Genomic DNA, 108478 nt, shown 5'->3' on the forward strand with positions numbered 1-108478 from the left:
CTCCGGGCCGAGCAGAAATCGCTCGGCAAGGAGGTCGCCCAGGCGAAGGGTGACGAGCGGACCGCCCTGCTGGAGCGGACCAAGGCCGTGGCCGCGGACGTGAAGGCCAACGAGGCTGCCGCCAAGGAGGCCGAACAGCGCTTCGACGAGCTCGCGAAGGCGCTGCCGAACCTGGTTTCCGACGAGGCCCCGGTCGGCGGCGAGGACGACTTCGTCGTGGTCGAGGAGGTCGGCAAGCCGCGTGACTTCGCCGCCGAGGGCTTCGAGCCCCGCGACCACCTCGAGCTGGGCGAGCTGCTCGGTGCGATCGACATGGAGCGCGGCGCCAAGATCTCGGGCAGCCGGTTCTACTTCCTCAAGGGCGCCGGGATGCTGCTCCAGCTCGGCATGCTCCAGCTGGCCGTCCAGCAGGCGGTGGAGAACGGCTTCACCCCGATGATCACGCCGACCCTGGTCAAGCCCGAGGTGATGGGCGGCACCGGGTACCTGTCGGCGCACGACGACGTGTACCGGCTCGAGGACCCCGAGCTGTACCTGACCGGTACGTCGGAGGTCGCGCTCGCCGGCTACCACATGGACGAGATCGTCGACCTGTCCGACGGCCCGATCCGGTACGCCGGCTGGTCGTCGTGCTACCGCAAGGAAGCCGGCTCGCACGGGAAGGACACCCGCGGGATCATCCGCGTCCACCAGTTCGACAAGGTCGAGATGTTCTCCTACTGCAAGCTCGAGGACGCCGCCGACGAGCACCTGCGGCTGCTGGCCTGGGAGAAGGAGATGCTCGACAAGATGGAGCTGAGCTACCGGGTGATCGACACCGCGACCGGTGACCTCGGCGTCTCGGCGTACCGGAAGTTCGACTGCGAGGCGTGGGTGCCGACGCAGGGCCGGTATCGCGAGCTGACGTCGACGTCGAACTGCACGGACTTCCAGGCGCGCCGGCTGAACATCCGGCACCGCGACGCCGACGGCAAGACGCAGCCGGTCGCGACGCTGAACGGGACGCTGGCCACCACCCGCTGGATCGTCGCCATCCTGGAGACGCACCAGTTGGCCGACGGCTCGGTCCGGGTGCCGACAGCCCTCCAGCCGTACGTCGGCGGGCGCGAGGTCCTCGAACCGGTCGGTAAATGAGCGGGAAACCGACAGCTGTTGCCCTGGACATCGATGGCACGCTCATAGATCACGACGAGGGATTGTCGCCCGCGGTTCTCGACGCCGTTCGACGTACTGCGGCACAGGTTCCCGTCATCCTGGCCACCGGCCGGGCCTGGTCGACCACCAAGCCGGTGGCCGAGCGGCTCGGCCTGCCGGCCGGCGGATTCGTTGTCTGCAGCAACGGTGCGCGGACGATGCGGTTCCCGGACGGCCAGGTCGTCGACGAGCGGACCTTCGACCCGTCGACGGTGATCACGTCGGTGCGCAGGTACGCGCCGAACGCCCGGATGGCGGTCGAGGAGTCCGACGGCACCTACCTGGTGACCGCGCCGTTCCCGGACGGCGACCTCGGCCGTGACGCCAGGATCCGCGTCGTCGGCGACGACGAGCTAGCGCCGCAGCCCGTGACCCGGTTGATCATCCGCGACCCGGACCAGTCCGAGAGCGACTTCGTCCACCTGGCGGAACGCCTCGGCCTGCACGGCGTCAGCTACTTCGTCGGCTGGACGGCCTGGCTCGACATCGCGCCCGAGGGCGTCGACAAGTCGACCGGGCTGAAGGTCACGCTCGCGCAGTACGACCTGGAGTCGTCCGGTCTGCTGGCGATAGGTGACGGACGCAACGATATCGAGATGCTCACGTACGCCGGTCTCGGTATCGCCATGGGTTCGGCTCCTGACGAGGTGAAGTCGGCCGCCGACGAGGTGACCAAGTCCGTCCAGGACGACGGCGCCGCTGCCATCTTGAACCGCTGGTTCTAGACCGGCAAGTCCTTTCGGCCACGATCGAAAGGCTTGACCTTGCTGTAGGCAACCGAAAGGCCCGGAACCCCTGTCTGTACAGGAGTTCCGGGCCTCGTGCTTCGATAGTCCGCTGGCGGGCCGAGTATCGGATCAAGCAACCCGGCTGCTGCCGGTCCGGCGTGGCTGGCACTGCTGGTCGACGACGGTGTCGAACGCGTCGAGCACAGCGGTGACCTCGGGCCGCGGCCGCGGCGTCTTGGCTGCCGGGCTCTGGCCGCGCCGTGCACGGCGCAGGTGACGCTTCACCGTCGACAGCGAGCAGCCCAGCCGCATGGCCAGGGACTCCAGGCTGTCGTTCGGGTACTGCGTGCGCAGCCGGAGGACCTCTTCGTGGCTCACCGGGCGGCGGGTGCCGCGTGCACCGGCGAGCTGGTCGAAGTCGTCGGCCTGCACCTCGACGTCGAGCAGGTTGCGGATCGAACGCCGTTGTACGGCAGTCGTTCCGGCGACGAAGCCGCTGACATCGTGCTCGGCGACGGCGCTGTACAGGCATTCGGTGAAGAGCGGGCAGGACGCGCACAACGCCTTTGCCTCGCGGACGAGCTGTTCGTACCGCTCCCGCGTACGACGGGTGGCGGACGCGGGCGGCGGTTCTTCCATCAGGCGGTGCTGAAAGATGTCGGAACGGGCGATGCAGCCGGTCATTGCCCCCTCCTTGATGGAAGATGTGTCGACAGCCGCTCGGGAGCTACTGCCCCCCGGCCCCGCTAGGTTGGCGCTGTTGACGGTCATCAAGGCTCCCCAAGTATCAAGACCCGAGTGAACGAACGATGAACAACGCTCGTCCGCACGGATCCGCTGCTGATGGACCTGCGCTTTGTTGCCGGCCCACCATGTCGTCCCGGGCGCGGGACGCATCGATCCATAACTGTTGACGCCACTGCCGCGGTTTTGGTTGCAGCCAATTCCACAACAGTTCTTCGACGTTTGTGTGTGCTTCCGGAGGCGGGGCGGCATCAGTCGCGCTGATCCAGAACACGCTTAGGACGCGGCCGAACAGCCGCCGGTTCCCCACCAGACCAACGCATGAAATCACGCACCAACCGTGCCGCGCAGGGGAACTTGCTGCCTTTGCAGCATCCTGCCGTAACGGTCTGATGACGTTGTCAAAAGCTCAATCAGATAAGTCAAAAAGGGCTGAAACCGACGTCTATTTACTTGCGCCCGGGGCGTCGGGAGGAGTAGTGCGACGCCGGCTGTGACGAGGATACGGTGGCCTGGTGACGGCTTCGCAGTACCCCCGCCTGATTGCCACCGATCTCGACGGAACGCTGGTCCGCAGCGACGGCACCGTGTCCGAGCGGACGCGGTCCGCCGTGCTCGCGGCACAGCATGCCGGTAGTGTTTTCGTGATGGTCACCGCTCGGCCACCTCGCTGGCTGCACGACCTGTCCGACCTCGTCGGCGATCACGGAATCGCGATAGTTGCCAACGGCGCTATTTTGTACGACGTCCTGCGCCGTAAGGCGATTCGGACCCGATTGATCGATCCCGTGGTCGCACTCGACGTCGCGCAGGCGATCCGTACGGCGATCCCGGACGTGCAGTTCGCGATCGAGCGACCGGACCGCTACGGACAGGAACCGGTCTACCTCAACCGCTGGCCTAAACCTGACAACACCCTGGTCGCCGCCGTCGAGGAGCTACTTTCGGAGCCGGCCGCAAAACTGCTCGTCCGGCATCCGAGCCTGCACTCCGACGAGCTGCTGGCGCTCGTCACACCGTTGGTCGGCCAACGGGTCACGGCCAGCCACAGCGGCGGCCACGGGCTGGTGGAGATTTCCGCGACCGGCGTCTCGAAGGCTGCGATGCTGGCCGATTTCGCCGCAGAGCAAGGGATCTCGGCTGCCGAGACGATCGCATTCGGTGATTCCGTCAACGATCTGCCGATGCTCGCCTGGGCGGGTACGTCGTACGGCGTGGCCAACGCGCACCCCGAAGTACTTGCAGTAGTGGACAAAGTCTGTCCTGCAAACGACGAGGACGGCGTCGCCGCCGTCCTCGAAGAGTTGTTACAGCCTTTGAAATAAGGCGATTACAAGTACATCCCGCCGGTGCGTGGGTCTTCGGCGGAGCCGGCCTGCGGTGCACCGGGGAAGCCCGGGTGCCCCTCGGGCAGCTGCTGGCCGCCGGGGAGCGCGCGGCGCATCTGCTCGAGCTGCTGACGCGCGGCCATCTGCTGCGCGAACAACGCCGTCTGGATGCCGTGGAACAAGCCCTCCAGCCAGCCCACCAGCTGCGCCTGCGCGATCCGCAGCTCGGCGTCGGTCGGCGTGCTGTCGTCGGTGAAGTCGAGGCTGAGCCGCTCCAGCTCCTCGACCAGCTCCGGCGCCAGGCCGCTCTCCAGCTCCTTGATCGACGCTTCGTGGATCGACCGCAGCCGCGCCCGGGAGGCCTCGTCCAGCGGAGCCGACTTCACCTCTTCGAGCAGTTGCCGGATCATGTTGGCGACCCGCATCACCTTGGCCGGCTGCTCGACCAGCTCGGTCACCGAACGCGGTTCGTCGTCGCGGTCGTCCTCGGAGCGCGGCGGCCCCTCGACGGCCATGCCGTCCGGCCCGACGATCAGCACCTTGCCGTCCTCGGTCCTCGCCCCGGCCATCGGAACTTCCTGGCCCTCGCTGCTGCTCTCGCTCATCTGCCCATCCTAGGGCGTGCCTCCCGGTCCCACGCCTACTGTGCGGCACCCGGCACGGCACCTGCTCGCGACGGCGTGGGACCGGAAGGCACGCCCTAGGCGGCCCCTATGAGGCCCGGGCGCGGTGGCGGCGTACGGCGTCGCGGTTGGCGCAGGTGGGGCTGCAGTAGCGCTGACGCCCGGTGCGGGAAAGGTCGGCGTACACGTTGTTGCAGCCGTCGGTGGCGCAGCGGCCGAGTCGGGTGATGCCGCGGCCGGCCAGGTGTAGCGCCGTACCTGTGCTGATCAGGGTCGCGACCAGCCGCCCGACCGGGACGTTCATCGGGCGGTAGTGCATGTGCCAACCGTCGCCCGCGTGGTTCGTGAGCCTTGGGTGCTCGGTGTACTTCGCGAGCATCGCGTTCACCAGGTCGACCCGCGTCTGTTCGTCCTCCGCGTCCACGATCTGCAGCCACTCGGCCAGTGCGGTCTCGACGGCCGCCAGATCATCGGCGGTGACGCGACGCTCGCGTACGAGCCGGTTGTCGACGCCGCTCTCCTCGCATCGCTCGGCCAGCTCCTGCGGCGTGGTCGCCGGCCGCGTGACCAGGTTGACCGCCAGCAGAACGGCGTCCGCGCCGTAAGGGTTGAGATGCATAATGCCATTACATCACGATGGGTACATGACAGAAACCCATCGGCATTGCTGGAGCGCAATCTCCGCCCACCAAGTCAGCGAGGGCCTGGTGGTGTACCAGCGGTGTGCTTGCGGCCAATGGCGCATCACCAGCACACCGCCGCACCCGGTCGCGTACCCCGAGGTCGCGATCAGTCCTTCGCGGTAAGGCGGCGGACGAGGCGCGCGGTGGTCGCGTCGACGTCGTACGGATGTCCGGTACCCGGGGTCAGCTGATCGAGGACCAGACCGTCGACCGCGAAGTGCAGCAGGCGAATCTCCTCGGCGCCGCCCGGCAGGCCGGCGTTCGAGTTGAATGCGACGTCCGCGTCGAACCCCTGCCGGATGGTCCGTGACAGGATCTCGTTCAGTCCTGGGCGGCGGGCCGCTTCCAGGCGGAGCTCCAGTAGGGCGAGCGAGAGCTCGGGACGCCCGAGCAGACGCTCGACGATGTAGCGCACATAGTCGGTCATGAGATCGACGTCCGGCTTGCGCTCGGCCAAGGGCTCGAGGACGGCCGGGTCCGGTGCGAGCCGCTCGAAGATCCGCTCGCCGAGTGCGCCGAGCAACGCGTCGCGGGTCCTGAAGTAGTTGGACGCCGTACCGGCCGGGAGTCCGGCAGCGGCGTCGACGGCTCGATGGGTGAGCCCGCGGGCACCGGCCTCCGCGAGGACGGCCAGGCCGGCGTCGGCGAGCTGGGTACGGCGTTCCGGATTCCGCGGCATGTTGACAGGTTAGCAGGCATCCACTACAACTGTCGTACATAATAACGACAGCTGTAGTGGTCAGGAGAGCGTATGCAACCCGCGGCATTCGGCGCGACCGTGGTCACCGACCGGCCTTCGGACGTCGCCGCCTTCTACACGCAGTACCTGGACCTTCAGGTCGGCATCGACCTCGGCTGGTTCATCACGCTTCGCCGAGGTACGGCGGACTGGGAGCTGGCGATCTGCGAGCGCGGTCACCCGACCGTTCCGGCAGCGGTGTCGGCGCAGACCGAGAGCGGATCCGTCTTCGGCTTCATCGTCGACGACGCGGACAAGGTCGCCGCGTTGTTGGTCGAAGGTGGCGTCCGGCTCGAGACCGAGCCGGTGACCGAGGTGTTCGGCCAGCGGCACTTCTTCGTCCGCGACCCGGCCGGTACTTGGCTCGACGTCATCCAGTTGGTCGAACCCGACCCCGAATGGGCGGCGGCGAACCTGCCTACAACGTGAGCAGGATCTTGCCGAGGTGGTTGGACTCCTCGAGGGCCCGATGCGCGTCGGCCACCTCGGCGAGCGGGAAGGTGGAGTGCACGATCGGAAGGACCTTCTTCTCCGCGATCAGCGGCCAGACGTGGCCGACGACCTCGGCGAGGATCTGGCCCTTGTTCTCGACCGAGCGGAACCGAAGGCCGGTGGCGATGATCGAGCCGCGACGGCTCATCAGCCGGCCGAGGTCGAGCTCGCCCTTCGCGCCGCCCTGCATCCCGATCACGACCAGGCGTCCGTCGTACGCGAGCGACTTCACGTTGTCGGTCAGGTACTTCGCGCCCATGATGTCGAGGATCACGTCGGCGCCGGCGTTCTTGGTCGCCTCCTGGACGACCGAGGCCCACTCGGCTTCTTTGTAGTTGATGGCGACGTCCGCACCGAGCCGGGTGGAGAACTCCATCTTCTCCTTGCTGCCGACGGTGGTCAGCACCCGAGCGCCGTGCGCGACCGCAAGCTGGATCGCCATCGAGCCGATCCCGGACGAGCCGCCGTGCACCAGCAGGGTCTCGCCGGCCTTGAGGTGCGCGGTCATGAAGATGTTCGACCAGACGGTCGCCACGACCTCGGGCAGCGCGGCTGCGCTCACCAGATCCAGGCCGTCCGGCACGGGCATCACCTGCGGAGCCGGTACGGCGACCTTCGCGGCGTACCCGCCGCCGGCGAGCAGCGCGCAGCACTCGTCGCCGACGGACCAGCCCTCGACCTCGGCGCCGACCGCGGAGATCCGGCCGGACACCTCGAGGCCGATCGTGCCGGGGGCACCGGGCGGCGGTGGGTAGAAGCCTTGCCGCTGCATGAGATCTGCCCGGTTCACGCCTGCGGCGACGACGTCGATGACGACCTCGTCGACGGCTGGTTGCGGGTCCGGGATCTCGCCGACCCGGAGGACCTCGATTCCGCCGGCACCCTCACACACGACAGCTCGCATGGTCCACAACTTACCCTCAGCCGCTCAAGCCGGCAGAGTTGCGACTCAAGGACGCCGGGCCACCACGATGTCACGCACGATCGCCTGGTCGACCCTGTGGACGAAGTCGGTGTACGGCGGCTCGTCCAGCGGCTCGAGCCCGGCGTCGGCCAGGATCTCCGTCGCCGCCGAGCGGCGCGCGACGTTGGTGTTCCACGCAATTCCCAGCGCCCCGCCCGAACGCAATAATCCGGCCCAGGTCGGGACTGCTGCCTTGAGCAGATCGATCGGGCTCCGGTGCAGGCCACTCTCGGCCGTGCGACTGCCGTGTTGCACGCCGTACGGCGCGTCGGTCACGACCAGATCGAAACTCCCGGGGCGGTGGAACTCGAGCGCCTTGGTGGTGTCGGCATTGACATACGAGAGGGTCAGCGCGTCGCCGGCTTTCCAGCCTTCTTTCGTCAGTCCGAGCGAGACCTCGAGCCGACGGGCAACCACCTCGTGCTCACGGCGAACCCGGACGACGGCCGCATCGTGCTTGAGACGTTTTCGCTTGAGCCAGGTCTGGATGAACGTGGCGTAGGCATCGAAGTCCTTGCGGTCCAGATCGACGCCCGCGGCGTCGAAGCCGTACATGAGCGCCTGGTTCATCGTGGTCCCGCGGCCGCACAGCGGGTCGATCACGCTGAATTTGCGATCCAGCATCTGCTCGGCGAACTTTGACGAAAGCAATGTGACGTTGAGCAGGAGCTTGGTGAAGAGCTCGTTGGTCTTTCCTTGATACTTCTGAATGCTGATCAGATCGCTGTCCAGTTTGTCCAGCGACTGCAAATAGACCGGCTCGAGAAATTTCCCGTCGATCCGGAACAGCGCGTAGATCGACGACAGGTTGGCGAGCAGAGCGACGTCCCGGTCACTCAACTCGTCGGACTCGAACGTGATGTAGGGGATGCCGCCGATCGACGTCTGGGCGACGTTCTGCACCGCCGAGCCCAGGGCGACCTGACTGAACAGTGAAAGCTCAGCCATCGTCAGCGCTGCCGACGACTCGGCATAAACCCGATTTGTCGCCGGGAGTATGAGTATTGCGTATTCGGCCATATCTCCCGCAAGGTTCATCGGCTTGTTGGCTGACAGGAATTCTACCGCAGCCGTATCTCACCTTCCTGAATGCCAATTGCTCTGCAAGTCAGTCGTCCAGGTCGGCCCAGGTGTCGACGTCGTCGCCGGCGCGCGTCGGCTCGGTCCAGGTCAGGTTGAGTCCCGCGAGGGTACGGCGTACCGACTTGTCCCGCGGATCGCCTCCGCGCCGGATCGCCTCTTGGATTGCGGTACGGCGGTAGGCGGTCGCGAGCTGCTGCTCCTGTCCGGACGAGTCGCGCAGCCCGTACCCGTCGAACTCGCCGAGCCCATCGACGAGCGCGGTCACGTCGTCCGCCGTCAACCAGGGCAGGTCGCAGCTGACCACCACCACGACTGGCGCCGTACCTCGCTGCAGCCCGGCCGCCAGCCCCGCGACGGGCCCACCCGCCGGCGGATCCTCCACGGTCCAGTCGACGGCGCGGTACGTCGTACGCACAGGTCCGACCACCACCGTCTGCGCCGCACCTGCCGTTGCTGTCAGCACCCGGTCCAGCAGCGTCACCCCGTCGAGCACCAACATCGCCTTGTCCACCCCACCGAACCGAGTGGACCCGCCCCCAGCCAGCACCACCGCGTCAAACTCCACGGAGGCAGTCTCGCATTCGAGTTGTGCGGCACCATGGAGAGATGAGGATCGCTGTGGTGCAGACCGCCAGTGGCTATGACAAGGCCGCCAACCGGGACCTGGTCGGTCGCCTGGTCGCGGACGCCGCACAGGGGCAGCCTGATCTCGTCGTGCTTCCGGAGGCGATGATGTCCGACTTCGCCGTCGAGGGTGAGTCGGTGGCCGAGGCGGCCGAGTCGCTCGACGGTGAGTTCGTCGCGACGCTGCGGAAGGCTGCGGTCGAGCACAACGTGGCGATCGTGGCCGGCATGTTCGAGCGCAGCTGTGACCAGCACCGTCCGTACAACACCCTGCTGGCCGTCGGTGCGGACGGCGCACTGCTCGGTGCGTACCGCAAGATCCACCTGTACGACGCGTTCGGGTACAAGGAGTCCGACCAGCTCACCGCGGGCGACGTAGCTCCGGTAGTGGTGCAGGTCGGCGACCGGAAGCTCGGACTCATGACCTGCTACGACCTGCGCTTCCCAGAGCTCTCCCGCGCACTGATCGACGCTGGAGCGGAGGTGCTCGTCGTACCGGCGGCCTGGGTACGCGGACCGCTCAAGGAGCACCACTGGACCACTCTGCTCACCGCACGCGCGGTGGAGAACACCTGCTACGTCGCAGCCGCCGCACAGAACGGCAAGAAGTACTGCGGCCTCAGCCAGGTCGTGGACCCACAGGGCATCGCACTGGCCTCGGTGGGCGAGTCGGACGGACATGTGTTCGCCGAGATCACCGGTGAGCGGCTGGCCGACGTACGCAAACGCAACCCGTCTCTCCAGAACCGCCGGTACTCCGTCACGCCACGCTGATCGCCCAGTGCGCGGACCGGCTGGTCCGAAACGGTCGCTGACACGTTAACCTCCTGGCGTGGTGGATGCGTTTGATCTGGAGCATCACGGTGATCTAGAGGTCGGCGAGGGTCTCGTCGACCTCGCTGTCAACGTTCGTGCGGGCACTCCGCCGCCCTGGCTGGTCGACGCGATCACGGCGAGCCTGACGGAGCTCGCGGCGTACCCACGTCCTGGGGCTGCGGTCAACGCGGTCGCGCGGCGCCATGGCGTGTCGCCGGATCGGGTGCTGCTCACTGCGGGCGCTGCGGAGGCGTTCGTGCTGATCGCGCGGGCCTTCCGGCCACGGCATCCGGTCGTCGTCCATCCTCAATTCACCGAGCCCGAGGCGGCGCTGCGCTCGGCCGGGCATCTGGTCGACCGGGTGATCCTGCGGCCCGAGGACGGGTTCGTGCTGGACCCGGCCGCCGTACCGCGGGATGCCGACCTGGTCGTCATCGGCAACCCGACCAACCCGACCTCAGTGCTGCACCCGGCCGACTCGCTGCGTGAACTGGCGCGGCCCGACCGCATCCTGGTTGTCGACGAGGCGTTCATGGACGCCGTACCGGGTGAGCCCGAGTCGCTCGCCTGCGCGTCGATCCCGGGGCTCGTGGTGGTGCGCAGTCTGACCAAGACCTGGGGACTTGCCGGGCTGCGGGTCGGATATGTCCTTGCGGCGCCGAGTTTGATCGAACAATTGTCAGCCGTTCAACCTCAGTGGCCGGTGTCCACTCCTGCTCTCGCAGCGGCAATTGCCTGCAGCAACGAGCGTGCCGTGGCGGAAGCGGCACAGGCCGCGCTGGACATTTCCCGGCAGCGTGTCCACCTGCTTGACAAGCTCGGAACGACGCATGGCCTTTCGACGTACGGCGTGGCGTCGGCGCCGTTCGTTCTCGTGCACGTTCGCGGCGCCTCGGAACTGCGGGAATCCCTGCGTGCACAGGGGTTTGCGGTCCGTCGCGGGGACACGTTTCCCGGGCTCGGGCCGGACTGGTTGCGGATCGCCGTACGACCGGAGGATGTCACCGACGGGTTCGTGAAGGTACTCGCGGATCTGCTTCGCTGAACTGATCCGGTACCCGCTGCTCAATCGAGTTGGCGCTGTAACGCTGGAGGGGTTTAGCGGAGCTCCACTTTGCGCACAAGATGGCCAGGGTGCCCCATTGATGATGTCCGGGCATCTTTCTGGCCATTCGCGAAGGGAGCAGCACAATGGGTCTCAGCGACGACGACATGAACACCTCGTCCGAAGGTGGCGAAGGCTTGGCCGACGGGGGTGCCAACGTCGGCGGCACCGATGGTGGAGCCGACGGCGGCGCGGGCGGCAACACGTCCGGCGGGTACGGCGACAGTTCGTCCTCCGACGGCGGCGCTGACGGCGGTGCCGATGGTGGCACCGGGGAGGGGCCGGCTGACGGCGGTGCCTCGCAGGGCGCGCAGGACGGTGGCGCCGACGGCGGTGCAGGCGACGGCGCGGGCGGCGGCTCAGGTAACTACGGCGAAGGCACCGCAGACGGCGGCGCCAACGAAGGCGCAAGCGACGGCGGAGCCGATGGCGGCGCGAACGAGGGTGGAAGCGACGACGGCGCCGATGGTGGAGCCGACGGCGGCGCGAGCGGCGGTGCGGGCGGCAGCTCCGAAGGTCTGGCCGACGGTGGCGCTTCGCAGGGCGGGCAGGACGGCGGCGCAGATGGCGCTGCCGGTGGCGAAGGCACTGCGGACGGCGGCGCAAACCCAAGCGGCTCCGACGGTGGCGCAGACGGTGGCGCAGATGGCGGTGCCGGCAGCGGCGAAGGCGGCGGCGGGAACTCCGGAAGCTGGTGACCCCCATGCCGGACGCCGGGCCCGACCCCACCCCCGCGAAGCCAGTGAACCCGTTGAACCCGGCGGACCCAGTGAGCCAGGTGAACCCGGGGAGCCAGGTGAGCCCGGTGGACCGCGTGGACCCGGTGAGACCGCGGCGGCGGGCTGGCGGGTGGGCGCGGGACGGGTTGCTGGAGGAGCGCCCGGCGCTTCGGCGTTGTGTGGCGGGGGATTTGGAGGAGTTCGCCAGCTTCTACTGGGGTGCGCGGGCGTTGCTGTCGCGCGGGCCGGATCTGCCTGCGCCGTATGACGATCTGTTCAGCTTGGAGGCTGTGGACGAGTTGCTGTCTCGTCGCGGGCTGCGGACGCCGTTCTTGCGGATCGCGAAGAACGGGGCGGTTGTGGGGGACAGTCAATTCACCGGGCCGGCTGGTGTGGGTGCGGAGATCGCTGACCAAGTGCGGGACGACAAGGTGGCGGCGCTGTTCGCCAGCGGGCACACCGTCGTACTGCAGGCACTGCACCGGACCTGGCCCGCCTTGGTCGACTTCTCGACTCAGCTGTCTGCGGACGCCGGGCATCCGGTGCAGATCAACGCGTACATCACTCCTGCCGAGTCGCAGGGGTTCTCGGCGCACTACGACGTACACGACGTCTTCGTACTGCAAGTGGCCGGCGAGAAGCACTGGACCGTCCACGAGCCGGTGCACGCCGACCCACTGCGAAACCAACCGTGGACCGATCACACCCAAGCAGTCGCAGCGGCTGCGCGCGACAAGACTCCTGTGATCGACGAGGTACTGCGACCTGGCGACGCCCTGTATGTGCCCCGTGGATTCCTGCACTCCGCCAAAGCGCTGGGCGGGGTCAGCGCCCACCTCACCGTCGGAATGCACACTCTGACCCGCTACCTCCTCGTGCAAGAGCTGGCCGCGCTAGCCGCCAACCAGGCAGCCCTACGCACCGCATTGCCCCTCGGCTTCGACCCCGGCGATCCGGAACAGCTCGCCGACATCCTGCCTGCAGTAGTCGAGCTCCTCACACAGGAGATCCAGTCCGCGACCCCAGACGCACTGGCTGCCCGACTACGCCGCCGTACCTGGTCCGGCAACCGCCCAGCACCACTCCCTCCCCTGGCACACGCGGCGTCGATCGCGTCCCTCTCCATAGGCACAACAGTCCGCCTACGCCCCGGCCTCCACTGCCGCGTAGTCCCCGGCGACCCAGTCATCCTGCAACTACCGGACCGCACAATCACGTTCCCACCATCCACCGAAGCGGCCCTCACCGAACTAACATCCGGCGCCGACTGCAAGGTAGGCAACCTCCCTAACCTGACCGACGCAGACCAGTTGGTCCTAGTCCGCCGCCTCCTCACAGAAGCCGTCCTAGTAGCAACCAACAACTGACGTGAGCTGGTGTGGAAGTGTGAGGTGGCGTGGACGACGGGGACGCTCGATACCGACCGGAAACAGGCTGCGCAGCTCAAGCCGACCTCCGGCATGACTCGCTGATCGCCACCGCCCCACCCGCCCAACGCTGGCTGCTCATCGAGTCCCACACCCCCTGGCCCCGCCAGGCCCTCACCGCCCTCGAACACGCCGTCGCCGACGTGGTTGCGCAGTTGTGTCGGGAGTTGGGGATTCGGCCGGTGCTGGTTCGACGGTACGGGCGGGTGGATCGGGCGCGGAGTCGACGGTGGGGATTGGTGGACTGCCGCCCGGGGCATGAAGAAGTTCGCTGGGGACCGCTGCCGACGGACGACCATCTGCTCGACGTACTGGCCGGCAAGGTTCCAGGCACGATCAGCACCGCGCCCGTGTACCTCGTCTGCACACACGGCCGTCACGACGCGTGCTGCGCCGTACGAGGTCGTCCGGTCGCCGCGGCGCTCGCCTCTGCGTACCGGGAGCGCACGTGGGAATGCAGCCACATCGGCGGCGATCGCTTCGCGGCGAACGTCGTAGTACTCCCACACGGACTGTTCTACGGGCACGTCCCATCGACCCGCGCCGTCGAACTCGCCAGGCAGTACGACAAGGGCCTCGTCGTACCCGATCTCCTCCGCGGATCAGGTGCCTTCACCCCAGCCGTCCAAGCCGCCCAACACTTCGCCCGCGAAGCCGGCCACTCACTAACCGTCGACAACCTCCTACCGCAGTCCGTCCAACAACTCCCCAACCACCACTACCGAATCCTCCTCAACACCACCGACCCTGCAACACCCTCGACCACAATTCCCACCGGATCGATCACCGTCGAGGTGTCAGCTCACCTCGACACCGTCGACGCCCGACTGACGTGCGCAGGCACCTCACCCGCAAAGATCCGCCGCTTCGAGCTCCACTCCCTCACCCCCGACTGAACCCACAAACGGTCCGGCTCAGGTTGGGTCGATGCGGCGATCCTCGAGGTGCGAGCCGAAGAACGCAGACTGGCGAGCCATGATTTCGCGCAGGGGTGTGCCACGAGGTACGCCGTACACCGTGCCCGGGAAGTCCAGCTCGCGTTGGATCTGCCACAGCTCCTCGTGCCGGTCCGGGGAGAAGAGTTGTGCCGGGTTGCCGGCCGCGATCCAGCCGATCGGGAGGATCGTGCCTGCTTCCAGGTGCGAGTTGACGTGCAGCACGCTGTTGATCCGGAGCTCTGCGCCTGTGCCGGCGACGGAACCGGGGAACAACGCGGCGCCCGTGGCGATGAAGACTTCGTTCTCGACCGTGGCGCCGTTCACGTGTGCATGGGGACCTACCAGGACCGCGTCGCCGATCAGAGCGGGATGGTCGGCCCGGCCGCGCACCAGGGCGTTCTCCATCACCACACTGTTCTCGCCGAGTCTGACCTCGCCGTTCTCCGCTGTCAGCACAGCACCGTGCAGGACTCTGCTGCCTTCGCCAAGGACGACGGCGCCGCAGAGCACGGCCGATGGTGCGACGTACGCGGATTCAGGCACGACCGGTTGTCGGCCGCGGTGTTCGAGCAGCATCTGTGGCTGTCCTTTCGTTGCGTGACCACCTTGCTCCAGCTGTACCCAATGTTGTCTGCGAACCCTGCGGACTCTCCACAGCCCGGGTCCTCACAACCCCGGGCGGCGGTGTCCTCCGGGCCGTCCACATCAAAGGTGGGAGACTCGGTCCATCGGACAATCCGGGTGGAGAACCGCGAACTGAGCCAACATTAGAACAGATGTTCGATGCGGCGCAACGCATCCTGACAGGTCAGGAACCAGGTCGATCGGACCGCTCAGATCCGCGCGGAACTCAACCGCGGCGCGACCCGCGCAAGCACGTAGATCGTCAGGCTCGCCACCAGCGCCAGCCCGGCCAGCACCACCCACGGCAGCTCGTGATGAACCTCGAACAGTTGCGCGAAGAACCCGGGCGCCAGCACGCTCGAGAAGGCGAACGAGTACTGCCAGTACGACAGGTACTTCCCCCGCCCAACCACAGGCGAGACCGCAGCCGACAGGGCGTTGTTGGTCGCCGCATGCAGTACGTCCGCGAACGCGTAGCAAGCCGTGGCGAGCACCAGCACCGGCACGACCCACCCTGCCGGGATGTGGATCTGCAGCGCCATCAGCACCGCCCACACTGCGTAGGTAATCCCAGCGACCACCATGACGTTCGTACGACGCCGCCGCTCGGTGTGGCGCACCACCAGCGTCTGACCGGTCGCCAGTACGACGGACGTCGCCGCAATCAGCACACCGACCAGCCACTTCGGAACGGTCAGTGCCTCCGTGACGTACACCGGTACGCCGACGCCGAGCATCATCGTGCAGAGCGCCAGCAACGTGTTCGCGCCGATCAGCACGAGGAACGTCTTGTCCTTGCGGAGTAGCGGAGCCGGTCCATTGTCCTGGTTGGTCCGCTCGTGGTGTGAGGGGTGCAGCCGCAGCAGGAGCAGGCCGGCGACGTAGAACGTCACCGCGTTGACTGCCATCGCGACCAGGAACGGTGCGTCGCCACCGATGGCCAGCAGCCAGCCGGCCACCAGAGCGCCCAGTGCCAGACCGCCGGCCTGCATCATGCCGCCCAACCCGAACCACTTGTCCCGCTCGCCCTCGTCGGCGACGTCCGCAAGCAGACTGAAGATCGCCGACCAGAACACCCGCTGCCCGGTCGTCGTCACCAACGAGCACAGGAACAGCACCCAGATCGATCGCCCGAAGAAGAAGCCGGTGAACGCCAACCCCTGGGCGAATTGCGCGGCCACCACGATGTTGCGCGGCCCGACCCGATCGATCACCACTCCCACTGCGGCCGGTGCGGCGATGGAGAACAGCGTCGCGACCGTCAGCATCAACCCGGCCGTGCCGAGCTGAATGCCGGCCACCTTGTTGAAGAACAGCAGCAGGAGCGGTCCCGCGCAGCCGCCGCCGAACGAGTCGATCGCGAGTCCGGCCAGCAGCGGTACCCGGCCGCGGACGTTCGGGAGACCGAGTGACGTGGCTGCGGGCATGGCAGAGCGCTCCCATCGGTCATCTCGGCGGCTGGCGAACTCTAGCAAGCGCTCTCCAGCCGTACCATCCGATTTCAGTCTGCTGCTGGCACCCGCCGTACGGCGATGTGCCGGAGCGGACGCCAGGCGACCGCTGTCATGAGCACCATCGCCACGAAGGCGATCGCGAACGGAGCAGCCAGGCCGAACTGCTGCGCCAGTACGCCGCCCAGCGCCGAACCGATCGCAGCACCGCCGACCGAGGCCAGCAGGTACACGCTGTTCACCCTGCCCATCAGTGCGTCCGGAGTGACGAGTTGACGTGTCGTAGTCGAGACGATGCCCCACACCACGGCGTGGACGCCGAACACGGCCATAGTCGCGCCGGCGACCCACGGGTTCCTGGTGAGTGCCAGAACGAGGTGGACCGTCGTTTCGATGACCAGCCCGGCGCGGAGCAGAGTCACGGAGCCGACGCGCGGCTCCAGGAAGTGGTACGCCGGCATGCCGAGCACACCGCCTACTGCACCGACTGAGATGAGCAGGCCGAACTGTGTCTCGGTCAGACCAAGCCGCTCGCGGGCGAAGAGCACCCAGGTCGCGAACGCGGCGCAGAAGGTGATGTTCATGACCAGGATCGACAGTGCCAGCGTCCGTACGCCGGAGTGCTGCCACAGCCAGCGGACTCCTTCATGCACTTCATGCCAGACAGCTGCACGCGTGGAGTGGTCAGCCAATGGTGGACGTATGGCGACGCGCGCGATCAGAGCTGCTGCTGCGCCAAAGGTGACCGCATCGAAGACCAGCGGGATACCAGCACCCGCCGCAAACAGTAGTGCGCCCAGCGGCGGCCCACCGAGCTGCTGCAGGACGGTGGCGCTGGCGAACAGTCGTGAATTGGCTTTGCCGAGATGCTCCTTCGGTACGGCGCTGACCAGCAGCGCGCCAGATGCGTTATCTGCAAGGGTTTCCGCCGTACCAAGAAGGAACAAGGCAAGGTAGATCGCCCAGAGCGGTGAGGTGTCGAGCAGTACGGCGGCACCCAGCGCGACCAGGACGATCGCGCGAAAGGTGTCGGCGGCAACAATCATCAACCGGCGATCGAGTCGATCGACGAGAACGCCGCTGAACAACGCGAACAGCAACCAGGGCAGCTGCTGAATGAAGGCCGCAGCCCCCACCGCTGCAGGCTCCCTGGTAATCGAGGCAACGAGCAACGGCCCGGCGGCCGCCATGGCCCCGTCGCCGAGATTGGAGATGATCGAAGCCGGCCAGATCTTCCGAAAATCCGACCCGAGCTCAGCCGGAAACGCAACAGCGCCAAGCGAACGCATAAGACTCCTGAGGGCATGACGAATCAACAGGACGCCGGCCGCTGTTACACAGCGCGGCAGTTGGTCCAGTCAGCGCAAGTTCAGTGCGCAGACCGGACGGTGTGTGCCATGTCTTCGAACGACCGAGACATTGCCCTCACCTCCGTCCGTACCCGCGGCGGTCGCTCCGCCGCTGCCCAGACCATACCGGCCACCTCCCGCCCCCGCACGCCGATTCGGCTATCCTCGACCCTCGGCGGCAACCGCCGGGAGGGTTCGCATAGTGGCCGAGTGCGCTGGTCTTGAAAACCGGTATGGCGGGTGACCGTCATCGTGGGTTCGAATCCCACACCCTCCGCCAAGTGATGTCTCAAGTCACAGGCGACAGCTGAACCGGGCCGCGGCCAATTCGCGACGGTCCCGCTGCAGTCAGGCTCGGCTTCCAACTGAACACACGGTTACCACTCGTCGGCCACGCGCATCGGATGCTCGCGCAGGGAGGCCTTGAATGCAGCGCTCCGAGGACCTGCCGATCGTGTCAGGAGGATGTCATCGGAGATCTGGGCGCTCCCGTCCTCTCCGGCCAGGATCGTCGCACCGGGAGCGATCTCCCAGCCGGCTCGACTGTAGAAGTCGGCAAGGTGCGGGCCGCAAGTCAGGACCCCCACATCTGCTTGGCCGGCGTCGATGCGAGCGACCGCGGCGGCGACCAACCGTCGGGCCCAACCCTCACCTCGAAAGGCAGGAAAAGTCATCACCGCTGTCGGGCTCTGCACGACGTAACTCTCGCTACCAACCGAGACGGTCGTGGTGATGATCTCTAGGTGACTCACGAGCTGAGAACCAGCCGCGTACAGCAGGTGGTGAGGCCTCAGGTCAGGATGAGAGGTCCAATCACGGAACCGGTTCGGTCCGGTGAATCCCTCCGGCCAGATGATGCGCAAGAACGACAGCGCCTGCGCTTTGAGTACCTCCGGCAGACGTTCGTCGGACCATTCGCGAAATTCGATGTTGGTCTCCACGCCGGCAGGGTCCTCGTCTCACGTCACGCTTCGCAACCCGTTTAAGACGAGACGGCGCACGTCGGCGTCGGCTGCGTCGCGTGTCGGGCCTGACGAAGCTCGCTTGACGCATGCCGATATAGGCATATGATGTGAGCATGGCACGGGCAGCGACTACGTCGGATGTTTTTAATGCGATTGCGGAGCCGCAGCGGCGGGAGATTTTGGTACTGCTGCGGGGTGGTGAGCGGCCGGTGACCGAGTTGGCCGAGGAGTTGGGGATGACTCAGCCGGGGGCGTCGAAGCATCTGCGGGTGCTTCGGGAGGTCGGGCTGGTGCGGGACCGGAAGGCGGGCAAGCAGCGGCTGTACGGCTTGGATGCCCGCGGGCTGCGGCCTGTCCACGAGTGGGCCGGCGGGTTCGAGCGGTTCTGGAACGAGAGCTTCGACCGGTTGGACACATACGTGCAGGACCTCAAGCAGGCAAGGCAGGAGGACTAGTTGATGAGCACGACAGGACAGGGAACGCCGGCGCAGTCCGCGACGGCCGACCGGGAGATCGTCATCTCCCGAGTCATCGACGCCCCGCGAGAGCTGGTGTTCGAGGCATTCACCGAGGTTCGGCACCTGTCGCAGTGGTGGGGGCCGGAGGGATTCACCACCACCACGCGGGCGTTCGAGTTCCGCGATGGCGGCGAGTGGGACTTCCTGATGCACGGACCGGACGGGACGGACTACACCGAGTGGATCACCTGGACCGAGATCGTGCCGCCGGAGCGGATCGCGCTGCTGCACGGTGAGTCCCGCGACGACCCGAACGCCTTCGACTCGCTGATCACGTTCGAGGCCGACGGTACGGCGACCCGGATCGAGATGCACACGGTGTTCCCCACCAGGGAACTGCGCGACGAGGCGGTCGAGAGGTACCACGCGATCGAGGGCGGTCAGCAGACCATCGCCAACCTGGCGGCCTACGTCGCGGAGCTTGTAAGGAAGGGAGAGGACTGATGGCCGGCAAGGTGTTCTTCAGCGTGACGATGTCGCTCGACGGTTTCGTGGCACCGGACGACGTGCCCCTCGAGGACGTCTTCTCGCCCGAGGGTCAGAACGACCCGGGGGTCCAGCGCTGGATGTCGAAGTGGACGGAGCTGCAGGCGTGGATCTTCCCGCAGCGGTTCTTCCGGGAGAACCTCAAGCTCGGCGAGGGCGGCGAGGAAGGGCTCGACAACGACATCGCCCGGGCGACGTACGAGCGCACCGGTGCGAGCGTGATGGGTAAGCGGATGTTCGACGGCGGCGCGCTGGCCTGGCCGGAGGAGGCGCCGTTCCACACGCCGGTCTTCGTCGTGACGCACGAGACGCGTGACCCCTGGGAGCGGCCGGGCGGGACCACGTTCCACTTCGTCAACGACGGCATCGAGAAGGCGCTCGACCAGGCCCGCGAGGCCGCCGGGGACCGCGATGTCCGGATCGCGGGCGGCGGCGCGACGATCCTCGAGTATCTGAACGCAGGCCTGATCGACGAGTTCACGATCGCGCTCGCACCTGTGCTGTTCGGCAGTGGGATCCGCCTCTTCGAGGGCGTGGACGACGGTCGCGTGGCCCTGGAGCCGGTCCGCGCGGAGCCCTCGCCGAGGACGACGCACCTGACCTACACCGTTCGGGAGCGGTAGGCAGACAGCACCAAATTCGATTGCTGATCGGTTGTGCCCGCCGGACGATGCGGGCATGACCATCAGGCAGCTGGATCCGGCGGACGCCGTGGCGATCGGGCAGTGGTACGAGCTGGCGGTCGCGGTCGCCCGGTACGACGTACCCGACTTCCCCACACCGAGCCGGCGGGAACACCTGGCCCGTGAGGACCCAGCGCTGTTGGCCTGGGACGGTGACCGAGTTGTCGGCGCTGCGTCGTACCAGCTGCCCCTGTCGGAGAACCTGCGTTTGATGTACCTGGACCTGATCGTGCACCCGCAGTACCGGCGTCGCGGTATCGGCACCAGGTTGCTGGAGGAGGTCTACGCAACCGCTCGGCAGCATCAGCGGAGCCTGATCGAGGTCGAGACGGTTCGGGCGCTGCCGGGTGGTGTTGCGCGCGAGGAGGCGGGCTATCGCTACCTCACCAACCGCTCCCATCAACCCGGCGCGACCAGCATCAGGTCCCGCTGCCACATCGCAGACCCTCCGGAAGGCGAGGCGGCACCCGCCGACGGGTACTCGTTGGTGCAGTGGCGCGACGTCGCACCTGACGAGATCGTCGACGATGTCGCCGCGCTGCAAAGCCGGCTGATGCTCGACTCCCCGACCGGCGACCTGGCGGTCGAGCAGCAGGTGTACGACGCTGCGCGGGTACGCCGCCAGGAGGCGGACGAACTCCGCCGCGGCTACCGCTCCTATTCGACCGCTGCCCGGCACGACGCGACCGGGCAGATCGTTGCCCGGACCAAGCTGGCGTTCGAGTCCGACGACGACACCCATGCGCGGCAGCGGATCACGATCGTCGAGCCGGCCCACCGAGGCCGGCGTCTCGGTCTGATCGTGAAGTCGGCCAACCACGCGTACACACAGGCGAACGAGCCGGCGCTCCGCTTCATCGACGCCTGGAACGCCGAGGACAACACGCACATGCGCGCAGTCAACGCAGCACTCGGCTTCGAGCCTGTGGACGGCTGGTCGGTTTTCCAGCTGCCGGTGCCGGCCGCGTAAGCGGATTGTCAGCGGGACTCGAGGGTGTCCAGGTCTCGGGTGGCGAAGCGGAGGTGCTCCCATTCCTCTTCGATGATCACGTGCAGACAGGAGCGGACGGTCTGGGGGTTCTCGGGGTTGTGCGGGTTCTTCCGGGGGGCGTCGAGCTCGGTCGGGGTGGTGGCGGCGATGAAGTCGCGGACCATGCCGACGCGGCCGGCGCGAGCCTCGAGAACCTCGGCGTACGTCGGCACCTTGGCGCCCGGGTCGTCTGTGCCGAGGTACTTCAGACCGAGCGGGTGGTACGGGTCGTCGAGCTCCATGACGCTGCGGCCGAACCAGGTGTCGGTGGCATGCATGAGGTGTCGCTCCGTCTGCGCGAACGACCACTCGCCGTCCACCGAGACGTCGACAGTGCCGGCCGGCATGGCCTCGGCGCGTTCGCGGGCGGTTGCCCAGGCTTGCTCGACCTGGGCCCATGCAGCGCGCAGACCGTCCGGGTCGTTCGCACGCCGATTCTCGCGTCCGGGGAACCGCCGGTTGAGCTCCGCGTCGATGAACGGCACGACGTCGACGCCGTTGATGATCAGGCTGGCGTCCTCCGTGCCCAGCCAGGGCGCGTCGATGTCGCCGGCCTGGATGTCGACGCCGCGCATCACGACCCGGGACAGATCGGACTCGATGAACCGAGCCCCGCTCAGGTCCACCTCATTGAACTCGGCTCCCTGCAAGTCGTCGGACCGACCGAACTTCGTCATGCCATCTCCCATATCTGTCGAGGTTGGGGCGAGCGTATCTGTGGCCTAGGACACAAAAGTCGTGCGCGAGACCTGCGGCCCGTGGTGGAGTCGAGGCACTGACCAACGCGGCGGAGGGAACTGGACGTGGACGTTCTGACAGCGGCGGAACGAGTGGGCTTCTCCGAGCGGGCGCGAACGCGGTTCCAGGGCCTGGAGGTGGCCGATGGGCTGCGGATACCGGAGGACGCCGAGGCGTTGATCGAGTACTGCGGGGTGTCGCCGACCGACCGGGAGCAGATGCTCGCAGCGCGCCCGGACCAGGACAAGGACCCGGAGTGGTGGACGATCGCGTCCGCACTGGCCGGCGAGATCGAACGGGACATGGGGCTCGCGCTGCCGTCGACAGGCTTCCGAGGCTGGCCCGCAGTACCGCAGGACGCGTCAACCGTCGGGCTGTTCGCGAACGCCTGGGCACTGCTGGCCAACCTGCCGCGATTGCTGGAGTTGCACGCGGAGCGTGGTGTGCCGGATTCGGTGACCAGAGCGACTGTCTCCGCGCTGGGTGGAGTGATGGCGACGCACCGGCACGTCTTCGGTCGTCCTGGCGTCGGACTGATGCCGCTCTGGGGTCCACCGCTGCGGTTCCGTGGCGCGGACTACGAGATCGGTCGGCACGACTTCACCCGCGCGCAGCTGGGGCTGGGCGATGGCGTCTCCGGGTATCTGTTGATGATTCACATTCCGCCGAGCGGCCCACTCGACGTACACGAGTCGGAGGAGTCTGTTGCCGCTGCGGTCGAGTCCTTCAAGCGCTGGTATCCGGAGGAGCCGGTCCACGCGTTCGTGTGTCACTCGTGGCTGCTGGATCCGCAGTTGGCCGAGTACCTGCGGCCTGACTCCAACATCATCCGTTTCCAGCAGCGCTTCGACCTGCTGCCGCTGCTGCCACCTGAGGACCCGGCTGAGGGCGACCGCGAGCTGATGCGCCTCGGCTTGCAGCTACCGGTGCCGGACGGTGCGCCGGACCTGGACAGCATTCCGCAGGACACTTCGCTGCAGCGCGCGTTCGTGTCACACCTGCGTGCCGGGCGGCACTGGTACGGGCGCACGGGCATGCTGAAGGGATGGAGCTAAGGATTCCGGTTGGACAAGACGACCTGTGGACCGAGCATCTGGCCGGGGACGGCGTACCGATCGTCTTCCTGCATCCGGGCACTGGGGACTCCCAGGTGTGGGACCCGGTGGTGGCTGGGCTCAGCGGGCGGCGCATCATCCGGTACGACGTACGGGGCTATGGACGCTCGCCGATGCCGACCGAGGAGTTCTCGCTGCTGGACGACCTGGTGACCGTGCTGGAGCAGCTGGACCTGCAGCGGGTGGTCCTGGTCGGCTGCTCGATGGGTGGCGGTACTGCGCTCAGCTTTGCGCTCACGCATCCGGACCGGGTCCACGGCCTCGTGCTGCTCTGCCCGAGCGTCCGTGGCTTCCCCGTACTCGAAGAGCCTGACCTGGACGCGCAGTACGCCGAGCTGATCGCCAACCGCGACGTGGACGGGCTGGTGCAGTTCGGCCTACCGGTGTGGGCGGCGACCGTGACCGACGACGCTGTGGTCGATCAGCTCCGCGCTGCGGCTCCAGCCTGGTTCGAACAAGGCACATACCTCAAGGCCGAGCCGCCTCTGTACGACCGGCTCAACGAGATCCACGCACCCACCACAGTGATGGTCGGCGACCGGGACCGCCCGATCGCCACAGCCTCAGCCGGCGCCGCCGCGGCCCGCATCCCCGGCTCCCAGTTCACCTGGATTCCCGGCGCCGACCACTACCCCAGCCTCCGCAACCCGCAACTAGTAATCGATGCCATCAACAACTATCTGGGCGGATAACTGGTCCAAGCCGCCAGGACTCGCAGGGCCTCGCCGGTGTCCACAGCGCTACGACATCGATCCAACGCATTCGCTAGCACGTCGAGGAGCGGTGCCCTGCCTAGTGACAGGGTGGCTATCGCAGCCGCGGCGTTGAGCAGTACGACGTCACGCAGCGGCCCAGGTGCTCCGTGGACGAGGGCGTGCAGAGCCCTTGCGTTGAAAGCGGGGCCACCGCCTTGCAGGTCGGACAGTGTCGACGGGCGGAGGCCGAGTGAGCGTGGATCGAAGACTGTCTCGGTTGCTGAGCCGCCATGCACTATCCACAAGCGTGAGTAGCCAGTAGTGGTCAGCTTGTCGAGGCCGTCGTCGCCACGTGCTACCAGGGCTGACTTTCCTTGCTGGGCGAGCGCACCGGCCAGCACCGGCACCATCTGCGCTCGGGCGACGCCGACAAGCTGATGCGCAGGGTCCGCTGGGTTGAGCAACGGCGCGAGGACGTTGAACGCGGTGGGGACGGCCAGCTCACGCCGTACGACGGCAACCTGTCGTAGCGCCGGGTTGAAGCTCGGAGCGAACAGATAGGTCAGGCCGACGTCAGCCGCGACGGCGGCAGCTTCGGAGGCTGACAGGTCGAGCGGTACACCCAAGTACTCGACCAAATCACCGGAGCCGCCGGCCGACGAGGACGCAGCACGTCCACCGTGCTTCACCACGGTGACACCCGTGGCGGCTGCAACCACTGCAGCCATGGTGGAGATGTTCGCCGCTCCAGTCCGGTCGCCGCCCGTCCCCACAATGTCCACGAACGGCCCGAGGATCCGCACCGGCGTCGCATGCGAACGCAGTACCTCGGCCAGACCAGTCAGCTCGTCAGGTGTCTCGCCCTTGGCTCGTAGAGCGATCAGGAACCCGGAGATCTGGGCCGGTGACGCCTCGCCCAGCACCAGTTGGTCCATCGCCCAGCCAGTGTCCGCCGCCGACAGATCGGAGCCGGCCAGGAGCGCGGAGATCAGGCCGGACCAGGTCCGGAGTGTTGTCGCCATCGGGTGTCCTCGAGGATGCTGGGCCGCCCACGAGGAGACATCACAACGGCCGCCTCGCAGGAGACGGCCGGGTGGGTACGCGCGGAGTCAGGCCGTCAGTCGACGGCCCACCACATACCTGCGCGCTGGAACATGACACTGACCTTAGTCACGCCACCAAAGCCTCCGCAACGTTCCATCCACGGATGGAGTCGACAGTGAACCTGGGCACATGCTCGTCACCTGACCGGTCCGGGAAGTCGAACACCGCCAGCATCAACTGCACCGGGTATGTCGGTGCGCCCTGACAACTGCGGATCACAGCGCCGTCCACGAAGAACGACGCCTCACCGCCGGTCCACTCGACCGCGTACGTGTGGAACTCACGCAGGTCGATCGGGAGCCGGACCGCCTCGAAGTCCTGCGGTACGGCGGGGTCGCGGATCGTCTTCAGGCCCATGCCGACGTCGGTCGACCGCCCAGGTACCAGAGCGTCGCCGAACACCTCCATGACACAGATCTCGCCGCACTGCTCCGGCTGCTCCTCCAGTCCGACCATCCAGAGCGACACCATCGACCGTGGACTCAGGTCGGCGCGGGCGCGGAGTTCGACGTACCCGCCGTTCGGAGTCCAGCCCCAGAACGGCTCCTGCTCCTCGCGGACGACGAGGCCCTCGCGGTACGGCTGTTGCCCGACCGCGCTGCCTACCGGACCCGAGTAGTTGCCGGACTGGATGCCGGAGACTCGCAGATCGGGTTTGTGATCGCCCTCGCACCACAGGCCCTGGTCGACCGGGATGCTGAGCGTCAAGCACGAGTCGCCCAGCTGGTACGTCGCTGCCGATGCGGCGCGCGAACTCCACTGCGGCAGGTAGTGCGGTGACCAGACGGAGCAGTCGAGTGATGACGCGTCGAAGTCGTCCTCGAACACCAGGTCACCACGCACCTGACTCATGACCCCATCATGAGTGGATCGGGCGCGTTGTCACATCATGGTGCTCCCATTCGTCAGAGAAGCGATGCGACAGGAGACGGCACCGGTGGACGACCACGAGCAGCTGGCGCGGCAGTTCGAGCAGAACCGCGGGCACCTGCGCGCGGTCGCGTACCGGATGCTCGGGTCGGTAGCCGAGGCCGAGGACGCCGTACAGGAGGCATGGCTGCGGCTTAGCCGGACTGACGTGAGTGATGTCGGCAATCTGGCCGGCTGGCTGACCACTGTGGTGTCGCGGGTGTGTCTGGACCTGCTGCGGAGCCGGAAGTCGCGGCGTGAGGACTCGCTGGACACTTACGTGCCAGACCCGATCATCGGGGAGCTGGGGCCGGAGGACGAGGCGGTCCACGCGGATGCGATCGGGCTGGCGTTGCTGGTCGTACTGGAGACGCTGTCGCCGGCGGAGCGGTTGGCGTTCGTGCTGCACGACATGTTCGGCGTCGGGTTCGACGAGATCGCGACGATCGTGGACAAGTCGCCCGCCGCGACGCGTCAGCTGGCCAGTCGGGCGCGGCGGCGGGTCCAGGGCGCTCCTGCCACTGACGGGGATGTCAGCCGACAGCGGGTGATCGTCGAGGCGTTCATGGCGGCGTCCCGTGGCGGTGACTTCGAGGCGCTGCTCGAGCTGCTCGACCCGGACGTACTACTGCGCGCGGACGCCGGTGCGGCGACTGCGGAGTTCGCCGGGCCGGCGGTGTCGAAGCTGGTGCGTGGTGCGAAGGCTGTTGTCGAGCAGGCGCTGCTGTTCAGCCGGATGGCGCCGTACAACCAGGTGGCGCTGGTCAATGGCGTGCCTGGGGTCATCACCGTGGTCAACGACCGCCTCCTGGGTGTCATGGCCGTCACGGTCGCCGACGGCAAGATCACCCAGATCGACATCCTGGCCGACCTGGAACGCCTCGAGGTCATCCCGCTACCAGCGTGAGCACCCGCTCCGCCTGTGCCTCCGCGGTACCAGGTGGGTTGCGGTGTGCGCTGGGTCCACCTGGCCCGATCAGAGTCAGCCAGAAGCCGGCCCAGAGGCTGCGGGCTGCGTGGAAGCGGGCGGGGTCCGGGGCGAAGCGTCGTACCAGAGGCGTCCAGTCGGTCCCGCGTCCCGACAGGTGCTCGACCAGGTTGGCGAGCTCGACGGTGCGATCGCCCAACCCGGCGTCCTCGAAGTCGACGATGCGCACGCGCGTCCCATCCCACAGGTAGTTGGCGAGGTTCGGATCGCCGTGGGCGACCACCGGGTCGGGTACGGCGGTGAGGTCGGGCGGCTCGTTGTTGAGCCAGGCCGAAGCTGCGCGAGCGATCACGCCGTCGCCATCCTGCAGCGTGGTCAGACCAGCGCGTGTCCGGCTGACTAGCGCAGTCAGGTCAATCGCCGGCAAGGACGAAGGCGGAATGGACCAGAGGGTCTCGATCGCATCGCCCAGAGCTGTTAGTTGGGGAAGGCGCAGAGGGGCGGTGAGGGGCTCGCCGGGCAGGGTGGTCATGGTGAGGGACGGGGCGCGGGTCCTGGAGAGGGGGTGGGGCACTAGGTCGGGGGTTGCCTCGGACAGGAGGGTCAGGGCGGCCCATTCCCGGCCCGGCTCGTTGCGGGACCAGGAGACGTAGTGCTTGGTCAGAACCGAGCCGGAGACCGAGATTGTGTGAGTCATCGGAAGAGTGTGTCGATAACGGGGTCTCTTCTTCGACGTATGGGCAGGAGCTGATACGGCGAGGGAGTGGGATCGGATGTCTACGCAGGCGATTGCGGCGGTTGTCAGTGACGTTGTTGCGGGGCTGCTAGGGGCCGGGTTCAACGGTGCGGTCCGGCTGCCCGGAGAGGTCGAGTACGACGAGCAGCGCCGCTCCGTCATCCCATCGGTCGACTCACGCCCGCTGCTCGTTGCCGAGGCGTACAGCAGGACCGACGTACAGGCAGTAGTCCGGACAGCCCGCGACTACGGTGCACCGGTCGCTGTGCAGGCGACCGGTCACGGGACGCGAGTACCGGCGGACGGCGGGATCCTGCTGAAGACCACGCAGATGACGTCCGTGCTGATCGACCCGGAGCGACGGATCGCCAAGGTCGCGCCAGGTGCTCGCTGGGGCGCGGTCCTGGATGCGGCGAGGCAGTTCGGGCTCGCCCCGTTGTCCGGCTCGCACCGCGACGTCGGCGTCACCGGGTACACGCTCGGCGGCGGAGTGGGCTGGCTGGCCCGCAAGTACGGGTTCGCGGCCGACAGCGTGATCCGCGCCGAGGTCGTCACCGCCGACGGACGTACGGTCACCGCAAGCGCCGAACACCACGCAGACCTGTTCTGGGCGATCCGCGGCGGCACCGGCAACTTCGGCGTGGTCACCTCACTCGAGTTCCGTCTGTACCCAGTCCGCCAGGTCCACGCCGGCATCGTGTACTTCGGCATCGATCGCGCGGCCACGATCCTGCGCACGTACCGCGACTGGACCGCCACGATCCCCAACGAGCTGAGCAGCGCCGTCGTCCTGACCCGCGTCCCCGGCACCGAACAGCGCGCCGTCGCGATCAAGGTCATGTACGCCGGTGCCGCGGACGTCGCGGAGCACCTGCTCAAGCCGCTCTTCGCAAGAGCCGGTCAGCGCCTGGCCGGCGAACTAGAGACGATCGAGTACGCCGATGCCGCGATGGGCGGCACGCCCGCGCGGCACCTCGACTTCCTGGACACGCTGACGGACGAGGTGATCGACATCGTCACCGAACTCGACGACGCCACCGTCGAGATCCGGAACTGGGGCGGCGCGATGGCCAACCCCGGCCCCGGCGCGGGCCCGGTCGGTCACCGGCAGGCGTCGTACTCGCTGATCATCGACCGCGAGGTCGCCGGTCTGCCGAGCTCCGGTCGCACATTCGTGAACTTCCTCGGCGACCCGGGCCGCGCGGACACGGCGTACGACGCCAAGGATCTGCACCGGCTGCGCGAGGTCAAGCGCGCCTACGACCCGACGAACTTCTTCCACCTGAACGCCAACATCCGGCCATAAGAAAGCGACCCGGTCCCCAGGAGGGTCAAGGGACCGGATCGCTCAGGGCGCCTCAGGAATTCAGACTGTGCCGGAGTTGCCGTAGACGGAGACGTGGACGTGGTCCATGTGGTTCGCGGTCGCACTGCCGCGGTCCTCCATCGCGCGCCAGCCCTCGCTGCTGCGCTGGACCGTCCAGATGTGCTGCTCCCAGATCAGCTGGCTGACGCCGAGCTTCTTGTAGTTCGCCTTCAGCCAGTCGGCGATCTCCTGGCCCTCCGACGAGCTGTTGATCATGATGTCGACCGCGCGGCCGCTGGAGTGCTCCGAACCGCTGTCGCCGGACCGCAGCCCGCCGTACGTCGAGATGTCGGGGAACATCGCACAGATCGCCCGGTGCACCCGGATCGCGTCCTGGGTCAGGCCGGACTCCATCGCGGAGCCGGACTTGCAGGCTGCCTGCGAGATCGAGCCGCCGCCGCCGACGCTCGCGACCGGTTTGGTCGCGGACAGGTACTGCGCCTTGACCCAGCGGGACTTGCCGTCGCTGACGACCTCGGCCCAGATGCCGTCGATCTTGCCGGTGACCGAGACCTTGGTGCCCTTCGGCAGCACGTCCAGCAGGACGCCGGTCAGCGGGAGCGACCAGAGGTTCACGTCGGTGGTGGTGTACTTCGTGCCGCTGACCTTCGGCGGCGCGGCGTTCAGGTCCGCGGCCGCGCGGGTCTTCGCGGAGGTCGGCGTCGGGATCGGCGCCTGCTTCTTCAGATGCTTCGCGGTCGGCGACGCCTTCGGCGTGGGAGCCGCGCTGGGGATCGTCGACGTGACGCTGATCGGCGGACGCAGAGCGTCCCGGCTGATCGTGGTGTCGCGCGACAGCTGCAGGGACGAGCTGGCGATCGACGGGTCGAGCTTGACGTGCTGGGCGGGCAGAGCGGCGGCCGAGCCGGTGGCCACCAGGGCCACTGCCGCGCCGGGAATCACAACCTTTGCAAGACCTGGCTGGATCACCTTTTTGCGCTGCTGCCGGTGCCGCGCCTGTCTATGCCGTCCTTCAGCCACTTGTCCGAACCCAATCTGCCGAGACCAAAACGTTATCGACCGGAGGAGTCAAGCACACTTCGCCGCGCCGGTTCGAATCGGCCCTCGGTCTTAACGCATTACGAACATCCACAGGCTCGCCGCGAGCGTGATTTGCCCGGTATCCGGATGTAACCGTTCCGAGATCAAACGCTTGGTCGACAAATCGCCGCCGTGATCGCGGTCGCGACGTGGTCGGCGTACCGCTCGGGGCTCCAGTCGCGGAGGAGGACGAGCAGCTCGTAGAGCTCGACCGAGATGTACGTCCACAACACGTCCGCGACCTCCTCGACGGTGATCCCGGGGCGCAGGTCGCCGGTCTCGAGCAGGTGGCGACCGAACATGGTCATCCCGACCAGGCGCTCGTCGAGCAAGGTCTGCCAGGTCTCTCGCAAGGTCTCGTCGCCGTGCCGACCGTCACGGATCAGGATCTGCACGCGCGCCGACCTCTGCTGGCGCTCGACCAGGCCCGCGACGTACAGCTGGATCTTCCGGCGTACGTCGGGCTCCCGCTGGACGGCCAGGATCTCGGGGCGCTGCACCATCGGGACCGGCTCGTCGTCGCCGGCGATCACGAAGTCGAACACCGCCTTGGCCAGCGCCGCCTTCGTGCCGAAACCCTTGTAGATGCTCTCCGCCGAGACGCCGGCCCGCCGCGCGACCGCGCTGATCGTCGTCGCCTGGAACCCGTCGGCCTCGAACAGCTCCTGCGCCGCGACCACGACGTCCCGCCGCCGCAGCTGGGCGCGCTCGCGCCGGGCAGTCGCGTTGTAGTTCCTCTTGACGTCGGCCATTCCACCTCGCATGCTTTTGAGTACAGTCAAACTGTATCGAATTATTTGGGGGACCACGATGAGTACGACAGCAGGCGTGTCGGCCGGTGAGATCGCCGTCCGCAGCATCCTGATCACGGCCGACGGGGACCGGTCCGACTTCGACGAGCTGATCCATCCGCACGCGGAGAACCGTGAGGGCAAGGTCGAGCCGCCGGAGTGCCGCATCGGTGGACCGGCGGGGTTCTACGCCACCGCGCTGTGGCTGCGCGCCGCGTTCGACGCACTGGCCTACGAGATCCATCATGTCGTTGCTGATGGCAACTTGGTCGCGGTGAACACGACGATGAGCGGGCGGCACGTGGCGCCGTTCGTCGTCTACACGCCGGACGGCGAGGTGGACACGGCGTTCCCGCCGACCGGGAAGACGTTCGCGATCACGCAGTCGCACTGGTTCCGGATCGAGGACGGGAAGGTTGCCGAGCACTGGGCCAACCGCGACGACCTCGGCCAGGCGCAGCAGCTCGGCTGGGTGCCGCCGACCCCGGCGTACCTGTTCCGGATGGCGCGCGCGAAGTCCCGCGCCAAGCGCGCGGCTTAGGGCGGATCGCCAGGCCATCACAATCGGCGCGCAGGCCGCTTCGCACGCGGCCGTCGCCGTGGAGGGAGCGATTGTGATGGCCTGGCGATCCGGGTGTGATCCAGGGCGCGGCGGTACGACGGTTGTGCTGGTTGACTGCCCGCGTGGACTTTCGGATCGAGCGTGGGGCGGTCGCCCGGCTGGTGATCGACCGGGTCGAGAAGCGGAACGCGCTGACCCGCTCGATGTGGGAGGCGCTGCCTGGACTGCTTGCCGAGTTGGCGGATGACGACGAGGTGCAGGTCCTGCTCGTCACCGGCGCCGGCCCGAGCTTCTCGGCCGGCGCGGACATCCGGGAGCTGATCTCCGGTGACGATCCCGCGGATCCGATGGCCGAACTCCGGGCATCCAACCTGCGGGCGCAGGCGGCGTTGCGGGAGTTCCCGAAGCCGACGATCGCGGTCGTTCGCGGGCACTGCATCGGCGGCGGTCTGGAGATCGCGGTGAACTGCGACTTCCGGTTCGCCGCCCGCGATGCGAGTTTCGGGGTCACGCCGGCCCGGATCGGAGTGGTTTATCCGCCGGCCGCGATCAAGGTCCTGCTCGACCTGGTCGGACCGGCAACAACGAAGTACCTGCTCTTCAGTGGTGAGTTGCTGACCGCGGATGAGGCCGAGCTGAAGGGGTTGGTCGATCGGGTGGCCGACGATCCGATGGCGGCGGCCGAGGCGTTTGCGGAGACGCTGGTGTCGCGGTCGCAGCTGACGATCCGCTCGGCCAAGGAGTCGGTGAACGCTCTGTTGGCGGGCGAGAACGCCGATGCGGCAGCGGTACGGCGGTATCGCGAGACGATCGCGTCGGGTGAACTCGCGGAAGGCATCGAGGCCTTCACGCAGAAGCGGTCACCCGAGTTCGTCTGGCATCCCCGCTGAGATCAGCGTGCCGCGGAGCTCGACCCGGTCGCCGGCCGCGGCCGAGACCAGTGACGCGATCGCCTGGGCTCGCTCGTCGTCGACGGCGTCGACCAGGAAATACCCGGCGAGCTGCTCCTTCGCTTCGCCGAACGGCCCGTCGGTGACGACCTGCTCGCCGTCGCGGATCTGCACGATCCGGCCTTCCTCGGGCGGCAGCAGGCCCTCGGAGCTGACCAGCTCGCCGGACTCGTCGAGCTGACGCTTGAGCCGCGTCAGGCGGACGACGCCCTGCTGGTCCTCTTCGGTCCAGGTGCGGTCGAGGTTGCGGAAGATCATCACGACGTACTTCATGGGTTCACCGTAGCGACGGGGACGGACAGAACCCCGCGGACTCGTGGTCCGCGGGGTTCGGCCGTTCAGGTCGGGGTGGATCAGTACCAGTGCCGGCGGCCGCCGACAGCACGGCCCGTCGATCCGAGCAGGAAGAGCACCGCTCCGACTACCAGCAACACAATCCCGATGGTCCACAGGATCGGGATACTCAGCAAGAATCCCAGAATCAGCAGGATCAAACCGAGGATGAGCATGAAGCCTCCTTCTCAAGGGCCGCCGGGCGGTCGCTGGCGGCCACAGGAACCCGGTGCCCAGGCCTAACCTCCAACGAGTGTTTGAGTTCAGGATGCGACGGGCTCAAGCCGCAGTGAGCGTTTGCGGGTGAGCAGCAGGCCGCATCCGGCCAGACCGATCGCGATGAACAACCACACTGTCGCGAACGCGATCCGGTACCCGTGTGTCAGGCCGACCGGCGTCGCGCCCGACGTACTGGCTGTGGCGACAGCTGAGACTGCCGCGACGCCGACCGCACCGCCGATCTGGAAGCTGGCGTTCTGCAGGCCGGACGCGACGCCGGAGTCCTCGCCCGGTACGTCGCTGAGTGCGGCGATCGAACCTGCGACCGTTCCGGCACCCAGCCCGGCGCCGAAGATCGTCAGGCCCCAGAAGGCCAGCTCGAAGTACCCGGAGTCCACGGTCAGCTGCGTCATGAGCGTCGTACCGACTCCGGCGATCAGCAGCGACACAGACGCGACCCAGCGCGGGCCGACACGTGTGACGAGGTGCTGGCCGATGATCGACCCGACGACCGCGGCAGCCGCGAGTACGGCGGACATGAGGCCGTAGCGGATCGCTGACACACCTAGAGCCAGCTGGGCGTACTGCGTATAGACGAAGTTCAGTCCGAACGCCGCCAGGCCCCAGGCGATCGTGATGAGGTTGCCGCCGACAAGCGCTCTCGAGCGGAAGATCCGCAGCGGTACGAGCGGCGCCGCGGATCGCTTCTCCACCAGGACGAACGCTGCGAACAGGACGGCCGAGAGGACGACGAGCAGTGCGGTCCGGAGTGCCGAGGACTCAGGTGCCTCGATGACGGAGTACACGAGGACGATGAGTGCCGCAGTGACTGTGACCGCGCCGGCGACGTCGAAACCGCGGCGTCCTGGTCCACGGCTGTCCATCAGCAGCGTGGGTGCGAGTACGACGACCAGGAGGCAGACCGGCACGTTGATGAAGAAGATCCACTGCCAGCCGAGTCCGTCCGTCACCGGTCCGCCGATGAGCGACCCCGCCGTACCTCCGACTCCGCTGGTCGCGCCCCAGATGCCGAGCGCCTTGTTGCGGTCCGGACCGGACGGGAAGGTCGTCATCACGATCGACAACGCACTCGGTGCCAGTACGGCGGCCGCCGCGCCCTGCAGCCCCCGCGCGAGGACCAGCGCGTCACCGCTCCACGCGAACCCGCACAGCAGCGAGGACCCGGCGAACAAGAGCAGTCCGGTCATGAAGACCCGCCGGCGACCCAGGAGGTCCGAGATCCGCCCGCCGAGGAGCAGGAGGCCGCCGAACATCAGCGCGTACCCACTGGGCACCCACTGCACGCCACCGGTCGAGAACGTCAGTTCGCGCTCGATCGACGGGACGGCGACCAGCACGATCGACGCGTCCAGAATGATCATGAACCCGGTCAGACAGAGCAAAGCCAGCGCCAGCCAGCGTTTCGAATGCGAAACCATCAGAAATCTCCAGTACGCCGGGACGCCCCGGCTGAGCGTCACTCGGTGGAGACGTCGGTGCTGATCGGCAGGAGTTCGACATTCTGGATCTGTCGAAGTTCGGTCGCCTTGTTTCGACGTACCGAGTGACAGGGGGTCACAGGGGCCTCCGCGAGGGACAGGATGGTGCCTGTGAAGTACATGCTGCTGATCTACAGCAACCCGGAGAGCTGGGCGAGCCTGTCCGCCGAGCAACGCGAAGGACTGACCACTGCGCACGAGACGCTGGCGCGGGAGCTCACCGAGCAGGGCCTCCTGGTCAGTGCGGCCGGTCTGGCCGACCCGATCACCACGCGGACCGTGCAGGTGCGTGACGACACCACGACCACGACGGACGGGCCGTATGCCGAGGCCAAGGAGCACCTGGCCGGGTTCTACCTGGTGGAGTGCGACGACATCGACCAGGCGATCGGGTACGCCGCCCGGATGCCGGACGCGGAGTACGTCGCGGTAGAAGTGCGACCTGTGATGGATGCGTCTGGACTAGAGATGTGAGCGAGTTCGATCTGCTGCTTCGGGAGCAGGCGCCGCAGGTGCTGAGCGCGCTGGTCCGGCACTACGGGCACTTCGACCTGGCCGAAGAGGCGGTCCAGGAGGCTCTGCTCGCGGCCACGCAGCAGTGGCCGAGTGAGGGCGTGCCGGACAACCCACGCGGTTGGCTGATCCGCGTCGGGTCGCGGCGGCTGACCGATCTGCTGCGCAGCGAGTCGGCCCGACGACGGCGTGAGGAGAACGCGGCCCACCTCGCAGCCCCGGAGGAGTTCGTTGCCTCAGGCCCGGAGATCGACGATCCGGGTGGCCGGGACGACACGCTGACGCTGTTGTTCCTCTGCTGCCACCCGGCGTTGTCGCCGGCCTCGCAGATCGCCCTGACGCTGCGTGCGGTCGGTGGTCTCACGACCGCGCAGATCGCCGCCGCGTTTTTGGTGCCGGAGGCAACGATGGCGCAGCGGATCAGCCGGGCGAAGCGGAGCATCAAGCAGGCAGGTAGCTCGTTCGAGATGCCGCCCGAGGCGGAGCGGGACGAGCGGATGGGCGCCGTACTGCATGTGCTCTACCTGATCTTCAACGAGGGCTACACCGCGTCATCCGGTACGTCGCTGCACAGCGCGGAGCTCACTACAGAAGCGATCCGGCTGGTGCGCGGCGTACGGAAGCTGCTGCCGGATGACGGTGAGGTGGCCGGGCTCTTGGCGCTGATGCTGCTCACTGACGCGCGTCGTCCGGCGCGGACCGGGGCGGAGGGGTCACTGATTCCCTTGGCCGAGCAGGACCGGTCGAAGTGGAACAAGGCGACCATCGTCGAGGGTGAGGCGCTGGTGACCGATGCGCTGTCCCGGTCGCAGCTGGGTCCGTACCAGGTGCAGGCCGCTATCGCTGCAGTGCATGACACGGCTGAGCATGCAGACGACACCGACTGGCGGCAGATCGTCGCGCTGTACGACGTACTCGAGCAGTTGGTCGACAACCCGATGGTGAAGCTCAACCATGCGGTCGCTGTCGCTATGGCGGTCGGTCCGAAGGAGGGGCTCGCCGTACTCGAGCCGCTCGAGGCGGACGACCGCATGAACCACCGGCTGGAGGCAGTGCGCGCGCATCTGCTCGAGATGTCCGGTGACACTGCTGCAGCGCGGGAGAGCTACCTGCTGGCAGCCCGTCGTACGACGAGTGTGCCGGAACGGAACTACCTACAGTCGAAAGCGGACCGGTTAGCCTGAGGGTGTGGATCTGACCAGAGCCTCGCTCCTGCGGGAGATGCTGAGCGGCACTGAGCTGGGGAGCCGGACTACGGCGTTCGGCTATGCACTGCGACGGTTCACGACCAGACGCAGTGGGCTCATGCTGTTCGGACCTGTCGACGACGAGCCGTGGCACCTGACCGCGCATCTGGACGACGAGCTCCACCGGGCCGGCATCGAGGACGCACGGCCGTCACTGGTCCGCTGGGCACCGGCACCGGGCGCACCGCCGCACCTGGCGATCGGTCTGGACCGGCTGCGGGACGCTGGTCGTGGTGAGTCGCTGCTGGTGGTCGCCGAGGACAATCCGGCTGATACGTTGCTGGAGCGCGTCAGCGACGTACGCCGCCGCGGTACGACGATCTTCAGCATCGGCAACGGCGACAAGGAGCTGATGTCGCTCAGCCACGAGACGCTCGTACCGGAGCTGCTGGTGCCGGACGGGTTCGGGTGGAGAAGCCGGTCGCTCGGGTACGACCACGACGAGCCGCAGTCGGCGTTGACCGACGTAGAGCCGCAGACCGACGAGAGCTTCGAAATGGCGCAGCACCTGGTCAGCTTGGCCGCTGCAGATGAGGAGGCCGGCCGCTCCGGTTGGCGCCGCCGCCTCCGGACTGCCATCGAGCGCCTGAGCGGCGAGCCGGCCTAGCTGTCGAGGTACAGCGCGGCCAGCCGCGGTAGGTGAGTCACGAGATCGTCTTCGTCGTCGAAGTCGATCTCCTCACCGGCCGGCATGTCCGGTGTGTCCGGGGCGTCCGCGTCAACGGCCTTCCAGTACGCCGCTTCGTCGCCAGTCACGTTCTTGTACGCGTGACTGCCGACGTGCAGCATCCCTTCGCCGTCGAACCCTTCGAACCCCTCCGGCCGATCCTCGTCGACCACGTCCGCGAGCGAGTCCGGCCCCGCCAGCGCGGCGTCCCAGATCTCCCGCCCCTGGGCGATCAACCACCCGCGGAACGAATCGAACCCGTCCTCCGAAGCACCGGAGTTGATCAGGTACGCCGCCGCCCACAGGTCCCACCGGTACGACTCGACCTGCAACCGCGCGAACTCGACCCCGAACGCCGCGATCTCCTCGGCCTGCGCCGCACCCAGCGCCTTGGTCAACGCGTCCGCAACCCCGTCCGGATCAGCCACGGTGTCATCCACCGAGGCCCGAGCATCCTCGACAAGACCCCAGAACCCATCCCTGTCCACCCCCAAACCATCTCACCCACCCAGGGTCCAACGGGAGGGGTCAGATGCTGTGGGCGAAGGTCCGCAGTACCGGAGCGAGTGTGCTGGGCTCGGTGCTGTGGTTTTCGCCGGGGATGGCGTTGAGGGTGGCGCTGGGGAGTTGGGTGGCTACGGCTTGGGCGCCGGAGGACAAGGCGGGCCAGGTTTTGTCGCCGTGGAGGACCAGGACGGGGAGTTTTACCGTGGACCAGCGGTCGTCGGGGAGGGGGTTGCCGGACATGGTGGTGCCCATGATGCGGCCGTCGTAGGCGATGGTGTGGGCGATCTCCTCGACGGGAGCCCAGTACGGGGACTGCTTCATTCCGGCGACGGCTTCGGCGGGGAGGCCGGCGGCGGCGGTCATGAAGAGTTCGGCGGCCTTGTCGCGGCGGCCCTCGGCTACGAAGGCGTCCAGTTGCTCGACGTAGTCGGATGGGAGCGGCGGTCGTACGTCGTCGACCACGACGGGCGGCTCGAAGAGGACGAGGCCGGCGATCGGGAGGCCGGCTGCGGCGGCGTCGAGGGCCAGAAGGGCGCCGGACGACCAGCCGAAGAGGATGGCGGGCCGGCCTGCGTCCTCGATCAGGGCGGCGAGGTCCTCGATCTCGCGCTGGATCGCGTACGGCGCGGTGTCGGTGCTCTGGCCGCGACCGCGCCGGTCGTACACGTACGTCTTGAACTCGTCGCTCAACAACTGCCCGACCTCTGCGTTCGCCGGGTTGACGGCGCGGTGCGCGGTGGCGCCGTCGATCAGGATCAGCGGCCGGCCATCGCCGTACGCGTCGAAAGCGATCGTGGTGCCGTCGGCGGATTTCACGGTGCTCATGGTCTTCTCCTCATCGGCAGGGAACTAGACCGTACAGTACTCGCGAGAGAACTGGACTGTCTAGTATGATTTCCGCATGGAGCAGGTAGAGACCGAAGGACGAACGGCCCGCAAACGCCGCGCGATCCTGGCCGCCGCGACCACGGCCTTCCTTCAGCACGGGTACCTCGGCGCGAGCATGGACGAGGTCGCCGCGAACGCCGGCGTCTCCAAACAGACCGTGTACAAGCAGTTCGAGAACAAGGAACGCCTGTTCGCGGAGATCGTCCTCGGCACCAGCGACCAGCTGATGGACGGCCTACTACAGGCGTACGTCGACACCCTCGACGGAGCCGCCGACGCCCGGGAAGCCCTGCGTGCGCTGGCTCGTCGCCTGCTCCAGAGCCTGACCGCCGACAGCGTGCTGCAGTTACGCCGACTGGTGATCGCAGAGGCCGACCGCTTCCCCGAGGTGTGTGGAGCATGGTTCAACCAGGGCTTCGAGCAGTCGCTGGACGCGCTCGGTGAAGCGCTGACGAGATTGAGCGATCGCGGTCTTCTGAAGCAGCTCGACGACCCGACGCTCGCGGCGTACCAGTTCGCCGGCCTGGTTATGTACAAGCCGATGAACCGTGCGATGTTCGCCGGCACGCGCCAACGCCCGAAGCCGGGCGAGCTGGAAAAGCTCGCCGACCAGGCGGCCGACGTGTTCCTCGCCGCTTACGGCGTCTGACCGTCGTCTGTTCTCGACGGCCTGGTGATATGCAGATGGATCCGCCAGCCCGTCCAGGCCAGCAGGCCCACCGGGATCGGCAGCCAGAAGGACGCGAGCCGGTACAGGAGCGTCCCGATCAGCGCGGCGTCCGGGCTGATTCCGATCAAGACGAGAAGCGCGGTCAGACCGGCGTCGACGAAGCCGAGACCACCCGGCGTGATCGGGATCATCGCGAGTGCCTGGGCGACGACGTACGCCAGCAGCACCATCGAAGGGCGAACGTGCACATCGAGAGCCGCCAGCGCGGCCACGAGGGCGGCGTAGTCGAACATTCGGTTCGCGGCCGCCGCCAACGCCGCGGCCCACCAGCGACCCTCGAACGCGGCGGCAACCCGGTCTCGCTGGGTGACCAGCTGCGCGGCGGAACTCTCGGCTGTCACGCTGCGCTTGACGATGTGGATGAGATGACCGGCCCCGCGACCTACCAGCACGACGAACCGGGGCCAGGTGAGTGCGGCCACTCCGAGACCGACGATGACGACTGCCATGATCAGCGAGACCAGGAGGCCGAGCTCGAGTTGCCGAGCCGGCGGTGGACCGATCAGTACGGCGGGGATGGTCAGCACGGGCAGCAGCAACAGCACGCCGGTCGTGATCAAGCCGATCGCGGTCAAGGCGGAGGCGACGACCGCGGCCGGTTGGCCGGCGGTGATCAAGAGCCTGGCCTGGAGGACGCTGCCGGTCGCCGCGCCGCCGGGAAGGACCTTGCTGGCCGCGTTCCCGGCCAGCTGCGCGGTCGCGAGGGTTCCCCACCCAGGCGGCTTCTGATCCGCGGCGTGCTGGTCCAAGGCGAGCCTGGCGAGCCACCACAGTGCGGCGAAACTGAAGCCCTCGAGCACCACCAGGATCGGGAACCACCAGGGATCCACGTCCGCGAGGCGCGGCCAGGCTCCGAAGAGTGACAGGATGCTCGGCGCCACGATGTACAGGCCGACACCGGTGATTGCCAGGCCGACAGCGCGGCCGCCCCACCGCCGCACCAAACCCCCGCCAGCGATGCGCATGACTCACCTCGCCCAGAGAACCCCTCGCCTCGCCACCATAGCGCGCTCGATTGGTCTAGAGCGTCCCGCGAGTTGAGGTGCGGACCACCAGCTCAGGCGTGAATGTCACGCGCTGGTGCTCGTGATCCGGGTTCGACGACTCGTCGAGCAACAGCTCCGCCGCGGTCCGGCCGAGCAGCTGTCGCGGCTGACGCACCGATGTCAGCGGTACGGCGGCAGCCTCGGCGAACTCGATATCGTCGTACCCGACGATCGCGAGGTCCTCCGGGACGCGTAGCCCGAGGCTCACGCACTGTTGCAGCAATCCCAGTGCCAGCAGGTCGTTCGCACAGAAGGCCGCGGTCGGCCGCCGGTCCGCTGGAAGGCCCGCAAGTCGTTGCCCTGCGCCCCTACCTTCGGCGACGGTGAGGGCACCGGTGGTCAGCTCGATCAGATCCGCCGCCGGCCTCCCGGCCGTCTCCAAGGCCCGGCGAGCACCTTCGCGTCGGTCGACGACCTGGCCGATCGTGTTCGGGCCGCCGACGTACGCGATCCGTTCGTGGCCGAGCTCGAGCAGGTGCGAGATCGCGAGCTCACCGCCGAGAACGTCGTTCACCGCGACCGAGCAGTGCTCGCCCTCGTCGAGGGCGCGGTCGACCACCACCACCGGCGTACCGCGGGAGGGCAGTTTGCGCAGGCGGGACGAGTTCTGGTCGATGGGCGTGATCAGGATGCCCTGCACCCGCTGCTGCTCGAGCAGATCGAGGTACGCCGCCTCGCGGTCTGCGTCCTCGCTGCTGGTGCAGAGGAACACGGACAGCCCGGCCGCCTGAGCTGCCTCCTCGACGCCCTTCGCGACATCGGTGAAGAACGGGTTGCCGGCGTCGAGCATCAGGTAGGCGAGGATCCGGCTGGAGCCCGCGCGTAGTTGCCGGGCCGACTCGTTCCGGACGAAGCCGAGCGAGGCCATCGCCGCCTCGACCTTCGCGCGGGTCAGCGGGCTGACCACCTCGGGCCGGTTCAGCACGTTCGAAACGGTCCCCAGGGAAACTCCGGCCGCCGCGGCCACAGCCTTCACGCCGGCGGCATGCGGCTTCGGAGTACGGCGCCGCCTGGTCCGCTCAGGCAGGGCTTCCGCATCGTCGACGGACACGAGAACCTCCCTGCGGACTTGAAACGTGTTAGCTGCCGAAGAATACCCGCTTCCTGCAGATTCTCCGCGGCGGCAGTCCGGGATCGGCCGCAAATGGTGGGCAGGCACTTGACGGCCGCGGGGCACCGCGCTTAGCGTCATGGAACGCTGTTGAAACCTTTCATAGCCTTCCCGCCCGCTCAGACACAGGTGCCGCCGTGAATCGTTACTGCTTCTGCCTGCAGGTCCGGCCGGACCGGTTGGACGAGTACGTCGACCGCCATCGCAACGTCTGGCCCGACATGCAGGCCGCGCTGCGGGACTCCGGGTGGCACAACTACTCGCTGTTCCTCCGCGACGACGGGCTGCTGATCGGGTACGTCGAGGCCGAGGACCTGGACGCCGCCCAGAAGGCGATGGCGGCCACGGAGGTCAACACGCGCTGGCAGTCGGAGATGACCGAGTTCTTCACTGGGATCGACGGACGCCCACCCGACGAGTCGTTCCTGCTGCTTCCCGAGATCTTCCACCTGACTGCACTGGATTCCTGAAAGAGGGGCTGACCCATGACGACCGATGCCGTGAAGGCCGCGCTGAGCCGCCAGGAGATCGAGCTGCCCTCGTGGGCGTTCGGCAACTCCGGCACCCGGTTCAAGGTGTTCGCCCAGCCCGGCGTACCGCGCTCGCCGGAGGAGAAGATCGCCGACGCGGCCGTCGTCCACAAGTACACCGGGGTCGCGCCGAGCGTCGCGCTGCACATCCCGTGGGACAAGGTCGACGACTACGCGGCGCTCGCGGCGTACGCGAAGGAGCAGGGAGTCCGGCTCGGTGCGATCAACAGCAACGTCTTCCAGGACGACGACTACAAGCTCGGCAGCGTCACGAACCCCGATCCCGCAGTACGCCGGAAGGCGACCGATCACCTGCTCGAATGCGTCGACATCATGGACGCGACCGGGTCCCGCGACCTGAAGCTGTGGTTCTCGGACGGTACGAACTACCCGGGCCAGGACGACATCCAGGACCGGCAGGACCGGCTCGCCACCGCGTTGAAGGAGGTGTACGACCGGCTCGGGGACGACCAGCGGATGCTGCTCGAGTACAAGCTGTTCGAGCCGGCCTTCTACACCACTGACGTGCCGGACTGGGGTACGTCGTACGCGCACTGTCTCGAGCTGGGGCCGAAGGCAACGGTCTGTATCGACACCGGGCACCACGCGCCGGGGACGAACATCGAGTTCATCGTCGCGTTCCTGTTGCGGACCAAGAAGCTCGGCGCGTTCGACTTCAACAGCCGGTTCTACGCCGACGACGACCTGATGGTCGGGGCGGCGGACCCGTTCCAGCTGTTCCGGATCATGAACGAGATCGTCCGCGGCGACGCGCTCGACCCGGAGCGCGGGATCGCGTTCATGCTCGACCAGTGCCACAACATCGAGGAGAAGATCCCCGCGATCATCCGCTCGGTGATGAACGTGCAGGAGGCGACCGCGAAGGCGCTGCTGGTCGACCGTGACGTACTGCGTGCGGCCCAGCAGAGCGGTGATGTGCTCGGCGCCAACGCTGCACTGATGGATGCCTACAACACCGACGTCCGGCCGCTGCTCGCGGAGCTACGCGAGTCACAGGGCATGGATGCCGACCCGGTCGCGGCGTACAAGCGCAGCGGGTACTTCGAACAGATCACCAAGGACCGCGTCGGCGGCCGGCAAGCTGGATGGGGAGCATAAGTGAACAGTTCCAATACCTCCCCCACCCCACCGCCCCGGTCAGGGACTGCAGCCGAGCTCGTTGCGCGTAGCAACCGACTGGGTGCCGATCCGCGCAACACCAACTACGCCGGCGGCAACACGTCGGCGAAGGGTACGGCGACCGATCCGGTCACGCAGAACCCCGTGGACCTGTTGTGGGTCAAGGGGTCCGGCGGCGACCTCGGCACGCTGACCGAGAAGGGTCTCGCCGTACTGCGCCTCGACCGGCTGAACGCTCTGGTCGATACCTATCCGGGCGTCGACCGCGAGGACGAGATGGTCGCCGCGTTCGACTACTGCCTGCACGGGAAGGGCGGTGCGGCGCCGTCGATCGACACCGCGATGCACGGGCTGGTCGACGCCCCTCATGTCGACCACCTGCACCCGGACTCCGGGATCGCGCTGGCGACCGCGGCGGACGGCGAGAAGCTGACCGCGGAGTGCTTCGGCGACCGGGTGGTGTGGGTGCCGTGGCGGCGGCCCGGGTTTCAGCTCGGGCTGGACATCGCCGCGGTGAAGCGGGAGAACCCTGCCGCTATCGGCTGCGTGCTCGGCGGCCACGGCATCACCGCGTGGGGCAACACGTCCGCGGAGTGCGAGGCCAACTCGCTGGAGATCATCCGTACGGCGGAACAGTTCCTCGCTGATCGTGGTGTCGCGGAGCCCTTCGGCCTGGTTGTTCAAGGCTTCGAGGCGCTGCCGGCCGACGAACGCCGCGAGCGTGCCGCCGCGCTGGCCCCGGTGATTCGTGGACTCGCGTCGACCGACAAGCCACAGGTCGGACACTTCAACGACTCCGACGTCGTGCTCGAGTTCACCGCCCGGGAGAGGCTGGCCGAGCTGGCTGCTCTCGGCACGTCCTGCCCGGACCACTTCCTCCGGACCAAGGTGCGCCCGCTGGTGCTGGACCTGCCGGCCAACGCACCGCTCGAGGATGCGGTGGCGCGGCTTCGCGAGCTCCACGCGGCTTATCGCGAGGACTACGCGGCGTACTACAACAGGCACGCGGACGCCGACAGCCCGGCGATGCGGGGCGCCGACCCGGCGATCGTGCTCGTCCCCGGTGTCGGGATGTTCAGCTTCGGGAAGGACAAGCAGACCGCGCGGGTGGCCGGCGAGTTCTACGTGAACGCGATCAACGTGATGCGCGGCGCCGAGGCGGTGTCGACGTACGCGCCGATCGATGAGCGGGAGAAGTTCCGGATCGAGTACTGGGCGCTGGAAGAGGCGAAGCTGCAGCGGATGCCGAAGCCGAAGCCGCTCGCGACCCGGGTCGCGTTGGTCACCGGTGGTGGGTCGGGCATCGGCAAGGCGATCGCGCAACGGCTCGCTGCCGAAGGCGCATGTGTCGTCGTCGCGGACCTGGACCTGGCCGCTGCTGAGGCTGTCGCGAAGGAGCTCGGTTCGTCCGACGTGGCCGTTGCCGTAGGCGCCGATGTGTCGTCGGCGGATGCCGTCGAGGTTGCGCTGCGGGACGCCGTACTGGCGTTCGGTGGGGTGGACCTGATCGTCAACAATGCTGGACTTTCCATCTCGAAGTCGTTGCTAGAGACAACGGAACGTGATTGGGACCTGCAGCACGACGTGATGGCGAAGGGTTCGTTCCTGGTGTCGCGCGCGGCCGCGAAGGTGCTGATCGACCAGGGGATGGGTGGCGACATCATCTACATCTCCAGCAAGAACTCGGTCTTCGCCGGCCCCAACAACGTTGCGTACGGCGCGGCGAAGGCGGACCAGGCACACCAGGTCCGGCTGCTCGCGGCTGAACTGGGCGAGTACGGGATCCGCGTCAACGGCGTGAACCCCGACGGTGTGGTCCGCGGGTCTGGGATCTTCGCCGGCGGTTGGGGTGCGCAGCGGGCCGCGGTGTACGGCGTACCTGAGTCGGAGCTCGGTGCGTTCTACGCGCAGCGGACTCTGCTGAAGCGTGAGGTGCTGCCGGAGAACGTCGCTGCTGCGGTGTTCGCGCTGACCAGTGGCGACCTGACCCACACGACCGGTCTGCACGTGCCTGTCGACGCCGGCGTGGCAGCCGCCTTCCTGAGGTAGGCGCTGCCATGAAGCGTGTCGCGGCGGTGGATCTGGGTGCGTCGAGCGGTCGCGTGATGCTCGGCGAGGTCGGCGCGCACGTCCTCGAGTTGCGCGAGGTGCACCGGTTCTGGAACGGGCCGGTGCGCGTCCACGGCCGACTGCACTGGGACATCTTGCATCTGTACCGCTCGACACTGGACGGCTTGCGTACTGCGGGCGCACTCGACGGGATCGGGATCGACTCCTGGGCGGTCGACTACGGCCTCCTCGACGCCGACGGCCGCCTGCTCCGCAATCCGGTCCACTACCGCGACTCGCGCACGGATGGCGTGATGGAGCGTGTGCTGGAGAAAGTGCCGGCCGCAGATCTGTACGCCGCAACAGGCCTCCAGCAACTGCCCTTCAACACCATCTACCAACTGACCGCCGAGGCGCTCGAGGGTGCAGCGAATCTGCTGATGATTCCTGATCTGCTGGGGTATTGGCTGACGGGGGAGATCGGGGTGGAGCGGACCAACGCTTCGACCACGCAGCTCTTCGACGTCCGTTCGCGCGAGTGGAGCGACGAGCTGATCTCGCGGGTGGGTCTTCCGCGCAGGGTGTTTCCGGAGTTGCGGGAGCCGGGGGATGTGATCGGGAATGTGCTATCTGATGAGACCGGGCTGGCGCCAGGGATCCCGGTGATTGCAGTTGGGTCGCATGACACGGCTTCGTCTGTGGTTGCGGTGCCTGCTGCCGATGATCGGTTCGCCTACATCTCGTCCGGGACCTGGTCGCTTGTCGGGCTCGAGTTGGACGCGCCCGTCCTGACCGATGAAGCGCGCGAGGCCAACTTCACCAACGAAGGCGGCGTCGACGGGCGGATCCGGTTCCTGCGGAACGTGATGGGCCTCTGGATTCTCCAGGAATGCCAGCGGGTCTGGGGTGACGATGACCTCGACGGGCTCCTGCGAGACGCTGCCGGCTCCCCGTCGTTCGCCACTCTCATCGATCCGGACGCACCCGAGTTCCTTGCCCCAGGCAACATGCCGAAGAGGATCGAGGAGCACTGCCGTGCTACCGGGCAGGACCCGCCGGCGTCCAGAGGCGCCATGGTTCGCTGCATCGTGGAGAGCCTCGCGCTGGCATACCGGCGTACCTTGCGAGCGGCGCTGTCGATCGCCGGCCGCGACGTCGACGTACTGCATGTCATCGGCGGCGGCTCCCAGAACGAACTGCTCTGCCAGCTGACCGCCGACGCGTGCGGACTGCCCGTACTGGCCGGTCCGGTCGAGGCATCCGCGCTCGGCAACGTACTCGTCCAAGCTCGCGCGCTCGGCGAGCCCCTGCCGGACCTGGCCGCCATGCGCGCGCTGGTCCGCTCCACCCATCGCCTGCGGACCTACACCCCGCAGGGCAAACCGGCCGACTGGGACGCCGCCGAGTCCCGGATGTTCGGAACCAGGTGATCTGTATGACCGTTCTCCCCCAGGAACTTCGACCGCTCGCGCGACGGGTGCCGCCGCGCGAGATCAGCCACGATGATCTGCAACTCCTCCGTCTGCTCGCCACCGGACTGCCGGTCGACGCGGTCGCGCGCCGCCTCGACCTGTCCGAGCGAACCGTCCGCCGCCGCACCCGCCTGATCTGCGACCGCCTCGGCTTCAGCACCGCAATCGAAGCAATCGTCTGGGCAGCCCGCCGCGGCCTGGTCTGAGGTACGGCGTTAAACCTGCGCCCGGCCCGGGTACCGGGAGTTCCGATCATCAAGCCGAGGAGGAGCGATGAACGGAATGACCATCGTCTGGATCGTCGTCGCGGTCGCCGCGCTGGTGATCGTGGTCGCCCTGATCGCCGGGGCGGTGTCGAAGACATCCAAACGCCGGGCCGAGGCGCGGCCCCCGTCGACCGACGCGACCGAACGCAGCGAGGAGCACGAGCACCGTCCCCGGACCCAAAACCTCTGGCCCGAGGACGGGGACAGCCCTCTACACGACCCCCGCCGCTCGAAACACACCAAGCACTAGATGAGGTACCTGAACTCGGGGGAGTTTGGGTTGACGCGTTCGATGTCGAGGGGGGCGGCTTCCATGCGGGTCAGGAGGCCGGGGAGGTCGTGGCGGTTGCTGATCTCGATGCCGACGAGGGCTACGCCGGTCTCCCGGTTGTTGCGCTTCACGTACTCGAACAGGGTGATGTCGTCGTCCGGCCCTAGTACGCCGTCGAGGAACGTGCGGAGTGCGCCGGGCTCCTGGGGGAACGTCACCAGGAAGTAGTGCTTCAGGCCCTCGTGCACCAGCGAGCGCTCGAGAATCTCGCCGTACCGGCTGACGTCGTTGTTGCCGCCCGAGAGCAGGCAGACGACGGTCTCACCGGGCCGCACGTCGAGACCGTTGCCCAGGGCACTTGTCGACAAAGCGCCAGCGGGCTCCGCGATCAGCCCGTCGGTCTGGTACAGCTCGAGCATCTCCGAGCACACCAGTCCCTCGGGCACGGACATCAGCTCCACACCGGTCTGCTGCACCAAGGGCAGGGTCACCTCACCGACCCGCCGTACTGCTGCGCCGTCGACGAAGCTGTCCAGATGCGGCAATGTCACCGGCTCGCCGGCCTCCAACGCCGCCGCCATACTCGCCGCACCGCCCGGCTCGACCCCGACGATGCGTACGCCGGGATGCCGCTCCGCGATCCACGTTGCAACCCCTGCAACGAGACCGCCGCCGCCGACCGGAACCACGAGTACGTCGGGAGCCTGACCGAGCTGGTCCACCAACTCGACGACCACGGTCCCCTGCCCTGCAACGGTTCTCGGATCGTCGAAGGCCGGCACCATCGTCGCTCCGGTCGCCTGTCCCTCCGCGAGGGCGGCGGCGGCCGCGTCGTCGTACGTGTCGCCGGTGACGATCACCTGGATCTGCTTGCCGCCGAGGGCCGCGATCCGGTCCCGCTTCTGACGCGGCGTAGTCCGCGGGACGAACACCTTGCCCTGGACACCGAGGATGTGGCACGAATACGCCAACCCCTGACCATGGTTGCCAGCGCTCGCGCAGACCACGCCGGCCGCCTTCGCGGTGTCGTCGAGCTGGGCGATCAGGTTGTACGCGCCGCGCAGCTTGTAGGAACGGCCGATCTGCAGGTCCTCCCGCTTCAGCCAGACCTGCGCACCGGTGCGCTCCGACAGGCGGAGGTTGCGTTGCAACGGTGTGCGCACGGCGACACCGTCCAAACGGTCGACCGCGGCCTCGATCGCTGCGGCATCGACGGCCGCCTCGACGGCGGTCGATCGAGCGACTGAACTACTGCCCTGCATGACGTTCCTTCCCGTGCATTTGCACGATCTTCCCTGATTCGCTCGCTGCACAAGACGATCCGCGTCCACAGTCCGGACCGGCGGATACCTTTTGCGTTCCAGACTCTTGCACCAGGCGTGAAACGGCTCTTCACTGGGCAGTCTAGTTTTCATACGCTCACTCGGTGTAACGATCAGGGTCCTGATCGGGATGAGCCGGGTAAAGCCGGTCAGTGAGGACTGGAGGGCACAGATGGAACTGATTCCGTTCAGTCTGTGGGGCGACGCTTTGTGGTGTGGTCAGGAAGTCGTGCGGGAGGCTCCGCACGAGCAGGCGATCCGTAGCCTGTTCCCTGACCCCATCCCGGCGCGCGGCGCAGATCTGGACACCGAGGCGGACCTCGTCCCGGAACCGCACAACCGTTTCGACCCGCGGTCGATCGCCGTCCGGGTGCAGGGCAAGGTTGTCGGCTATCTGCCGAGGGACGACGCGCACCGGTATCACCCGGTGCTGTCAGAACTGGTGGCCCAAGGCCTGCAACCGCAGGTCCCGTGTCACCTGTGGGTCAGTGAGTGGGAGCCGGCGGACTGGGACGGCAAGGGCGCCCAGGGCACCGAATTCCACGCAAGTGTCGCGGTCGCTCTCGGGCAGCCGCACATGCTCGTGCCGGTGAACCTGCCCCCGCCGGGCAGCTTCCACCTGCTACCGCCCGGCAGCGGCATCGTCGTACCGGGCAGCGAGGTGCATCCCGACGTACTGGCGCCGTTCTTCCGGGCGGAAGGCGAGTGCTGGGTGTACGCCACCATGCACGCGGTCGAGGAGGAGGACGGTATCCAGGACCGGCACCGGATCGTGGTCGAGATCCGGCTCGACGACGAACCCGTCGGCCGGCTCAGCCCACGGCTGAGCGCCGAGTTCCTGCCCGCGATCCACTACCTCGCCGACATGCGTGCCGAGACCGCCGCACGTGTCGCCGTCCGCGGCGATCGCACCGCATCGGAGGTGATTCTCTATGCGGCGCGGAGCCATGACCTCCCGGCTACCTGGCCGGACGGGCTGGCCCGCTCCCCAGTCGCTTCCCCGCAATGGCACTACTGGGCAACCAAGGAAGCCAACTAGGCGGCTGCGCAGTACTGACCATGCCTCACCAGGCCGGTACTGCGGAGCTACTTGAACAAAAGCTGGTTGTCGTCGCACCAGGTCGCGAACGTTCGTGGTTCGCGCCTGGTGAGGCGGCGTACGGCGTCCGTGCGTAGCCCAGTCGTGTCGGCGCGCATGAGCTTGAGCCCCTCGACGATCGCCGCTGCCAGGTCCGGCGGCGCGCCGTCGGGGTAGCGGAAGCGGACGGCCTCTTCGGGGGTCTCGATCGGGCGTACGTCGAGTGTGCGGCCGATCGCGCCGCCGAGGATCGCGACCTGCTCGGCGAGCGTGAGCGCCTCGGGCCCGGTCAGCGTGTACTCCTGCTTCTCGTGCCCGTCCTCGGTCAGAACGGTCGCCGCCGCGGCCGCGATATCCGCCGGATCGATCGGCGCGGAGCGACCCGGGCCGATCGGGTCGAGCACGTAACCGCCGGCGCGGATCGTCGGCAGCCAGTCGACGGCGTTCGTCATGAAGCCGGTCGGCCGCAGGAACGTTGCCGGGATCCCCGAGTTGCGGATGAGCTGCTCGCGCTCGTGATGCCAGTGCCCCATCGCGGGGATCGGATCGCCGAGCACGGCGTACGACGAGAGATAAACGAGCTGCCGTACGCCGGCCTCGCGGGCTGCGGCGACGACGTTGACGGTGTGGTCGAGGCCCGTGCCGGGGACGAGCAGGAACACCTTGTCGATGCCGTGCAGGTCGAGCGGCCCGTCCAGGTCGCCGATCTGTTGCTCCGCAGGAAGATCCGGGCGCGCGCTGCGGACCAGGGCGCGGAAGTCGGCGCCGCGGGTGTTGAGCTCGTCGACGAGGCGACGGCCGATGTGTCCGGTGGCGCCGGTGATGAGTAGCATGGCAGACTCCTTTACCGGTTAACGATTCGTCGAGAACGTTAACCGGTAAACGATCTGATCGTCAAGGAGTGCGTCGATGCCCGAGTTCCTGGAGTTGCACAGCAAGACGTCCAAGCTGCTGCGCGCCGCGGCGGACGCCGCCGTACAACGCCATGGGCTGCGGCTCGGGCAGGATCACCTGCTTGCCGCGCTATGGGCCCAGGACGGTCGTACGCCGGGCGAGATCGCCGCCGCGGTCAACGTCACGACACCCGCCGTCACCAAACTCGCCACCCGCCTCGCGGAGTCAGGCCTGCTCGAGCGACGCCCCGACGCGCACGACAACCGCCTGGTCCGCCTCTGGCTGACACCTGCCGGCCGAGCCCTGCAGAAGCCGATCGAGGCCGAACGCCAGGCCCTCGAGGACCGCATCACCGCCACCCTGACAAAGACCGAACGCGCCCAACTGCTCAAGGCCCTGGCAAAGATCCAACAGGTGCTGCTGTCAGACCTCGCGTGAGCCTGTCCGAGTACGCTGGGAAGATGGCGAATGCACCGGATTGCCCGGTTTGTGGGGAGCGGGGAGTGCCGATTCTGTACGGCCTTCCGACCCGCGTTGCGCGGGAGGCGGCCGGTGCCGGCAAGGTCCGGCTCTTCGGGTGCGTCGTGCCGGCTGAGCCGGATCAGTGGAGCTGTCGACAGTCACACACCTGGCGGGCCGATGACGACGAGGTCCTGCTCGCCGCCATCGAAGCTGCGCTGAAACGCTGAGAGGTAGATCACCAGCCGGGACGTCACAGGCGTGCGGTCGGTCCGTGTCCTGGAGTGCGATGGCCAACCTATTGGGGGTGGCTCCAAGCATTCCTGGAGATCAACGTGCGACACCTCATCACCCTGATCGCCGCTGCTACGGCGGTGACCGGCCTGGCTGTGCCGGCGCAGGCGGCTGATTGCGACGTGCAATGCCAGTTGGAGCTGCAACAGCAGAACGCCGTACCGCGGACCTCGTTCTATGACCCGCCCGCTCCGTTGCCTTGGGGACCACCCGGGGCTGTGATCCGGAAGCAGGCGACGAGCGACTACGCAGTCGGACCGGCGACCCGGATCATGTACCACTCGCGGACCTCGGCCGGACGTGATGTGGCCGCGACAGCTGTCGTCCTGGTGCCGGTGGGCACGGCGCCGGCCGGCGGCTGGCCGGTTGTGGTGGACGCACACGGCTCGAGCGGAATCGGCCGCCCCTGTGCACCGTCGCTGATGAAGGACCTCTACCACGGCAACCAGATGATGGCGTTCGTCAACCGTGGCTTCGCCGTGGTCGCGCCCGACTATGCGGGCCTCGGCACCGACGGCAGGCCTGAGCTCGTCAACAAGACCGCGGAATCCAGCGATGTCATCTACGCCCAGCAGGCCGCCCGCCGCGTGCGGCCGGACCTGTCCCAGCGGTGGGTCCTGTGGGGTCACTCGCAGGGTGGCGGTGCGGCGATGGGTGTCGCCGGGCGGCAGCGGGTCCACCCGCAGCCCGGGTATCTCGGCGCCGTCCTCACGTCGCCGGTAGCCGACCTGTCCGAGGTCGCCGACCACGTCGCCGCGACGCCCGGGTACGGCGCCTTCGCGGCGATGATTGCCCAGGGCGCGCACTTCAGCGACCCGAGGATCCAGCCCCGGCGACTGCTCACGCCCGAGGCCTACGACCGGATCGGCATCACCGCGGTCGGTTGCCTGAACGCCGCGTTCACGGCGTACGCCGACCTGACCGGGCCGCAGCTGGTCACGCCGGCGTACTCGACCGATCCCGCCTTCCGGAAGTACCTGCTGATCAACTCGGCCGGGACCCGGCCGCTCGGCGGACCGGTCCTGCTGCTCCAGGGTCAGGCCGACACCGTCGTTCCCGTCGGGGTGACCGACCAGATCGCGAAGCAGCAGTGCCGGCTCGGGACGCGACTCACGTACAAGACGTACCCCGGCCTCGAGCACGACACCTACCCGTGGGTGCAGGGCATCGACGACGGCGCCATGCCAGACATCCTCGCCTGGACCGCCGACCGCTTCGCCGGACGCCCTGCCGCGACGTCCTGCACCCGGTGACCTCTGCTACGCCGGGCGGATGTTCTGGTTGAGGTGGAACAGGTTCGTCGGGTCGTAGGTGTTCTTGACGCTGACGAGCCGTTCGTAGGTCGCCGCCGGGTAGGACGCCCGGACGATGTCCTCGTTGGTCTCACCGGTGAAGTTCACGTACGACGCCGCCCTCGGCCCGAGCGAGCTCCCGGCTGAGCGAGCCCACTCGACGGCGGCGTCGTACCCGGCCGCGTCCTCGCTCCGGGCGACGACGTTGAGGATGAACTCGCGGTCGCGGGTGCCGAAGGCCGTCGCGTCGGCCGGCACCCGGCCCATCGCGCCACCGAGATGGTGGACGTGGAGCTCCGACAAACCATTCGGTACTGCGGAATGCGCGGCGACCAGCGCGTCGACGGTCGTCGGGCCGAGATCGCCGAAGAACGCCGAACGGAAGTAGTTCCGCAGACCGCGCGGGAACAGCGGATCGAGCAGCGTCTGCATCGCGTTGTACGGCATCGGTCCGAACAGATCGGCGACGACCGGTGCGAGTTCGCGGAACGGCCGGGTCGCAGCGTCGCCCGCTTCCGGCTGCCCGGACCACATCCCCAGTACGGCGACGATCGGCTTGCCGTGGACCTCTTCCGGCAGGAACGGCAACGGCGGCGCGGTCGTGAGGTTGATCGCCAGGGACAGGTCGTCCGGGGCGCCTGCGGCCGCAGTACCGAAGCCACGCAGTACGTCGGCAGCTCGATCGCCGGGGTAGAACACGAGGCCCGCGAAGACGGTCGGACCGACCTCATACGCTGTGAACTCGAAGGACGTAACGACACCGAAGTTGCCGCCGCCGCCCCGCAATGCCCACAGCAGTTCGGGATTCTCGGTCTCACTCGTGTGCAGGTACCGGCCGTCCGCGGTGACGACGTCAGCCCCGATGAGGTTGTCGCAGGCCAGGCCTGCCTTGCGGACGAGCCAGCCGATCCCACCGCCCAGCGTGAAGCCGGCGACCCCCGTCGACGACACCAGACCCCCGGTGACGGCGAGCCCGAAGGCCTGCGCCTCGGCGTCGACGTCTCCCCACGTGCAGCCGCCCTGCGCCACGATCTGCCGTCGATCGGGATCGATCCGGACCGAGTTCATCGGCGACAGGTCGACGACGATGCCGCCGTCGGTGGTGGAGAAACCGGGGATGCTGTGACCGCCGCCCCGGACGGCCAACGTCAACCCCTCGCTCCGGGCGAACTCCACGGCCCGGATGACGTCGGCCACCCCCTTGCACCGGACGATCAGCGCCGGCTTCTTGTCATGCGCGGCGTTCCAGATCGACCGCGCGTCGTCGTACGACGGATCGGACGGGCGGATCAGCTCGCCACGAAGTCCTTCGGCGAGTTCACCGAGGGTGGCCTCCCCGAGCGTGTCCTGCCGCGCTTGCGTCGTTGTCATTTCCACTCCTGATTCGTTCCCCATGCCGGGACGTTTCCCGGCCCGACAACGACATTAGGAAGGACCTCTTCGCAATCGCTTAGCGTGACTTAGCGGCCCATGAGCAGGGCGGCGCGCGGCGTACCGATGCGGCAGCCCAGGCGGGTGAAGATCTCCAATGCCGCCGGACTGTGCCTGGCCACCACCTCAGCGTCACCGTCCGCGACGGCGAGCTCGGCCGCGAGCAGCCGCGTCCATGCCTCGAGTCGCAGATATCCCTGCGGGTGAAAGGCTTCGACCGCCTGCTCGGCCAGGATCCGCGCGGTACGGCGCTCTCCGGCGTACAACTCGACGACTGCCAGATTCAGCAGAGCGCCGCCCGCTGCGGGCGCATCGTCGACCACCTCGCCGCGATCGAGGGCCGCGCGCGTCAGTCGCCGTCCCGTCCCGGGATCGCCGGCCGCCGCGGCGAGCAGACCGAGATTGGCGAGCGTCAGGCTCTCGCCCCGGCGATCTCCCAGCTGCTCGCGGATCCGGAGCGCCTCGCGCAGGTGTTTCTCGGCCGGACCGAACAGTCCTTGATCACGTTCGATGCAGCCGAGGTGGTTGAGGGCGTGACCGAGCCCGGACGCATCGTCGATCCCGGTGAAGGCGTCGACTGATCGCCGTACGGCGTCCTGTGCGGCGTCGAGATTTCTCGTCAGGCGGTGGGCGTCGGCCAGGCCGGACAGCGCGTAGCCGATGCCTTGGACGGCGCCGACCCGTCGGCCGATCAGGAAGGTCTCCTCGAACACCGGGATCCACGAGTCGTCGATCGGTACGAGCGGCAGGCACATCGTGACCGCGGGGAAGAACCGGTTCGTGTTCGGGTCGATCTGCCCGAGCCGCCGCAGGCACTCCTCGAAGCGCTCCTGCGCGAGCTCGGCGTTCTCGCGGAAGAGGGCGGTCATCGCGCCCAGGCCCTGGGCGGCTGCGGCGAGGGGCTCGGCTCCGAGGGAGTCGGCTGCCGCGAGCGAGTCCACCGCGGTCTGTTCGATCTCGTCGAGATCACCGCTCCCGAGCAGCAGCGTGCCGCGCAGTACCCGGGTGGTCACGAGGTCGACCTGGTCTCCGGACTGATAGGCAACCGCGACTGCCTCGTCGCCGAGCCGCGGGAGCCGGTCGGCCAGCCCGCTCCGGGCGAGCAGGATCGCCAGCGCGAAGATGGCACGCGCTCGCTCGCGGGACGGCTCGACCGCGACGTCGAGAACGCGTTCGAGCCAGCCCGCTCCTTCGGAGAAGTGCCCTCGTGCCAACCAGTACGGCGAGAGGCTGAGCCCGAGCAGCAAGGCCCGCTCGTGATCGTGGCGGAGTGCCCAGTTGAGCGCTGCGCGGAGGTTGTCGTGATCGGCGTCGAGCAACTGCGGCCGTTCGACGACGACTCCGGCCCGCTCGGGATCCTCGTCGGCCGCGAGCTCCAGGAAGTGTCTGCAGTGCGCCGCGTCCATCGGTGCGGCCTCGTGCGCCGCGACCAGACGCTCGCGGGCGAACTGTCGAATGGTCTCCAGGAGTCTGTAGCGGGAGCGCTGCCCGTCGTGGTCGACCAGCAGCAGCGACTTGTCGACCAGGCGGCCGAGGATGTCCAGAACGTCTGAGCTGGGCAAGCGTTCGTCGGCGCACACCTGCTCGGCGGATCGGAGCGAGAAGCTGCCGGAGAAGACCGCGAGCCGGCGCAGCAGCACCTGCTCGTCGTCCGACAGCAAGGCGTGGCTCCACTCGAGGGTCGCTCGGAGCGTCGCATGTCGAGTGACCTCACCGGGACGGCCGAGCAGCGAAAGCGCCTCGCCCAGACGCGCGGCGATCTCTGCAGCCTCTAGGTGTGAGGCGCGTGCGGCGGCCAGCTCCAGGGCGAGCGGAATGCCGTCGAGACAACGGCAGATCTCGACGACGGCGGTGGCGTTGGTCGCGTCGAGAACGAAGCCGGGCCGGACGTCCTGGGCCCGATCGACGAAGAGCTTTACCGACGACAGCGTGCGGAGTCGTTCCAGTGCGTCCGTTGGCTCGGGGAGCTCGAGAGAGGGCACGCGGAACGTCACCTCGCCCGGCGCGTGCAGAGGCTCGCGGCTGGTCGCGAGGAGGCTGACGCCGGGGCAGCTTCGTCGTACTGCGCTTGCTAGTCCGGCGCAGGCGGCGAGGAGATGTTCGCAGTTGTCGAGTACTAGAAGGAGATTGCGCGGCGCGAGGCGGGTGATCAGGGTGCGGGTCGAGTCGGAGCCGGCGGCGGGTTCGAGGCCTAGTGCGGCCGCGACAGAGTCGGCGACGAGGTGCGGATCCGCCACTGGTACGAGGTCGGCGATCCACACGCCGTCGGCGTACGAGTCGACGAGGCGGCGCGCGGCCTCCTCCGCCAAGCGGGTCTTGCCGGCCCCGCCGACGCCGGTGAGGGTGACCAGGCGGCCCTGCTCCATCAGGCGATGGACGTCCGCGATCTCGCGCTCACGGCCGACGAAACTCGTCAACGCGGGCGCGAGGTTGTGCCTGGGTTGCTTTCCGGCGGTGACGGTGCCGGTCAGAAGTTCTTGGTACAGGCGCCGGGTATCCGGGTCGGGATCGGTGCCGTACGCAGTACGCAGGTCGCTTCTCAGACGCTCGTACTGCGCCAACGCTTCCGACGAGCGACCCGTCGCAGCGAGTCGACGCATCAGGCTTCGGACGCCGTGTTCGTGCAGCGGATCGATGGCGAGTGCGCGCGTCAGGGCGTCGAGCGCCTCGGCCTCATGTCCATCCGCTGCGGCCGCGTCCGCGAAGTCGACGAGCAGGTTGCCGAAGGTCGCGCGGAGCTCCTCACGCGGACGGACGGCCCAGTCCTCGAACCTGTCCTCCGGCAGCAGATCGCCTGTGTACGCAGCGACTGCGGCGCGGAGGTCGGCCAGGTCACCGCTGGTCCGACCCAGCGCGGCCAGCCGTTCGAACGTCCGTACGTCGACCTCGACGAGGCCGTCCGCGAGCAGCACCACGAAGTCGTCGCGCAACTCCAGGAGGCCGTTACTCGGCTCGTCACCCGCGAGCGCCCGCCGTCCGACGTGCAGGGCTTGGTGGAGATTGTTGACCGCCGACGTCGACGGCCTGTCCGGCCAGAGCGCCTCGAGCAGTACGTCGCGATGCAGCCGCTGATCGCGCGTCAACGCGAGCAGCTTGACCAGCGTCCGCGCCTTCCGCAGCCGCCACACCGTCGGATCGACGGATCGCCCCCCGCGATCGACAGCGAAACCACCGAGCAGTTGGATCCGCACCTTCACCCTCCCCCAACGATCGTAGGCCCCACCTTCGGCGAGGATGGGCGGATGAGCCAGCGGTGGAACCACAACATCCACTACCACCCGCGCATTCTGGGTGCCGTCCCGCCTGGCGCCTCGTCCGCGCTGGACATCGGCTGTGGCGAGGGCATGCTGTCCCGCGAGCTGCGCCGCGTCGTACCAGCCGTCACCGGCATCGACCTCGATACGCCGAGCCTGGAGCTGGCGCGGGGGTACGACGACGACATCTCCTACGTCTGCGGCGACTTCTTGGACTACCCGCTCGAGCCGGCGTACGACGTCGTCGCCTCGGTCGCCACCCTGCACCACGTCGACGCCCGAGCAGGTCTGCTGCGAATGCGCTCGTTGGTGCGACCGGGTGGGGTGCTGGCCGTCGTCGGTCTGGCCCGTGAGTCGATGCCGCGCGACTTGCCTCTAGCGGTCGCCGCTGCCGCCGTCGGCACCGCGCACCGCGTCGTGAAGGGCCGCTGGGAACACCCATCACCCATCGTGTGGCCGCCGCCCGTCACCTACCCCGACATGCAGGCCCTGGCCGCCGAACTCCTCCCCGGCTCGACCTACCGCCGCCACCTCCTCTACCGCTACTCAATCCTCTGGAGCCGCCCAAAGTGACCGAGATCGTCACCCCTGACCGCGACCTACTCGCCCGCGCTGTCCACACGTTCCTGAAGACCGACGCCGACACCAACCTCTACGACTCCGCCGGTGGCGGTTTAGCCACCCAGGGCCCGACCGTCAACTACTGGTTCCTGCTGTAGTCGCTGCTTAGCCTGTGGTTGTGGACAAGGAGTGGGGGCGGGATCCAGAGGCAAGTGAGTGGTTGCCGCTGGATATCACGGGTGAGGCGCTGGCCAGCGAAGAGATGGATCGGATTCGGGCCCTGCTGGAGCCGTTGACGGCGTACGACGGCGGCATGCTGTGGGACTCCGAGACCGTAACGCTCACGGTGCAGATGACCACGGAGGATGCCCTCCAACAGGCCCGGCTCCTCCTGCTGGTCACGAACCCGACCTGGCTGCGTGTCCTGTTCGTCCAAGTCCAGTACTCCGGCGAGGAGCTGCAGGAGCTCTCCTCCCGCCTACTCGAACACCAGACCGCGTGGACCGGCACCACAGGCATCAGCGGCGGCGTCGACCACTACACCAACCGCCTCGTAATGCTGGTCGACCGCAACGACCCAGAAGCCGACACCCTGATCCAAGCCATCAACAACCTGGACGACCCAAGAATCACCCTGGAGGTCTACCGCTCAGAGTTTGGTGCCTATTAGTTGGTAGATGTCGTCGTGGGCGCCGGGGAGGTCGTCGTGGCCGAAGTCGGGGTAGAGGCGGGTTTCTTTGGGCGACTTGAGCTTGTTGTAGACGGCGAACTGGGTGGAGGGCGGGCAGACCTGGTCTTCCAGGCCGACGAAGAGCGTCACCTCGGCCTGGATGCGCGGGGCCAGGTTCTGTACGTCGATGTAGCCCAGCGTCGTGAACACCTCGTCCTGCCGCAGGTGCCGCGGGTCGCGCTTGCGGAACCACGTGACGATCTCGTCGTACGGGCCGGTCTCGAGGTTCAGATCCCACGTCCGCTGGTAGTCGCACAGGAACGGGAACACGCTCGCCGTGTACTTGATCGACGGCGTCAGCGCGGCCGCCACCAGCGACAACCCGCCGCCCTGGCTCCAACCGGTGGTCGCGATCCGCGAGGAATCCACCTCCGGCAGACCGCCGATCAGGTCGGCCAGCCGCCGCGTGTCCAGGAAGATGTGCTTGTACAGCAACCCGTCCGGCCCGGCGTCCAACCCGTGCACCAGGTGGTGCTGCAGCGAGAAGCTGTTGCTCTCCTGCGACGGAGTACGGAAACCCACCTGCTCCCGCACATCCAGCGCCGCGACCGTGAACCCGCGAGCCGCGTAGGGCAGGAGCTCGACCCACTTCGGCTGCTCACCGCCGTACCCGTGGAAGAGCAGCACTGCCGGCCCGGTCGGCTCAGCAGGCCGCAGCACCTTCGCGTGGACCCGGTACCCGCCGGTCCCGGTGAAGTACAGATGCTGGGCGGTCGCCGTGGTCAGCGGGAAGTCGGTCGCGTCCACGAACTCCGCGTCGGCAGGGACCTCGTCCAGGGACAACAGCGCCTTGTCCCAGAACTCGTCGAAGTCCGCGGGCCGCGGGTTCGTGCCCTGGTAGGTCAGTAGCTCGTCGTACGACAGCTCGAAGGAAAGCACCGGATCATTCTGCGCTGCCGGTGTCCTCCGGCACAGTCCCGTCCCAGATCGTGTACCCGTGCGCCGCGTTGAGCTTGTCCCGCAGCGTGGCCTCCAGCGACGGGACCTGCTTCGGCGCGAGCCAGGACAGCGGCAGCAGGATCGGATGGTCGGGCTGCTTGGTCCGCAGCACGATCGCCTCGCCGTGCGTGGTCTCCACCCGGCCGACCTCGGTGATGTCGGTCCAGGGCGTGCGTACGCCGCGAACCTCGACGTCGGAGTCCCGCAGCCGCGCGACCTTCGGCGGCCGGGCCAGGATCCACAGGCCGGCCAGCGTGATCACCCCGCCGAGCGAGACGAACACCGAGACCGCGACGGACGGCAGCCCCAGTGCCCACAGCACCGCGGCTACCCCGAGAATGATCAGCCCGGCGGCCAGGATCCCGAGGAACCGTCCCGACCGCATCCGGTACGTCGTACGCATCGACACAGGATCTCATCCGCCCGGGGTAATCACGTCAGAAGGATTCCGTCTCCGAGGACGAGGCGTTGCCGAGCGGGGTCTTGGCCAGGCTGATCGTCCAGTTGTACGACCCGTCGAAGATGTCGTCGAACTTCTGGTACGAGCAGTTCTCGGTGAACCGGTTGTTCTTCGCGTCCCAGCTCGTGCCCGACTTGAAGTAGACCCAGTAGTCCTGGCTGCGGATCCCGTTCAGCGTCGCGGTCTTGTTCGCCCGGACGTAGATCGACGCCTGCGGCTGCCGCGGGTTGCTGCCGGCGATCACGATCACCACGTCGTCGCCGGCGTTCTTGATCTCGAGCGAGCCCGATCCGCGCGAACCGGACCGCTGGAACACGTCGCCGTTCTCGCCCCGGCCGGCGATCACGGCCGGCTGGACGAGCTTCGGCGGCACCGACAGCGCGCCGAACTTCACACCTTTGCCGATCGACTTCTGCACGCTCTGCGCGAGCTCGGAGTACGCGAACCGCAGGCCGCTCTTCGCCTCGTACAGCCGGACCTCCAGCGACTTCGGGAACCCGCAGCCGGTCTTCGCGCCGCCGGCCCGGGTCAGCTCGGTGGCCACGTCCCCGGCGTACGCGTCGAAAGCATCGAGTACGGCGGGATGCGCCGTCACCAGGCCTTTCGGCGGAGCGATCTTCGCCAGCTCGCCGCGTTCGATGACGACCGACTTCGCGAGCAGGGCCCGGGACGCGTCGAAGGCGGCGATCGTCTGCGCGTTCATCACCCGGGCGACGGACGGCTTGAGCACCTTCTCGACATTCGTCAGCGCTCGCTGGTACATCGGCACCGAGAGCGCGACCGCGGTCGGAGTGGGCTTGGGCGCTGTCGACGTGGGCGGTGCGCTGGTCTTCGTCGTACCGCCGGCCGGTGGCGCGACAGCCTTGTCCGGCTCACTGCTGCAGCCCGCACAGGTCAGAACTGCAGCTCCGACCACAACCGCCAGCGAACGCCTCACAGTCACCCCCAGGTGTGACTCGATCTCGTTGAGTCGTAATGATTCCGCCGCTGGGGTTCAACCAACCGAATTTGTCTCAGTTTCCGGTCTGGCTCGGGTTGTAGGCGCACGCGTCGTTCAGGTTCTCCGCCGTCCCCGGGGTGGTCGGGGTGGTCTTGGTCGGCGTCGGCTTCTTCGTCGTCCCGCTGGTCGGCTTCTTGGTCGGCTTGACCGTCGGGGTCGAGGCGACCGGCGTGGTCTGCGCGCTGAGGGCCTTCTGGATGATCTCGCGCATCGCCGAGTAGTTCGGGTTCTGGCCGGTCGGGAAGTTCTTGCTCTTGTCCAGGTCGATGTTGGTGACCTTGGCGTTCTTCACCTTCAGCGCGAGCTGCGTGAAGGCCCCCAAGATGTCCAGCGGGATGTCGGTCCGCAGCAGCTGCTTACCGGCCTTCGCGATCTGCTGGTACGACGTCACCAGCGCCTGCGGGTTCGCGCTGCTGACCAGCGCGTGGATCGTGCAGCGCTGCCGCTCCTGCCGCGACGGGTCGCTCAGCCCGTACCGGCCGCGGGCGAACCACAGCGCGTGGTACCCGTCGAGCTTCTGGTTCGGCCCCGGCTCGATGTAGCCGCTCGGCTTCTTCTCGCTGTTCGACCCCGGCCCCTCGCCGTAGTCGCCACCGATCGGCACCCGGTAGTTCACGTTCACCGTGATGCCGCCCAGCGCGTCGATGATCTGCCGGAAACCGGCCAGGTTGACCTGCATGTAGTAGTCGATGTCCAGGCCGAGCGCCGCACTCGCGGCCAGCTTCACCACATCGGCGCCCATGTTGTCGGTCTGGCCCAGCACCCCGGGATGCGCCTTCGGGATGTTGTCGTACATCGAGTCCAGGTAGTACTCCGGCTGCTCGGCCGGACCGTTCGGGTCGTAGAACCCGTCCGGGTAGATCTTGTGCAGCGGCGAGTCCTCCGGGAACGGCATCCGCATCCAGTTGCGGCTCAGCGAGATCAGCGCGGTGTCACCGGTCTTGGTGTCGATCGAGGCAACGATCACCGTGTCGGTCCGCACGCCGGTCCGGCCCACGCCGTCGTCGGCGCCCAGCAGCAGCAGGTTCAGCCGCGGGGTGTTCGCCCACGGGTCCTTCGCGTTGCTCACCTTCGGCCGGGTCGCGCTCTTCGAATTGCCCTCGGACTGGAACACGCTGCCGACCAGGTCGCGCTGCGCCATCACGGTCTGCGCCGCGACGGTCGTCGGTACGGCGATCCCGAAACACAGCAACCCGACGAACAGCGAGCCCGCCAGCCGGCCCGTGTACGTCATGCTGACCGGGCGGATCAACTTGTGGGACGCGACCACGACCCAGATCCACAGGCCGCCGAGCAGTACGACGGCGCCGGTCGCGATCAGCAACTGCCGCGGCGACACCGCGAGCGCAAGCACCGAGTCGCGCTGCGTGAGACCGACGTACGCCGCGATCAGCAGCAGGCCGACGCTGATCGTCAGCACGAACGCGCCGAGCTTCTTCCGGCCGCCCATCAAGAGGCCGGAACCCGGCACCAGGGCGCTGAGCAGGGTCAGGCCGATCGCCTTCGAGGCCGTCCTGGTCCGGTGCGAACGAGCCCGGGACCGGCTGGCACGAGGCGCTGCCCTCCGACCGGCTGCGCGAGTACTCCGCGACATAGCTCCGTTCCCTGATCGACGACGTGGCGACCCATCCGTGCGCCGCACGCAGCGGCCCACGGTACTTCAGACGCCCACCACACCAAGTTGGTTGACGCGTGATGCTGGCGACCCCCGTCGATGTCGCCACATTACAGGGGCCCTGGGCTACTGCCCCAACGTGAGGCCCTCGCCACCGAGAGTGTCGACCCACCCGCTTTGCCGCCGGACCGGTCGAGCAGATAGTCTTGGCCGTCGTCGTGTCCCCCACGTGGGGATCGTCGGAGGAGGCGTCGCCTAGTCCGGTCGATGGCGCCCGCCTGCTAAGCGGGTTGAGGGTAATCCCCTCTCGCGGGTTCAAATCCCGCCGCCTCCGCTCTGGGAGCTCCCTGTCTGCAGAAAGCGCAGACGGGGAGCTCCGGCCTTTTCTGGGGGTGCAACCCCCAGGCCCCGCCCGGAGGGCTCCGCCCCCGGACCCCCGGATTGCGTTCCCCGTGCGGGGCCCCCGGGGTTCTTGCTTGGCTGGCCTTGTTGTTATTAGGCCTTTGCTTGTGCGATTTGCTCGACCGTTTGTGGGGTCATTGGTTCTGGGGAGATGATCAGGTGTTCCACGCCTAGTTTTTCGTAGGCCGTGATTGCTTCTGGCAGGTCTTTTACCGGGATTGCGTTGGGGCTTGGTTCGGCTACTGGTTGGTCTGGGTCTCGGACGATGATGCCTGCGGTGGCGGTTACTGAGCTGCCTGCTGCTTCTGTTGCTTGGCGGAGGGTTTCCAGGCGCTCCTCGAGCTTTTCGTTGGGGGTGCCGTACCAGGCGGTGTTGTACAGGTCGGCCCATTGGGCGGTCAGGCGCATCATGCGGGGGCGGTGGCCGGCGATGAGAATCGGGATGCGGTGGGGTGGGGCCGGGTCTAGGTTTGCGTCCTTCACCTTGTAATAGGTGCCTTCGTAGGTGACTGTCTCTCCGCGCACCATTCTCGCGACGATTTCGAGCCATTCCTCGAAACGGCCTACGCGGTGATCGGTCGGCAGGCCGAATGCTTCGTATTCGGGGTCGTGCCAGCCGGCGCCTACGCCGAGGATTAGTCTTCCGGCGGATACCTCGTCGAGGGTTGCGGCCATTTTGGCGGTTAGACCGGGGTCTCGGAATGACGCGCACAGGACCATGTTTCCGAGTTCTACCCGGGAGGTGACCGCGGCTACCGCGGTCAGGAGGGTCCAGGACTCGTGCATGCCGTAGATCTGGTCCTGGGGGTCGCGGTAGAGGAAGTGGTCGGCGATCCAGACCGAATCCAGTCCGCCTTGCTCGGCCGCCTCGGCTACTGCTCGGACGTCGTTCCAGGTCGGCATGCCGCCGTTGGGGCCGTCTCCTGCGCCGAGGGGGAGCATCACACCGATTTTCATGCCCATGGTGCTACTCCTCCGGCTCGCGCGGTCTCAGGGATTCGCATGGGGTCAACGTAGTTGGATCATGGCGGGATGAGGAGGCCGTATTTCGATCGGACGGCTGCGGGCGAGGCGCTGGCCGACGAGCTCGGACAGGTTGCCGGTTCGGTCCTGGTGCTCGGGCTTGCGCGCGGCGGCATACCGGTCGCGGCGCCGGTCGCGGATGCCCTCGGCGCGGAGCTCGACGTGTTGATCGTGCGCAAGCTGGGGTTGCCGGGGCAGCCGGAGCTGGCGATGGGCGCGATCGCGGGCGTCGGCGAGGAATTGCATGTCGTGCGCAACGAGCAGATCGCGCGGGACGTCGACGCGGCCGCGATGGACGAGGTACGACGGCGCGAGGTCCTCGAGCTGCGCCGGCGCGAATCGGCGTACCGCGGGGATCGGCCGCCGATCGACGTACGGGATCGGGTGGTGATCCTCGTCGACGACGGGCTGGCTACCGGCTCGACAATGCGAGCAGCGGTGGAAGCGGTACGCCGTCAGCGGCCGGCGCGCGTGATCGTCGCCGTACCGGTGGGAGGTGTGGAGAGCTGCCGGCGGCTGGCGAGGATCGCTGATCAGGTGGTGTGCGTGTGGATCCCGCGGTACTTCAACGCGGTCGGGCAGGCGTACCGCGACTTCTCGTCGGTGAGCGACGACGAGGTCCAGCGGGTGCTGGCCGAAAGTACAGCGCGGCGCCCCGGCAGGTGATCCGGGGCACCGCGCTGTCGGTCCGGCCGCCGGCTTCCGACTCGGCGGCCAGAGTCCATCAGCCCAGCCGGGCCTTCAGGTTGTCCAGCTCGACCTTGAGCTCGGTCGGGACGGTGTCGCCGAGCTTGGCGAACCACTCCTCGATCAGCGGGATCTCGGCCTTCCACTCCTCGGCGTCGACGTCGAGCGCGATCTCGAGGTCCTGCGCGGTCATGTCCAGCCCGGCAACGTCGAGCGCGTCGGCGGCCGGCACCCGGCCGATCGGCGTCTCGATCGCGTCGGCCTGGCCCTCGATCCGGTCGATGACCCACTTCAGCACGCGGCTGTTCTCACCGAAGCCCGGCCAGACGAACTTGCCCGCCTCGTCCTTGCGGAACCAGTTCACGTAGAAGATCTTCGGCAGCTGGGCGGCGTCGTGCTGCTTGCCGACGGTCAGCCAGTGGTCGAAGTACTGCCCGGCGTCGTACCCGAGGAACGGCAGCATCGCCATCGGGTCGCGCCGTACGACGCCGACCTGGCCGACCGCGGCCGCGGTGGTCTCGGACGACAGCGTCGCGCCCATGAACACCCCGTGCGCCCAGTCGCGCGACTCGGTCACCAGCGGGACCGTGGTGGCGCGACGGCCGCCGAAGATGATCGCGGAGATCGGTACGCCGTTCGGGTCGTCGTACTCGTCGGCGATGATCGGGCACTGCTTGATCGGCGTGCAGAACCGGCTGTTCGGGTGGCTCGACAGCTCGCCGTTGTCCGGCGTCCACTCGCGGCCCTTCCAGTCGGTCAGGTGGTCCGGCGGGGTCGGCGAGTAGCCCTCCCACCAGACATCGCCGTCGTCGGTCAGCGCGACGTTGGTGAAGACCGAGTTGCCCTTCTCGATCGTGCGCATCGCGTTCGGGTTCGTCTTCCAACCGGTGCCGGGGGCAACACCGAACAGGCCGAACTCCGGGTTCACGGCGTACAGCCGGCCGTCCTTGCCGAACCGCATCCAGGCGATGTCGTCGCCGAGCGTCTCGACCTCCCAGCCCTCCAGCGTCGGATCGAGCATCGCCAGGTTGGTCTTGCCGCAGGCGCTCGGGAACGCGGCCGCGACGTAATGCACCTTCTTCTCCGGCGAGATCAGCTTCAGGATCAGCATGTGCTCGGCCAGCCAGCCTTCGTCGCGGGCCATCGCGGACGCGATCCGCAGCGAGTAGCACTTCTTGCCCAGCAGCGAGTTACCGCCGTACCCGGAGCCGTAGGACCAGATCGCCCGCTCCTCGGGGAACTGCACGATGTACTTCTCGTCGTTGCACGGCCACGGCACGTCCTTCTGGCCCGGCTCGAGCGGTGCGCCGACCGAGTGCAGGCAGGGCACGTACGGCGCGTCCTCGCCGAGCTTTGTCAGTACCTCGGCGCCGGTGCGGCACATGATGCGCATCGACGCGACGACGTACGCCGAGTCGGTGATCTCGACACCGAACATCGGCTTCTCGGCCGTCAGCGGGCCCATGCAGAATGGGACGACGTACATCGTCCGGCCGCGCATCGAGCCGCGGTACAGCTCCGTCATCAGCGCCTTCATCTGCGCCGGGTCCATCCAGTTGTTGGTCGGACCGGCGTCCTTCTCCTCCGCGGAGCAGATGAACGTGCGCTGCTCGACCCGCGCGACGTCACTCGGATCCGTGCGAACCCAGAACGAGTTCGGCTTCTTCTCCTCGTTCAGCCGGACCATCGTGCCGGCCGCGATCAGCTCGTTCGTCAGCGTCGCGTACTCCGCGTCCGACCCGTCGACCCAGTGGATCCGGTCGGGCTGGGTGAGCTCGGCGACCTCGGCCACCCAGTTGAGCAGGCCGGCGTGCTGCGTCGGGGCCGTGGTCAGGTCGTACGGCGTCGGATTTTCGCCGGGGAGGGGGTCCTTGGTGGCTGCTGAGGTGGCGGTCTCGGTATGGGTCGGGCTGGCGGTCGTCGTCATTCGCGGCTCATTCCCTCTCGGCTGTCGGGCCCGGCGACGTTCGGCCCCTCGACGCTGAAAGGCGGGTACGGCGTCCGGCCGCCGGGGTCTCCGGCGGTTCGATGCAGCTGGCTGGCGGTGTAGTCGCTCGCATACCAGTGCGTCCAGTGGACGTATACCAGTGTGCAAGTGGTACTACGGTACGCGAACGACCCCGGGGCTGTGAACCGCTAGAACGTGAACCCGGTCACAAAGTTTCCGCGACAATCGCTTTCCGGTGGAGCTTGTGAAAATGAGAACGGCCCGCGCTGTTCGCGCGGGCCGTTCAGCAGATTTTGCGGTCGATCAACTGGTCTGGCGCCAGATGTCGTTGACGACCCGCTGGACGTCCGGCGCCTCGGCCACCTGTCCGTAGACCATCGCGCCGACGAGCCACCACTGCCCGCCGCTCAGGAACGCGTGCGTCATCGTGATCGTGTACGGCGCCTTGGTCGACACCGTCAGCCAGGTCCGCGCGTCCTTCGCAGTCGCCGGCGCGGTCGTCTTGTAGATCTTCGTCCACAGCTGGTCGAACGAGGGCCGGTCGGCCAGGCACTGCGCCAGACTCACGCACGGGTGCAGCGCGACCTGCGCCTGGAACGAGTTCTTCAGGCCGTTCGCCGGGTCGTACTCGGTCGCGGTGACGACCTTCCGCAGGATCAGCTGCGAGGACTCACCCAGCCGGATCACCTGCGGCGGCCGCGGCCAGCCGATCGCGAACGGCAGCTCGGCGTTCGCGACGACCTGGAGATCCGCGCCGGCGGCGTACGTCGCGCCGAACAGGCCGGGCGATCCGTCGGGACGTTTGTACGGCGCTGTCGTGACAATGTTGATCGGCGGGATCAGGACCTTGGCCGGGATCGCCTCCGGGCTGACCGCGGGCGCCGCGACCTCGACCGGATCGTCCTTCTTCACGGCGCTGCCGATCGCGGAGCCGATCGAATACGTGATGCTGAAGACGATCAGGACGACGACCGCCACGACGGCGTAGATCCAGGAGCCGATCTTGCGGCTGTACTGGCGGGCGACGTCGATCTTCGACTGCTCGGTCTCGGCCTGTGTCTGCGGTTGCTGTGTCTGCGGTTGGTGCGGGCGGTCGGCGTAGGACGGGATGCTGTCTGCTTGCGGGAGGTCCGGTGGCATTGCGCCGTACCCGCTGAGTTGCCGGCGGATCGCCTGCAGGGACACGTCGTCGTTCCCGATGATCCCGTCGAGCGGGTCGATCAGCCGCTCCGCGCCGGTCTGCCCGGGGATCAGCTGGGTGATCGCGTACGGGCGGCTGGAGTTGAAGTTGGCCGCCCAGAGCGGGGTCTCCTGCTGGCCCGGCACCAGCGCGGCGTCGCGGCTCGCGCGGGTCAGTCGCTCCACGACTGTCTCGTCGCGCGCGCCGTCCTCGCTCAGCACGAGCGCGATGATCTCCATGCCGGTGAACGTGCGGCCGTGCCACAACTCGGCGAGCGGGTGCTGGAGCAGTCGCTGATCCAGCTGATAGCCGGGGATCTCCGGCGTACTCACTTGCTCTCCCAGATGGCGCGGTCCGCCAGCGCCAACGCTGCCTTCTGCGCCACGTCCGCTTCCACCGGGTTGGCTGTGTAGTCCACCTGTACGACGATGTCGGCGCGCTGCACGAGCACGTGTACGGCCCACGATTCGCCGGCCATGCCGCTAGGGGTGTGGCTGAACTTGGTCGGGTACGGGCGGTCCTCGTTGAGTGTCTTCATCGGCGATCGCGTGAAGACCTTCTTCGCGGTCTGCGTCGGCGTGAACGGTTTGTTCCCGGCGCCGGCGTCCTGCCCGCCGTACGGCGTGATGCTGACCTTCACGCTCGCGGCCGTGAACGCGCGGACCTTCGCCCGGGAGCTGCCCGCCTCGCAGGTGATCGTCGTACTCCCAACCTGCGTCATCGTCACCGGCCCACTCGATGCCTTAGGCAACAGGCTCGAGACGTCCCCGATCCGCGCACACAAGTCCGACGGCATCGTCCGCGCCGCCACGATGTCCGCGGGCGTCACCGGCTCGCCGACCGCCCACCCGATCCCCCCACCCGCAATCGCAGCCACCCCACACCCGATCGCCGTACCCCGCACCAGTCGACTACCCATGCCCGCGACCTTAACCACGCGGAGGTCCTCCCTAACCGATCAGGCAACCACCCTTAGACGCAAACCGCCCAAGCCCGGTTCCAGCGGGTCAGCTGGTGATGTGTTCCCCACGCATGCGCTACGCGCGGTTTGCAGCTATCGCCACGTCGGCTGCCGCCTGGCGGCGTGTGCTCCTGCTGGGCGAGCTGGCTGTGGCGGCCTGCCGTCGCTCGTCCATCACGTGTCCCGTGGAGCCGCGTCTGCCTGCACATGGTTGCCAACGGCACCCGACCGCCCGGCCGGCCTGACAGCGGGATCAGCCCGGTGGTAGGCCGTCGTACGGGAACCTCACAGGCGCTCCGTCGTACGGGAACCGCGCCCCGGCGTACGCCCGACTAACTCAGCAGCGTCTTCACCGACCCGCCGGACTCGGTGAGCTTTGTGCCCAGGCCCTTCAGCGCATCCCCGACCGTGCCGAGGATGTCCGACAGGTCCCGCAGATTGCCGGCCAGGCTCTCGACCTCGGTCGCCACCGCGCCGATCTGCCCGCTCCCGTCGTTCAGCTTCTTCGCCGCTGCATCCCCGATCCCAGGGATCTTGTCCAGCTCGCCCGCCAGCCCGGCCAGCATCCCGGACGCGTCCTTCAGCCGGTCCTTGGCGGCGTTCATCGTGCCCGCGCTCCCGGTCAGCGCCTTCCGGGCGCCGCCTTCGCCGTCGTCCCCGACCAGCGCCCCGGCCGCCTTCGCCGCCTGCTCACCGGCCTCCGCCAGCCCGGTCCCGATCGTCTTCAGCAGCTCCGGCAACTGCCCGATGAACCCGACCGCCCCGTCCGGCAACCCCCGCACGAGCTCGAGCACCTTCTGGAAGTCGTCCGAGTTCTCCATCACGAACCCGACCGCCTTCTTCACGTCCCCGAGATCCCGCCCGCCCAGCAAATCCTCGATACCCATGCGCGGATCGTAGGGCTCAAAACCCCCGCTGTACCCGACACCGCGCCGCCCTCCAGAGCCGATTGGCCTACACCCACCCCCTCCATGTATCGTTACTCGACGTTGTCCAGCGCTCGTAGCTCAACGGATAGAGCATCTGACTACGGATCAGAAGGTTGGGGGTTCGAATCCCTCCGAGCGCGCAAATCGAAGGCCCAGGCAGACACTCTCTGACCTGGGCTTTTGTGTGTCCGGGGGCAACAGCAGAGAGGGCGGCTGTCGTGCTTGCCGCCCCAGGGTCAGTTCGCTGGTCTGGGCTTTTGGGCGTTCAGGGGTGGCTGACCCGGAGTTCGTCGAGGAGGGTTTCGATGTGGGTGCGGATTTCGTCGCGGACTTGGCGGACGACCTCGATGGGTTGGCCCGCCGGGTCGGTGAGTTTCCAGTCTTCGTAGCGTTTGCCGGGGAAGAAGGGGCAGGCGTCGCCGCAGCCCATTGTGATCACGACGTCGCTGGCCTGTACGTCGTCGATCGACAGGAGGCGCGGTGTGTTCGCGGTGATGTCGATGCCGACCTCGCGCATTGCCTCGACGGCGACGGGGTTGATCTGGTTGCCGGGTTCGGAGCCTGCTGACAGTACGTCGACCTCGTTGCCGGCCAGGGAACGGAGCCAGCCGGCAGCCATCTGGGAGCGGCCGGCGTTGTGGACGCAGACGAAGAGGACGGTGGGTTTGCTCACGAGGATGCTCCTGCGGTCGTGTGAGGTGTGACGACGTCGTCGGCGGCTTTGCCTGCGTCGGGGTAGAGGACCGCGACTGCGCCTGCGCCGAGGACGGCCCCGAGGATCTGGAAGGCGATGAAGCCGGGGACGGATCCGGGCGCGATGCCGGCGAACGTGTCGCTGAAGGCGCGTCCGATGGTGACCGCCGGGTTGGCGAACGAGGTCGAGGACGTGAACCAGTACGCCGCACCGATGTACGCGCCGACCGCGGCAGGCGCCAACGCGGCGCGGCCGGTCCGGGCGAGCGCGAAGATCAGCAGGATCAGGCCGGCGGTGGCGACGGTCTCGCCGATGTAGAGGTGGCCGGTGGATCTGTGCGTGGTCGACCAGGACACGGCGGTTTCGCCGTACATGAGGTTCGCCAGGATCGCCCCGAGGACGCCGCCGCCGACCTGGGCCGGGAGGTAGGCGACCAGGTCACGCGCGGTGAGTCCAGTCCCGGAACGTTGGCCGAACCACCAGTCGACAAGGGACACGACAGGATTGAAGTGCGCACCGGAGACCGGCCCGAACATCAGGATCAGTACGGCGAGCCCGAGCGCGGTCGCGAAGGAGTTCTCCAGCAGCTGTAACCCTGTGTCGCTCGGCGAGAGCTTGGCGGCCGCAATCCCGGAGCCGACCACCACCGTCACGAGCAGTCCAGTGCCAAGTCCTTCGGCGAGAGCGCGGCGCCAGAGCGGCTGTGCGTGGCTCATCCGCGACTCACCAGTACGGCGATAAACCGGTCGTCGCGAGGTGGGCAAGCTACTTCGGTCATCGCTTGCTCCTGGTGGTGAGTGCCGGTGCGAGCCGGTCGATGCGGTCGGCGAGTTCGGCGTACGCGGCTTCGAAGGCTGCGTCGGTGTCGATCGGCGCCGGGTCGGGGATGGACCAGTGCAGCTGCGGTCGTTGGCTGCTGGGCAGGTGTTCGTGGGCGTTGTCGCAGACGGCGATGAGAAGGTCATTGCCCTTCGCAACTTCGCGGAGGTGGCTCGTGTGCCAGCCGGAGGGGTCGAGGCCGTGGCGGCGCGCGACCTTGATCGCCCGGGGGTGTACGCGCTCGGCAGGTTCGGTGCCGGCGGAGACAGCCGGTACATGGCTGCGTCGGGACCAGATCGCTGCGGCCAACTGAGACCGGGCCGAGTTCTGCGTGCAGACGAACACGACACGCTTCGCGGCGATCAGCGCGGGTGTGGCGATCGCGGCCAGCGCGTCCGGTTCGAGCCGGACATAGGTACGTCGTCGGTCGCCCTCGGAGCGTGTTCGTACGACGAGGCCGGCGTCTTCGAGCACCTTGAGGTGATGCGCGACGAGATTCGTCGGCAGGTCCAGGGCGGCCCCGAGCTCACCGGGCGCGGCATCGCCTGCAACCAGGGTGTCGACGATCGCCAGCCGCGCCGGATCGCCGAGCGCCGCGTGGATGCGGGCTCGCTGTCCCCGGGTGAATCGCTCAGTGTTCATTGACTCAATAATCACTGAGCTACTGCTAGGAGTCAAACGTCAGCGACCGCACGCCAGGCGAGCCCCGGGTCAGTGCGTCGAAGCGGCTTCCGGTACGGCGAGAAGGCCGGCGATCCACCGCAGCTTCTCGGGCACGGGCCAGTAGTAGACCCACGTGCCGCGCCGCTCGCAGTCGACCAAACCGGCCTCCCGGAGCACCTTGAGGTGATGCGAGATGGTCGGTCCGCTGACGTCGAACTGGGGCGTCAGATCACAGACGCAGACCTCGTCACTCGCGGAAGTGATGATCGAGAAAAGCCGGAGCCGGATCGGATCGGCGAGCGCCTTGAACACCGCTGCGCCCTCGGCGGCTCCCGCCGCGTCGAGAGCTGTGTCGGAGATCGGCGCGCAGCAGCCTGCGCCCGCGACGGGCGTCAACGCGATCTCTTGTTTCGACATGGGTCTATCTTGACTCTTATCGAATCAAGAGGCAAGCTGCTGTTGTTTCGATGATCTTCTAGATAGGGAGTTGGGATCGTGAGCGAGCAGACAGGGGCGCCGGTCGTCGTCATCGGAGCGGGGCCGGTCGGTCTTGCGGCAGCCGCGCACCTCGCCGAGCGCGGCGTGGACTTCGCCGTACTGGAGTCCGGACCGAGTGTCGCGGCGGCGATCGAGGAATGGCGGCACGTGAAGCTGTTCAGCCCGTGGCGCTACGACATCGACTCCGCGGCTCGCCGCCTGCTCGAACAATCCGGCTGGATCGAACCCGACTTGGCCAAGCTCCCCACCGGCGGCGACCTCATCGACTCGTACCTCGCGCCGCTGACCAAGACGCCCGAGCTGAACGACCGCATCCGCTACGACGCCCAAGTGGTTGCCGTGACGCGGGTTGGGTTCGACCGCATCCGTACCACCGGTCGCGATGCGGCGCCGTTCCTGATCCGGCTCGCTGACGGGAGCGAGTTGCTGGCGTCAGCCGTGATTGACGCGGCCGGCACCTGGCGGAAGCCGAACGTGCTCGGCGGGTCTGGTATCCCGGCCCGCGGCGAGCTCGAGGCTGAAGGCATTGCACACGCCCTGCCCGACGTCCTCGGCGTCGACCGGGACCGCTTCGCGGGTCGTCGTACCGCCGTCGTCGGCGCCGGTCACTCGGCCGCGACCACGCTGCTCGACCTCGGTCAGCTCGCCGACGAGGTACCGGGCACCGAGATTGTCTGGGTGGTGCGGGGGACCGACCAGGCGCGCACGTACGGCGGCGGCGAGGCCGACGAACTGCCCGCCCGCGGCGCGCTGGGGTCCCGGCTCAAAAAGCTGGTGCAGTCCGGCCATGTCGAGCTGGTCAGCTCGTTCCGGATCGAGGCAATCGGGCGCACCGGCGGCAGGGTGCAACTCACGTCCGGGGAGCGTGAGGTGGTGGCCGACACCGTGATCAACTCGACAGGCTTCCGTCCGGACCACGACATGGTCTCCGAACTGCGCCTGGACCTGGACCCGATCCTGGGTTCAACCCGCGCGCTGGCACCGCTGATCGACCCCAACAAACACTCCTGCGGCACGGTCCCGCCGCACGGCGTCGACGAGCTCGCACACCCAGAGCCCGGGTACTACGCAATCGGCGCCAAGTCCTACGGCCGCGCCCCGACGTTCCTCCTCGCGACCGGCTACGAACAGGCCCGCTCGGTCGTCGCCGCCCTGGCCGGAGACTGGGAGGCCGCGCGAGACGTCCAGCTCGACCTCCCAGAGACCGGCGTTTGCTCATCCAACCTCGCCTACGGCGGTACGGCTGACGAGGCCGGCGGTTGCTGCGGACCCGCTCCCCGGGCGGTCGAGGTCTCCGCTCCTGCCGGTCGCGGATTAGCCACCGGTATCAGCGGCGGCCTGCTGACCGTCATCGAGGACGAAACCACCAAGTCGTCAGGCTGCTGCGGCTGATGCCTCCGGCAACCTCCGCGACCGTGCGCACATTCACCGGTCGCGGAGGCAGCCGTGGTGACTGGCCCTCCCTAGGAGTCCGACGGCCAGCAGTCTTTGAGGATGCGTGCAACCGTGGCGTCCAGGCTGTCGTCTGCTGTGATGACGCTTTCGTCGAGGTCCGCGATCGGTTGGAGTCCGCGGTACCACTGGCGCATCTCGGCTTCACCGAAGGCCGTCGCGACTGGCTTTGTCGCGTGCCTGCGGACGGTTTCCTCGAAGGACAGATCGTAGATGTAGCTGCGAGACACGCCGCGATGATCTGCAACCAGGCGTGGCAGGGCCTGTGAGTACCACTTCGCGTTCAGAATCCCCTCGATGATCACATCGAGACCTCGCTCCAGCAGGTACCTCCCAGCAACGTCGATGAGCCCGATCGGGTGGCCTGCTGCGTCGTCGCCAGTTCCCAGGACGTCGCGCCTGATGAGGTCCTGTCCGAGGATGGCAACCGTGCCAACTGGGCGCGCGGCACGGATGGCGGCGGCCACCACCGACTTCCCCGACCCGCTGTTGCCTCGCAACGTGATCAGCCGTGTCGAACTCGAACCAACGGCTTCATTCCCCACCCCAGCACTCCCTCCCTGCCCGGATGATGCCTGCAGATGCGGCGACCAGCTCATCCGTTGCGCACGAAGCCCAGCTCGTTGCCGTCAGGGTCCGCGATCGTGAACTTCCGCGTTCCGTAGGGAGTGTCGAACAGCGGCTCGACGATGACGACTTGGTCTTTGACCTTGTTCCACAAGGTGTCCGGGTCGTCAACGGTGAAATTGAACCGCCCGCCCCGACCCTCGGCCTCCATCACTGCGAACGTCGCACCGGACTGCGTCACGAAGTGCGCGTAGTTCGGTGCATCCGGCGGCCAGTAAGCCTCCACCTCGAAGTCGAGGATCGTCGTGTACCAGTCGACGGCAGCATTAAGGTCAGTCACGTTCGCGCGGACATGCTCTAGCTTCGTCCCAGCCATGCCCAGAGCCTGCCACAGATTGTCCCGACCAACTTTGTGCCCGCCGAGTCTGCTCAACCGCTCGGCTAGCGTCTCGTTTCGCCCGCGTGGGCTGGGTACGCTGACTTGGATCGGGCTAGCTGGCATCTCAGTTTCGGAGAACCGCATGGGTAGCAGCGGTATTGGCGCGTGCCCGTTGCGCGGGCAGGTCGATCCGCGGCTGTTGCGGTTCAGCGCCGGGGCCACAGCGATGGTGCTCGCCGTCGTACTGCTGATCGTTGATCATGCTCGACCCGTGGGGCTCGGCCTGCTTGCCTCCCAGGTCGCCTTGTTCGGGTTCACTGCGTTCGTGAGTTTTCAGTGGTCGTTGTGGGCGCAGATCTTCGCCCGTGTCATCTGGCCGCGGATCGGAGCGCCGGCCAGGTTGGAGGACGCTCGGCCGCCGAGATTCGCCCAGTTCGTCGGGTTCGTGTTCACCGCTCTGGCGCTGATTACCTTTGTGGTCGGCGTCGAGGTCGCCGGCTACGGCCTCACCGCTCTCGCCTTCGTCGTGGCAGCCCTCAACGCGTTCACCGGGCTGTGCTTGGGCTGCAAGGCCTACCAGCTGATCCGCCGACCAAAACCAGCCTGAGCCTGGCCCACCGCGAACCTCCCGCAGCCACCTTGGCGAGGTGGGACTAGGGCGAGGCCCCCGACAAGCTTGGCGGCTACCCGGAACGCTTGGGCGTGAGGTGGTACCTGAGTGGGGCATCGTGGCCGTCGTGTTGTGTGCTGATGCCGACGCGGGTGGTGGTGTGGATGTCGGCTGGGTTGATCGGGATGCCCCAGTCCTCGAGGAAGAGTTCGTCGGCAGTGAGGTCCGCGCCGTACAGGTCTGTGGTGATCTGGAATGACTTGCAGAGCTTGCCCGGTGAGTTGGTCAGGTTGGTGACTGCGCGCGGCTTGTCCCACTGGGCGGTCATCAGGTCGATGCCTTCGACGGGCACGACGCCGCGGATGAACACCACGTCGGGTACATCAGCCTGATTCACAACGGCGGCGAACTGATGCCACATCCCGTAGACCAGATAGACGTACGCGACGCCGCCTGCCTCCCACATCACTGTGGTTCGCGGCGTCCTCTTGTTCCCGTGGTGAACGTCGTCCACGAAGGCCGGATACGACTCGACGTCCCGGATCACGCCCGCGACGCGACCACCCGCCGTACGCCGTACCAAGACCTTGCCGAGAAACTCGGTCGCACAGTCGATCGCTGGTCGCAGATAGAAGTCACCGCGGACCCGCGTGGCTGACGCGGGCCGGACCATCCGCGTTGTGTCGGGCTCCGACGGCATGCGGGCCATGATCGCGCACCACTCCTCCACTAGCTTTGCTCGTGAGATGGGCCGCGGTCCGGGCTGCCTGTGGCTCGAGGTCTAGCCCGATCCACAGGTATCTGGCCTGTCGATCGGGAGTGATGGTTGGCGAGCTGCCTCCGTCGCGGGTGATGGCGTCGATGTCCTCCGTTCGGCGCGGATTGTCGTTCGAGGTGACCGCGATCGCAGCCCCGCCGACGACAAAGACCGATGCGGAGGTCCCGCGCTTCTTCAGCCGCTTGTCGAGCTCGGCGAGGAGGTCGACGATCTCCGCGGCACTGAATTCGCTGCGCTCGTCACTCATGCAGTCACCAGGTCGCGTTCAGGGACGAAGACGTTCAGCCGCGACAGGTACTCCGGTGTTTGCTCGATGACCTCGTCGCGCTCCAGGAACGGATGCTCGGGGATCCAGGGGTCCAGGAGCGCCTCGACATTGGTCCACTCAGGCAGCTCCTCGCCTGCTGCCTCGAATTCGTGAGCAGCGAGGGCAGCGAGGAGTGTGTCGAAGCCTGCATGGCCAGTTGGGCCCGGTGCTGCCTCCCAGGCAGCTTCAGAGCCGTCTTGGCGATGCAGTAATAGGCGCAGGTGGTCACGGCCCTGGAGCATCATCCGCCATGCCCAGTCCTCGTCGCTCGCCTCGCGGATAGCCGTGGCTGTGGCTGGGGCAGTCATGATCCGATGCGCGCGTGCCTCATGAAGCGCATGAGCAATCCGTCCAGCCCGCACAACGAACTGCGCTGTCGGCTTGGTCCGGCCGGAACGGTAGGTGGACAAGCGGGAAGCAGATGTGCGGAGTGCATGGGCGAACGCGGCCTGAGACAGCCCGCTCTCGGCGAGCGCGCAGTTGAGCAGTTCGCTGACCGCTTGACTGTCTTTGTCCATACTCTCAGCCCCCTTATCCAATCAGATAATAGCAAGCTGGCGCTGAAGACCAGTCCGTACTCCAGCGCTCGGGGATCGCGGGGGCCTCGCGTTCGAGTTCGTCGCGTGGGCGGGGACGCCGAGGTACGTGTTCACCTCGGGCGAGGCGAGGAGCTCGATGAACGCCGTACGGTCGCGCGCCTCGGACTCTCGTAGTACGAGCCGTTCGGTCTTGATCGGCGCCGGCGGCCAGGCCACGGGTCCCAGGTCATCCATCAGCGCACGCTAACAAGGGATCAGTCCGAGCGGCCCTTCAGGCGGCGGTTGACCGCGCGCTCGACCTCGCGGGTCGCCTCGCGTTCGGCGAGTGCGTTCCGTTTGTCCCAGGTTTTCTTGCCGCGGGCAAGGGCGATCTCGACCTTCGCGCGGCCGTCCTTGAAGTACAGGAGCACCGGGACGATCGTCAGGCCGCTCTCGTTGACCCTGCGCTCGATCTTGTCGATCTGGGCACGGTGCAGCAGGAGCTTCCGCTTGCGGCGAGAGCCGCCGTTGAACCAGCGGGACTGCGAGTACTGCGGGATGTGTACGCCGTGCAGCCAGATCTCGCGGTTCTCGACCTGGGCGAACCCGCCGACCAGCGACGCCCGCCCGGCCCGGAGCGCCTTCACCTCCGGCCCCTCCAGCACGATCCCCGCCTCCCAGGACTCGCCCAGCTGATAGTCATGCGCAGCCTTCCGGTTGCGCGCAACCACGGGCTCGGCCTCAGGCTTCTTCACCCATCGATTGTCCCCCGGCCGCACTACCCTTTTTCAGATGGCCGCGGAAGTGACGCCTCTAATGGACGAAGTCCAGACCCCCGTACCCCACGTTTGGCGAGACACCCTTGGGGCGATCGTTGACTCCCTGATTCGAGGAGACGCCCGCATCGGCGAGGGCCTCGAGAGTGTTGATCCGATCTCCGAAGATGTGTCGAACCAATGCCGTGAGACTGTCGCGGACTATGGATCGGCCACGCTGATCCGGCTCCCTGAGGCCACTTGGGCCACCTCAGTCGCGATGTGGCAAGGCGACCGCTGGGACTGTCTCGTCGACCTATGGACTGCTGAGCAAGGTCGCAGCGACCTCGTTCTGGAGGTCGCGGTCTCCGAAGATGATGGGACGGCGTTCCGATTCCGCCCCTATCTCGTTTACGTCCCATAGCCGCAGAACTCGGTGGCAGTGAGGTCAACTCGCACGTAATCTCGCCGGCATGTCGACATGGACCACGCCCGAGCGGCCCGAACCACCGATCAACCCGGTCGACGAGCGGTCCGCTCTTGATGACCGCCTCGACTACCAGCGCACGACGCTGCTGCAGAAGTGCGGCGGGCTGACGCCTGAGCAGCTCGCGATGCGATCGGTGCCGCCCTCGACGCTGTCGTTGCTCGGGCTCGTTCGGCATCTGTCCGGCGTCGAGGCCTGGTTCCACGAGTACGACGATCAGCCGGACCACCTGTACTTCTGGGACTACGTGCCCGGCGCGAGGAACAGCGGTGACATCGTCGACGTCACGCGGGCCGCGGACGACCTGGCCAGCTATCAGGCGAGTGTCGCCCGCTCGCGTACGGCGGTGGCGGGGCTCAGCCTCGACGCGGTCAGCCCCGGCGAGGACTACACGCTGCGGTGGATCTACCTGCACATGATCGAGGAGTACGCACGCCACAACGGCCACGCGGATTTCCTCCGTGAGCGCATCGACGGCGCCACGGGCGAATAGCTTGTCAGTCCAGCGCCGCCGCTTTGTCCAGCAGTACTGAGCGTTCGCGTTCGTTGGTGCAGAGTCGGGCTGCCAGCTCGAGCTCGGCGCGGGCTTCGGGGAGGCGGCCGAGGCGGGTGAGGAGTTCGCCGCGTACGGTCGGGACCAGATGCGAGCCGGGGAGCCGGTCCGAGGCGACGAGCTCGTCGACCATGACCAGGGCTTCTGCCGGACCGGAGGCCATGGCGACCGCTACGGCCTGGTTGAGCTCGACGATCGGCGAGGGCGCGACGCGGCCGAGGGCCTCGTAGAGCACCACGATCCGGTCCCAATCGGTTGCTTCGACGGTCGGGGCAGACGCATGTACGGCGGCGATCGCGGCCTGCAAGCCGTACGGGCCGAGGCCGCGCACCGACGCCTTGGCCAGCGACGCCAGACCGCGCTGGATCGCCGAGAAGTCCCATCGCTGCCGGTCCTGGTCCTCCAGCAGGATCGGCGAACCATCCGGGCCGGTACGCGCCGGGAAGCGCGCGGCAGTCAGCTCGCACAGCGCGAGTAGGCCGTGCACCTCCGGCTCGTCCGGCAGCAGTGCGGCCAGTGTGCGGGTCAGGCGGATCGCCTCGTACGCGACGTCCCGGCGTACCAGCAGGTCACCCGACGTGGCTGTCGATCCCTCGGTGAAGATCACGTAGATGACGCTGAGTACGCCGCCCAGCCGCTCCCGGCGCTCATCGGCCGGCGGCAGCTCGAACGGTACGCCGGCTACCGCGATCGTCTTCTTCGCGCGGGTGATGCGGGCCTGCACGGTCGGTACGGGTACCAGGAACGCGCGGGCGATCTGCTCCGACGACAGGCCGGCGACCACACGCAGGGTCAGCGCCACCCGGGCCTCGGGCGAGAGCACCGGGTGGCAGCTGATGAACATCAGGGCCAGGATGTCGTCGTCGATCCGGTCCGGGTCGATGTCCTCGTCGACGACCGGGTCGGCTGCCAGCATCGCGTACCGGTCCTTCAGCGCAGTACGGCGGCGAATCGCGTCGATCGCCCTGCGCCGCGCCGTGGCCATCAGCCAGCCGGCCGGACTGTCCGGCGGGGTACGCGGCCACGACATCAGCGCTTCGGCCACCGCCTCCTGCGCGGCGTCCTCCGCCAACGCGAAATCCCCGGTGAACCGGGTCAGCGCGGCAACGATCCGCGCCGACTCGATCCGCCAGACCGCCTCGACATCCGCCGCATCCATCAGACCCGGCCGGCCCCAGCTTCCGCGGACTCCGCGCCGGCCTCGGTGGAATCCTCGTGGCCCGGCGGCCGCTCGTCCTCGCCGGCAACCCGCCGTACCTCGATCTTGGATCCGGCGACCGACGGCAGCCGCTTGGCCCACTCGACCGCCTCCTGCTTCGACGCGACGTCGAGCATGAAATAGCCCCCGAACAGCTCCTTCGTCTCGCCGTACGGCCCGTCCGTCACCACCGGCGCCTCCCCGCTGAAGTCGATGACGACACTCTCGGCCGCGTCATCCAGCCCCTCGGCCGCGATGAACACCCCGGCCTTCATCAACTCCTCGATGAACTGGTACGTCGAAGCCGCCAACTCCTCGAACCCGGCCATCACCGCCGCATTCGACTCGTCAGTACCCCGCATGATCAGCATGTACTTCGCCATCACACTCTCCTAGTCCCACGAACCGCCACCCGGCCCGCACTACCCCCAGGTCGAACAACCAACCCCAAGATCGACAACCCCCCAAAAGAATCTTCTCGCCGCGAATCCTCGTCGGTGGAGTTGCCGTGGATCAACCATTCAGTCGGTGGCGAGTGCGGCGATTGCGGTGAGGTAGTTGTGGGGGATTTCGGCGCGGGATCGGAGTTCGACGGGGTCGGCGTGGGGGAGTAGGCGGTGCCAGGAGGCGAGGCGGTGGACGTTGGTGAGGGCCTGGGTGGCGGCGAGGTCGGTGCGGAGTACGTGGGGGTCGGCGTCCAGGTGGTCTCGCCAAACGGTGAGGTAGGTGGTGTGCAGTTCGTCGCGGTCTCGGTGGGACAGAGGGGCTTGGGTCCAGTCTGTGACCGCGTCGAGGAAGCCGTGTAGGGAGACGAACGGGTGGGCTCGGAGGGCGTTGCCGAAGTCGAAGAAGCGGGAGCGGAGTACGCCGGTGGAGCGGCCGGCGAAGATGTTCGCCGGGTAGATGTCGTTGAGTTCCAGGTCGAGCGGGACGGTGTCGCTGAGGGACGCGGTTCGTCGGTCGAGTACGTCGGCGGCGCGCGCGGCTCGTTTCAGCAGCTCCGGATCGAACTGGAGCGGCGACCATTCCTCCGCCACGGCACGCACGCGGTCACCGGCGGCGCGGGGTGCGAGCTCGACCATCCCGTCGTACTCCGTCAGGTCGACGCGGCCGAGGATCTTGCATTGGAGGCGGGCCAGCGCGCGGACGACGATGCAACGGACCCGCTGATCAGCAACATCGGCATGCGTCAGCGTCGTACCTTGATCGTCCGTCAGCAGCCAACGGCGTTCGCGATCGACGGCGAGCGGCACGATGACGTCGTACGGCGCGAGTCGGGCCAACGCGGCGACCAGTGCGGGCTCGAATCGGTGGCCGGGGTTGTTCTCCTTGAGCCACACCAGACCCTCGACGGTCGGATAGCAGCGCACGACCGACCAGAAGCGAGCGCGGTAGGTGACGGGTACGCCGCTGATCCGGCGACCAAGCTCGACGAGCCGATGGCCGACCCAAGCGTCGGCGACCTGCGTCCACTCGGGTGAAGTCCAGCGGCGGACCCATTGGCCCTCGGCATCGGGGCCGAGCGGTCGGGCGGGCGGCGGATCCTGCATCCACGGCACGCTACCGGCCGGCGAATAACCGGTTGCCTCGGGTGCGGGGGCCTCGGAGACTCGCGTGGCATGGATGATGCCGAGCTTGACGTGTTGCTGAGGAACGGGCGTTACCCGCGGGCTGCGGCGTACTCGGGGCGGTGGATGGTTGAGGGTGGGATGGGGCCTAATCCTGTGTGGCAGGCGGAGGCGTTGAGCGAGGTGATGGGGCTTGAGCCGGGGATGCGAGTGCTTGATATGGGGTGTGGGACCGCGCTCAGCTCGATCTTTCTGGCTAAGGAGTACGGCGTTGAGGTGTGGGCGACCGACCTGTGGATCAAGCCCGACGAGAACCTGCGCCGCGTCGCCGAGGCTCAGCTCGAGGGCCAGGTTCACCCGATCCACGCCGAAGCCCACGCTCTGCCTTTCGCTGAGGACTTCTTCGACGCGCTCGTCAGCATCGGTGCGTATCACTACTTCGGCACCGACGACCTGTACCTCGGCTACTACTCACGCTTCGTGAAGCGCGGCGGTCAGATCGGCGTCAGCCAGCCAGGACTCGTCGCGGAGTACGAGACGCTTCCCCCACCGCACCTCGCGCCGTACTGGAAATGGGACTTCTGCGCCTGGCACAGCCCGACGTGGTGGCGGCGCCACTGGGAGAAGACCGGCCTGGTCACCGTCGACGTCGCCGACCAACTCCCCGGAGGCTGGCAGGACTGGCTGCAATGGAACCAAGCCTGCGACCAAGACGCCGGCACCCCAGGCCGCGAGGAAGCCCAAATGCTCCGCACCGACGCCGGCCAATCCCTCGGCCTCACCCGATTAGTTGCCCGCCGCAACTGATTAACCACATGCCGGTAGAGCGCTCCACGACACAATGGAGAGCTTCGAGCCGCCGTCAGCTGTCACCTGGAACGTGATCGCGGCCAGTACGACCTGTTGATCCGCGGCCACGAGACCGGCGAGCAGCCGTGGGCACGCCTGTACGACGAGGGTCACGCCGACTACTGGGGTCCGGCCGCGGCGTACATCGCCGAGCATCACGACGAATGGATCGCAGCGCTGGTCAACTGATGACCTGCTCAACCGCGAGGATGCTGGGCATGGGGAGCATCACGGGGCCGGCCAAGGCGCTCGGCGCGGCGTTCGTTCTGGGAGCGGTTCTGGTCGCCATCGTTGCCTCGGGCATCGGACTCGAGCAACCGTTCAGGATCGACGACTCAGGTGATCTGACCGTCGTGTACGCCGTCCTCGGCGCCTGGTTCCTGATCTACGTCGTACTGGCGATCGTCGTCGCTGCGGACGCCGCGCGCCTGACGCGACGCGGTGATCTCGCCGCCGCCCAGGACTCGGCGAACTTCGTGAAGCTCATCGCCGTCCCGTACTTCCTGTTCAACTTCGTCGCACTGACAGAAGTAGTCGCGATCGTCGGCGTCAACGATCGGGACCGGCTCGGTCTCGACGGGTTCCTCGTGGCGGTGCTCTTCGTCATCCTGACGTACGTCGTGTTGCTGCCGACGTCGGCGTACGGCGTGGCCTGTCTGGTCATGTTGAAGCGGAGCGATCAGATCGGGCGGATCTTCTTCGGCCTCAACCTGGTGCTGCAGTTCCTGTTCGTCGTCGATGTCCCGAGCACGATCGCGGTGGTCGAGGTCGCCCGGGACCGCTTGGGCGCCACGCGCCGGCCGGGAACGCTCTCGAAGAACCTGCTGGCCGGCGTCCTCATCGTGGGCTCGTCGGCCGCCCTCCTGTGGCTTGCCTTTGTCGCGATTTTCTGGCTGATGGATCCGCCCGGGCCGTTCGTCCGCGATGCGATCTATGTGCTGACGATCGCGTCGCCGGTGGAGTTCGTCCTGCTCGTGCTTGTGCCGGTCGTGCCGCTGGTCACGTTCCGGACCGCCGTCCGCCTCTTCCTGACGGACGACCTCGACGCACTGCAGCGATCGGCCAGCATCGTCAAGTTCGCCCTGATCCCGCTGTTCGTCCAGAACTTCGCCCTCTGCGCGATCGCCGTACTCGCGACCACGTTCCTCCCGATCGTCGCCACCCACGGAACGCTGATCTTGCTGGGCCCCGGCGCGCTGGTGTTCCTCGGCGCCTTCGGCGCGACCGGTCTGGTCTGGGCCGTCATCACGACGTACCTGATGATGCTGCCGACCTCGATCTACGGCCTGGCAATGCTCGCCCTATTGATGCGCCACCGAGCCATCACCTCACGCTTCTGCGCGATCCACACCCTCCTGCACCTGATCTTCGTAGGCGACATCATCAGCACCCTCGTAGTCAGCCACCGCGCCCGCCACCTGATGACAGCCGGCCCGCCTGCCGCGCTGTCGGAGTACGTGAGCTGAGGGTCTAGCGGGCTCGTGCCGAGCGCCGTCCGAGCAGCCGCCGCTCCAGGACAAGCCTGTACGACCGATCGCGTCGTACAGCGTCTCAGCTCCTTCGTTGGTGAACGCACTCGTGGGTACGTCGTCCGAGCCGAACAACTCGCCTACCGGAATCCACCGTTCCGCGATCCGGAACTCGGGCCAGGCGAGGATCACGCGATTCGGCACAAGCCACGGCGTACAGGAGAACCGCGGGTACCAGAACCGCCAGCGCATAAACCGGCCGCACCCGCGCCCCGATCGCCGAGTGCGCCTGCCTCAGCCAATTCCGCTCGGCAGCCTGGCCGAGCGTTCCTGCCAGCCCCGCGACGACGGGCGACTGCCAATCCAGCACGTCCGTCGGTGCCGTCGACCCGCCGACGTACGACGCGCGCCCACCGGCATCACCGTGCCGACGCGGCATAAGCAAGGACGACGTCATCAGTGCACACCGATCCAGCCGTGGTAGGCGGGTAGGTCGACGTTGCTGCCGCAGATGATGGTGAGGATGTTGCGGTCGGCGAAGCGGGTGGGGTTTTCGAGGATGGCGGCGATGCCTAGGGCGGCGGAGGGTTCGACGATGAGGCCGGCCTGGTTGTAGAGCAGGCGCATGCCGGTGATGATCGATTGCTCTTGGACGAGTACGGCGTCATCGGCGATCAGGAGGAGGTCGTCGAGGACTTCCGGGATCGGGAAGCGGCCGGCAACTCCGTCGGCGATCGTGTTGGTTGAATCGGTGGTGACGACACGGCGTTGGTGCCACGAGCGGGTCAGCGCCGGCGCGCCGTGCGGTTGCACGCAGATCACGTCGATGTCGGGCGCCAACTCCTTCACCACGTGACCGACGCCAGTGGCCATCGCCCCGCCCCCAAGCGCGATCAGCACGGTGTCGAACGTCGGCGTACCGTCCATCAGCTCGAGGCCGATCGTCGCCGCACCCTCGCAGGTCTCGAGGTCGAGGCTGTCTTCGAGCAGACGAATCCCTTCGTACTGCGCGATGGCCGCCGCCCGCTCACGGGCCAGCTCGTGGTCGCCGTCGACGAGCTCCAACTCGGCGCCTAGCGCACGGATCCGATCGAGCTTCGCCTTGGTCGCGAACCGCGAAGCCACAACCGTGACGTCAAGCCCGCGACGCCGACCGGACCAAGCGAGCGCCTGCCCGAGATTGCCCGCGCTCGCGCAAACGACCGCTCGCGCACCCGCCTCAGCCAACTGACTCGCAACCAACTCAGTACCGCGACCTTTGAAACTGCGTACGGGGTTCGCCGTCTCGAGCTTGATGCTGACCCCACACCCAAGCTCCGGCTCCAACGCCTCACACCTGTACTGCGGCGTATCCAGAAACACCGGATCAATAACCCCACGAGCCGCCCGAATCCGGCCCGTATCAAGCCGACTCTCTCCCACAACCCAAGACCCTAACGGCTTGCGGCCTGCACTAGAGCAGAGTCTCGAGGAGGTCGAGGTAGGCGTGGGCGGCGGCGAGGCTTTCCCGGTGGGCCATGGGGTCGAACTGGGTGAGGAGCTGGCGGAGGGCGGCGAGGTGGTCCGGCCAGCCTGCGGACCCGCCGAGGAACTCGATCGTGCGGGGTGCGTCGGGTGAGTCGCGGGCGAGTTGCTTGGCTGCGATGGGGATGAGCGCTAGGCGCATTGCTTCGTGTTCGTCAGGGGTCTTCGGGGTGGCTGGCTCGTGGTCGCCGCGGTGCTCAGAAAGGGATCCGGTGATGCCGTGTCGGTCGAAGATCACGGCGCTGTCGGGTGGCCAGGTTGCTAGCGAGACCGGGTGGACATACCAGTCGACCCAGAGTGGGAGGCCGTCCACGACGTACTGCGCGCTGACTGCTCGGGTGCCGATCGGGCCGTTGTGCCGGGCATCGATCTCGAACGCTCGGCGGCCTGGTCCGCTAGGGAGGCGATGAGGTACTGCGTAGTCGTCGAGGTGCTCGTCCTTCACGACGAGCAATAGGTCGACGTCGCTCCAATCATCGGCACGCCCTGCGCCCAGCGAACCAACCAGCGCCGCGCCGTCGACGCCTGGATCGTCTTGGAGGGCGGTGGTCGCCGCACTCAGCCATCGGTCACGGATGTGCGCCAGGCGAGGTGCGGCCGGTCCGCGTGCCCACGCGGCACCTCGGGCCCGGTCGTCGCCGCGGCTCATCTGGAGGTCCTGCCTGCCGCGTCCGGCAACCATTCGCGGAGGTCGACTTCGGCGAGGAGATTTATTGGCACGGTTATTCCTCGCCGGAGAAGCGTTCCCAGGCTGATTGGCGGCTGATTCCTAGTGCTTCGCCGATTCGCGCCCAGGTGACGGATCGGGAGCGGAGCCGCAGTACTCGATCTTGGACGGCTGCTTCGACCTGACTGTGTGACGAGTTGATCCGGGCCACGTCGGCGAGCAGTTCGTCGTCGCTCTTGCCGTCCAAGGGCGGGAACTTCGGCACGGGTTTCCCGCTGAGCAGGTGATCGCACAGTCCGACGCACTCGTTGCAGATGAACACCCCAGGTCCGGCGATGAGATGTTCGACCTCGTCCTTGACCTTGCTGCAGAACGAGCAACGCATCAGGTTGTCTGACATGACGCCTCCCGAGTTGTCAGGACTACCCTGACAGCGCTTGTCAGGCTAAGCCTGACAAGCGCGACCGGTCAAGGGTCGGGGAGAATCCGTGCATGGCGACGTACGTGAGGTACCAGAGTCCCGTGCCCGATCGACGCGGGCGGCGGATCGGGATCTTCGGCCTGGTGAACATGCTGGGGAATCGCGGGTGGCTGACTGCGGAGGAGGAGCAATTCCGGCGTACGACGAATGCGTGGTACGACGCGACGTACGTGAATCCGTCGAGCGTTGATCCGGCGATTTATGAGGACAATCCGTACGCCGCCGCGTGGTTCATTCCGACTGCCGAGCATTTGCTGGAGCCGATTCCCGGATATCTCAAGATCCTTGCCGCGCACAACCTTCCGTGCGAGCGGTATACCTCCACGTCCCCGGGCCGCGTCATCTACGAGGACCCGCACCAGGTGGTCGTCGTACCGCACGAGCCCGAGGACCTCGCCAAGGCGAGCACGTTCATGTGGCTCCCGCCCCGCAGAGCCCTGTAGTAATACGTCCTATGGCTAATGACTGGGAAGCCTCGGACTTACCGCGCGGGATTGTGGCGTTGCTGGACGAGCCGTGGGCGTTGGGCGAGCTCGCCGAGCGGCTGGAGGTGACGGACGCGCGCGTCCTCTGGTACCTCGGGAAGCTCCGCGACACAGGCCGGGTCGTGGAGGACGCCGGCGTTTGGCGGCGTACTGCGGCTGGGACGGAGCTCGTCGCGAGCCCCGCGCCGGAGAAGAACGGGCGGACCGAGCTGCCTGGGCCGAGTGCACAGGACTACGTCCAGGCGTACGCCGATGCGGCGGCGGGCATGTTCGGGACGGGGTTCGTGCAGGACATGGGCGAGCACGCCGGGCGGGTGCCGGGTGAGCGGGTCGCGGAGTTCCACGAGCGGTTGTTGAGTCTGATCGGCGAGTACTTCGCCCCGGACACGGTCGACCGATCCGCGACCCCGAAGTACGGCTTCCGTTGGGTGCTGACGCCGGTAGACCTCCACCCTCTGGACGACTAGCTCGGCACCCAGCACAAACAGAACGGGTGGCCCGCCGGATCGGCGTACACCTGAACACCGCGCGCGGCGGCGGGGTCGTCGGCGGGTTTGAGGAGCCGGGCGCCGAGGGCGATGGCTCGCTGGTGGGCGGCGGTGTGCGCGTCGACGCCCTCGAAGTACAGGTCGAGGTGGATCTGCTGCGGCGCACCGTCGGGCCACTCCGGCGGCACATGGTCAGGCGCGAGCTGGACACCCAGCGCCCACCCGCCATCGGCCCAGATCGCGCGCCAGCGATCGCCCCACTTCTCGACGGTGCCGTCGAGGAAGCCGGCCCAGAACGCGCTTTCGGCTTCGATGTCGGCGGCGTCGAAGACGATCATCCGGTGCTTGATGTCCATACACGCCAGTCTGACGGCTCGAGTGGCCAGGTGGATCACTTACGGTGAGATACATGGCGTTTGCTGCGAAGGGGAGCAAGGGGGAGTCGTTCCTTGCGGTGGTGGTTGGTGGTGGGGCCGCGTTCGGATTGATCGTGGTGACGTCGCGGGCCTGGAAGGCGTGTCAGGTCGACGTGACCGGCAGCGTGCCGAACGGGCTGACGTTGCTGTTCCTCGGGGTGCCGCTCGCATTGATCGTCAACCTGGTGCTGTTCACCATCGTCTTCCGGTACGCCGGGAAGGCGTTTCTGTTCTCGCTGATCGCCGCCGCCATCGCGATCGCGATCGCCGACCTCGCCCTGTTCTCGTGGCAAGGCACCCCGGCCGGCTCGCCCGGCACCTGCCCGGGAAACGTCCCACCGTGGTGGCCGACCTGGATTCCCACCTGATCGCGGATCGCCACGCCATCACAATCGGCCCCCATCGCCGGGGCCAGGCGTGAGCGCGCGCGATCGTGGCGATTGTGATGGCCTGGGGATCCGGTCACACCATCCGGAGTAGCGCGGCGGCGCGCTCGGGGTCGCCGATGTGGGCGGTCGCCGGGAAGAGGCGGCCCCAGGAGCTGGCGCGGGTGAGGTGGCTGAGGCGGCGGGCGAGCGTGGCTGCTCGGCGGAGGGCGGGGCGCGGGTGTTCCGCCGTCCACGGCTCCAGGTACGCGTCCTCGAGCCGCGGTACGACGTCCGGGCCGAGCTGCTCGGCGGCGCGGTCGATCGCGACGAGGAGGCTGCAGAACGGATGCGCGACGTTCGCGTCACCCCAGTCGAAGAACGTGTACCGGCCAGGCCCCGCAACGAGGATCTGACCGTCGTGCAGATCGGCGTGGTCGAGCGTCGCAGCGATCCCGAAGCCGTCCAGCTCCGCGCACCACTCCACCAACCGAGGCCGGAACGCGAGCAACCGCTCACGATCCTCCACACCAAGCGTCCGGTTGCCGGCCACCGTCTCGTCGAAGAGCCGCACCAGATCCCGGGCATCAGGTACGCCGAGACGCACCAGCTCATCGACCCGCGGTACGAGCGCCCGCTGCAGGTCGGCGTACTGCACGAGGACCTGCTCCCAGTGCCGCACGTCCAAGGTCTGCGCGCGGAGGAGCGCCCCGCCGTCCGGAAGGAGCGACCACCCGCGGGCGGTGTCGACGGCGTACGGCGTGAGCACGTGCTCGGGCGCCCAACCCGACAACGCCTCGGCGAGTGCCGGCTCGAACGCGCTGCCGGGCGAGGTCGCCTTGAACCAGATCGGACGCTCAGCGCAGACCCGGATGATCACCGACCACGGCCGAAGCCGCACCCGCCGCTCGCCTGTCTCGCTGACACCGAGCGCCTTGAGCTCCCGATCGAGCCAATCGAGGGCCGCGGAGCGCCAGGACGGATCCTCCCAGGGCGTCTGTGCATCCGGGTACGCCCCACGGTCGAGTTGCATAAGGTCAATAATCGGGGGATGACGCGCTGGCCGGACACCCAATTTCGGGTCGGCATCTCCGGATGGCGCTACCCGCCGTGGCGCAAGGTCTACTACCCCGACGGACTTCCGCAGCGCGCGGAGCTCGAGTTCGCGTCCAACCGGCTGAACTCGATCGAGCTCAACGGCTCGTTCTACGCCCTCCAGCGGCCGTCGTCGTACCAGCGCTGGCACGACGAGACTCCCGGCGGCTTCATCTTCTCGGTCAAAGGCCCGCGCTTCGTCACGCACCTGAAGCGGCTGGCCGACGTGGGTGCGCCGTTGGCCAACTTCTTCGCTTCCGGAGTGCTTGCACTCGGCAACAAGCTCGGTCCGGTGCTCTGGCAACTACCACCGAACTTCCAGTACGACGCCGAGCGATGCGCGAGCTTCTTCGCACAGTTGCCGCGGTCGACGTCTGCTGCGGCGGAGGTTGCCAAGGGCCACGATGAGCGGATGAAGGATCGCGCGCTGCTCGAATGCACGGTCGACATCCCGATCCGGTACGCGATCGAAGTACGCCACAACAGCTTCAAGACAAAGGAGTTCGTCGACTTGGCACGGGAGCACGACATTGCAGTGGTGTGTGCGGACACGGCCGGCAAGTGGCCGATGTTCGAGGACGTGACGGCGGACTTCGCCTACGTCCGGTTGCACGGAGCCGACGAGCTCTACGTCAGCGGGTACGACGTCAAGTCGCTCGCCCGCTGGGCGCGGAAGATCCGCTCGTGGAAGTGCGACACCTACGTGTACTTCGACAACGACGTGAAGGTGCACGCGCCGTACGATGCCGAGCGGCTGGCGGGCCGGCTCGGGATCAGTTCGGCCGCTACCGAAGTATGACGGGCTTACCGTCGGCGGCATGACTGAGAACCCTGGAGAGCTCGTCGAGCAAGCGGTGGAGCGGTCGCTGAAGCTGGTCGTCACCTGGCCGGCGTGGGACGGCGAGCCGCTGACCTCCGACGACGGGCGGACCTACACGCCGCACAAGGCGGTCCGCCGGATCGCCGACCACATAATTGATCACCTCGCCGAGGTCGAGGCGCTGCTGGCCGGCGTACCGACGCAGCCCGACGAATGGCACGCGAGCGCGCTCACGTCCGCCGCCGACCTCGCGCCGTTCTCCGAAGAGGACGTCCGCGAGGCCGAGCAGCGGCTGCGCCGCCTCGGGCGGACCTTCGTACTGCGGTACGCCGCCGTCGACCCGGCCGAATGGGACAAGGACCGCAGCCCGAACTGGACCCTCCGCCAGATCGCCGAACACCTGACGGAACTCGACTGGTACGCCGACCAGGTCGGCAACCTGTCACAACCGAACTAGTCACAACTGAACTAGTTACTAGAACAGCCGAGCGCCGACCGGCTGCTCCAGGTCGAGCAGGAACTGCTTCCGCTTCAGCCCGCCGGTGTACCCGGTGAGCGAGCCGTTCTTCCCGATCACCCGGTGACACGGGATCACGATCGACAACGGGTTCTGCCCGACCGCCTTACCGACGGCCTGCGCCGCGTGGGCCGGTTCCCCTAGCCGCGCGGCGATCTCGCCGTACGTCGTGGTCTCGCCGTACGGGATCTCCTCGAGCACCGTCCACACCCGGCGCTGGAACTCATCCCCCTGCAACCGGGTCGGGAAGGCGAAGGAGACCCGCGAGCCCGCGAAGTACGACTCCAACTGCTCGACGACCGCGGCGATGAACGGGTCGGTGGCTTCGACCCGTTCACCCAGCGTCTCCGCGGTCGGCTTGACCCAGTGATGCGGGAAGTAGACCCCGACCAGTACGTCGCCGTCGGCGACCAACGTGAGATCACCGATCCGGGTGCTGACAATCGCGTGCCTGTTCATACAGGTAGAACGCACCAGCACCCGGAGCTGTGAGGGCCTACGACCCGATCCGCTCCCGCGTCCGCTGCCGGAACGTCCGGCCGACCTGCGACCACTCGGACGGCTGCAGATCGGTCACCGCGATCGACGGCCGGCCGTCCTCAGGCGCCTGTGCCAACCACTCACCCTTCGGGCTGGTCACGCCGGCTACCAGACCGGTCTCCGGGTTCGCGGTGACGGCCAGACTGATCCAGCAGGTGTTGTTCGCGGCTGTGCCTCGCGCCTGCACGCCGATGTGCTCGTTACGCCCGCTGGTGCTGGCGTAGGAGACCAGGACGGTGTCGGCGCCGAGCCGGTCGTACTCGGTGAACAGCTCCGGGAACAACACGTCGAGCCCGAGCGCGAGGCCGAAGCGGAGCCCGTCCACATCGAACGTCACCGCCTCCGCTCCCGGCGTGTACATCCAGGTGACCTTCGTGGTCGACAGCGCACGCTCGTCGTACCGTGCGACCACCTGTCCTTTGTCCGAAACGACGTACATGCTGTTGTGCGGACGTTCGCCGGGCAGTTGGTGGACCGACGGGATCACGGTCCAGATTCCGAGCTGCTGAGCGAGCTTGGTGATCTGGTCGAGCTCGTCCTGGAGCACCGGCCAGTCGGCCTTGGTCCAGTCCGAGGGACCGATCTCGTCCGGGCCCAGCGACGACATCACGCGCTTGCTCGGGAAGCAGATCGCGCCCTCGCAGAAGTGAACAAGGCGGGCGCCGGCAGCGGCGGCCTCTCGCATCAGCCTGCGGACCTCGGCGCCGCTCTCCCGGAGCAGCTGGGAGTTGGTCGGATCTTCGTGCACCGTCGACTGGGCGACGGCGATACGGAACGGTTCCGGCATGTCTTCTCCTGTTGGAGTCGGACGGAAGTGCCGGAGGGCAGACGTGTAGGACTCGCCGGTTTTCGCGGCGCGGGCTCGGACCCGTTGCTTGAAGTTCCTGTGCGCTGTCATCTGGCCTTCCACGCACTCGCACGCGATCCCCCAGCGATCCCGTCGAGGCGGATGACCAGGACGAGCGGCCCGAGACAGGAAGTCCCTTTGCCTTCTCATGTGTGACCGCGCTGGGGCCGGTCGACGAAGGTGAGGCGCGGGCCGCGCCGGACCCATATCTTGTCCGAACCGCCGCGACGGAGTCAATCAGCCTCGCCGCCCGGGCAGCGCGACAGAGCAAATAGGCGTGCGGGCTAGTTCGCTCGAGCGGTGAGCACCCGGTCGCTCACCGACCACGCCGGTCGGTCCATTCGGGGCTTTCCACGAAGTGGACGTCGTACTCCGTGTGGATCCTGGCGATGTCCGCGTCGGACAGTTCTCCGGCCAGCACTCGGGGCAGCAGCCGGAAGTACGGGAATCGGTCGATGGCGGGCGCGATCGTGACGAACAGGTCCGCGCTCGCGCCCGGCGCCGCGCCGAATGCGTGGCTGACACCGGGCGCCACGACCACGTAGTCGCCCCGTCCGAAGACGTGGACGGTGTCGTCGACCAGCATCTCGAGCTTCCCATCGAGGACGTAGAACGCCTCGCTGGAGAGGTGATGGACGTGCGGCAGTGCCCCGGCCGTCCCGGGGGCCAGCCGGAGGCGGTTGGCGCCGAGCGCTCCGCCGGTGTGCGCCCCGTCAGCCAGGAGCCAGAGCGACGGATTCTCGACGGTTTCCGCATCGCGGGCGCGCTGGATCCAACTCGTGAGTTGCGTGGTCAAGGCACGATCCCCTCAATTCTGGTTGAAGCCTTCAATCAAAGTACTAGCGATAGTTGACGGCGTCAACTGCTACTGTTCCGGTTGTGACCGACTGGCTTGACGCCGACCAGCAGCGGGACTGGCGCGCCTTCATCGAGGGCTCGATCCGCCTGATCGACCTGCTCGACGCGCGCCTCCGCGAACGGCACGAGCTGACGCTGGCTGAGTACGAGATCCTCGTCCGGTTGTCCGAGGCGCCTGGACGGTCGATGCGTATGGCTGAACTGGCGGACCTCGCGTACTACTCGCGTAGCCGGTTGTCGCACCGGATCCGGAGGCTCGAGGATCGCCACCTCGTGCGCCGCACGACGGCGACCGATGATGGGCGCGGCGTGGTGGCCACATTGACCGACACCGGATTCGCACTACTGGAGCGCGCCGCGCCCGACAATCTGCGGTCCGTCCGGGAGCACTTCGTCGACATTGTCGAGACGGCCGATTTACAGGCGATCGGACGGGCCATGCGCGCCGTCACCGACTCCCTCCCCTGACCGAGGTGGCGACGACGTCGCCCTCGACCTGGTGAGGACGGAACTCTCGGACGCAATAACCTTCCGCTCCAGGCAGTTTTCAGCGGCGCAAGTGGTCGCCGGCTGCGTCCATGGCTACCCCGACCAGTTCCGGGCTGAGGTCGACGACCGTGTTGCCGTCGGCGTCGAGCTTGCCGGATTCGGTGATCGACAGGCCGATCAGTGCCAGCGCTCCGGCTCGATGTCGTTGGAGACGCGCGGCCGGGTCCTCGTGCCGCGGCAGCACCCGGCCGTCGTCCAGCTCGCCGGCATCGTCTTGCCAGGCGGCGACGGCACGTTCCGCAAGGGCGGCCGGCACGGTGACCCGGATCGAGGGCAGTCCGGCCGTGCGGAACGTCGTACCGATCAGGCCCAGCACTCGGGCGTCGTCCGTATACACGCGAAGGATGGTAGCGACCTGCGGCGGCATAAAGTCGGACCTGGGCGCGGTTGTCCTCCGGAGTACGCGCAGACGACGTTTGGAGCAGAGGGTGAGCATTCGAGTCGGGTACAAGGCTTCGGCGGAGCAGTTCGGGCCGCGGGAGCTGGTGGAGTACTCCGTCCGGGCCGAGGAGCTCGGGCTCGACAGTGTGACCGTTTCCGACCATTTCCTGCCGTGGCGGCACGAGGGCGGGCACGCGCCGTTCGCGCTCGCCTGGATGGCGGCGGTCGGTGAGCGGACCAACCGGGTGCAGATCGGTACGTCGGTGCTCACGCCGACCTTCCGGTACAACCCGGCCGTGATCGCGCAGGCGTTCGCGACTCTCGGCGTGCTGTACCCCGGGCGTGTCATGCTCGGCGTCGGCAGCGGCGAGGCGCTGAACGAGATCGCCGTGTCGGGGATGGAGTGGCCCGAGTTCAAGGAGCGCTTCGCGCGCCTGCGTGAGTCGGTGCAGCTGATCCGCGACCTGTGGACCAAGGACGGCGTCAGCTCCGAGGGGCCGTACTACAAGACCGTCGACGCGTTCATCTACGACCGCCCCGAGACGCCGATCAAGGTGTACGTCGCTGCCGGCGGGCCACTGGTTGCGAAGTACGCCGGGCGCGCGGGTGACGGGTTCATCGCGACGTCCGGCAAGGGGATGGAGCTGTACACCGACAAGCTGATGCCCGCCGTACGCGAGGGCGCCGAGAAGGCCGGGAAGAAGTTCGAGGACATCGACCGGATGCTCGAGGTGAAGATCTCGTACGACCGGGACGCCGATCAGGCGCTGGAGAACACGCGATTCTGGGCGCCGCTGTCGCTCACGCCGGAGCAGAAGCACAGCGTCACCAGCGCGACCGAGATGGAGCGGCTGGCCGACGAGCTGCCCATCGAGCAGGTCGCGAAGCGGTGGATCGTGGCGTCCGATCCGGAGGAGGTCGTGAAGCAGTTCCAGCCGTACCTCGACGCCGGCTTCAACCACTTCGTAGTCCACGGTCCCGGGAACGACCAGGAGCGGTTCCTGACCCAATTCACCGAAGACGTTCTGCCGTTGCTGCGCAAACTGTCTTGAGCTGAGGAGTCAGGCGGTCGACAATCAGCGAGTGCCCGACTATCAGATCGTTCGCGACGACGACCCGCGGTGCGCCGAGCTGGAAGCAGCCGGCTACCGCGTGGTCGCGGAGTCGTGGGCGGTCCGGCTGTTCGATCCGGATCGGGAGTTACTCGAGTCGGCCGTACGCCGGGCCACCGCCGGCGGGCTGACGATCCGCGAACTCGGGCCCGAGTCGGCGGAGCTCCTGCACAAGCTCGAGAAGGCTAACGAGGCGGACTATCCCTACACGCCGGCGACGCATCGGGTAGTGGGCGAGCTTGCCGATGTCCGCGAGCTGTGGCCGGGCAACCGGGTGTTCGGTGCGTTCGACGGCAACCGGCTGGTCGGCGCGACAGTCATCCGCCAGAAGGACGGCTTCGGCGACACCGCCTTCACCTCAGTCCTCGCCACCCACCGCCGCCGCGGAGTCGCACAAGCCGTCAAGGCCGCGTCCATCCTCGCCTTCCTCGACATCGGCATCACCCGCTTCTCCACAGGCGGCGCCGCCGCCAACCAAGCCAGCCTCCGCGCAAGCCAGTCCCTCGGCTACCAGCTCACTGAGCAGTGGCGGACCTACTCACCCGAGTAGCCGGTCTTGCTAGTGCAGGTCTTCGGACAACGACTTTGCGGCCTGGGTGAGCAGCGGGACGGCGCGTTCTACGAGGTCTTCGGTCATGCGGCCGGCGGGGCCTGAGATGGAGATGGCCAGGGGCGTGGGGGCGTCGGGGACGGCGACTGCGACGCAGCGGACGCCGACCTCTTGTTCGCCTTCGTCCATGGCGTAGCCGTGGTCTGAGGCCTGGTGGAGTTGGGTGGTGAAGGCGTCGGCGGTGGTGATGGTGTTGTCGGTGTGCTGAGGCATACCGGTGCGGTGCAGGAGGTCGCGGACCTCCGACTCCGGGAACTGCGCCAGGATCGCCTTCCCGACGGCAGTGCAGTGCGGGAGAACGCGCCGGCCAACCTCGGTGAACATGCGCATCGAGTGCCGCGACGGGACCTGCGCGAGGTACACGATCTGATCGCCGTCGAGCATTGCCATGTTGGCGGATTCGCCGAGTTCGTCGACCAGGTGCGCCAGGTGCGGCCGCGCGAACACACTGAGCATGTGCGACGAACTCTCGCCGAGGCGGATCAGCTTCGGGCCCAGCACGTACTGCCGGGACGGCTCTTGACGCAGGTAACCGAGGTCGACGAGGGTTCGGACCAGTCGGTGGATCGTCGGCAGCGGCAGGCCGGAGGCCGTGGCCAGCTGGGACAGGCCCATCATGCCGCCCGCGTCGGCCATGGTCTCGAGCAGCCCGAAGGCACGCTCGATGGACTGCACACTGCCAGTACGGCCCTTGGTGCCGTTCGTCTCCGCCATGAAGACCGCCTTTCCGGATGACGGAAGTTTAGCGCCAGATCGTGGAAATGCTAGATGCTTGTGCCTTCCGCACTGTAGATATTAGTCTCCACAATACGGAAAAAGGAGGCCCTATGGACGACCTGCTGACTGAGCTCGACCGGCGCCTGGCCGCTGCCGACGCGGCGCTCGCCGCCGATTACCGGGGCGATCGCGGCGTTCGCCAGCCGATCCACACGGTGTACGTGCCGGCCGATCGGTTCGACGTACGCACGGTAGGCGACTGGGGTGCGCAGGCCCGCGCGGCGCTCGACGAGTACGGTGGATCGGCCGCGGACCTCGCGAAGGTGCTGGATCTCCCGGCCGAGTTCGCCGACGACGTGTACGACCGGGTCCGCGCGAAGCTGGAGCGCGAACCGATCGAGGACCTGCGGATCGACTTCGAGGACGGCTACGGCAACCGCCCGGACGACGAAGAGGACGCCGCCGCAATCGCCGCCGCGCAGGTCAACCCAGGTACGCCGTTCCACGGACTGCGGATCAAGTCCCTCGAGGCCCCGACCCGCCGCCGCGCGGTCCGCACCCTCGAGCTGTTCCTCAAGGAAGCCACGATCACCGACGGGTTCGTCATCACGCTCCCGAAGGTGACCTCGGTCGAGCAGGTCGAGGCTATGGTGCTCGTCCTCGAGACCCTCGAGCAGCGGTACGGCGTACCGCGGCTGAAGTTCGAGATCCAGGTCGAGACCCCGCAGGCGATCCTCGGCGCCGACGGCACCGCGCTGATCGCCCGGATGGTCAAGGCCGGCGGTGATCGCGTCACCGGGCTCCACTACGGCACCTACGACTACTCCGCCTCACTTGGCGTCGCGGCGGCGTACCAGAGCATGGAGCACCCGGTCGCGGACCACGCCAAGGACGTGATGCAGTTGGCCGCGGCCGGCACCGGCGTGTTCGTATCCGATGGGTCGACCAACGTTCTCCCGGTCGGTGACGCCGTCCACGATGCATGGCGACTGCATTTCCGGCTGGTACGGCGTTCGCTCACGCGCGCCATCTACCAGGGCTGGGACATGCATCCCGCCCAGCTCCCGACCCGTTTCGCGGCAACGTACCTCTTCTATCGGGAAGGCTTCGACCAGGCCGCTCGCCGACTCCGCGCGTACCTGGGCGACGGCGAGTCCGGCTACCTCGACGAACCGGCCACGGCGGCGGCGCTCGCCGCGTTCGTACTGCGCGGCATCGAGTGCGGCGCGATCGATACGACGGAGTTCGACACCACCGGTCTCGCCAAGCTTGCCCGCCGGGCGGTCCCGGAGGACTAGCCTCGCGACATGAGACTCGTAGCGGAGTTCACCACGGAGCCCTTCGATGTCGAGGGTTCGCCGCCCGCGCATGCCACCGAGGCGCTGCGGGCGGCCGAGGAGGCCGGGCTGGACTGCGAGTTCGGCCCGCTCGGGACGCAGGTGAGCGGCGAGCAGCACCTCCTGCTGCCAGCGCTCCCGAAGGTGCTCGAAGCGGCGTTCGCCGGCGGCGCGAGCCAGGTGACCTTGCAGGTACGCCGCGATGCCTGAGCAGCATCCGCTCGTTGAGGCGATCACTCCACTGGTCGAGCGGCTCAACGCGGAAGTCGTCGCGCCCGGCGACGCCCGCGCCGACGACATCCCGCTCGTGTGGGAGGGGAAACCGGTAGCGGCCGTGCGCCTGCCGAGCGCAGGCGCCGGTGAGGCGCGCGAGACGAGCGCGAGCGTCGCGGGGACCGCAGGTGGCTCGGGTGGCGTTCAGGGGTTGCTGACGGAGGTCGCCGACGAACTGGGTGGGCCGCTCGACCAGCTGTCCCGCCACGACAAGCAGCAGGCCGTGCTGATGCTCGAGGCGCGCGGCGCGTTCGAGTTCCGGAAGTCGGCGGAGATCGTGGCCGAGGCGCTCGGCGTCACCCGCTTCACCGTCTACAACTACCTCAACCGCGCCCGCTGATTTTCAACAAACTGTTGACGCCGGGCGGGTCCGGTGTCACGCTCTCGTCATACGGAAAGTCGATTTCGGGATTCGAGAAGGTGTGTGATCCGTGGACCTGGAGGAGTTCAACTCCACTCCGGCTGACCGGCTGCGGCCGGCCCTGGCGGCCTGCTGTGACGTGCCCGAGTGGGTCGACGGAATCCTGGCCAAGCGGCCGTACAGCGACCTCGCCGCACTCACCGCGGTCGCGGACCAGTCGCTGCGGGAGCTCGACGGCAACGAGGTCGATCGTGCGCTCCAGGCGCACCCGCGGATCGGTGACCGGGCGCAGGGCGTGAGTACCGAGGCCTCCTGGTCGAGGAAGGAACAATCCGGGGTCGGCGACGACCCGGGCGCCCGCCGAGAGCTTGCCGAAGGCAACGGTCAGTACGAGGAGCGGTTCGGCCGGGTGTTCCTGATCTGCGCCACCGGGCTGTCCGCGCAGGACATGCTCACCAGTCTCCGCGAGCGTCTCCTGCACGACGACGTGACCGAGGCGAAGGTCGTTCACGAGGAGCTGCGCAAGATCGCGCTGCTCCGGCTGGCCAAGGTGGTGGACGCATGAGTTCGCTCAGCACTCATGTGCTCGACACCGCACTGGGCCGGCCGGCGCAGGGTGTTCCGGTGCAGCTCGACCAAGGTGACGTCGTACTCGCGACCGGTGCGACGAACGACGACGGGCGGTTCGCCTTCACGCCGACGCTCGAACCGGGCACCTATCGGCTGCGGTTCGACGTCATGTCGTACGCCGCCGCGACCGGTCAGGACATCTTCTTTCCCGAGGTCTCCGTGACCTTCACGGTCGCCGACGAGCGGCACTACCACGTCCCCCTGCTGCTCAGCCCGTTCGCGTTTTCCACCTACCGAGGGAGCTGACCCCATGGCCATCCACCTGGGCGCCAACCAGTACGGCAAAGCCGAGAGCCGCGTTGTCCGGATCTACCGTGACACGCCCCGCCACCAGATCCGCGACCTGAACGTCTCGACCGCCCTGCGCGGCAACTTCGAGGCCGCGCACACGACCGGCGACCAGAGCGACGTACTGCCGACCGACACGCAGAAGAACACCGCGTTCGCCTTCGCCAAGGAGAAGGGCGTCGGGGCGATCGAAGACTACGCGCTGACGCTCGGCGCGCATTTCCTCGAGGCGTCGCCTGCCGCCGAGGGCGCGCGGGTCGAGGTCGAGGAGTACGCCTGGGACCGAATCCAGGTCGACGGTCAGGACCACGATCACTCGTTCGTCCGGACCGGTGGCGGGGTGCGTACGGCGGTCGTCAACGTCGAGGGTCGCGGCGCGGAGCGGAAGTCGTACGTCGTGTCGGGCATCAGCGATCTCGTCGTACTGAAGTCGACCGGGTCGGAGTTCCACGGGTTCCTCAAGGACAAGTACACGACGCTGCCGGAGACGAACGACCGGATCCTCGCGACTTCGCTGGTCGCGCGGTGGCGTTACGACCACACTGACGTCGACTGGGACAAGTCGTTCGACCAGATCAAGGGGCTGCTGCTCTCGCGGTTCGCCACGATCCACAGTCTCGCTCTGCAGCAGACGCTGTACGGCATGGGCGAGGCCGTGCTCGAGCAGCACCCGGAGGTTGCCGAGATCAAGTTCTCCGCGCCGAACAAGCACCACTTCCTCGTCGACCTCTCGCCGTTCGGGGTCGAGAACCCGGGCGAGGTCTTCATCGCCGCCGACCGCCCGTACGGCCTCATCGAGGCGACCGTTACGCGCGACGACGCGAGCGACGCCGGCAGTGCGTGGCGCGCCGTACCCGGATTCTGCTGACCATGTCGAGGATCGTGATCGAGGGCGCTCAGGTAGCGACCCTCGATCCGTCCCGGCGCGAGTTCGTCGGGCATGTAGTTGTCGAAGGCAAGCAGATCGTTGCGGTCGGCCCCGGTCCGGCGCCGAGGTACGACGGCGCGCGGGTCATCGACGGCTCGGGATGCCTTGTCACACCGGGCTTCGTGAACACGCATCAGCACCTCTACCAGTGGGTGACGCGCGGTCTCGCCGCGGACGCGACGTTGTTCGAGTGGCTGACCACGCTGTACCCGGTCTGGGCGCGGATCTCTGAGGAGACCGTGTACGTCGCGGCGCGGGCGGCGCTCGCCCAACTGGCCCGGACCGGATGTACGACGGCAGCCGACCACCACTACGTCTTCCCGCGTGAGGGCGGCGACCTGCTCGCCGCGGAAATCGCTGCGGCTGACGAGGTCGGGCTGCGCTTCCACCCGGCCCGCGGGTCGATGGATCGCGGTCAGAAGGACGGCGGGCTGCCGCCGGACTCCGTGGTCGAGGACCGCGACGAGATCCTCGCCGCGACCGAAGCCGCGATCGACCGCTGGCACGATCCGTCACCGGACTCGATGCTGCAGATCGTAGTTGCGCCGTGCTCGCCGTTCAGCGTGAGCGGCGAGCTGATGCGCGAGTCGGCCGAGCTGGCCCGGCGCCGCGGCGTACGGATGCACACTCACCTCGCCGAGACCACGGACGAGACGGACTGGTGCCGGGAGATGCACGGGTGCACGCCACTCGAGTACGCCGACAGCCTGGGCTGGACCGGGCAGGACGTGTGGTTTGCTCACGGCATCCACTTCGACGACACCGAGATCAAGCACCTCGGCAGCACCGGCACCGGCGTAGCGCACTGCCCGAGCTCCAACGCTCGTCTCGGCGCAGGCATCGCCCGCACCGCAGACCTCCGCGCAGCTGGCGCGCCCGTAGGACTGGGCGTAGACGGCGCTGCCAGCAACGAATCCGGCAGCCTGGTCGAGGAAGTCCGCCACGCCCTGCTCTTTGCCAGAGCACGCGGCGGGCCGCAGTCGCTGACGGTCAGGGCCGCGCTGGAGATGGCGACCCTGGACGGCGCCCGCATCCTCGGCCGCTCGGACCACATAGGTTCGCTGGAACCCGGCAAGCTCGCCGACCTGGCCGTGTGGAACCTGAACACACTGCCCCACGCAGGCATCCCGGACCCAATCGCGGCGCTGGCCCTCAGCACGCCCCCATCGCTGGCTCTGCTTCTCGTCAACGGACGCGCCGTCGTGGAGAACGACGTACTGCTCACGGTCGACGGGGTAGCCCTGGCCGCCGACGTTGCACGCACGCAGGCCCGCCTCCTGGCGTAAGCACCGCGGACAAGCGCTGGGGACTGCGGACCAGCTATTGCTTGTCCGCGGTCCCCGGTGGGGGTCCGAGGTTTTCCACAGATCGGCGATCGGGCCGTCCGGGTACGGCGTGCGCGGTGCATCCTCTCTGGCGTGAACAAGAGACTGGAAGTGATCGCGGCCGAACGCGGCGGGTGGTTCACCCGTGCCGACGTCATTGCCGCCGGGTACAGCGACAACGAGCTGCGGCGACGCCTGCGCAGTGGGCAATGGCTCAGGCCGAGCTACAACTCGTATGTCGAAACGCGGGATTGGCCGGCCGATGAGCCGCCGTGGGATCGCGCGATCCGGTTGCATCGACTGAGTGTCCGGATGGCGAGCGAGCGACTCGGTGACGTCGTGGTCAGTCATCAGTCGGCCGCAGTACTTCACGGCCTGCCGATTTGGGGGCTCGATCTCGCCAGGGCGCACTTCACCCGTCCGGCGGCGGGGCGCGGTCGCGTGGGTCGGGCGGTCCGGGTGCATTTGTCGCCGATCGCGACCGACGAAATTGCCGACGTGGGCGGCCTGGCGGCGACCAGCGTCGAGCGCGCGATCGTGGAGACCACGTGCGGATCGTCGTACGAGGTCGGCGTGGTCCTGGCCGACGCCGCGCTCGGTCTCGGCCTGACGACTCCCGAGCGGCTACGTGCCGTCGTACTGCGTCATCCGCGCTGGCGGGGCGCTGCTGCTGCGCGGGCCGCCGTCCTGTTCGCCGACGGACTGAGCGAGTCGGTTGGCGAGTCGCGCCTGCGGGTGTTGATGGCGAACCACGGGCTGCCGACGCCGAGACTGCAGGTGGAGATCCGCGACGAGGACGGCCGGCTGATCGCGCGGGTCGACTTCCTGTTGCCTGGTGGCCTGATCGTCGAGTTCGACGGGGCGTTGAAGTACGGCACTGGCGAGGCCGTACTCGCGGAGAAGTGGCGCGAGGACCGGCTGCGGGAACGTGGATATCGCATGATCCGCGTGGGCTGGGCCGACCTCGACCGGCCCCGCGCCACGGCCGATCGGCTGTGGCGCGGGTTGCGTGGACAGGCCGCCGAGACCTTGGACAACCAATAGCTTGTTCGAGGTCCCCATAGGGAATCCGCGGATCTAGGCTGAGTTTTGGCTGAGGGGGCGCGACGGGGCGCATCGGGGCTTCCAGACGCTTCCGACGCCAGGATCCGCAGGGCGCTCGAGCAGCTTCGTTAGGCACGCAGTCGCGCCTCGTCAACTGATCAACCGCACCGGCCGGCCTTGGACAAGTAGCAGCTTGTCCAAGGCCGACCGGCGGTCAGTGGAGGAGGGTGCCGTTGATCCACACTGCCTGGACGTCCGCCGGGGTTCCCAGCGTGAAGATGCGGGCGAGGGCCTCTTCGGTGTCTTCGGCGTGGGTGATGGCGACGGCCAGCGGGGAGCCGTCGGCGGGGCGGAGTAGTTGCGCGTCGAAGTGCTGGCCGACGCTCAGGTGGCCGACCTGCGGGAGATCCAGGGCCTCGGCGCCGGCGGTGGTGGAGAGGTAGAGCAGGTGCGCTGCGGTCAGCGGGCGACCTTGGTCGGCCAGGAGTTGCTGACAGAAGTACGCCTGCAGGCCCTCCTTGAGGAGCGAGAAGCCCGTGCCGGCGCCAACATCGGAGCCCAGGGCCACGCGTACGCCGTACTGCAGGTGGCGGCTCAACGGGAACAGGCCGCTGCCCAGCGCCGCGTTGCTCGTCGGGCAGTGCGCGACCGTAGCGCCGCTGGTCGCCAGCATCTTGAGCTCCACGTCCGTCGGGTGGACGTTGTGAGCCAGCACGGTACGGCGGTCCACCAGCCCGTGCCTGTCGTACGTCGTGACGTAGTCGGCGCCTCCGAACAGGTCGGCGACCGACGCGATCTCGGCCTCGTTCTCGTTCACGTGGGAGGTGAACAGGGCGCCGGGGATCGCGTCCATCAGTTCACGACAGGTAGCGAGCAGGTCGTCGGTGCACGAGAGCGAGAAGCGGGGCGTCACGGCGTACCGGTTGCGGCCGACGCCGTGCCAGCGGTTCGCGAGGGCGAGCGACTCGGCGTACGCGCGGACCGGTGTGGTCAGGAGCTCCGGCCGGAGCAACCGGTCGCTCAGCACGAGACCGCTCGTCACGCGCAGACCGACGCCGGACGCGGCGTTGAACAGTGCATCGACCGCGTCGGAGTAGTGCGCGCCGAAGACCAGCGCCGACGTCGTCCCAGCTGCGGCCAGGCCGCGGACGAACTCGTTGGCGACACTGGTGGCGTAGGAGACGTCCGCCATCCGCGCTTCCTCCGGGAGCGCGTACCGGTCCAGCCATTCGAGCAGCGGCAGACCGAGGCCGCCGACGGCGCGGATCTGCGGGAAGTGCACGTGGGTGTCGACGAAGCCCGGGAGTACGACGCCGTCGGTCAGGTCGACGACCTGCTCGGCGGGGTGGGCGCTCCGGATCTCCAGGAACGGGCCACGAGCAACGATCACGCCGTCCTGGACCAGGAGTCCCGTCTCGCTGTCCACGCGCAGGTTCCCGCCGTTGAACGGGTTCTCCGGCGTGTCGATGAACGTGCCACGGAAGATAGTCATGCCTTTGCCTCACGATGAGCCGAGGTGGGGCGACGCTCGGCAGGGTGGGCCGACACGGGAAGCCGGTCGGCGGTAAGACGTTCGAGCAGCCAGGCGGCAACACTGACCGCGATGACGGCCGGCTCCTTGCCGGTCACACTGGGAATGCCAATGGGGGTGGTGATCCGGGCGATCGCGTCCCCGGAGTTGCCGTCCTCGGCGAGCTTGCGCTGGAAGCGGGTCCACTTGGCGCTGGACCCGATCAGGCCGATCGTGGCCAACTCGTCGTTGCGGATGGCAACGTCGCAGAGCGCCGCGTCTTCGGCGTGGTCGTGGGTCATGATCACCGCGTGGGTGCCCGGCGGCAGCTCGCCGACGACGAGCTCCGGCAGCACCGGCACGTTGTGCACATGTACTTGCGCGACCGCATCATCCAGTACAGCAAGGCGATCCGCGGTCAGCTGATCCGATCGCGAGTCGATGAGATGCAGCTCGATGTCGTGCCGCGCGAGGATCCGCGCCAGCTCGAGGCCGACATGCCCGACCCCGAAGATGGCGACCGACGGCACCACCGGCAACGGTTCCAGCAACAGCTTCACCTCTCCACCACAACACTGAACCCCGTGCTGGTACGGCGCTTTGTCCGACAACGCAGCCGTCAACACCTCGGGAACCGTGATCCCGTCCGCGATCATCTCCCGCGAACGCTCGACGGCCAGCGCCTCAAGGTTGCCGCCGCCAACAGTCGCCCAGACGTTGTCGGCAGCAACCACCATCTTCGCGCCGGCCTCGCGCGGCGCATGCCCGCGCACCGACATCACGGTCACCAGCACGCCGGCCCGCCGGCCGCTTCGCAACCGTTGAACAGCTTTGACCCACTCCATCGACCTCACCCGCCCCAGCTCTCACCTGAGCGCGCTCGTTCGAGCGCCCAGTAGACCGCTTCCGGTGTGGCCGGCGACGGCAGGTCGACGCTGGTGCCCGAAGGGCCGAAGGCGGCTGCGGCGTGGCGCAGGGCCTCGCGGACCGAGAACGCCAGCATGAGTGGCGGTTCGCCCACGGCCTTGGAGCCGTAGACCGCGCCGTCCTCGTGGGCCTTCTCCAGCAGGCGGACGTTGAAGATCTCCGGCATCTCCGAGAAGCTCGGCAGCTTGTACGTGCTGGCCGCCTGCGTCGACAACCGTCCGCGACGATCGCCGGTGCTCTCGTCCCAGCGCAGGTCCTCGAGTGTCAGCCACCCGGCTCCCTGCACGAACCCGCCTTCGATCTGCCCGATGTCGATCAGCGGGCTCAGGCTGTCGCCGACGTCATGCACGATGTCGACCCGGCGCAACGTGTACGCCCCGCTGAACCCGTCCACCTCGACCTCGGAGGCCGCCACGCCGTACGCGAAGTACTTGAACGGCTCGCCGCGCATCGCGTTGGCGTCCCAGTGCAGGCCCTCGGTCCGGTAGAACCCGGCCGCCCACAGCTGCACGCGCTGCATGTAGGCCATGCCAACGAGTTCGTTCCAGTCGAGACCATCGCCGGACAGCCCGCGCACAGAACCTTCCACGAAGCGAACGTCCGAGGGGCTGATCCCGAGCCGCCCGCCGGCGACCTGCGCCAGCCGCTCCCGGATCTGCTCACAGGCGTTCTTGATCGCAGCACCGTTCAGGTCGGCACCGGACGACGCAGCAGTCGCGGACGTGTTCGGCACCTTGTCCGTACGCGTCGGCGCCAGCCGTACCCGCGAGAGCGGCACCCCCAGCGTCGTCGCAGCAACCTGCAGCATCTTCGTGTGCAGGCCCTGGCCCATCTCGGTGCCGCCGTGGTTGATCAGCACGGACCCGTCCTTGTAGACGTGGACGAGCGCCCCGGCCTGGTTGAACGCGGTCAGGTTGAACGAGATCCCGAACTTCACCGGCGTCATCGCCAACCCGCGCTTCACATGCTCGTGCGAGGCGTTGAAGGCCTCAATCGAAGCAAGCCGAGCGGCAACATCCCCGCCGGCGACGACCTGGCTCCAGCACGACTCGAGCCGATCCGCGTGCCGCACCGGCTGCCCGTACGGCGTGGAGTCGCCCGGCTGGTAGAAGTTCCGCCGCCGCAGCTCCAAAGCGTCGTACCCGAGGAGTGGCGCGCACCGACCGAGGATGTCCTCGATGACGAGCATTCCTTGCGGCCCGCCGAAGCCGCGGAACGCGGTCTGCGACGTCTTGTTCGTCTTTGCGATCTGGCCGTCGACGCGGACATGCGGGATCTCGTACGCGTTGTCGATGTGGCACATCGCCCGCGCCAGCACCGGCTCCGACAGGTCGAGGCTCCAGCCGCCGTCCGCGGTCAGGGTCGCATCCAGCGCGACCAGTTTGCCCTCGTCGGAGAAGCCAACGGTCCACGACGAGTGGAACCCGTGCCGCTTGCCCGACATCGTCATGTCCTGCGTCCGGTTCAGCCGCAACCGCACCGGTCGTCCGGTCAGCGTCGCGCCGAGCGCAGCGATCGCAGCGAACCCGTGCGGCTGCATCTCCTTGCCGCCGAAGCCGCCGCCCATCCGCAGGCACTGCACGGTCACCGAGTGACTGGCCAGCCCAAGCACATGCGCGACGATCTCCTGCGTCTCCGACGGATGCTGTGTGCTCGACTGCACGAAGATCTGCCCGTACTCGTCCACCAGCGCCAACGCCGCATGCGTCTCGAGGTAGAAGTGCTCCTGCCCGGCGAACTCGAACTCCCCGCTGAACACATGCGCGGCACCCGCCAAAGCAGCTGAGACGTCGCCGCGCTCCAGATGCCGCCCGATGCCCTGGAAGCTCCCCGCCTCGATCGCCTCGCGAACGCTCACCAACGACGCCAGCGGCTCGTACTCGACCTCGATCGCCAATGCCCCGAGCCGCGCGGCCTCCAACGTGTCCGCAAGCACCCAGCACACCGCATGCCCGTTGAACATCACCTCACCCGGGAACAACGGCTCGTCATGCTTCACACCGGCGTCGTTCACCCCGGGTACGTCGTCCGCGGTCAACACTCGCACGACACCGGGTACGTCGTACGCCGGCTTCACGCGCAACGCAGTCACCCGTGCGTGCGCGTGCGGCGACTGCACCGGCCACGCATGCAGTACGTCGCGGGTGCGCATCACCAGATCGTCTGTATATAAGGCAGCTCCGGTCACGTGCAGCGCGGCGCTCTCATGCGGCATCGGTACGCCGACAACCGCGGCAGCAGGCCGTTCAGACAGCGAGCTCATGCCTCGACCCCCTTGAAGTAGAACCGCAACAACGACTGCCCGAGCATCGCCGAGCGGTACGCCGAACTCGCGCGGTGATCGTCCATCGGCGTACCCTCCGCGGCCATCACTCCGGCCGCGGTTCGCACGGTCGTCTCGTTCCACGGCCGACCGATCAACGCGGCCTCGGTCTCGCGAGCGCGCAACGGGGTCGCCGCAACACCGCCGAGCCCGATCTTCGCGTCCCGAACGACCCCGTCCTGTACGTCGACGGCGTACCCGATCGCGACGCTGGAGATGTCGTCGAAACGCCGCTTGGCGATCTTGTGGAACGCAATCATCGGTGCCAAAGGCAACGGAATCACGATCGTCTTGATCAGCTCGTCGGCGGCCTTCATGGTCTGCCGATACCCGGTGAAGTACTCCGCGAGCGGCACAGTCCGCTCACCGCGGCTGGATGCGAGCACCAGCGAGACATCCAGCGCCAGCAGTGCGGGTGGTGTGTCTCCGATAGGAGATCCGGTCCCGAGGTTTCCGCCGATCGTCGCGCCGTTCCGGATCAGCCGCGACGCGAACTGCGGGAACATCTCGGCCAGCAACGGCACCCGCCCCGCCAGCCGCCGCTCGATCTCGGTGAGCGTCAACGCCGCACCCAGCCGAACCTCGTCCTCGCCGAAGGAGAACTCGCGCAGCTCCTCCAGCCGGTCGATCGCGATCGTCAGCGGCGGGCGCGACCCGAAGATGTTGACCTGTACGCCGAGGTCGGTCGAACCGGCGACCACCTGTGCGTCGGTCCGCTCGCCCAGAACCGTCAGTGCGTGGTCGAGCGAGCTCGGGCGGATGAACTCGCCCTCGGGAGAGACCATGCCGGTCGGTGCCGGCGCGGGCGGCGGGGAGTTGCGGCGTACGGCGAGAGCGTCGTTCTCGGTCGGATCCTCGAGGGCGTAGGCCGCGTCGCGGATCGGACGGTAGCCGGTGCACCGGCACAGGTTGCCGCTCAGCGAATGCAGGTCGAAGCCATTCGGACCGTGCTCGTGGTCACCGTCTCCGCTACACGCGCGGCTCGGGCGGTAGAACTCGGCGGCCATGCTGCACACGAAGCCCGGTGTGCAGTAACCGCACTGCGAACCTCCCCGAACCGCCATCTCCTTCTGTACCGGGTGCAAAGCGTCCGGTGAACCGAGGCCCTCCGACGTGATCACCTCCTGGCCGTCCAACGACGCGACCGGCAGGAGACACGCGTTGACCGCGGTCCACTCAGTCGGGGTGTCCGTGCCGGCCCGGGCGACGAGGATCGAGCACGCTCCGCACTCGCCCTCGGCGCACCCCTCCTTGGCGCCAGTCAGGCCGCGGTCGCGGAGCCAGTCCAGCACCGTGGTGTGGACGGGGATGTCGCCGAGAGCGGTGAGCTCACCGTTCACCGTCACAGCAGGGGCGCGCAGTGCTTGGGTAGTCATCGGTTCGTGCTCCAACGGGTTCGTGCGCTGTGGATCGGGTTGGCGTCGGAGACGAAGTCGTCGAACCGGTAGCCGGCGATCTTCGCGATCTCGAGCAGCGCGGCGGCGTGCTCCTGGTTCTCGCAGTTGCCCAGCCGCTCGCGGCCCTGCTCGACGATCCGGTCGTACGACTCGGCATCGCGCACCGAGATCACCAAGGGGAACCCGAACCGCTGCTCGTACTCCGATGTGATGGCGGCCAGCTGGTCGCGCTCCGGATCGCCCAGGAACGTCAGCCCCTTGTCCGACTGGTCCCGCAGCGACGCTTCGCCACTGAGGCCGTCGG

125 protein-coding genes and 3 tRNA genes (2 of these 128 running past the window's edge) are annotated in these 108478 nt (G+C 67.7%); 63 read left to right on the forward strand and 65 right to left on the reverse strand.

The window, feature by feature from the left end; all coding sequences use genetic code 11:
* Both serS and EV645_RS20820 read left to right on the forward strand, forming a co-directional pair.
* Positions 1–1134, forward strand: partial view of a serine--tRNA ligase gene (serS, locus tag EV645_RS20815; protein WP_130445641.1) — the 3' portion only. The gene continues 141 nt to the left of window position 1, outside the view; the window shows 1134 of its 1275 coding nt (coding positions 142–1275); its start codon lies off the left edge, out of view; its stop codon occupies positions 1132–1134.
* Positions 1131–1919 carry an HAD family hydrolase gene (locus EV645_RS20820; RefSeq protein ID WP_130445642.1) on the forward strand — a complete coding sequence of 263 codons (789 nt, stop codon included), beginning with the start codon at positions 1131–1133 and terminating at the stop codon, positions 1917–1919. Before serS ends, EV645_RS20820 begins: the two co-directional genes overlap by 4 nt.
* Positions 1920–2051: 132 nt before the next feature.
* Here the strand turns inward: EV645_RS20820 and EV645_RS20825 are convergent, their stop codons facing one another.
* Positions 2052–2606 carry a WhiB family transcriptional regulator gene (locus EV645_RS20825; protein WP_242000543.1) on the reverse strand — a complete coding sequence of 185 codons (555 nt, stop codon included), beginning with the start codon at positions 2604–2606 and terminating at the stop codon, positions 2052–2054.
* A 575-nt stretch (positions 2607–3181) separates the two neighbouring features.
* Between EV645_RS20825 and EV645_RS20830 the strand changes: the two genes are divergently transcribed.
* A complete protein-coding gene (locus tag EV645_RS20830) occupies positions 3182–3991 on the forward strand; it encodes an HAD family hydrolase (RefSeq protein ID WP_130445644.1) in 810 nt (269 codons plus the stop codon).
* 5 nt (positions 3992–3996) lie between these two features.
* On the opposite strand, the gene EV645_RS20835 is transcribed toward EV645_RS20830, so the two are convergent.
* From EV645_RS20835 to EV645_RS20845, 3 genes are all read right to left on the reverse strand, one after another.
* On the reverse strand, positions 3997–4599 hold the full coding sequence (locus tag EV645_RS20835) for a bacterial proteasome activator family protein (protein ID WP_277877066.1): 603 nt from the start codon (positions 4597–4599) through the stop codon (positions 3997–3999).
* A 106-nt stretch (positions 4600–4705) separates the two neighbouring features.
* Positions 4706–5236, reverse strand: a complete 531-nt coding sequence (locus tag EV645_RS20840; protein ID WP_130445645.1) for a CGNR zinc finger domain-containing protein — start codon at positions 5234–5236, stop codon at positions 4706–4708.
* A gap of 170 nt (positions 5237–5406) precedes the next feature.
* Positions 5407–5979: a TetR/AcrR family transcriptional regulator gene (locus EV645_RS20845; RefSeq protein WP_130445646.1), complete on the reverse strand. Its 573-nt coding sequence runs from the start codon at positions 5977–5979 to the stop codon at positions 5407–5409.
* 72 nt (positions 5980–6051) lie between these two features.
* Here EV645_RS20845 and EV645_RS20850 point away from each other — a divergent pair, with 72 nt between their 5' ends.
* A complete protein-coding gene (locus EV645_RS20850) occupies positions 6052–6468 on the forward strand; it encodes a VOC family protein (protein ID WP_130445647.1) in 417 nt (138 codons plus the stop codon).
* Here EV645_RS20850 and EV645_RS20855 read toward each other — a convergent pair.
* The 3 genes from EV645_RS20855 to mobA form a co-directional block, all read right to left on the reverse strand.
* On the reverse strand, positions 6458–7435 hold the full coding sequence (locus tag EV645_RS20855) for an NAD(P)H-quinone oxidoreductase (RefSeq protein ID WP_130445648.1): 978 nt from the start codon (positions 7433–7435) through the stop codon (positions 6458–6460). The two genes, EV645_RS20850 and EV645_RS20855, sit on opposite strands and share 11 nt — an antisense overlap.
* 45 nt (positions 7436–7480) lie before the next feature.
* Positions 7481–8443 (reverse strand): TRM11 family SAM-dependent methyltransferase, encoded by a 963-nt coding sequence (locus EV645_RS20860; protein ID WP_242000544.1) that lies wholly within the window; start codon positions 8441–8443, stop codon positions 7481–7483.
* 160 nt (positions 8444–8603) lie between these two features.
* Positions 8604–9143: a molybdenum cofactor guanylyltransferase gene (gene mobA / locus EV645_RS20865; RefSeq protein WP_130445650.1), complete on the reverse strand. Its 540-nt coding sequence runs from the start codon at positions 9141–9143 to the stop codon at positions 8604–8606.
* Positions 9144–9184: 41 nt separating this feature from the next.
* On the opposite strand from mobA, the gene EV645_RS20870 reads away from it, so the two are divergent.
* The 5 genes from EV645_RS20870 to EV645_RS20890 all read left to right on the forward strand — a co-directional run bounded on the left by EV645_RS20870 (position 9185) and on the right by EV645_RS20890 (position 14165).
* Positions 9185–9976, forward strand: a complete 792-nt coding sequence (locus tag EV645_RS20870) for a carbon-nitrogen hydrolase family protein (RefSeq protein WP_130445651.1) — start codon at positions 9185–9187, stop codon at positions 9974–9976.
* A gap of 58 nt (positions 9977–10034) precedes the next feature.
* Positions 10035–11063, forward strand: coding sequence for an Rv2231c family histidinol phosphate aminotransferase CobC (gene cobC, locus EV645_RS20875; RefSeq protein ID WP_198681759.1), 1029 nt, complete (start codon positions 10035–10037; stop codon positions 11061–11063).
* A 146-nt stretch (positions 11064–11209) separates the two neighbouring features.
* Complete coding sequence (locus EV645_RS20880; protein WP_130445652.1) at positions 11210–11821, forward strand: BatC protein; 612 nt, start codon at positions 11210–11212, stop codon at positions 11819–11821.
* 107 nt (positions 11822–11928) lie between these two features.
* Entirely contained in the window at positions 11929–13209 is a 1281-nt protein-coding gene (locus EV645_RS20885) for a cupin domain-containing protein (protein ID WP_242000545.1), read from the forward strand.
* A 29-nt stretch (positions 13210–13238) separates the two neighbouring features.
* The gene (locus EV645_RS20890; protein ID WP_130445654.1) at positions 13239–14165 is read left to right on the forward strand and encodes a sucrase ferredoxin; all 927 of its coding nucleotides are present in this window, start codon (positions 13239–13241) and stop codon (positions 14163–14165) included.
* 18 nt (positions 14166–14183) lie between these two features.
* On the opposite strand, the gene EV645_RS20895 is transcribed toward EV645_RS20890, so the two are convergent.
* From EV645_RS20895 to EV645_RS20905, 3 genes are all read right to left on the reverse strand, one after another.
* Positions 14184–14783 (reverse strand): gamma carbonic anhydrase family protein, encoded by a 600-nt coding sequence (locus EV645_RS20895; RefSeq protein WP_130445655.1) that lies wholly within the window; start codon positions 14781–14783, stop codon positions 14184–14186.
* 257 nt (positions 14784–15040) lie between these two features.
* A complete protein-coding gene (locus tag EV645_RS20900; RefSeq protein ID WP_130445656.1) occupies positions 15041–16258 on the reverse strand; it encodes an MFS transporter in 1218 nt (405 codons plus the stop codon).
* 74 nt (positions 16259–16332) lie between these two features.
* Positions 16333–17571, reverse strand: a complete 1239-nt coding sequence (locus EV645_RS20905; protein WP_130445657.1) for an MFS transporter — start codon at positions 17569–17571, stop codon at positions 16333–16335.
* Positions 17572–17819: 248 nt separating this feature from the next.
* Between EV645_RS20905 and EV645_RS20910 the strand changes: the two genes are divergently transcribed.
* Positions 17820–17911, forward strand: a tRNA-Ser gene (locus EV645_RS20910).
* A 97-nt stretch (positions 17912–18008) separates the two neighbouring features.
* Here the strand turns inward: EV645_RS20910 and EV645_RS20915 are convergent.
* Positions 18009–18572: a GNAT family N-acetyltransferase gene (locus tag EV645_RS20915; RefSeq protein WP_130445658.1), complete on the reverse strand. Its 564-nt coding sequence runs from the start codon at positions 18570–18572 to the stop codon at positions 18009–18011.
* A gap of 137 nt (positions 18573–18709) precedes the next feature.
* Between EV645_RS20915 and EV645_RS20920 the strand changes: the two genes are divergently transcribed.
* From EV645_RS20920 to EV645_RS20935, 4 genes are read left to right on the forward strand one after another with little or no spacing between them, the layout of a single operon-like run.
* On the forward strand, positions 18710–19051 hold the full coding sequence (locus EV645_RS20920) for an ArsR/SmtB family transcription factor (RefSeq protein WP_130445659.1): 342 nt from the start codon (positions 18710–18712) through the stop codon (positions 19049–19051).
* Between the two features lie 3 nt (positions 19052–19054).
* Positions 19055–19558, forward strand: a complete 504-nt coding sequence (locus tag EV645_RS20925; RefSeq protein WP_130445660.1) for an SRPBCC family protein — start codon at positions 19055–19057, stop codon at positions 19556–19558.
* A complete protein-coding gene (locus EV645_RS20930; protein WP_130445661.1) occupies positions 19558–20223 on the forward strand; it encodes a dihydrofolate reductase family protein in 666 nt (221 codons plus the stop codon). The genes EV645_RS20925 and EV645_RS20930 overlap by 1 nt, the downstream gene beginning before the upstream one ends.
* Positions 20224–20278: 55 nt before the next feature.
* Positions 20279–21253 (forward strand): GNAT family N-acetyltransferase, encoded by a 975-nt coding sequence (locus tag EV645_RS20935; RefSeq protein ID WP_130445662.1) that lies wholly within the window; start codon positions 20279–20281, stop codon positions 21251–21253.
* Positions 21254–21261: 8 nt separating this feature from the next.
* Here EV645_RS20935 and EV645_RS20940 read toward each other — a convergent pair whose 3' ends face one another.
* Positions 21262–21990 (reverse strand): DinB family protein, encoded by a 729-nt coding sequence (locus EV645_RS20940; RefSeq protein ID WP_130445663.1) that lies wholly within the window; start codon positions 21988–21990, stop codon positions 21262–21264.
* Positions 21991–22116: 126 nt separating this feature from the next.
* On the opposite strand from EV645_RS20940, the gene EV645_RS20945 reads away from it, so the two are divergent.
* Together EV645_RS20945 and EV645_RS20950 are read left to right on the forward strand one after the other, a co-directional pair.
* Entirely contained in the window at positions 22117–23106 is a 990-nt protein-coding gene (locus EV645_RS20945) for an acyltransferase domain-containing protein (protein ID WP_130445664.1), read from the forward strand.
* Positions 23097–23858 carry an alpha/beta fold hydrolase gene (locus EV645_RS20950; RefSeq protein ID WP_130445665.1) on the forward strand — a complete coding sequence of 254 codons (762 nt, stop codon included), beginning with the start codon at positions 23097–23099 and terminating at the stop codon, positions 23856–23858. Before EV645_RS20945 ends, EV645_RS20950 begins: the two co-directional genes overlap by 10 nt.
* Here EV645_RS20950 and trpD read toward each other — a convergent pair.
* Positions 23843–24883, reverse strand: a complete 1041-nt coding sequence (gene trpD / locus EV645_RS20955; RefSeq protein WP_130445666.1) for an anthranilate phosphoribosyltransferase — start codon at positions 24881–24883, stop codon at positions 23843–23845. The genes EV645_RS20950 and trpD overlap by 16 nt on opposite strands.
* 148 nt (positions 24884–25031) lie before the next feature.
* The gene (locus EV645_RS20960; RefSeq protein ID WP_130445667.1) at positions 25032–25817 is read right to left on the reverse strand and encodes a glycoside hydrolase family 16 protein; all 786 of its coding nucleotides are present in this window, start codon (positions 25815–25817) and stop codon (positions 25032–25034) included.
* A gap of 64 nt (positions 25818–25881) precedes the next feature.
* Between EV645_RS20960 and sigJ the strand changes: the two genes are divergently transcribed.
* Positions 25882–26781 (forward strand): RNA polymerase sigma factor SigJ, encoded by a 900-nt coding sequence (gene sigJ / locus EV645_RS20965; protein WP_242000546.1) that lies wholly within the window; start codon positions 25882–25884, stop codon positions 26779–26781.
* Here sigJ and EV645_RS20970 read toward each other — a convergent pair.
* Positions 26762–27499 (reverse strand): phosphotransferase, encoded by a 738-nt coding sequence (locus EV645_RS20970; RefSeq protein ID WP_130445668.1) that lies wholly within the window; start codon positions 27497–27499, stop codon positions 26762–26764. The genes sigJ and EV645_RS20970 overlap by 20 nt on opposite strands.
* Before the next feature lie 76 nt (positions 27500–27575).
* On the opposite strand from EV645_RS20970, the gene EV645_RS20975 reads away from it, so the two are divergent.
* Entirely contained in the window at positions 27576–28844 is a 1269-nt protein-coding gene (locus tag EV645_RS20975; protein WP_130445669.1) for an FAD-binding oxidoreductase, read from the forward strand.
* A 60-nt stretch (positions 28845–28904) separates the two neighbouring features.
* On the opposite strand, the gene EV645_RS20980 is transcribed toward EV645_RS20975, so the two are convergent.
* Positions 28905–29807 carry an SH3 domain-containing protein gene (locus tag EV645_RS20980; protein ID WP_242000547.1) on the reverse strand — a complete coding sequence of 301 codons (903 nt, stop codon included), beginning with the start codon at positions 29805–29807 and terminating at the stop codon, positions 28905–28907.
* A 242-nt stretch (positions 29808–30049) separates the two neighbouring features.
* Positions 30050–30697, reverse strand: a complete 648-nt coding sequence (locus EV645_RS20985) for a TetR/AcrR family transcriptional regulator (protein ID WP_130445670.1) — start codon at positions 30695–30697, stop codon at positions 30050–30052.
* A 58-nt stretch (positions 30698–30755) separates the two neighbouring features.
* Here EV645_RS20985 and EV645_RS20990 point away from each other — a divergent pair, with 58 nt between their 5' ends.
* Together EV645_RS20990 and EV645_RS20995 are read left to right on the forward strand one after the other, a co-directional pair.
* Complete coding sequence (locus tag EV645_RS20990; protein ID WP_130445671.1) at positions 30756–31277, forward strand: ester cyclase; 522 nt, start codon at positions 30756–30758, stop codon at positions 31275–31277.
* Positions 31278–31420: 143 nt separating this feature from the next.
* On the forward strand, positions 31421–32188 hold the full coding sequence (locus tag EV645_RS20995) for an enoyl-CoA hydratase/isomerase family protein (protein ID WP_198681760.1): 768 nt from the start codon (positions 31421–31423) through the stop codon (positions 32186–32188).
* Here the strand turns inward: EV645_RS20995 and EV645_RS21000 are convergent.
* The 3 genes from EV645_RS21000 to EV645_RS21005 form a co-directional block, all read right to left on the reverse strand.
* Positions 32159–32521 carry a YciI family protein gene (locus EV645_RS21000; RefSeq protein ID WP_130445673.1) on the reverse strand — a complete coding sequence of 121 codons (363 nt, stop codon included), beginning with the start codon at positions 32519–32521 and terminating at the stop codon, positions 32159–32161. The genes EV645_RS20995 and EV645_RS21000 overlap by 30 nt on opposite strands.
* Before the next feature lie 80 nt (positions 32522–32601).
* Complete coding sequence (locus EV645_RS42305) at positions 32602–32757, reverse strand: DUF6131 family protein (RefSeq protein WP_166679556.1); 156 nt, start codon at positions 32755–32757, stop codon at positions 32602–32604.
* Positions 32758–32844: 87 nt separating this feature from the next.
* Entirely contained in the window at positions 32845–34239 is a 1395-nt protein-coding gene (locus tag EV645_RS21005; RefSeq protein WP_130445674.1) for an MFS transporter, read from the reverse strand.
* A gap of 180 nt (positions 34240–34419) precedes the next feature.
* Between EV645_RS21005 and EV645_RS21010 the strand changes: the two genes are divergently transcribed.
* From EV645_RS21010 to EV645_RS21020, 3 genes are read left to right on the forward strand one after another with little or no spacing between them, the layout of a single operon-like run.
* Positions 34420–34773 (forward strand): YciI family protein, encoded by a 354-nt coding sequence (locus EV645_RS21010; protein ID WP_242000643.1) that lies wholly within the window; start codon positions 34420–34422, stop codon positions 34771–34773.
* On the forward strand, positions 34770–35996 hold the full coding sequence (locus EV645_RS21015) for an RNA polymerase sigma factor (RefSeq protein ID WP_130445676.1): 1227 nt from the start codon (positions 34770–34772) through the stop codon (positions 35994–35996). The genes EV645_RS21010 and EV645_RS21015 overlap by 4 nt, the downstream gene beginning before the upstream one ends.
* Before the next feature lie 4 nt (positions 35997–36000).
* Positions 36001–36666 (forward strand): hypothetical protein, encoded by a 666-nt coding sequence (locus EV645_RS21020; RefSeq protein WP_130445677.1) that lies wholly within the window; start codon positions 36001–36003, stop codon positions 36664–36666.
* Here the strand turns inward: EV645_RS21020 and EV645_RS21025 are convergent.
* Together EV645_RS21025 and EV645_RS21030 are read right to left on the reverse strand one after the other, a co-directional pair.
* Positions 36663–37214, reverse strand: coding sequence for a DUF4240 domain-containing protein (locus tag EV645_RS21025; protein WP_130445678.1), 552 nt, complete (start codon positions 37212–37214; stop codon positions 36663–36665). The two genes, EV645_RS21020 and EV645_RS21025, sit on opposite strands and share 4 nt — an antisense overlap.
* Before the next feature lie 40 nt (positions 37215–37254).
* Complete coding sequence (locus tag EV645_RS21030) at positions 37255–38058, reverse strand: alpha/beta fold hydrolase (protein WP_130445679.1); 804 nt, start codon at positions 38056–38058, stop codon at positions 37255–37257.
* A 76-nt stretch (positions 38059–38134) separates the two neighbouring features.
* Between EV645_RS21030 and EV645_RS21035 the strand changes: the two genes are divergently transcribed.
* Positions 38135–38770: a TetR/AcrR family transcriptional regulator gene (locus EV645_RS21035; RefSeq protein ID WP_130445680.1), complete on the forward strand. Its 636-nt coding sequence runs from the start codon at positions 38135–38137 to the stop codon at positions 38768–38770.
* On the opposite strand, the gene EV645_RS21040 is transcribed toward EV645_RS21035, so the two are convergent.
* Both EV645_RS21040 and EV645_RS21045 read right to left on the reverse strand, forming a co-directional pair.
* On the reverse strand, positions 38758–39816 hold the full coding sequence (locus tag EV645_RS21040; protein ID WP_130445681.1) for a lysylphosphatidylglycerol synthase transmembrane domain-containing protein: 1059 nt from the start codon (positions 39814–39816) through the stop codon (positions 38758–38760). The two genes, EV645_RS21035 and EV645_RS21040, sit on opposite strands and share 13 nt — an antisense overlap.
* A 55-nt stretch (positions 39817–39871) precedes the next feature.
* The gene (locus EV645_RS21045; RefSeq protein ID WP_242000548.1) at positions 39872–40948 is read right to left on the reverse strand and encodes a LacI family DNA-binding transcriptional regulator; all 1077 of its coding nucleotides are present in this window, start codon (positions 40946–40948) and stop codon (positions 39872–39874) included.
* 197 nt (positions 40949–41145) lie between these two features.
* Between EV645_RS21045 and EV645_RS21050 the strand changes: the two genes are divergently transcribed.
* The 6 genes from EV645_RS21050 to EV645_RS21075 all read left to right on the forward strand — a co-directional run bounded on the left by EV645_RS21050 (position 41146) and on the right by EV645_RS21075 (position 46715).
* A complete protein-coding gene (locus EV645_RS21050; RefSeq protein WP_130445682.1) occupies positions 41146–41478 on the forward strand; it encodes an L-rhamnose mutarotase in 333 nt (110 codons plus the stop codon).
* 15 nt (positions 41479–41493) lie between these two features.
* Positions 41494–42657 (forward strand): L-rhamnose isomerase, encoded by a 1164-nt coding sequence (rhaI, locus tag EV645_RS21055; protein ID WP_130445683.1) that lies wholly within the window; start codon positions 41494–41496, stop codon positions 42655–42657.
* Complete coding sequence (locus EV645_RS21060) at positions 42658–44727, forward strand: bifunctional aldolase/short-chain dehydrogenase (RefSeq protein WP_130445684.1); 2070 nt, start codon at positions 42658–42660, stop codon at positions 44725–44727. It begins immediately after the preceding gene.
* Positions 44728–44735: 8 nt separating this feature from the next.
* The gene (locus tag EV645_RS21065) at positions 44736–46157 is read left to right on the forward strand and encodes a rhamnulokinase (RefSeq protein ID WP_130445685.1); all 1422 of its coding nucleotides are present in this window, start codon (positions 44736–44738) and stop codon (positions 46155–46157) included.
* Positions 46158–46162: 5 nt separating this feature from the next.
* Positions 46163–46405 carry a helix-turn-helix domain-containing protein gene (locus tag EV645_RS21070; RefSeq protein WP_130445686.1) on the forward strand — a complete coding sequence of 81 codons (243 nt, stop codon included), beginning with the start codon at positions 46163–46165 and terminating at the stop codon, positions 46403–46405.
* A gap of 67 nt (positions 46406–46472) precedes the next feature.
* Positions 46473–46715 (forward strand): hypothetical protein, encoded by a 243-nt coding sequence (locus EV645_RS21075; protein WP_130445687.1) that lies wholly within the window; start codon positions 46473–46475, stop codon positions 46713–46715.
* On the opposite strand, the gene ilvA is transcribed toward EV645_RS21075, so the two are convergent.
* Positions 46712–47998 carry a threonine ammonia-lyase IlvA gene (gene ilvA / locus EV645_RS21080; protein WP_130445688.1) on the reverse strand — a complete coding sequence of 429 codons (1287 nt, stop codon included), beginning with the start codon at positions 47996–47998 and terminating at the stop codon, positions 46712–46714. The genes EV645_RS21075 and ilvA overlap by 4 nt on opposite strands.
* Before the next feature lie 232 nt (positions 47999–48230).
* Between ilvA and EV645_RS21085 the strand changes: the two genes are divergently transcribed.
* Positions 48231–49097 (forward strand): HIRAN domain-containing protein, encoded by an 867-nt coding sequence (locus EV645_RS21085; RefSeq protein ID WP_130445689.1) that lies wholly within the window; start codon positions 48231–48233, stop codon positions 49095–49097.
* A 47-nt stretch (positions 49098–49144) separates the two neighbouring features.
* Here EV645_RS21085 and EV645_RS21090 read toward each other — a convergent pair whose 3' ends face one another.
* Positions 49145–49969 (reverse strand): NAD(P)H-binding protein, encoded by an 825-nt coding sequence (locus EV645_RS21090; RefSeq protein ID WP_130445690.1) that lies wholly within the window; start codon positions 49967–49969, stop codon positions 49145–49147.
* A 76-nt stretch (positions 49970–50045) separates the two neighbouring features.
* On the opposite strand from EV645_RS21090, the gene EV645_RS21095 reads away from it, so the two are divergent.
* The 3 genes from EV645_RS21095 to EV645_RS21105 all read left to right on the forward strand — a co-directional run bounded on the left by EV645_RS21095 (position 50046) and on the right by EV645_RS21105 (position 52036).
* The gene (locus tag EV645_RS21095) at positions 50046–50468 is read left to right on the forward strand and encodes a MarR family winged helix-turn-helix transcriptional regulator (protein WP_130445691.1); all 423 of its coding nucleotides are present in this window, start codon (positions 50046–50048) and stop codon (positions 50466–50468) included.
* A 65-nt stretch (positions 50469–50533) separates the two neighbouring features.
* Complete coding sequence (locus EV645_RS21100; protein ID WP_198681761.1) at positions 50534–50719, forward strand: hypothetical protein; 186 nt, start codon at positions 50534–50536, stop codon at positions 50717–50719.
* A 105-nt stretch (positions 50720–50824) separates the two neighbouring features.
* Entirely contained in the window at positions 50825–52036 is a 1212-nt protein-coding gene (locus tag EV645_RS21105) for a lipase family protein (RefSeq protein WP_130445693.1), read from the forward strand.
* Between the two features lie 6 nt (positions 52037–52042).
* Here EV645_RS21105 and EV645_RS21110 read toward each other — a convergent pair whose 3' ends face one another.
* Positions 52043–53446 carry an FAD-binding oxidoreductase gene (locus tag EV645_RS21110; protein ID WP_130445694.1) on the reverse strand — a complete coding sequence of 468 codons (1404 nt, stop codon included), beginning with the start codon at positions 53444–53446 and terminating at the stop codon, positions 52043–52045.
* A gap of 89 nt (positions 53447–53535) precedes the next feature.
* Entirely contained in the window at positions 53536–56697 is a 3162-nt protein-coding gene (locus EV645_RS21115) for an ATP-binding protein (RefSeq protein WP_157997119.1), read from the reverse strand.
* Positions 56698–56748: 51 nt separating this feature from the next.
* On the opposite strand from EV645_RS21115, the gene EV645_RS21120 reads away from it, so the two are divergent.
* The 3 genes from EV645_RS21120 to EV645_RS21125 are packed head-to-tail and all read left to right on the forward strand — an operon-like array spanning position 56749 to position 57991.
* The gene (locus tag EV645_RS21120; RefSeq protein WP_130445696.1) at positions 56749–57333 is read left to right on the forward strand and encodes a class I SAM-dependent methyltransferase; all 585 of its coding nucleotides are present in this window, start codon (positions 56749–56751) and stop codon (positions 57331–57333) included.
* Positions 57330–57479 carry a hypothetical protein gene (locus EV645_RS41915; protein ID WP_157997120.1) on the forward strand — a complete coding sequence of 50 codons (150 nt, stop codon included), beginning with the start codon at positions 57330–57332 and terminating at the stop codon, positions 57477–57479. Before EV645_RS21120 ends, EV645_RS41915 begins: the two co-directional genes overlap by 4 nt.
* A gap of 20 nt (positions 57480–57499) precedes the next feature.
* Positions 57500–57991, forward strand: coding sequence for a hypothetical protein (locus tag EV645_RS21125; protein ID WP_130445697.1), 492 nt, complete (start codon positions 57500–57502; stop codon positions 57989–57991).
* Here EV645_RS21125 and EV645_RS21130 read toward each other — a convergent pair.
* The 4 genes from EV645_RS21130 to EV645_RS21145 all read right to left on the reverse strand — a co-directional run bounded on the left by EV645_RS21130 (position 57971) and on the right by EV645_RS21145 (position 62044).
* A complete protein-coding gene (locus EV645_RS21130) occupies positions 57971–58930 on the reverse strand; it encodes an acetylxylan esterase (RefSeq protein WP_130445698.1) in 960 nt (319 codons plus the stop codon). The genes EV645_RS21125 and EV645_RS21130 overlap by 21 nt on opposite strands.
* 4 nt (positions 58931–58934) lie before the next feature.
* Entirely contained in the window at positions 58935–59393 is a 459-nt protein-coding gene (locus EV645_RS21135) for a hypothetical protein (protein ID WP_130445699.1), read from the reverse strand.
* Between the two features lie 34 nt (positions 59394–59427).
* Complete coding sequence (locus tag EV645_RS21140; RefSeq protein ID WP_130445700.1) at positions 59428–60387, reverse strand: hypothetical protein; 960 nt, start codon at positions 60385–60387, stop codon at positions 59428–59430.
* A gap of 76 nt (positions 60388–60463) precedes the next feature.
* A complete protein-coding gene (locus EV645_RS21145; protein WP_130445701.1) occupies positions 60464–62044 on the reverse strand; it encodes an LCP family glycopolymer transferase in 1581 nt (526 codons plus the stop codon).
* Between the two features lie 265 nt (positions 62045–62309).
* Here EV645_RS21145 and EV645_RS21150 point away from each other — a divergent pair.
* Positions 62310–62399: transfer RNA gene (locus EV645_RS21150), tRNA-Ser, on the forward strand.
* Between the two features lie 161 nt (positions 62400–62560).
* On the opposite strand, the gene EV645_RS21155 is transcribed toward EV645_RS21150, so the two are convergent.
* On the reverse strand, positions 62561–63430 hold the full coding sequence (locus tag EV645_RS21155; RefSeq protein ID WP_130445702.1) for an LLM class flavin-dependent oxidoreductase: 870 nt from the start codon (positions 63428–63430) through the stop codon (positions 62561–62563).
* Positions 63431–63499: 69 nt separating this feature from the next.
* On the opposite strand from EV645_RS21155, the gene EV645_RS21160 reads away from it, so the two are divergent.
* On the forward strand, positions 63500–64156 hold the full coding sequence (locus EV645_RS21160; RefSeq protein ID WP_130445703.1) for a phosphoribosyltransferase: 657 nt from the start codon (positions 63500–63502) through the stop codon (positions 64154–64156).
* A 58-nt stretch (positions 64157–64214) separates the two neighbouring features.
* Here the strand turns inward: EV645_RS21160 and EV645_RS21165 are convergent, their stop codons facing one another.
* The 4 genes from EV645_RS21165 to EV645_RS21180 form a co-directional block, all read right to left on the reverse strand.
* On the reverse strand, positions 64215–66104 hold the full coding sequence (locus tag EV645_RS21165; RefSeq protein WP_130445704.1) for a phosphoenolpyruvate carboxykinase (GTP): 1890 nt from the start codon (positions 66102–66104) through the stop codon (positions 64215–64217).
* Positions 66105–66428: 324 nt separating this feature from the next.
* Complete coding sequence (locus EV645_RS21170) at positions 66429–67637, reverse strand: hypothetical protein (RefSeq protein ID WP_130445705.1); 1209 nt, start codon at positions 67635–67637, stop codon at positions 66429–66431.
* Positions 67634–68224 (reverse strand): hypothetical protein, encoded by a 591-nt coding sequence (locus tag EV645_RS21175; protein WP_130445706.1) that lies wholly within the window; start codon positions 68222–68224, stop codon positions 67634–67636. Before EV645_RS21175 ends, EV645_RS21170 begins: the two co-directional genes overlap by 4 nt.
* A gap of 374 nt (positions 68225–68598) precedes the next feature.
* On the reverse strand, positions 68599–69153 hold the full coding sequence (locus EV645_RS21180; protein WP_130445707.1) for a hypothetical protein: 555 nt from the start codon (positions 69151–69153) through the stop codon (positions 68599–68601).
* A gap of 109 nt (positions 69154–69262) precedes the next feature.
* On the opposite strand from EV645_RS21180, the gene EV645_RS21185 reads away from it, so the two are divergent.
* Positions 69263–69335: transfer RNA gene (locus EV645_RS21185), tRNA-Arg, on the forward strand.
* Positions 69336–69460: 125 nt separating this feature from the next.
* On the opposite strand, the gene EV645_RS21190 is transcribed toward EV645_RS21185, so the two are convergent.
* The 4 genes from EV645_RS21190 to EV645_RS21205 all read right to left on the reverse strand — a co-directional run bounded on the left by EV645_RS21190 (position 69461) and on the right by EV645_RS21205 (position 71788).
* Complete coding sequence (locus EV645_RS21190; protein ID WP_422386634.1) at positions 69461–69868, reverse strand: arsenate reductase ArsC; 408 nt, start codon at positions 69866–69868, stop codon at positions 69461–69463.
* A complete protein-coding gene (locus EV645_RS21195) occupies positions 69865–70605 on the reverse strand; it encodes an aquaporin (RefSeq protein WP_130445709.1) in 741 nt (246 codons plus the stop codon). The genes EV645_RS21190 and EV645_RS21195 overlap by 4 nt, the downstream gene beginning before the upstream one ends.
* Before the next feature lie 58 nt (positions 70606–70663).
* On the reverse strand, positions 70664–71350 hold the full coding sequence (locus EV645_RS21200) for an arsenate reductase/protein-tyrosine-phosphatase family protein (RefSeq protein WP_130445710.1): 687 nt from the start codon (positions 71348–71350) through the stop codon (positions 70664–70666).
* A gap of 69 nt (positions 71351–71419) precedes the next feature.
* Entirely contained in the window at positions 71420–71788 is a 369-nt protein-coding gene (locus tag EV645_RS21205) for an ArsR/SmtB family transcription factor (protein WP_130445711.1), read from the reverse strand.
* Positions 71789–71866: 78 nt separating this feature from the next.
* On the opposite strand from EV645_RS21205, the gene EV645_RS21210 reads away from it, so the two are divergent.
* Positions 71867–73261, forward strand: a complete 1395-nt coding sequence (locus tag EV645_RS21210) for an FAD-dependent oxidoreductase (protein ID WP_130445712.1) — start codon at positions 71867–71869, stop codon at positions 73259–73261.
* Positions 73262–73332: 71 nt separating this feature from the next.
* Here the strand turns inward: EV645_RS21210 and EV645_RS21215 are convergent, their stop codons facing one another.
* Positions 73333–73788, reverse strand: a complete 456-nt coding sequence (locus EV645_RS21215) for a kinase (RefSeq protein ID WP_198681762.1) — start codon at positions 73786–73788, stop codon at positions 73333–73335.
* A gap of 128 nt (positions 73789–73916) precedes the next feature.
* Positions 73917–74264 (reverse strand): VOC family protein, encoded by a 348-nt coding sequence (locus tag EV645_RS21220; protein WP_157997121.1) that lies wholly within the window; start codon positions 74262–74264, stop codon positions 73917–73919.
* Positions 74265–74409: 145 nt separating this feature from the next.
* Here EV645_RS21220 and EV645_RS21225 point away from each other — a divergent pair, with 145 nt between their 5' ends.
* Entirely contained in the window at positions 74410–74874 is a 465-nt protein-coding gene (locus EV645_RS21225; RefSeq protein WP_130445714.1) for a DUF4395 domain-containing protein, read from the forward strand.
* A 76-nt stretch (positions 74875–74950) separates the two neighbouring features.
* Here EV645_RS21225 and EV645_RS21230 read toward each other — a convergent pair whose 3' ends face one another.
* The 4 genes from EV645_RS21230 to smpB form a co-directional block, all read right to left on the reverse strand.
* Positions 74951–75577 carry a DNA-3-methyladenine glycosylase gene (locus EV645_RS21230; protein ID WP_198681763.1) on the reverse strand — a complete coding sequence of 209 codons (627 nt, stop codon included), beginning with the start codon at positions 75575–75577 and terminating at the stop codon, positions 74951–74953.
* Positions 75513–75902 carry a hypothetical protein gene (locus EV645_RS21235; protein WP_130445716.1) on the reverse strand — a complete coding sequence of 130 codons (390 nt, stop codon included), beginning with the start codon at positions 75900–75902 and terminating at the stop codon, positions 75513–75515. Before EV645_RS21235 ends, EV645_RS21230 begins: the two co-directional genes overlap by 65 nt.
* Positions 75899–76480: a helix-turn-helix domain-containing protein gene (locus tag EV645_RS21240; protein WP_130445717.1), complete on the reverse strand. Its 582-nt coding sequence runs from the start codon at positions 76478–76480 to the stop codon at positions 75899–75901. The genes EV645_RS21235 and EV645_RS21240 overlap by 4 nt, the downstream gene beginning before the upstream one ends.
* Before the next feature lie 275 nt (positions 76481–76755).
* Positions 76756–77235 (reverse strand): SsrA-binding protein SmpB, encoded by a 480-nt coding sequence (gene smpB / locus EV645_RS21250; RefSeq protein WP_130445718.1) that lies wholly within the window; start codon positions 77233–77235, stop codon positions 76756–76758.
* Between the two features lie 61 nt (positions 77236–77296).
* Here smpB and EV645_RS43390 point away from each other — a divergent pair, with 61 nt between their 5' ends.
* Positions 77297–77659, forward strand: coding sequence for a DUF7668 domain-containing protein (locus tag EV645_RS43390; protein ID WP_422386640.1), 363 nt, complete (start codon positions 77297–77299; stop codon positions 77657–77659).
* A gap of 49 nt (positions 77660–77708) precedes the next feature.
* Positions 77709–78215, forward strand: coding sequence for a DinB family protein (locus EV645_RS21255; protein ID WP_130445719.1), 507 nt, complete (start codon positions 77709–77711; stop codon positions 78213–78215).
* A 4-nt stretch (positions 78216–78219) separates the two neighbouring features.
* Here EV645_RS21255 and EV645_RS21260 read toward each other — a convergent pair whose 3' ends face one another.
* The 3 genes from EV645_RS21260 to EV645_RS21270 form a co-directional block, all read right to left on the reverse strand.
* Positions 78220–79434 carry an RNA polymerase sigma factor gene (locus EV645_RS21260; RefSeq protein ID WP_130445720.1) on the reverse strand — a complete coding sequence of 405 codons (1215 nt, stop codon included), beginning with the start codon at positions 79432–79434 and terminating at the stop codon, positions 78220–78222.
* A complete protein-coding gene (locus EV645_RS21265; protein ID WP_130445721.1) occupies positions 79434–79856 on the reverse strand; it encodes a YciI family protein in 423 nt (140 codons plus the stop codon). The genes EV645_RS21260 and EV645_RS21265 overlap by 1 nt, the downstream gene beginning before the upstream one ends.
* 138 nt (positions 79857–79994) lie before the next feature.
* Positions 79995–81023, reverse strand: coding sequence for a hypothetical protein (locus EV645_RS21270; protein ID WP_130445722.1), 1029 nt, complete (start codon positions 81021–81023; stop codon positions 79995–79997).
* 69 nt (positions 81024–81092) lie between these two features.
* Between EV645_RS21270 and EV645_RS21275 the strand changes: the two genes are divergently transcribed.
* The 3 genes from EV645_RS21275 to EV645_RS21280 all read left to right on the forward strand — a co-directional run bounded on the left by EV645_RS21275 (position 81093) and on the right by EV645_RS21280 (position 83356).
* Positions 81093–81848: an SAM-dependent methyltransferase gene (locus tag EV645_RS21275; RefSeq protein ID WP_130445723.1), complete on the forward strand. Its 756-nt coding sequence runs from the start codon at positions 81093–81095 to the stop codon at positions 81846–81848.
* Positions 81849–81944: 96 nt separating this feature from the next.
* Entirely contained in the window at positions 81945–82079 is a 135-nt protein-coding gene (locus tag EV645_RS43205; protein WP_277877070.1) for a hypothetical protein, read from the forward strand.
* Positions 82080–82108: 29 nt separating this feature from the next.
* On the forward strand, positions 82109–83356 hold the full coding sequence (locus EV645_RS21280; protein ID WP_130445724.1) for a DUF6652 family protein: 1248 nt from the start codon (positions 82109–82111) through the stop codon (positions 83354–83356).
* A gap of 459 nt (positions 83357–83815) precedes the next feature.
* Here EV645_RS21280 and EV645_RS21285 read toward each other — a convergent pair whose 3' ends face one another.
* The 3 genes from EV645_RS21285 to EV645_RS21295 all read right to left on the reverse strand — a co-directional run bounded on the left by EV645_RS21285 (position 83816) and on the right by EV645_RS21295 (position 85950).
* The gene (locus EV645_RS21285; RefSeq protein ID WP_130445725.1) at positions 83816–84781 is read right to left on the reverse strand and encodes a threonine ammonia-lyase; all 966 of its coding nucleotides are present in this window, start codon (positions 84779–84781) and stop codon (positions 83816–83818) included.
* A 31-nt stretch (positions 84782–84812) separates the two neighbouring features.
* Positions 84813–85532 (reverse strand): nucleotidyltransferase domain-containing protein, encoded by a 720-nt coding sequence (locus tag EV645_RS21290; protein ID WP_157997123.1) that lies wholly within the window; start codon positions 85530–85532, stop codon positions 84813–84815.
* Between the two features lie 73 nt (positions 85533–85605).
* Positions 85606–85950 carry a ClpX C4-type zinc finger protein gene (locus EV645_RS21295; protein WP_130445727.1) on the reverse strand — a complete coding sequence of 115 codons (345 nt, stop codon included), beginning with the start codon at positions 85948–85950 and terminating at the stop codon, positions 85606–85608.
* Positions 85951–86042: 92 nt separating this feature from the next.
* Between EV645_RS21295 and EV645_RS21300 the strand changes: the two genes are divergently transcribed.
* Together EV645_RS21300 and EV645_RS21305 are read left to right on the forward strand one after the other, a co-directional pair.
* Positions 86043–86474 carry a hypothetical protein gene (locus EV645_RS21300; protein ID WP_130445728.1) on the forward strand — a complete coding sequence of 144 codons (432 nt, stop codon included), beginning with the start codon at positions 86043–86045 and terminating at the stop codon, positions 86472–86474.
* Between the two features lie 11 nt (positions 86475–86485).
* The gene (locus EV645_RS21305) at positions 86486–86983 is read left to right on the forward strand and encodes a hypothetical protein (protein WP_130445729.1); all 498 of its coding nucleotides are present in this window, start codon (positions 86486–86488) and stop codon (positions 86981–86983) included.
* Here EV645_RS21305 and EV645_RS21310 read toward each other — a convergent pair.
* Entirely contained in the window at positions 86980–87360 is a 381-nt protein-coding gene (locus EV645_RS21310) for a VOC family protein (protein ID WP_130445730.1), read from the reverse strand. The genes EV645_RS21305 and EV645_RS21310 overlap by 4 nt on opposite strands.
* Positions 87361–87413: 53 nt before the next feature.
* Between EV645_RS21310 and EV645_RS21315 the strand changes: the two genes are divergently transcribed.
* Positions 87414–87788 carry a hypothetical protein gene (locus EV645_RS21315; RefSeq protein ID WP_130445731.1) on the forward strand — a complete coding sequence of 125 codons (375 nt, stop codon included), beginning with the start codon at positions 87414–87416 and terminating at the stop codon, positions 87786–87788.
* A 94-nt stretch (positions 87789–87882) separates the two neighbouring features.
* Here the strand turns inward: EV645_RS21315 and EV645_RS21320 are convergent, their stop codons facing one another.
* Entirely contained in the window at positions 87883–88818 is a 936-nt protein-coding gene (locus tag EV645_RS21320) for a phosphotransferase (RefSeq protein WP_130445732.1), read from the reverse strand.
* A gap of 18 nt (positions 88819–88836) precedes the next feature.
* On the opposite strand from EV645_RS21320, the gene EV645_RS21325 reads away from it, so the two are divergent.
* Positions 88837–89679 carry a DUF72 domain-containing protein gene (locus tag EV645_RS21325; RefSeq protein ID WP_130445733.1) on the forward strand — a complete coding sequence of 281 codons (843 nt, stop codon included), beginning with the start codon at positions 88837–88839 and terminating at the stop codon, positions 89677–89679.
* A 19-nt stretch (positions 89680–89698) separates the two neighbouring features.
* Positions 89699–90157, forward strand: coding sequence for a hypothetical protein (locus tag EV645_RS21330; RefSeq protein WP_130445734.1), 459 nt, complete (start codon positions 89699–89701; stop codon positions 90155–90157).
* 18 nt (positions 90158–90175) lie between these two features.
* On the opposite strand, the gene EV645_RS21335 is transcribed toward EV645_RS21330, so the two are convergent.
* From EV645_RS21335 to EV645_RS21345, 3 genes are all read right to left on the reverse strand, one after another.
* Complete coding sequence (locus EV645_RS21335; RefSeq protein ID WP_130445735.1) at positions 90176–90676, reverse strand: methylated-DNA--[protein]-cysteine S-methyltransferase; 501 nt, start codon at positions 90674–90676, stop codon at positions 90176–90178.
* A gap of 37 nt (positions 90677–90713) precedes the next feature.
* Positions 90714–91544, reverse strand: a complete 831-nt coding sequence (locus EV645_RS21340; protein WP_130445736.1) for a carbon-nitrogen hydrolase family protein — start codon at positions 91542–91544, stop codon at positions 90714–90716.
* 376 nt (positions 91545–91920) lie between these two features.
* Entirely contained in the window at positions 91921–92400 is a 480-nt protein-coding gene (locus EV645_RS21345) for a cupin domain-containing protein (protein ID WP_130445737.1), read from the reverse strand.
* Between the two features lie 83 nt (positions 92401–92483).
* Here EV645_RS21345 and EV645_RS21350 point away from each other — a divergent pair, with 83 nt between their 5' ends.
* On the forward strand, positions 92484–92930 hold the full coding sequence (locus EV645_RS21350; RefSeq protein WP_130445738.1) for a MarR family winged helix-turn-helix transcriptional regulator: 447 nt from the start codon (positions 92484–92486) through the stop codon (positions 92928–92930).
* A gap of 79 nt (positions 92931–93009) precedes the next feature.
* Here EV645_RS21350 and EV645_RS21355 read toward each other — a convergent pair whose 3' ends face one another.
* A complete protein-coding gene (locus EV645_RS21355; RefSeq protein ID WP_198681765.1) occupies positions 93010–93348 on the reverse strand; it encodes a hypothetical protein in 339 nt (112 codons plus the stop codon).
* 91 nt (positions 93349–93439) lie between these two features.
* Between EV645_RS21355 and fgd the strand changes: the two genes are divergently transcribed.
* Positions 93440–94444, forward strand: a complete 1005-nt coding sequence (gene fgd, locus EV645_RS21360) for a glucose-6-phosphate dehydrogenase (coenzyme-F420) (protein ID WP_130445740.1) — start codon at positions 93440–93442, stop codon at positions 94442–94444.
* Positions 94445–94475: 31 nt separating this feature from the next.
* The gene (locus EV645_RS21365) at positions 94476–95054 is read left to right on the forward strand and encodes a GNAT family N-acetyltransferase (protein ID WP_130445741.1); all 579 of its coding nucleotides are present in this window, start codon (positions 94476–94478) and stop codon (positions 95052–95054) included.
* Positions 95055–95063: 9 nt separating this feature from the next.
* Here EV645_RS21365 and EV645_RS21370 read toward each other — a convergent pair whose 3' ends face one another.
* Entirely contained in the window at positions 95064–95828 is a 765-nt protein-coding gene (locus EV645_RS21370; protein ID WP_130445742.1) for an IclR family transcriptional regulator, read from the reverse strand.
* A 113-nt stretch (positions 95829–95941) separates the two neighbouring features.
* Between EV645_RS21370 and EV645_RS21375 the strand changes: the two genes are divergently transcribed.
* From EV645_RS21375 to EV645_RS21410, 8 genes are all read left to right on the forward strand, one after another.
* Positions 95942–97129 (forward strand): DUF6986 family protein, encoded by a 1188-nt coding sequence (locus EV645_RS21375; RefSeq protein WP_130445743.1) that lies wholly within the window; start codon positions 95942–95944, stop codon positions 97127–97129.
* 9 nt (positions 97130–97138) lie between these two features.
* Positions 97139–97378, forward strand: a complete 240-nt coding sequence (locus tag EV645_RS21380) for a thiamine-binding protein (RefSeq protein WP_130445744.1) — start codon at positions 97139–97141, stop codon at positions 97376–97378.
* Entirely contained in the window at positions 97371–97781 is a 411-nt protein-coding gene (locus EV645_RS21385; protein ID WP_130445745.1) for a helix-turn-helix domain-containing protein, read from the forward strand. Before EV645_RS21380 ends, EV645_RS21385 begins: the two co-directional genes overlap by 8 nt.
* Before the next feature lie 91 nt (positions 97782–97872).
* A complete protein-coding gene (gene uraD, locus EV645_RS21390) occupies positions 97873–98367 on the forward strand; it encodes a 2-oxo-4-hydroxy-4-carboxy-5-ureidoimidazoline decarboxylase (RefSeq protein ID WP_130445746.1) in 495 nt (164 codons plus the stop codon).
* Positions 98364–98678 carry a hydroxyisourate hydrolase gene (gene uraH, locus EV645_RS21395; protein WP_130445747.1) on the forward strand — a complete coding sequence of 105 codons (315 nt, stop codon included), beginning with the start codon at positions 98364–98366 and terminating at the stop codon, positions 98676–98678. The genes uraD (EV645_RS21390) and uraH overlap by 4 nt, the downstream gene beginning before the upstream one ends.
* 4 nt (positions 98679–98682) lie before the next feature.
* Positions 98683–99588, forward strand: coding sequence for a factor-independent urate hydroxylase (gene pucL / locus EV645_RS21400; RefSeq protein ID WP_130445748.1), 906 nt, complete (start codon positions 98683–98685; stop codon positions 99586–99588).
* Positions 99589–99590: 2 nt separating this feature from the next.
* On the forward strand, positions 99591–100934 hold the full coding sequence (locus tag EV645_RS21405) for an 8-oxoguanine deaminase (protein ID WP_130445749.1): 1344 nt from the start codon (positions 99591–99593) through the stop codon (positions 100932–100934).
* 132 nt (positions 100935–101066) lie between these two features.
* On the forward strand, positions 101067–102017 hold the full coding sequence (locus EV645_RS21410; protein ID WP_157997124.1) for a type IV toxin-antitoxin system AbiEi family antitoxin domain-containing protein: 951 nt from the start codon (positions 101067–101069) through the stop codon (positions 102015–102017).
* A gap of 214 nt (positions 102018–102231) precedes the next feature.
* Here the strand turns inward: EV645_RS21410 and guaD are convergent, their stop codons facing one another.
* The 5 genes in view from guaD to uraD (EV645_RS21435) are tightly spaced (at most 5 nt apart) and all read right to left on the reverse strand, a layout consistent with a single transcriptional unit that may run on beyond the window.
* Positions 102232–103509, reverse strand: coding sequence for a guanine deaminase (gene guaD / locus EV645_RS21415; RefSeq protein WP_130445751.1), 1278 nt, complete (start codon positions 103507–103509; stop codon positions 102232–102234).
* Positions 103506–104372, reverse strand: coding sequence for a xanthine dehydrogenase accessory protein XdhC (xdhC, locus tag EV645_RS21420; RefSeq protein ID WP_130445752.1), 867 nt, complete (start codon positions 104370–104372; stop codon positions 103506–103508). Before xdhC ends, guaD begins: the two co-directional genes overlap by 4 nt.
* A 5-nt stretch (positions 104373–104377) precedes the next feature.
* Positions 104378–106717 carry a xanthine dehydrogenase molybdopterin binding subunit gene (gene xdhB / locus EV645_RS21425; protein WP_130445753.1) on the reverse strand — a complete coding sequence of 780 codons (2340 nt, stop codon included), beginning with the start codon at positions 106715–106717 and terminating at the stop codon, positions 104378–104380.
* Positions 106714–108153, reverse strand: coding sequence for a xanthine dehydrogenase small subunit (locus tag EV645_RS21430; RefSeq protein ID WP_130445754.1), 1440 nt, complete (start codon positions 108151–108153; stop codon positions 106714–106716). Before EV645_RS21430 ends, xdhB begins: the two co-directional genes overlap by 4 nt.
* Positions 108150–108478 carry the end of a 2-oxo-4-hydroxy-4-carboxy-5-ureidoimidazoline decarboxylase gene (gene uraD / locus EV645_RS21435; RefSeq protein WP_130445755.1) on the reverse strand. It continues 1585 nt past the right edge of the window, so only the last 329 of its 1914 coding nucleotides appear in the window; the start codon falls outside the window, past its right edge; its stop codon occupies positions 108150–108152. The genes EV645_RS21430 and uraD (EV645_RS21435) overlap by 4 nt, the downstream gene beginning before the upstream one ends.

Source organism: Kribbella rubisoli (assembly GCF_004217145.1).
GTDB lineage: Bacteria > Actinomycetota > Actinomycetes > Propionibacteriales > Kribbellaceae > Kribbella > Kribbella rubisoli.

Excerpts from the sequence above, each read along its gene's own strand:
- EV645_RS20820 (WP_130445642.1), top strand. The coding sequence starts at position 1,131 with ATGAGCGGGAAACCGACAGCTGTTGCCCTGGACATCGATGGCACGCTC.
- EV645_RS20825 (WP_242000543.1), bottom strand. The coding sequence starts at position 2,606 with ATGACCGGCTGCATCGCCCGTTCCGACATCTTTCAGCACCGCCTGATG.
- EV645_RS20835 (WP_277877066.1), bottom strand. The coding sequence starts at position 4,599 with ATGAGCGAGAGCAGCAGCGAGGGCCAGGAAGTTCCGATGGCCGGGGCG.
- EV645_RS20840 (WP_130445645.1), bottom strand. The coding sequence starts at position 5,236 with ATGCATCTCAACCCTTACGGCGCGGACGCCGTTCTGCTGGCGGTCAAC.
- EV645_RS20845 (WP_130445646.1), bottom strand. The coding sequence starts at position 5,979 with ATGCCGCGGAATCCGGAACGCCGTACCCAGCTCGCCGACGCCGGCCTG.
- EV645_RS20850 (WP_130445647.1), top strand. The coding sequence starts at position 6,052 with ATGCAACCCGCGGCATTCGGCGCGACCGTGGTCACCGACCGGCCTTCG.
- EV645_RS20855 (WP_130445648.1), bottom strand. The coding sequence starts at position 7,435 with ATGCGAGCTGTCGTGTGTGAGGGTGCCGGCGGAATCGAGGTCCTCCGG.
- EV645_RS20860 (WP_242000544.1), bottom strand. The coding sequence starts at position 8,443 with ATGGCTGAGCTTTCACTGTTCAGTCAGGTCGCCCTGGGCTCGGCGGTG.
- EV645_RS20870 (WP_130445651.1), top strand. The coding sequence starts at position 9,185 with ATGAGGATCGCTGTGGTGCAGACCGCCAGTGGCTATGACAAGGCCGCC.
- EV645_RS20880 (WP_130445652.1), top strand. The coding sequence starts at position 11,210 with ATGGGTCTCAGCGACGACGACATGAACACCTCGTCCGAAGGTGGCGAA.
- EV645_RS20895 (WP_130445655.1), bottom strand. The coding sequence starts at position 14,783 with ATGCTGCTCGAACACCGCGGCCGACAACCGGTCGTGCCTGAATCCGCG.
- EV645_RS20900 (WP_130445656.1), bottom strand. The coding sequence starts at position 16,258 with ATGCCCGCAGCCACGTCACTCGGTCTCCCGAACGTCCGCGGCCGGGTA.
- EV645_RS20905 (WP_130445657.1), bottom strand. The coding sequence starts at position 17,571 with ATGCGTTCGCTTGGCGCTGTTGCGTTTCCGGCTGAGCTCGGGTCGGAT.
- EV645_RS20920 (WP_130445659.1), top strand. The coding sequence starts at position 18,710 with ATGGCACGGGCAGCGACTACGTCGGATGTTTTTAATGCGATTGCGGAG.
- EV645_RS20925 (WP_130445660.1), top strand. The coding sequence starts at position 19,055 with ATGAGCACGACAGGACAGGGAACGCCGGCGCAGTCCGCGACGGCCGAC.
- EV645_RS20930 (WP_130445661.1), top strand. The coding sequence starts at position 19,558 with ATGGCCGGCAAGGTGTTCTTCAGCGTGACGATGTCGCTCGACGGTTTC.
- EV645_RS20935 (WP_130445662.1), top strand. The coding sequence starts at position 20,279 with ATGACCATCAGGCAGCTGGATCCGGCGGACGCCGTGGCGATCGGGCAG.
- EV645_RS20940 (WP_130445663.1), bottom strand. The coding sequence starts at position 21,990 with ATGACGAAGTTCGGTCGGTCCGACGACTTGCAGGGAGCCGAGTTCAAT.
- EV645_RS20950 (WP_130445665.1), top strand. The coding sequence starts at position 23,097 with ATGGAGCTAAGGATTCCGGTTGGACAAGACGACCTGTGGACCGAGCAT.
- trpD (WP_130445666.1), bottom strand. The coding sequence starts at position 24,883 with ATGGCGACAACACTCCGGACCTGGTCCGGCCTGATCTCCGCGCTCCTG.
- EV645_RS20960 (WP_130445667.1), bottom strand. The coding sequence starts at position 25,817 with ATGAGTCAGGTGCGTGGTGACCTGGTGTTCGAGGACGACTTCGACGCG.
- sigJ (WP_242000546.1), top strand. The coding sequence starts at position 25,882 with ATGCGACAGGAGACGGCACCGGTGGACGACCACGAGCAGCTGGCGCGG.
- EV645_RS20970 (WP_130445668.1), bottom strand. The coding sequence starts at position 27,499 with ATGACTCACACAATCTCGGTCTCCGGCTCGGTTCTGACCAAGCACTAC.
- EV645_RS20975 (WP_130445669.1), top strand. The coding sequence starts at position 27,576 with ATGTCTACGCAGGCGATTGCGGCGGTTGTCAGTGACGTTGTTGCGGGG.
- EV645_RS20985 (WP_130445670.1), bottom strand. The coding sequence starts at position 30,697 with ATGGCCGACGTCAAGAGGAACTACAACGCGACTGCCCGGCGCGAGCGC.
- EV645_RS20990 (WP_130445671.1), top strand. The coding sequence starts at position 30,756 with ATGAGTACGACAGCAGGCGTGTCGGCCGGTGAGATCGCCGTCCGCAGC.
- EV645_RS21000 (WP_130445673.1), bottom strand. The coding sequence starts at position 32,521 with ATGAAGTACGTCGTGATGATCTTCCGCAACCTCGACCGCACCTGGACC.
- EV645_RS42305 (WP_166679556.1), bottom strand. The coding sequence starts at position 32,757 with ATGCTCATCCTCGGTTTGATCCTGCTGATTCTGGGATTCTTGCTGAGT.
- EV645_RS21005 (WP_130445674.1), bottom strand. The coding sequence starts at position 34,239 with ATGGTTTCGCATTCGAAACGCTGGCTGGCGCTGGCTTTGCTCTGTCTG.
- EV645_RS21010 (WP_242000643.1), top strand. The coding sequence starts at position 34,420 with ATGCTGCTGATCTACAGCAACCCGGAGAGCTGGGCGAGCCTGTCCGCC.
- EV645_RS21030 (WP_130445679.1), bottom strand. The coding sequence starts at position 38,058 with ATGAGCACCGTGAAATCCGCCGACGGCACCACGATCGCTTTCGACGCG.
- EV645_RS21035 (WP_130445680.1), top strand. The coding sequence starts at position 38,135 with ATGGAGCAGGTAGAGACCGAAGGACGAACGGCCCGCAAACGCCGCGCG.
- EV645_RS21040 (WP_130445681.1), bottom strand. The coding sequence starts at position 39,816 with ATGCGCATCGCTGGCGGGGGTTTGGTGCGGCGGTGGGGCGGCCGCGCT.
- rhaI (WP_130445683.1), top strand. The coding sequence starts at position 41,494 with ATGACGACCGATGCCGTGAAGGCCGCGCTGAGCCGCCAGGAGATCGAG.
- EV645_RS21065 (WP_130445685.1), top strand. The coding sequence starts at position 44,736 with ATGAAGCGTGTCGCGGCGGTGGATCTGGGTGCGTCGAGCGGTCGCGTG.
- EV645_RS21070 (WP_130445686.1), top strand. The coding sequence starts at position 46,163 with ATGACCGTTCTCCCCCAGGAACTTCGACCGCTCGCGCGACGGGTGCCG.
- EV645_RS21075 (WP_130445687.1), top strand. The coding sequence starts at position 46,473 with ATGAACGGAATGACCATCGTCTGGATCGTCGTCGCGGTCGCCGCGCTG.
- ilvA (WP_130445688.1), bottom strand. The coding sequence starts at position 47,998 with ATGCAGGGCAGTAGTTCAGTCGCTCGATCGACCGCCGTCGAGGCGGCC.
- EV645_RS21085 (WP_130445689.1), top strand. The coding sequence starts at position 48,231 with ATGGAACTGATTCCGTTCAGTCTGTGGGGCGACGCTTTGTGGTGTGGT.
- EV645_RS21090 (WP_130445690.1), bottom strand. The coding sequence starts at position 49,969 with ATGCTACTCATCACCGGCGCCACCGGACACATCGGCCGTCGCCTCGTC.
- EV645_RS21095 (WP_130445691.1), top strand. The coding sequence starts at position 50,046 with ATGCCCGAGTTCCTGGAGTTGCACAGCAAGACGTCCAAGCTGCTGCGC.
- EV645_RS21110 (WP_130445694.1), bottom strand. The coding sequence starts at position 53,446 with ATGACAACGACGCAAGCGCGGCAGGACACGCTCGGGGAGGCCACCCTC.
- EV645_RS21120 (WP_130445696.1), top strand. The coding sequence starts at position 56,749 with ATGAGCCAGCGGTGGAACCACAACATCCACTACCACCCGCGCATTCTG.
- EV645_RS21135 (WP_130445699.1), bottom strand. The coding sequence starts at position 59,393 with ATGCGTACGACGTACCGGATGCGGTCGGGACGGTTCCTCGGGATCCTG.
- EV645_RS21145 (WP_130445701.1), bottom strand. The coding sequence starts at position 62,044 with ATGTCGCGGAGTACTCGCGCAGCCGGTCGGAGGGCAGCGCCTCGTGCC.
- EV645_RS21155 (WP_130445702.1), bottom strand. The coding sequence starts at position 63,430 with ATGGGCATGAAAATCGGTGTGATGCTCCCCCTCGGCGCAGGAGACGGC.
- EV645_RS21160 (WP_130445703.1), top strand. The coding sequence starts at position 63,500 with ATGAGGAGGCCGTATTTCGATCGGACGGCTGCGGGCGAGGCGCTGGCC.
- EV645_RS21165 (WP_130445704.1), bottom strand. The coding sequence starts at position 66,104 with ATGACGACGACCGCCAGCCCGACCCATACCGAGACCGCCACCTCAGCA.
- EV645_RS21175 (WP_130445706.1), bottom strand. The coding sequence starts at position 68,224 with ATGGGTAGTCGACTGGTGCGGGGTACGGCGATCGGGTGTGGGGTGGCT.
- EV645_RS21180 (WP_130445707.1), bottom strand. The coding sequence starts at position 69,153 with ATGGGTATCGAGGATTTGCTGGGCGGGCGGGATCTCGGGGACGTGAAG.
- EV645_RS21195 (WP_130445709.1), bottom strand. The coding sequence starts at position 70,605 with ATGAGCCACGCACAGCCGCTCTGGCGCCGCGCTCTCGCCGAAGGACTT.
- EV645_RS21200 (WP_130445710.1), bottom strand. The coding sequence starts at position 71,350 with ATGAACACTGAGCGATTCACCCGGGGACAGCGAGCCCGCATCCACGCG.
- EV645_RS21205 (WP_130445711.1), bottom strand. The coding sequence starts at position 71,788 with ATGTCGAAACAAGAGATCGCGTTGACGCCCGTCGCGGGCGCAGGCTGC.
- EV645_RS21220 (WP_157997121.1), bottom strand. The coding sequence starts at position 74,264 with ATGGCTGGGACGAAGCTAGAGCATGTCCGCGCGAACGTGACTGACCTT.
- EV645_RS21225 (WP_130445714.1), top strand. The coding sequence starts at position 74,410 with ATGGGTAGCAGCGGTATTGGCGCGTGCCCGTTGCGCGGGCAGGTCGAT.
- EV645_RS21230 (WP_198681763.1), bottom strand. The coding sequence starts at position 75,577 with ATGCCGTCGGAGCCCGACACAACGCGGATGGTCCGGCCCGCGTCAGCC.
- EV645_RS21235 (WP_130445716.1), bottom strand. The coding sequence starts at position 75,902 with ATGAGTGACGAGCGCAGCGAATTCAGTGCCGCGGAGATCGTCGACCTC.
- EV645_RS21240 (WP_130445717.1), bottom strand. The coding sequence starts at position 76,480 with ATGGACAAAGACAGTCAAGCGGTCAGCGAACTGCTCAACTGCGCGCTC.
- EV645_RS43390 (WP_422386640.1), top strand. The coding sequence starts at position 77,297 with ATGGACGAAGTCCAGACCCCCGTACCCCACGTTTGGCGAGACACCCTT.
- EV645_RS21255 (WP_130445719.1), top strand. The coding sequence starts at position 77,709 with ATGTCGACATGGACCACGCCCGAGCGGCCCGAACCACCGATCAACCCG.
- EV645_RS21260 (WP_130445720.1), bottom strand. The coding sequence starts at position 79,434 with ATGGATGCGGCGGATGTCGAGGCGGTCTGGCGGATCGAGTCGGCGCGG.
- EV645_RS21265 (WP_130445721.1), bottom strand. The coding sequence starts at position 79,856 with ATGGCGAAGTACATGCTGATCATGCGGGGTACTGACGAGTCGAATGCG.
- EV645_RS21270 (WP_130445722.1), bottom strand. The coding sequence starts at position 81,023 with ATGCAGGATCCGCCGCCCGCCCGACCGCTCGGCCCCGATGCCGAGGGC.
- EV645_RS21275 (WP_130445723.1), top strand. The coding sequence starts at position 81,093 with ATGGATGATGCCGAGCTTGACGTGTTGCTGAGGAACGGGCGTTACCCG.
- EV645_RS21280 (WP_130445724.1), top strand. The coding sequence starts at position 82,109 with ATGGGGAGCATCACGGGGCCGGCCAAGGCGCTCGGCGCGGCGTTCGTT.
- EV645_RS21290 (WP_157997123.1), bottom strand. The coding sequence starts at position 85,532 with ATGAGCCGCGGCGACGACCGGGCCCGAGGTGCCGCGTGGGCACGCGGA.
- EV645_RS21295 (WP_130445727.1), bottom strand. The coding sequence starts at position 85,950 with ATGTCAGACAACCTGATGCGTTGCTCGTTCTGCAGCAAGGTCAAGGAC.
- EV645_RS21300 (WP_130445728.1), top strand. The coding sequence starts at position 86,043 with ATGGCGACGTACGTGAGGTACCAGAGTCCCGTGCCCGATCGACGCGGG.
- EV645_RS21305 (WP_130445729.1), top strand. The coding sequence starts at position 86,486 with ATGGCTAATGACTGGGAAGCCTCGGACTTACCGCGCGGGATTGTGGCG.
- EV645_RS21310 (WP_130445730.1), bottom strand. The coding sequence starts at position 87,360 with ATGGACATCAAGCACCGGATGATCGTCTTCGACGCCGCCGACATCGAA.
- EV645_RS21315 (WP_130445731.1), top strand. The coding sequence starts at position 87,414 with ATGGCGTTTGCTGCGAAGGGGAGCAAGGGGGAGTCGTTCCTTGCGGTG.
- EV645_RS21320 (WP_130445732.1), bottom strand. The coding sequence starts at position 88,818 with ATGCAACTCGACCGTGGGGCGTACCCGGATGCACAGACGCCCTGGGAG.
- EV645_RS21325 (WP_130445733.1), top strand. The coding sequence starts at position 88,837 with ATGACGCGCTGGCCGGACACCCAATTTCGGGTCGGCATCTCCGGATGG.
- EV645_RS21330 (WP_130445734.1), top strand. The coding sequence starts at position 89,699 with ATGACTGAGAACCCTGGAGAGCTCGTCGAGCAAGCGGTGGAGCGGTCG.
- EV645_RS21335 (WP_130445735.1), bottom strand. The coding sequence starts at position 90,676 with ATGAACAGGCACGCGATTGTCAGCACCCGGATCGGTGATCTCACGTTG.
- EV645_RS21340 (WP_130445736.1), bottom strand. The coding sequence starts at position 91,544 with ATGCCGGAACCGTTCCGTATCGCCGTCGCCCAGTCGACGGTGCACGAA.
- EV645_RS21370 (WP_130445742.1), bottom strand. The coding sequence starts at position 95,828 with ATGGCGGAGACGAACGGCACCAAGGGCCGTACTGGCAGTGTGCAGTCC.
- EV645_RS21375 (WP_130445743.1), top strand. The coding sequence starts at position 95,942 with ATGGACGACCTGCTGACTGAGCTCGACCGGCGCCTGGCCGCTGCCGAC.
- EV645_RS21380 (WP_130445744.1), top strand. The coding sequence starts at position 97,139 with ATGAGACTCGTAGCGGAGTTCACCACGGAGCCCTTCGATGTCGAGGGT.
- EV645_RS21385 (WP_130445745.1), top strand. The coding sequence starts at position 97,371 with ATGCCTGAGCAGCATCCGCTCGTTGAGGCGATCACTCCACTGGTCGAG.
- uraH (WP_130445747.1), top strand. The coding sequence starts at position 98,364 with ATGAGTTCGCTCAGCACTCATGTGCTCGACACCGCACTGGGCCGGCCG.
- pucL (WP_130445748.1), top strand. The coding sequence starts at position 98,683 with ATGGCCATCCACCTGGGCGCCAACCAGTACGGCAAAGCCGAGAGCCGC.
- EV645_RS21405 (WP_130445749.1), top strand. The coding sequence starts at position 99,591 with ATGTCGAGGATCGTGATCGAGGGCGCTCAGGTAGCGACCCTCGATCCG.
- guaD (WP_130445751.1), bottom strand. The coding sequence starts at position 103,509 with ATGACTATCTTCCGTGGCACGTTCATCGACACGCCGGAGAACCCGTTC.
- xdhC (WP_130445752.1), bottom strand. The coding sequence starts at position 104,372 with ATGGAGTGGGTCAAAGCTGTTCAACGGTTGCGAAGCGGCCGGCGGGCC.
- xdhB (WP_130445753.1), bottom strand. The coding sequence starts at position 106,717 with ATGAGCTCGCTGTCTGAACGGCCTGCTGCCGCGGTTGTCGGCGTACCG.
- EV645_RS21430 (WP_130445754.1), bottom strand. The coding sequence starts at position 108,153 with ATGACTACCCAAGCACTGCGCGCCCCTGCTGTGACGGTGAACGGTGAG.